At 73.6% G+C, this 112,318-nt stretch carries 109 protein-coding genes (2 of these 109 cut by a window edge); 55 read left to right on the top strand and 54 right to left on the bottom strand.

Annotated features, from left to right (window positions below):
* Both ACYQ77_RS06590 and ACYQ77_RS06585 read left to right on the top strand, forming a co-directional pair.
* Positions 1-705: the 3' portion of a molybdopterin cofactor-binding domain-containing protein gene (locus tag ACYQ77_RS06590; protein WP_459708463.1), read on the top strand. Its footprint begins 1,596 nt before the window's first position; only the last 705 of its 2,301 coding nucleotides appear in the window; the start codon falls outside the window, past its left edge; it ends in the stop codon at positions 703-705.
* 45 nt (positions 706-750) lie between these two features.
* Positions 751-1,227 carry a (2Fe-2S)-binding protein gene (locus ACYQ77_RS06585; protein WP_459708461.1) on the top strand — a complete coding sequence of 159 codons (477 nt, stop codon included), beginning with the start codon at positions 751-753 and terminating at the stop codon, positions 1,225-1,227.
* Positions 1,228-1,230: 3 nt separating this feature from the next.
* Here ACYQ77_RS06585 and ACYQ77_RS06580 read toward each other — a convergent pair whose 3' ends face one another.
* Positions 1,231-1,968 carry an SHOCT domain-containing protein gene (locus tag ACYQ77_RS06580; protein ID WP_459708459.1) on the bottom strand — a complete coding sequence of 246 codons (738 nt, stop codon included), beginning with the start codon at positions 1,966-1,968 and terminating at the stop codon, positions 1,231-1,233.
* A gap of 54 nt (positions 1,969-2,022) precedes the next feature.
* Here ACYQ77_RS06580 and ACYQ77_RS06575 point away from each other — a divergent pair, with 54 nt between their 5' ends.
* Positions 2,023-2,631, top strand: coding sequence for a DUF2238 domain-containing protein (locus ACYQ77_RS06575; RefSeq protein WP_459708457.1), 609 nt, complete (start codon positions 2,023-2,025; stop codon positions 2,629-2,631).
* On the opposite strand, the gene ACYQ77_RS06570 is transcribed toward ACYQ77_RS06575, so the two are convergent.
* Together ACYQ77_RS06570 and ACYQ77_RS06565 are read right to left on the bottom strand one after the other, a co-directional pair.
* On the bottom strand, positions 2,590-3,969 hold the full coding sequence (locus ACYQ77_RS06570; RefSeq protein ID WP_459708456.1) for an MFS transporter: 1,380 nt from the start codon (positions 3,967-3,969) through the stop codon (positions 2,590-2,592). The genes ACYQ77_RS06575 and ACYQ77_RS06570 overlap by 42 nt on opposite strands.
* A gap of 40 nt (positions 3,970-4,009) precedes the next feature.
* Positions 4,010-4,393, bottom strand: a complete 384-nt coding sequence (locus tag ACYQ77_RS06565) for an NUDIX hydrolase (RefSeq protein ID WP_459708455.1) — start codon at positions 4,391-4,393, stop codon at positions 4,010-4,012.
* 132 nt (positions 4,394-4,525) lie between these two features.
* Here ACYQ77_RS06565 and ACYQ77_RS06560 point away from each other — a divergent pair, with 132 nt between their 5' ends.
* Positions 4,526-5,245: a lytic polysaccharide monooxygenase gene (locus ACYQ77_RS06560; protein ID WP_459708454.1), complete on the top strand. Its 720-nt coding sequence runs from the start codon at positions 4,526-4,528 to the stop codon at positions 5,243-5,245.
* A 61-nt stretch (positions 5,246-5,306) separates the two neighbouring features.
* On the top strand, positions 5,307-5,879 hold the full coding sequence (locus ACYQ77_RS06555) for a DUF305 domain-containing protein (RefSeq protein WP_459708453.1): 573 nt from the start codon (positions 5,307-5,309) through the stop codon (positions 5,877-5,879).
* Positions 5,880-6,266: 387 nt separating this feature from the next.
* Here the strand turns inward: ACYQ77_RS06555 and ACYQ77_RS06550 are convergent, their stop codons facing one another.
* Together ACYQ77_RS06550 and ACYQ77_RS06545 are read right to left on the bottom strand one after the other, a co-directional pair.
* Positions 6,267-7,508, bottom strand: coding sequence for a DNA-3-methyladenine glycosylase 2 family protein (locus tag ACYQ77_RS06550; protein WP_459708451.1), 1,242 nt, complete (start codon positions 7,506-7,508; stop codon positions 6,267-6,269).
* Between the two features lie 46 nt (positions 7,509-7,554).
* Positions 7,555-8,316: an SDR family oxidoreductase gene (locus ACYQ77_RS06545; protein WP_459708449.1), complete on the bottom strand. Its 762-nt coding sequence runs from the start codon at positions 8,314-8,316 to the stop codon at positions 7,555-7,557.
* A gap of 101 nt (positions 8,317-8,417) precedes the next feature.
* Here ACYQ77_RS06545 and ACYQ77_RS06540 point away from each other — a divergent pair, with 101 nt between their 5' ends.
* Positions 8,418-9,263, top strand: coding sequence for a helix-turn-helix transcriptional regulator (locus ACYQ77_RS06540; protein WP_459708447.1), 846 nt, complete (start codon positions 8,418-8,420; stop codon positions 9,261-9,263).
* Here the strand turns inward: ACYQ77_RS06540 and dhaM are convergent.
* From dhaM to dhaK, 3 genes are read right to left on the bottom strand one after another with little or no spacing between them, the layout of a single operon-like run.
* Positions 9,219-9,938 carry a dihydroxyacetone kinase phosphoryl donor subunit DhaM gene (dhaM, locus tag ACYQ77_RS06535; protein ID WP_459708445.1) on the bottom strand — a complete coding sequence of 240 codons (720 nt, stop codon included), beginning with the start codon at positions 9,936-9,938 and terminating at the stop codon, positions 9,219-9,221. The genes ACYQ77_RS06540 and dhaM overlap by 45 nt on opposite strands.
* Entirely contained in the window at positions 9,935-10,552 is a 618-nt protein-coding gene (gene dhaL, locus ACYQ77_RS06530; RefSeq protein WP_459708443.1) for a dihydroxyacetone kinase subunit DhaL, read from the bottom strand. The genes dhaM and dhaL overlap by 4 nt, the downstream gene beginning before the upstream one ends.
* A 1-nt stretch (position 10,553) precedes the next feature.
* Positions 10,554-11,546: a dihydroxyacetone kinase subunit DhaK gene (gene dhaK, locus ACYQ77_RS06525; protein ID WP_459708441.1), complete on the bottom strand. Its 993-nt coding sequence runs from the start codon at positions 11,544-11,546 to the stop codon at positions 10,554-10,556.
* Between the two features lie 2,160 nt (positions 11,547-13,706).
* Here dhaK and ACYQ77_RS06520 point away from each other — a divergent pair.
* The 3 genes from ACYQ77_RS06520 to ACYQ77_RS06510 are packed head-to-tail and all read left to right on the top strand — an operon-like array spanning position 13,707 to position 16,360.
* Positions 13,707-14,828, top strand: coding sequence for a low temperature requirement protein A (locus ACYQ77_RS06520; protein WP_459708439.1), 1,122 nt, complete (start codon positions 13,707-13,709; stop codon positions 14,826-14,828).
* On the top strand, positions 14,825-15,952 hold the full coding sequence (locus ACYQ77_RS06515) for a metallophosphoesterase (RefSeq protein WP_459708437.1): 1,128 nt from the start codon (positions 14,825-14,827) through the stop codon (positions 15,950-15,952). Before ACYQ77_RS06520 ends, ACYQ77_RS06515 begins: the two co-directional genes overlap by 4 nt.
* 30 nt (positions 15,953-15,982) lie before the next feature.
* Entirely contained in the window at positions 15,983-16,360 is a 378-nt protein-coding gene (locus ACYQ77_RS06510) for a VOC family protein (protein WP_459708435.1), read from the top strand.
* On the opposite strand, the gene ACYQ77_RS06505 is transcribed toward ACYQ77_RS06510, so the two are convergent.
* Genes ACYQ77_RS06505 through ACYQ77_RS06495 form a run of 3 tightly spaced genes read right to left on the bottom strand, consistent with a single transcriptional unit; the run spans position 16,357 to position 19,444 of the window.
* The gene (locus tag ACYQ77_RS06505) at positions 16,357-17,076 is read right to left on the bottom strand and encodes an ABC transporter permease (RefSeq protein WP_459708433.1); all 720 of its coding nucleotides are present in this window, start codon (positions 17,074-17,076) and stop codon (positions 16,357-16,359) included. The two genes, ACYQ77_RS06510 and ACYQ77_RS06505, sit on opposite strands and share 4 nt — an antisense overlap.
* Complete coding sequence (locus ACYQ77_RS06500; RefSeq protein WP_459708432.1) at positions 17,073-18,530, bottom strand: ABC transporter permease subunit; 1,458 nt, start codon at positions 18,528-18,530, stop codon at positions 17,073-17,075. The genes ACYQ77_RS06505 and ACYQ77_RS06500 overlap by 4 nt, the downstream gene beginning before the upstream one ends.
* Complete coding sequence (locus tag ACYQ77_RS06495) at positions 18,527-19,444, bottom strand: ABC transporter ATP-binding protein (RefSeq protein WP_459708430.1); 918 nt, start codon at positions 19,442-19,444, stop codon at positions 18,527-18,529. The genes ACYQ77_RS06500 and ACYQ77_RS06495 overlap by 4 nt, the downstream gene beginning before the upstream one ends.
* A 111-nt stretch (positions 19,445-19,555) precedes the next feature.
* Here ACYQ77_RS06495 and ACYQ77_RS06490 point away from each other — a divergent pair, with 111 nt between their 5' ends.
* On the top strand, positions 19,556-20,605 hold the full coding sequence (locus tag ACYQ77_RS06490; protein ID WP_459708428.1) for a sensor histidine kinase: 1,050 nt from the start codon (positions 19,556-19,558) through the stop codon (positions 20,603-20,605).
* Complete coding sequence (locus ACYQ77_RS06485) at positions 20,602-21,246, top strand: response regulator (RefSeq protein WP_459708426.1); 645 nt, start codon at positions 20,602-20,604, stop codon at positions 21,244-21,246. Before ACYQ77_RS06490 ends, ACYQ77_RS06485 begins: the two co-directional genes overlap by 4 nt.
* Here the strand turns inward: ACYQ77_RS06485 and ACYQ77_RS06480 are convergent.
* Positions 21,241-21,984 carry an SDR family oxidoreductase gene (locus ACYQ77_RS06480; protein ID WP_459708424.1) on the bottom strand — a complete coding sequence of 248 codons (744 nt, stop codon included), beginning with the start codon at positions 21,982-21,984 and terminating at the stop codon, positions 21,241-21,243. The genes ACYQ77_RS06485 and ACYQ77_RS06480 overlap by 6 nt on opposite strands.
* A 113-nt stretch (positions 21,985-22,097) precedes the next feature.
* Between ACYQ77_RS06480 and ACYQ77_RS06475 the strand changes: the two genes are divergently transcribed.
* Both ACYQ77_RS06475 and ACYQ77_RS06470 read left to right on the top strand, forming a co-directional pair.
* Positions 22,098-22,940 (top strand): patatin-like phospholipase family protein, encoded by an 843-nt coding sequence (locus ACYQ77_RS06475; protein WP_459708422.1) that lies wholly within the window; start codon positions 22,098-22,100, stop codon positions 22,938-22,940.
* Between the two features lie 31 nt (positions 22,941-22,971).
* Complete coding sequence (locus ACYQ77_RS06470; RefSeq protein ID WP_459708420.1) at positions 22,972-23,694, top strand: TetR/AcrR family transcriptional regulator; 723 nt, start codon at positions 22,972-22,974, stop codon at positions 23,692-23,694.
* Here ACYQ77_RS06470 and ACYQ77_RS06465 read toward each other — a convergent pair.
* Positions 23,643-24,008 carry a VOC family protein gene (locus tag ACYQ77_RS06465; RefSeq protein ID WP_459708418.1) on the bottom strand — a complete coding sequence of 122 codons (366 nt, stop codon included), beginning with the start codon at positions 24,006-24,008 and terminating at the stop codon, positions 23,643-23,645. The genes ACYQ77_RS06470 and ACYQ77_RS06465 overlap by 52 nt on opposite strands.
* 65 nt (positions 24,009-24,073) lie before the next feature.
* Between ACYQ77_RS06465 and ACYQ77_RS06460 the strand changes: the two genes are divergently transcribed.
* Complete coding sequence (locus ACYQ77_RS06460) at positions 24,074-24,559, top strand: MarR family winged helix-turn-helix transcriptional regulator (RefSeq protein ID WP_459708415.1); 486 nt, start codon at positions 24,074-24,076, stop codon at positions 24,557-24,559.
* Between the two features lie 189 nt (positions 24,560-24,748).
* Here ACYQ77_RS06460 and ACYQ77_RS06455 read toward each other — a convergent pair whose 3' ends face one another.
* Positions 24,749-25,003: a tetratricopeptide repeat protein gene (locus tag ACYQ77_RS06455; RefSeq protein WP_459708413.1), complete on the bottom strand. Its 255-nt coding sequence runs from the start codon at positions 25,001-25,003 to the stop codon at positions 24,749-24,751.
* Positions 25,004-25,072: 69 nt separating this feature from the next.
* Complete coding sequence (locus tag ACYQ77_RS06450; protein ID WP_459708412.1) at positions 25,073-25,912, bottom strand: glycosyltransferase family 2 protein; 840 nt, start codon at positions 25,910-25,912, stop codon at positions 25,073-25,075.
* A gap of 42 nt (positions 25,913-25,954) precedes the next feature.
* On the opposite strand from ACYQ77_RS06450, the gene ACYQ77_RS06445 reads away from it, so the two are divergent.
* Positions 25,955-26,497, top strand: a complete 543-nt coding sequence (locus ACYQ77_RS06445) for a DinB family protein (protein ID WP_459708410.1) — start codon at positions 25,955-25,957, stop codon at positions 26,495-26,497.
* A 516-nt stretch (positions 26,498-27,013) separates the two neighbouring features.
* Here ACYQ77_RS06445 and ACYQ77_RS06440 read toward each other — a convergent pair.
* The gene (locus ACYQ77_RS06440; RefSeq protein WP_459708408.1) at positions 27,014-27,793 is read right to left on the bottom strand and encodes a class I SAM-dependent methyltransferase; all 780 of its coding nucleotides are present in this window, start codon (positions 27,791-27,793) and stop codon (positions 27,014-27,016) included.
* 5 nt (positions 27,794-27,798) lie between these two features.
* Positions 27,799-28,233, bottom strand: coding sequence for a hypothetical protein (locus ACYQ77_RS06435; RefSeq protein WP_459708406.1), 435 nt, complete (start codon positions 28,231-28,233; stop codon positions 27,799-27,801).
* A gap of 67 nt (positions 28,234-28,300) precedes the next feature.
* Here ACYQ77_RS06435 and ACYQ77_RS06430 point away from each other — a divergent pair, with 67 nt between their 5' ends.
* The 3 genes from ACYQ77_RS06430 (at position 28,301) to ACYQ77_RS06420 (ending at position 30,947) form a co-directional block, all read left to right on the top strand.
* A complete protein-coding gene (locus tag ACYQ77_RS06430) occupies positions 28,301-29,269 on the top strand; it encodes a prenyltransferase/squalene oxidase repeat-containing protein (protein ID WP_459708404.1) in 969 nt (322 codons plus the stop codon).
* 92 nt (positions 29,270-29,361) lie between these two features.
* Entirely contained in the window at positions 29,362-29,547 is a 186-nt protein-coding gene (locus ACYQ77_RS06425) for a hypothetical protein (RefSeq protein WP_459708402.1), read from the top strand.
* An 83-nt stretch (positions 29,548-29,630) separates the two neighbouring features.
* Positions 29,631-30,947, top strand: a complete 1,317-nt coding sequence (locus ACYQ77_RS06420; RefSeq protein ID WP_459708400.1) for an alpha/beta hydrolase family protein — start codon at positions 29,631-29,633, stop codon at positions 30,945-30,947.
* Between the two features lie 28 nt (positions 30,948-30,975).
* Here the strand turns inward: ACYQ77_RS06420 and ACYQ77_RS06415 are convergent, their stop codons facing one another.
* A complete protein-coding gene (locus tag ACYQ77_RS06415; RefSeq protein WP_459708398.1) occupies positions 30,976-32,139 on the bottom strand; it encodes an MFS transporter in 1,164 nt (387 codons plus the stop codon).
* A gap of 59 nt (positions 32,140-32,198) precedes the next feature.
* Here ACYQ77_RS06415 and ACYQ77_RS06410 point away from each other — a divergent pair, with 59 nt between their 5' ends.
* On the top strand, positions 32,199-33,167 hold the full coding sequence (locus tag ACYQ77_RS06410) for an ArsR/SmtB family transcription factor (RefSeq protein WP_459708397.1): 969 nt from the start codon (positions 32,199-32,201) through the stop codon (positions 33,165-33,167).
* Here ACYQ77_RS06410 and ACYQ77_RS06405 read toward each other — a convergent pair.
* Positions 33,151-33,702 (bottom strand): dihydrofolate reductase family protein, encoded by a 552-nt coding sequence (locus ACYQ77_RS06405; RefSeq protein ID WP_459708395.1) that lies wholly within the window; start codon positions 33,700-33,702, stop codon positions 33,151-33,153. The two genes, ACYQ77_RS06410 and ACYQ77_RS06405, sit on opposite strands and share 17 nt — an antisense overlap.
* 133 nt (positions 33,703-33,835) lie before the next feature.
* On the opposite strand from ACYQ77_RS06405, the gene ACYQ77_RS06400 reads away from it, so the two are divergent.
* Positions 33,836-34,048, top strand: a complete 213-nt coding sequence (locus ACYQ77_RS06400; RefSeq protein ID WP_459708393.1) for a hypothetical protein — start codon at positions 33,836-33,838, stop codon at positions 34,046-34,048.
* 2 nt (positions 34,049-34,050) lie between these two features.
* Here ACYQ77_RS06400 and ACYQ77_RS06395 read toward each other — a convergent pair whose 3' ends face one another.
* From ACYQ77_RS06395 to ilvD, 4 genes are all read right to left on the bottom strand, one after another.
* The gene (locus ACYQ77_RS06395) at positions 34,051-34,392 is read right to left on the bottom strand and encodes a DUF952 domain-containing protein (protein WP_459708391.1); all 342 of its coding nucleotides are present in this window, start codon (positions 34,390-34,392) and stop codon (positions 34,051-34,053) included.
* Between the two features lie 257 nt (positions 34,393-34,649).
* Positions 34,650-35,576 carry a hypothetical protein gene (locus ACYQ77_RS06390; protein ID WP_459708389.1) on the bottom strand — a complete coding sequence of 309 codons (927 nt, stop codon included), beginning with the start codon at positions 35,574-35,576 and terminating at the stop codon, positions 34,650-34,652.
* On the bottom strand, positions 35,573-36,199 hold the full coding sequence (locus ACYQ77_RS06385; protein WP_459708387.1) for an RNA polymerase sigma factor: 627 nt from the start codon (positions 36,197-36,199) through the stop codon (positions 35,573-35,575). Before ACYQ77_RS06385 ends, ACYQ77_RS06390 begins: the two co-directional genes overlap by 4 nt.
* Before the next feature lie 63 nt (positions 36,200-36,262).
* Entirely contained in the window at positions 36,263-37,957 is a 1,695-nt protein-coding gene (gene ilvD, locus ACYQ77_RS06380; RefSeq protein WP_459708386.1) for a dihydroxy-acid dehydratase, read from the bottom strand.
* Between the two features lie 607 nt (positions 37,958-38,564).
* On the opposite strand from ilvD, the gene ACYQ77_RS06375 reads away from it, so the two are divergent.
* A complete protein-coding gene (locus ACYQ77_RS06375) occupies positions 38,565-39,545 on the top strand; it encodes a LysR family transcriptional regulator (protein ID WP_459708384.1) in 981 nt (326 codons plus the stop codon).
* Positions 39,546-39,635: 90 nt separating this feature from the next.
* On the opposite strand, the gene ACYQ77_RS06370 is transcribed toward ACYQ77_RS06375, so the two are convergent.
* Positions 39,636-40,001 (bottom strand): DUF4267 domain-containing protein, encoded by a 366-nt coding sequence (locus ACYQ77_RS06370; protein WP_459708382.1) that lies wholly within the window; start codon positions 39,999-40,001, stop codon positions 39,636-39,638.
* An 89-nt stretch (positions 40,002-40,090) separates the two neighbouring features.
* On the opposite strand from ACYQ77_RS06370, the gene ACYQ77_RS06365 reads away from it, so the two are divergent.
* The 11 genes from ACYQ77_RS06365 to ACYQ77_RS06315 all read left to right on the top strand — a co-directional run bounded on the left by ACYQ77_RS06365 (position 40,091) and on the right by ACYQ77_RS06315 (position 45,648).
* On the top strand, positions 40,091-40,645 hold the full coding sequence (locus tag ACYQ77_RS06365) for a TetR/AcrR family transcriptional regulator (RefSeq protein ID WP_459708380.1): 555 nt from the start codon (positions 40,091-40,093) through the stop codon (positions 40,643-40,645).
* A gap of 47 nt (positions 40,646-40,692) precedes the next feature.
* A complete protein-coding gene (locus tag ACYQ77_RS06360; RefSeq protein ID WP_459708378.1) occupies positions 40,693-41,703 on the top strand; it encodes a TerC/Alx family metal homeostasis membrane protein in 1,011 nt (336 codons plus the stop codon).
* Positions 41,704-41,776: 73 nt separating this feature from the next.
* Positions 41,777-42,331, top strand: a complete 555-nt coding sequence (locus tag ACYQ77_RS06355; RefSeq protein WP_459708376.1) for an RNA polymerase sigma factor — start codon at positions 41,777-41,779, stop codon at positions 42,329-42,331.
* Positions 42,322-42,861, top strand: coding sequence for an anti-sigma factor (locus ACYQ77_RS06350; RefSeq protein WP_459708374.1), 540 nt, complete (start codon positions 42,322-42,324; stop codon positions 42,859-42,861). Before ACYQ77_RS06355 ends, ACYQ77_RS06350 begins: the two co-directional genes overlap by 10 nt.
* The gene (locus tag ACYQ77_RS06345) at positions 42,858-43,244 is read left to right on the top strand and encodes an Asp23/Gls24 family envelope stress response protein (RefSeq protein ID WP_459708372.1); all 387 of its coding nucleotides are present in this window, start codon (positions 42,858-42,860) and stop codon (positions 43,242-43,244) included. Before ACYQ77_RS06350 ends, ACYQ77_RS06345 begins: the two co-directional genes overlap by 4 nt.
* Positions 43,241-43,549 carry a hypothetical protein gene (locus tag ACYQ77_RS06340; RefSeq protein ID WP_459708370.1) on the top strand — a complete coding sequence of 103 codons (309 nt, stop codon included), beginning with the start codon at positions 43,241-43,243 and terminating at the stop codon, positions 43,547-43,549. Before ACYQ77_RS06345 ends, ACYQ77_RS06340 begins: the two co-directional genes overlap by 4 nt.
* 24 nt (positions 43,550-43,573) lie before the next feature.
* A complete protein-coding gene (locus ACYQ77_RS06335) occupies positions 43,574-44,032 on the top strand; it encodes an Asp23/Gls24 family envelope stress response protein (RefSeq protein WP_459708369.1) in 459 nt (152 codons plus the stop codon).
* Positions 44,032-44,205, top strand: a complete 174-nt coding sequence (locus tag ACYQ77_RS06330) for a hypothetical protein (protein WP_459708367.1) — start codon at positions 44,032-44,034, stop codon at positions 44,203-44,205. Before ACYQ77_RS06335 ends, ACYQ77_RS06330 begins: the two co-directional genes overlap by 1 nt.
* The gene (locus tag ACYQ77_RS06325) at positions 44,202-44,573 is read left to right on the top strand and encodes an Asp23/Gls24 family envelope stress response protein (RefSeq protein WP_459708365.1); all 372 of its coding nucleotides are present in this window, start codon (positions 44,202-44,204) and stop codon (positions 44,571-44,573) included. Before ACYQ77_RS06330 ends, ACYQ77_RS06325 begins: the two co-directional genes overlap by 4 nt.
* On the top strand, positions 44,570-45,106 hold the full coding sequence (locus ACYQ77_RS06320; protein WP_459708363.1) for a DUF6286 domain-containing protein: 537 nt from the start codon (positions 44,570-44,572) through the stop codon (positions 45,104-45,106). Before ACYQ77_RS06325 ends, ACYQ77_RS06320 begins: the two co-directional genes overlap by 4 nt.
* Complete coding sequence (locus ACYQ77_RS06315; RefSeq protein ID WP_459708362.1) at positions 45,103-45,648, top strand: alkaline shock response membrane anchor protein AmaP; 546 nt, start codon at positions 45,103-45,105, stop codon at positions 45,646-45,648. Before ACYQ77_RS06320 ends, ACYQ77_RS06315 begins: the two co-directional genes overlap by 4 nt.
* Here ACYQ77_RS06315 and ACYQ77_RS06310 read toward each other — a convergent pair.
* The 3 genes from ACYQ77_RS06310 to ACYQ77_RS06300 form a co-directional block, all read right to left on the bottom strand.
* Entirely contained in the window at positions 45,617-46,597 is a 981-nt protein-coding gene (locus ACYQ77_RS06310; RefSeq protein ID WP_459708360.1) for a glycosyltransferase, read from the bottom strand. The genes ACYQ77_RS06315 and ACYQ77_RS06310 overlap by 32 nt on opposite strands.
* Positions 46,598-46,743: 146 nt before the next feature.
* Positions 46,744-48,525 carry a thiamine pyrophosphate-requiring protein gene (locus ACYQ77_RS06305; RefSeq protein WP_459708358.1) on the bottom strand — a complete coding sequence of 594 codons (1,782 nt, stop codon included), beginning with the start codon at positions 48,523-48,525 and terminating at the stop codon, positions 46,744-46,746.
* A 67-nt stretch (positions 48,526-48,592) separates the two neighbouring features.
* On the bottom strand, positions 48,593-49,594 hold the full coding sequence (locus ACYQ77_RS06300; RefSeq protein ID WP_459708356.1) for an NAD(P)/FAD-dependent oxidoreductase: 1,002 nt from the start codon (positions 49,592-49,594) through the stop codon (positions 48,593-48,595).
* 82 nt (positions 49,595-49,676) lie between these two features.
* Here ACYQ77_RS06300 and ACYQ77_RS06295 point away from each other — a divergent pair, with 82 nt between their 5' ends.
* Positions 49,677-50,246, top strand: coding sequence for a helix-turn-helix domain-containing protein (locus ACYQ77_RS06295; protein ID WP_459708354.1), 570 nt, complete (start codon positions 49,677-49,679; stop codon positions 50,244-50,246).
* Positions 50,247-50,253: 7 nt separating this feature from the next.
* On the opposite strand, the gene ACYQ77_RS06290 is transcribed toward ACYQ77_RS06295, so the two are convergent.
* Positions 50,254-50,871, bottom strand: coding sequence for a response regulator (locus ACYQ77_RS06290; protein ID WP_459708352.1), 618 nt, complete (start codon positions 50,869-50,871; stop codon positions 50,254-50,256).
* Complete coding sequence (locus tag ACYQ77_RS06285; RefSeq protein WP_459708350.1) at positions 50,868-51,968, bottom strand: sensor histidine kinase; 1,101 nt, start codon at positions 51,966-51,968, stop codon at positions 50,868-50,870. The genes ACYQ77_RS06290 and ACYQ77_RS06285 overlap by 4 nt, the downstream gene beginning before the upstream one ends.
* A 150-nt stretch (positions 51,969-52,118) precedes the next feature.
* Between ACYQ77_RS06285 and ACYQ77_RS06280 the strand changes: the two genes are divergently transcribed.
* The 3 genes from ACYQ77_RS06280 to ACYQ77_RS06270 all read left to right on the top strand — a co-directional run bounded on the left by ACYQ77_RS06280 (position 52,119) and on the right by ACYQ77_RS06270 (position 55,241).
* Positions 52,119-52,697, top strand: coding sequence for a hypothetical protein (locus ACYQ77_RS06280; protein WP_459708348.1), 579 nt, complete (start codon positions 52,119-52,121; stop codon positions 52,695-52,697).
* 225 nt (positions 52,698-52,922) lie between these two features.
* Entirely contained in the window at positions 52,923-54,755 is a 1,833-nt protein-coding gene (locus ACYQ77_RS06275; protein ID WP_459708346.1) for a multicopper oxidase family protein, read from the top strand.
* A 129-nt stretch (positions 54,756-54,884) separates the two neighbouring features.
* Positions 54,885-55,241, top strand: a complete 357-nt coding sequence (locus ACYQ77_RS06270) for a YciI family protein (protein WP_459708344.1) — start codon at positions 54,885-54,887, stop codon at positions 55,239-55,241.
* Positions 55,242-55,245: 4 nt separating this feature from the next.
* Here ACYQ77_RS06270 and lexA read toward each other — a convergent pair whose 3' ends face one another.
* From lexA to ACYQ77_RS06255, 3 genes are all read right to left on the bottom strand, one after another.
* Positions 55,246-55,896 (bottom strand): transcriptional repressor LexA, encoded by a 651-nt coding sequence (gene lexA, locus ACYQ77_RS06265; RefSeq protein WP_459708342.1) that lies wholly within the window; start codon positions 55,894-55,896, stop codon positions 55,246-55,248.
* A gap of 51 nt (positions 55,897-55,947) precedes the next feature.
* The gene (locus tag ACYQ77_RS06260; RefSeq protein ID WP_459708340.1) at positions 55,948-57,468 is read right to left on the bottom strand and encodes a hypothetical protein; all 1,521 of its coding nucleotides are present in this window, start codon (positions 57,466-57,468) and stop codon (positions 55,948-55,950) included.
* Positions 57,469-57,615: 147 nt separating this feature from the next.
* Positions 57,616-59,904 carry an immune inhibitor A domain-containing protein gene (locus ACYQ77_RS06255; protein WP_459708338.1) on the bottom strand — a complete coding sequence of 763 codons (2,289 nt, stop codon included), beginning with the start codon at positions 59,902-59,904 and terminating at the stop codon, positions 57,616-57,618.
* A 375-nt stretch (positions 59,905-60,279) separates the two neighbouring features.
* On the opposite strand from ACYQ77_RS06255, the gene ACYQ77_RS06250 reads away from it, so the two are divergent.
* Positions 60,280-60,693 (top strand): hypothetical protein, encoded by a 414-nt coding sequence (locus tag ACYQ77_RS06250; protein WP_459708336.1) that lies wholly within the window; start codon positions 60,280-60,282, stop codon positions 60,691-60,693.
* Positions 60,694-61,031: 338 nt separating this feature from the next.
* On the opposite strand, the gene eccB is transcribed toward ACYQ77_RS06250, so the two are convergent.
* Complete coding sequence (eccB, locus tag ACYQ77_RS06245) at positions 61,032-62,474, bottom strand: type VII secretion protein EccB (protein WP_459708334.1); 1,443 nt, start codon at positions 62,472-62,474, stop codon at positions 61,032-61,034.
* A 1-nt stretch (position 62,475) separates the two neighbouring features.
* Entirely contained in the window at positions 62,476-63,846 is a 1,371-nt protein-coding gene (gene eccD / locus ACYQ77_RS06240; RefSeq protein WP_459708332.1) for a type VII secretion integral membrane protein EccD, read from the bottom strand.
* A 94-nt stretch (positions 63,847-63,940) separates the two neighbouring features.
* On the opposite strand from eccD, the gene ACYQ77_RS06235 reads away from it, so the two are divergent.
* Positions 63,941-66,160, top strand: coding sequence for a serine/threonine protein kinase (locus ACYQ77_RS06235; protein ID WP_459708330.1), 2,220 nt, complete (start codon positions 63,941-63,943; stop codon positions 66,158-66,160).
* Here the strand turns inward: ACYQ77_RS06235 and ACYQ77_RS06230 are convergent.
* From ACYQ77_RS06230 to ACYQ77_RS06215, 4 genes are read right to left on the bottom strand one after another with little or no spacing between them, the layout of a single operon-like run.
* Positions 66,114-68,261, bottom strand: coding sequence for a DUF3488 and transglutaminase-like domain-containing protein (locus ACYQ77_RS06230; RefSeq protein WP_459708328.1), 2,148 nt, complete (start codon positions 68,259-68,261; stop codon positions 66,114-66,116). The genes ACYQ77_RS06235 and ACYQ77_RS06230 overlap by 47 nt on opposite strands.
* On the bottom strand, positions 68,258-69,385 hold the full coding sequence (locus ACYQ77_RS06225) for a DUF58 domain-containing protein (RefSeq protein WP_459708326.1): 1,128 nt from the start codon (positions 69,383-69,385) through the stop codon (positions 68,258-68,260). Before ACYQ77_RS06225 ends, ACYQ77_RS06230 begins: the two co-directional genes overlap by 4 nt.
* Before the next feature lie 5 nt (positions 69,386-69,390).
* A complete protein-coding gene (locus ACYQ77_RS06220; protein WP_459708324.1) occupies positions 69,391-70,344 on the bottom strand; it encodes an AAA family ATPase in 954 nt (317 codons plus the stop codon).
* Positions 70,341-72,524, bottom strand: a complete 2,184-nt coding sequence (locus tag ACYQ77_RS06215; RefSeq protein WP_459708322.1) for a fibronectin type III domain-containing protein — start codon at positions 72,522-72,524, stop codon at positions 70,341-70,343. The genes ACYQ77_RS06220 and ACYQ77_RS06215 overlap by 4 nt, the downstream gene beginning before the upstream one ends.
* A gap of 233 nt (positions 72,525-72,757) precedes the next feature.
* On the opposite strand from ACYQ77_RS06215, the gene ACYQ77_RS06210 reads away from it, so the two are divergent.
* Positions 72,758-74,011, top strand: a complete 1,254-nt coding sequence (locus ACYQ77_RS06210; RefSeq protein ID WP_459708320.1) for a type VII secretion protein EccE — start codon at positions 72,758-72,760, stop codon at positions 74,009-74,011.
* Here ACYQ77_RS06210 and ACYQ77_RS06205 read toward each other — a convergent pair.
* From ACYQ77_RS06205 to ACYQ77_RS06195, 3 genes are all read right to left on the bottom strand, one after another.
* Positions 74,001-74,657, bottom strand: a complete 657-nt coding sequence (locus ACYQ77_RS06205; protein WP_459708318.1) for a response regulator transcription factor — start codon at positions 74,655-74,657, stop codon at positions 74,001-74,003. The genes ACYQ77_RS06210 and ACYQ77_RS06205 overlap by 11 nt on opposite strands.
* 85 nt (positions 74,658-74,742) lie before the next feature.
* Positions 74,743-76,347 carry an AAA family ATPase gene (locus ACYQ77_RS06200; RefSeq protein ID WP_459708316.1) on the bottom strand — a complete coding sequence of 535 codons (1,605 nt, stop codon included), beginning with the start codon at positions 76,345-76,347 and terminating at the stop codon, positions 74,743-74,745.
* Positions 76,347-77,708, bottom strand: a complete 1,362-nt coding sequence (locus ACYQ77_RS06195) for a BTAD domain-containing putative transcriptional regulator (RefSeq protein ID WP_459708314.1) — start codon at positions 77,706-77,708, stop codon at positions 76,347-76,349. Before ACYQ77_RS06195 ends, ACYQ77_RS06200 begins: the two co-directional genes overlap by 1 nt.
* A gap of 34 nt (positions 77,709-77,742) precedes the next feature.
* On the opposite strand from ACYQ77_RS06195, the gene ACYQ77_RS06190 reads away from it, so the two are divergent.
* A complete protein-coding gene (locus ACYQ77_RS06190) occupies positions 77,743-78,405 on the top strand; it encodes a response regulator transcription factor (RefSeq protein ID WP_459708312.1) in 663 nt (220 codons plus the stop codon).
* On the top strand, positions 78,402-79,679 hold the full coding sequence (locus ACYQ77_RS06185; RefSeq protein ID WP_459708311.1) for a sensor histidine kinase: 1,278 nt from the start codon (positions 78,402-78,404) through the stop codon (positions 79,677-79,679). Before ACYQ77_RS06190 ends, ACYQ77_RS06185 begins: the two co-directional genes overlap by 4 nt.
* On the opposite strand, the gene ACYQ77_RS06180 is transcribed toward ACYQ77_RS06185, so the two are convergent.
* Genes ACYQ77_RS06180 through ACYQ77_RS06165 form a run of 4 tightly spaced genes read right to left on the bottom strand, consistent with a single transcriptional unit; the run spans position 79,666 to position 87,918 of the window.
* Positions 79,666-80,082, bottom strand: coding sequence for a hypothetical protein (locus ACYQ77_RS06180; protein ID WP_459708309.1), 417 nt, complete (start codon positions 80,080-80,082; stop codon positions 79,666-79,668). The genes ACYQ77_RS06185 and ACYQ77_RS06180 overlap by 14 nt on opposite strands.
* Positions 80,012-87,151: a WXG100-like domain-containing protein gene (locus ACYQ77_RS06175; RefSeq protein WP_459708307.1), complete on the bottom strand. Its 7,140-nt coding sequence runs from the start codon at positions 87,149-87,151 to the stop codon at positions 80,012-80,014. Before ACYQ77_RS06175 ends, ACYQ77_RS06180 begins: the two co-directional genes overlap by 71 nt.
* A 3-nt stretch (positions 87,152-87,154) precedes the next feature.
* Positions 87,155-87,553: a hypothetical protein gene (locus tag ACYQ77_RS06170; RefSeq protein WP_459708305.1), complete on the bottom strand. Its 399-nt coding sequence runs from the start codon at positions 87,551-87,553 to the stop codon at positions 87,155-87,157.
* 2 nt (positions 87,554-87,555) lie between these two features.
* The gene (locus ACYQ77_RS06165; RefSeq protein WP_459708303.1) at positions 87,556-87,918 is read right to left on the bottom strand and encodes a YbaB/EbfC family nucleoid-associated protein; all 363 of its coding nucleotides are present in this window, start codon (positions 87,916-87,918) and stop codon (positions 87,556-87,558) included.
* Between the two features lie 107 nt (positions 87,919-88,025).
* Between ACYQ77_RS06165 and mycP the strand changes: the two genes are divergently transcribed.
* Positions 88,026-89,258, top strand: coding sequence for a type VII secretion-associated serine protease mycosin (mycP, locus tag ACYQ77_RS06160; RefSeq protein WP_459709732.1), 1,233 nt, complete (start codon positions 88,026-88,028; stop codon positions 89,256-89,258).
* A gap of 74 nt (positions 89,259-89,332) precedes the next feature.
* Here mycP and ACYQ77_RS06155 read toward each other — a convergent pair whose 3' ends face one another.
* Positions 89,333-89,617, bottom strand: coding sequence for a hypothetical protein (locus ACYQ77_RS06155; protein ID WP_459708301.1), 285 nt, complete (start codon positions 89,615-89,617; stop codon positions 89,333-89,335).
* 11 nt (positions 89,618-89,628) lie between these two features.
* On the bottom strand, positions 89,629-89,967 hold the full coding sequence (locus ACYQ77_RS06150) for a hypothetical protein (protein ID WP_459708299.1): 339 nt from the start codon (positions 89,965-89,967) through the stop codon (positions 89,629-89,631).
* 132 nt (positions 89,968-90,099) lie between these two features.
* Here ACYQ77_RS06150 and eccCa point away from each other — a divergent pair, with 132 nt between their 5' ends.
* The 6 genes from eccCa to ACYQ77_RS06120 all read left to right on the top strand — a co-directional run bounded on the left by eccCa (position 90,100) and on the right by ACYQ77_RS06120 (position 98,245).
* Entirely contained in the window at positions 90,100-94,065 is a 3,966-nt protein-coding gene (gene eccCa, locus ACYQ77_RS06145; RefSeq protein ID WP_459708297.1) for a type VII secretion protein EccCa, read from the top strand.
* A gap of 62 nt (positions 94,066-94,127) precedes the next feature.
* Positions 94,128-94,484, top strand: coding sequence for a hypothetical protein (locus ACYQ77_RS06140; RefSeq protein ID WP_459708295.1), 357 nt, complete (start codon positions 94,128-94,130; stop codon positions 94,482-94,484).
* Between the two features lie 3 nt (positions 94,485-94,487).
* Positions 94,488-95,918, top strand: coding sequence for a hypothetical protein (locus ACYQ77_RS06135; protein WP_459708293.1), 1,431 nt, complete (start codon positions 94,488-94,490; stop codon positions 95,916-95,918).
* A 10-nt stretch (positions 95,919-95,928) separates the two neighbouring features.
* Complete coding sequence (locus ACYQ77_RS06130; RefSeq protein ID WP_459708291.1) at positions 95,929-96,180, top strand: hypothetical protein; 252 nt, start codon at positions 95,929-95,931, stop codon at positions 96,178-96,180.
* Positions 96,181-96,184: 4 nt separating this feature from the next.
* On the top strand, positions 96,185-97,252 hold the full coding sequence (locus ACYQ77_RS06125) for a hypothetical protein (RefSeq protein ID WP_459708290.1): 1,068 nt from the start codon (positions 96,185-96,187) through the stop codon (positions 97,250-97,252).
* A 90-nt stretch (positions 97,253-97,342) separates the two neighbouring features.
* On the top strand, positions 97,343-98,245 hold the full coding sequence (locus tag ACYQ77_RS06120; protein WP_459708288.1) for a tetratricopeptide repeat protein: 903 nt from the start codon (positions 97,343-97,345) through the stop codon (positions 98,243-98,245).
* 272 nt (positions 98,246-98,517) lie between these two features.
* Here the strand turns inward: ACYQ77_RS06120 and ACYQ77_RS06115 are convergent, their stop codons facing one another.
* The 3 genes from ACYQ77_RS06115 to ACYQ77_RS06105 are packed head-to-tail and all read right to left on the bottom strand — an operon-like array spanning position 98,518 to position 99,712.
* Complete coding sequence (locus tag ACYQ77_RS06115; RefSeq protein ID WP_459708286.1) at positions 98,518-98,682, bottom strand: hypothetical protein; 165 nt, start codon at positions 98,680-98,682, stop codon at positions 98,518-98,520.
* A 56-nt stretch (positions 98,683-98,738) separates the two neighbouring features.
* Positions 98,739-99,380 carry a cation transporter gene (locus tag ACYQ77_RS06110; protein ID WP_459708284.1) on the bottom strand — a complete coding sequence of 214 codons (642 nt, stop codon included), beginning with the start codon at positions 99,378-99,380 and terminating at the stop codon, positions 98,739-98,741.
* On the bottom strand, positions 99,380-99,712 hold the full coding sequence (locus ACYQ77_RS06105) for an ArsR/SmtB family transcription factor (protein ID WP_459708282.1): 333 nt from the start codon (positions 99,710-99,712) through the stop codon (positions 99,380-99,382). Before ACYQ77_RS06105 ends, ACYQ77_RS06110 begins: the two co-directional genes overlap by 1 nt.
* Positions 99,713-99,780: 68 nt before the next feature.
* On the opposite strand from ACYQ77_RS06105, the gene ACYQ77_RS06100 reads away from it, so the two are divergent.
* The 4 genes from ACYQ77_RS06100 to ACYQ77_RS06085 are packed head-to-tail and all read left to right on the top strand — an operon-like array spanning position 99,781 to position 102,837.
* Entirely contained in the window at positions 99,781-100,614 is an 834-nt protein-coding gene (locus tag ACYQ77_RS06100) for a helix-turn-helix domain-containing protein (protein WP_459708280.1), read from the top strand.
* Between the two features lie 54 nt (positions 100,615-100,668).
* Positions 100,669-101,826 carry an FAD-binding oxidoreductase gene (locus ACYQ77_RS06095; protein WP_459708278.1) on the top strand — a complete coding sequence of 386 codons (1,158 nt, stop codon included), beginning with the start codon at positions 100,669-100,671 and terminating at the stop codon, positions 101,824-101,826.
* A gap of 10 nt (positions 101,827-101,836) precedes the next feature.
* Positions 101,837-102,439, top strand: coding sequence for a dihydrofolate reductase family protein (locus ACYQ77_RS06090; protein WP_459708276.1), 603 nt, complete (start codon positions 101,837-101,839; stop codon positions 102,437-102,439).
* 14 nt (positions 102,440-102,453) lie between these two features.
* Positions 102,454-102,837, top strand: a complete 384-nt coding sequence (locus ACYQ77_RS06085) for a PPOX class F420-dependent oxidoreductase (protein WP_459708274.1) — start codon at positions 102,454-102,456, stop codon at positions 102,835-102,837.
* Between the two features lie 12 nt (positions 102,838-102,849).
* Here ACYQ77_RS06085 and ACYQ77_RS06080 read toward each other — a convergent pair whose 3' ends face one another.
* A complete protein-coding gene (locus tag ACYQ77_RS06080) occupies positions 102,850-104,070 on the bottom strand; it encodes a cytochrome P450 (protein ID WP_459708271.1) in 1,221 nt (406 codons plus the stop codon).
* Between the two features lie 92 nt (positions 104,071-104,162).
* On the opposite strand from ACYQ77_RS06080, the gene ACYQ77_RS06075 reads away from it, so the two are divergent.
* Positions 104,163-107,291, top strand: a complete 3,129-nt coding sequence (locus ACYQ77_RS06075) for a BTAD domain-containing putative transcriptional regulator (RefSeq protein WP_459708269.1) — start codon at positions 104,163-104,165, stop codon at positions 107,289-107,291.
* Here ACYQ77_RS06075 and ACYQ77_RS06070 read toward each other — a convergent pair.
* The 3 genes from ACYQ77_RS06070 to ACYQ77_RS06060 form a co-directional block, all read right to left on the bottom strand.
* Positions 107,275-108,030, bottom strand: a complete 756-nt coding sequence (locus ACYQ77_RS06070) for an ABC transporter permease (protein ID WP_459708267.1) — start codon at positions 108,028-108,030, stop codon at positions 107,275-107,277. The two genes, ACYQ77_RS06075 and ACYQ77_RS06070, sit on opposite strands and share 17 nt — an antisense overlap.
* Positions 108,027-108,971, bottom strand: a complete 945-nt coding sequence (locus ACYQ77_RS06065; protein WP_459708266.1) for an ATP-binding cassette domain-containing protein — start codon at positions 108,969-108,971, stop codon at positions 108,027-108,029. The genes ACYQ77_RS06070 and ACYQ77_RS06065 overlap by 4 nt, the downstream gene beginning before the upstream one ends.
* Before the next feature lie 78 nt (positions 108,972-109,049).
* Positions 109,050-109,595, bottom strand: coding sequence for a hypothetical protein (locus ACYQ77_RS06060; RefSeq protein ID WP_459708264.1), 546 nt, complete (start codon positions 109,593-109,595; stop codon positions 109,050-109,052).
* Between the two features lie 84 nt (positions 109,596-109,679).
* Between ACYQ77_RS06060 and ACYQ77_RS06055 the strand changes: the two genes are divergently transcribed.
* Positions 109,680-110,069: a winged helix-turn-helix transcriptional regulator gene (locus ACYQ77_RS06055; RefSeq protein ID WP_459708262.1), complete on the top strand. Its 390-nt coding sequence runs from the start codon at positions 109,680-109,682 to the stop codon at positions 110,067-110,069.
* Positions 110,070-110,280: 211 nt separating this feature from the next.
* Positions 110,281-112,318, top strand: partial view of a BTAD domain-containing putative transcriptional regulator gene (locus ACYQ77_RS06050; RefSeq protein WP_459708260.1) — the 5' portion only. It continues 851 nt past the right edge of the window; the window shows 2,038 of its 2,889 coding nt (coding positions 1-2,038); it begins with the start codon at positions 110,281-110,283; its stop codon lies beyond the right edge, outside the window.

The raw sequence follows: 112,318 nt of genomic DNA, 5'->3' as shown, positions 1-112,318 counted from the left end.
TACTCCCCCAACGTGGTCACCGCGATGGAGCTGGTCGTCGACCGGCTGGCGGCGAAGATGCGCAAGGACCCGGTCGCGTTCCGCCGCGAGTTCCTCAAGGACAAGCGGCTGCGCGCGGTCCTGGACAAGGCGGTCGAGGTCGGCCAGTGGGGCAAGGCCATGCCCAAGGGCACCGCGCAGGGCATCGCGCTGCACGCCGAGTACCGCGGTGCGGTCGCCATGCTGGTGGAGATCGACTGCCGCCCGGAGACCGTGAACCGGCCCATCGAGCACGGCGTGACCGGCCCGCGGGTCACGCGGGCGACGATCGTGGTGGACGCCGGGCTCGCGCTCAACCCGCGCGGGCTCGAGGCGCAGATGATCGGGTGCCTCAACGACGGCATCGCGCTGACGCTGACGTCCAGCCTGCACATCAAGGACGGCATCCCGCTCGAGGGCAGCTGGGACGACTACTTCTACACCCGGCAGTGGAACACGCCGCCGGAGGTCCAGGTGGTCGTGATGCCGCCGACCGGCGACACCCCGAGCGGCGCCGGTGAGCTGGGTGTCGCACCCGCGGCCGCCGCCGTGGCCTGCGCGTACGCCCGCGCCACCGGCACGATGCCGACGAGCTTCCCCATCAACCACGGCACGCTCGGCTTCGAGCCGTTCCCGCTGCAGCCGTCCACCCCGCAGTCGCCGACCGACGGCCTCGAGTACACGTGAGCGGAGCTCGCGGAGCGAACCATCAACACTGTCTAGGAGACTTCCGTGCCACAACACACGTTCACGCTGAACGGCACCCAGGTCAACGTCGAGGTCGCCGACGACGTGCGGCTGCTGTGGGTGCTGCGCGACATCCTCGGCGTGACCGGCCCGAAGTACGGCTGCGGGCTGAACGTCTGCAAGTCGTGCACCTCGCACATCAACGGCAAGGCGTTCACGCCGTGCTCGGTGCCGGTGTCGAAGATCCAGCCGACGGACGAGATCACCACCATCGAGGGCCTGCCCGCGACGGTCGGCCGCGACCTGCACCCGATGCAGGAGGCGTGGCTGGAGGAGGACGTCTCCCAGTGCGGCTACTGCCAGCCGGGCCAGATCATGGCGGCGGTCGCGCTGGTGCGGAAGGCCCGTGCCGAGGGCCGCGCGATCACCGACGAGGACCTGGACGGGCTGCGCAACATCTGCCGGTGCGGCACCTACCAGCGGATCCGGACGGCGATCAGGAAGGGCGAGTCGCGGATGTAGGGCTCAGCCACCGAGGACGCGGCGTTTGGCCTGCTCGAACTCCGCGTCCGTCAGGTGGCCCTCGGCGTGCAGGGCCGCGAGGCGCGTCAGCTCCGTGGACAGCGAGTCGTCGTCGCCGTCCTCGGCGCGGTTCGTGGTCAGCACCGGCTGCTTCCCCGGCCCGACCCGGACGCGTGCCGGGTCGCGGACCAGGTAGTACGCGCGGACGGGCTGTCCGCGCAGTTGTTCGGGCGCCCGCACGCGCACCGCGTGCGGGCGCCCCTCGAGGTCGGTGAACGAGAGCATCGCGGTCCCGTCGCGGAAGTCGTCCGCCTCGGCGGCCACGCGCTCCCAGCCGACGAGCCGCCACGACGGTCCCGGCAGCCGCCACTCGATCAGCAACCCGAGCACCGCGACGACCCCGCCGACGATCGCGACGGTCTGCCAGAAGCCGGCCTGGTCCGACAGCACCTCGACCCGGCGGTCCGCGTACGCCGCCGTCCAGCCGGACACCACGGCCAGGGGCGCGGCCGCGAGCACGAGCCCGATCCCGAAGACCCGCAGCACCGAGGCGAGCAGGACCAGCGCCACGACGGCGAGCGCGATCCCGGCGACCACGAGCATCGCCCGCCCGTCGTTGGTGCCGCACTCGCCGTTGCCGTAGCAGTTCCACTCGATGTCGTGGGAGACGTAGGCCCAGTGCCGCAGCACGAACCACGCGGCGACGGCGGCGAGGACGCCGACGAGGAGGCGGATCTTCATGCCGGGAGTATCGCCCGCCGGGCCGGTTTCGCGACGCCGCCATATGATCACGGTGTGACCACGGTCTCGCGACGGGAAGGCGTGCTGCTCGTCGCGATCGTCGTTGCCGCGCTCGTGTGGTCGGCGATCGGCGCGAAGAGCATCGGCACGTGGGCGCTCGAGGTGGTCTGGATCTTCCTGGGGGCGCCGCTGGTGCTGGTGTTCCGGCGGCGCTTCCCGCTCACCCGGCTCGTGTGCTGGCTGCTCGTCTGCCACGCGGTCGTGCTCTGCTACGGCGGGCACTACACGTACGCGGAGACCCCGCTCGGCGACTGGTTCCGCGACCGGTTCGACCTGTCCCGCAACCACTACGACCGGTTCGCCCACTTCGTGCAGGGGTTCGTGCCCGCGGTGCTCGTGCGGGAGATGCTGCTGCGGCTCACCCCGCTGCGGCGCGGCGGGTGGACGTTCACGCTCACCGCCGCCGTGTGCCTGGCGATCTCGGCGTGCTTCGAGTTCGTGGAGTGGGCGTCGGCGGTGATCCTCGGTGCCGGCGCGGACGCGTTCCTCGCCACGCAGGGGGACGTGTGGGACACCCAGTGGGACATGTTCCTGGCGCTGTGCGGCGCGTTGCTGGCGCAGCTACTGCTCGGCAGGGTGCACGACCGGCAGCTCGGGCGCTGACCGCCGCTGCGCGGGGACCGCTGCCCGCTCCCGCACGGTGACCAGCAGCAGAGCGCTCACCAGGGTGAGCCCGCCCGCGAGAACGAGCGCCCAGTGCAGCCCGGTGGTGAACCCGGCACCGGCCAGGTGGGCGTTGACGATCGCGCCGAGGGCGGCGATGCCCAGCGCGGTGCCGGTCTGGCGGGCGGCGTTGACGGTCGCGGCGGCCGTGCCGGACCGTTCCCGGCCCACCGCGGAAACGCCGGCGGAGTTGGTGGTCGTGATCGCGAACCCCATGCCGACGCCGAGCACCGCGAACAGCACGCCGATCAGCGGGTAGGCGCTCTCCGGCTGGACCAGCAGCAGCGACAGCAGCCCGCCGCCGATCATGGTGTAGCCGGCGAGCATCACGCGGTCGCCGCCGATGCGGCCGCCGAGCACCGACCCGGCCGCGATGCCCAGCGAGTACGGCAGGAACCGCACCCCGGTCTCGGCCGCCGACGCGCCCTGGACCTGTTGCAGGAAAAGGGAAAGCAGGTAGAAGCTGCCGTACGCGCCGAACCCGAGCACGAACGAGGAGAACGTCACGACCGCGAACCGCGGCCGCGCGAACAGGCCCGCCGGCAGCATCGGCCGCGCGACCGTCCGCTCCACCACGACGAAGGCCGCGAACAGCACGGCGGCGACCGCCAGCAGCGACACGATCAGCGGCGAGTCCCAGCCGCGGTGCCCGGCCTCCAGCACCGCGTACGTCAGCGCCGCGAGCCAGCCGACCGCGAGGACCTGCCCGGCCGGGTCGGCGCCCGCGTGCGCGGGGTCGGCGGACTCGGTGATCCCGCGCAGCCCCGCCACGATCGCGACGGCGCCGAGCGGCAGGTTCACGAGGAAGATCGCGGGCCAGCCGAACGCCTCGGTCAGCACGCCGCCGACGAGCGGCCCCACGACCACCGCGAGCGCGACGCACGCGCCCCACAGGCCGATCATCCGCGCCTGCTGCCGCCTCTCCGGGAAACCCTGGACCAGCAGGGAGAGCGCGCCGGGAGCGACCGCCGCCGCGCCGACGCCCTGCACGAGCCTGCCTGCGATCAGCAAGGTGGTGGAGGCCGCGACCGCGCACAGGAGCGAGCCGAGCACGAACACGCCGAGCCCGCCGAGGTAGAGCCGTTTGCGGCCGTAGCGGTCGGCGAGCGAACCGCCGGTGAGGATCAGCGCGGACAGGCACAGGGTGTAGCTGTCGACGACCCACTGGACGGTGCTGAACCCGGCGGACAGCTCGTGCTGCATCGCGGGCAGGGCGACGTTGACCACGCTCACGTCGAGCAGCGACATGAACGTGCCGAGGAAGACGGCGACCACCACCGGTCCACGGCACCACGGGCGGCTCGAGGACCGGTGGAGATCAGACCCGGAAGTGCTCGGCGAGGTCCAGTGCGGCGGGGTCGGCGACCCACGCGTGGTCGTCGTGCTCGCCCTCGTGGAGGACCACGTCGCGGGGCGCGGACTCGGCGACGTCGAACACCCGCGCGTGGATGCGCAGGTCCCTGCCGCCGACGTCCATCCACGTGTGGCGGCCGCGTTCGCCGGTGACGCGGACGGCGAGCCCGGTCTCCTCGGCGACCTCCCGCACGGCGGCGGCCTCGTGCGCCTCCCCGGGTTCGACGGTGCCGCCGGGCAGCTCCCACTGCCCGCCGCGGAACACGCCGGGCGCGCGCCGCAGGTAGAGCACGGCCCCGTCGCGCACGATCCGGCAGTAGACGAGGTGCTTCTCGGCGGTGTCCCCCATGCGCGGAGATTAGCGCTTCTTGACCGGTCACGGAGCGCGACAGGTTGACTGCGGAACTCAGATGGTCTAAACCATATATTGTGGTCTAGACCACATCTCCGGCATCACCCCTGCGTACCGGGAGATCGGATCATGAGCCTGAAACGAAAACTGGTCTTGTTCGCGACCGCCGCCACCATCGCGCCACTGGGGCTCGTGGTGCTCCCGGCGGCGACCGCGAGCGCGCACGGTTACATCTCGAGCCCGCCGTCACGGCAGGCCCAGTGCGCCCAGGGCACGGTGTCCTGTGGTGCCATCAAGTGGGAACCGCAGTCGGTCGAGGGCCCGAAGGGACTGCGGAGCTGCAACGGCGGCGACAGCCGGTTCGCGGAGCTGAACGACGACAGCAAACCGTGGCGGGCCACGTCGGTCGGCTCGACGGTCACGTTCACGTGGACGTTCACCGCCCGGCACTCGACCAGCAACTTCCAGTACTTCCTCGGCAACACGAAGGTCGCGGAGTTCTCCGGCAACAACCAGCAGCCGCCGCCCACGCTCTCGCACACCGTGAACCTCGGTGGCGCGAGCGGCAGGCAGAAGCTGCTGGCCGTGTGGAACATCGCGGACACCCCGAACGCGTTCTACTCGTGCGTCGACCTGCAGATCGGTGGTGGCTCGCCGTCCGAGCCGCCGCCGTCGGAGGAGCCCCCGCCGACGCAGCCGCCCGCCGGCGGCACGTGGGCGAGCGGGACGTACTACGCGGCCGGGTCCCAGGTGACCTACAACGGCACGTCGTACCGGGCCTTGCAGAGCCACACGGCACTGCCGGGCTGGGAGCCGCCGAGTACCCCTGCGCTCTGGCAGGCCCTGTGATCCGGTAGCCGAGCCGGCCGGCCCGGCACCCGGGCCGGCCGGTGCTCCTGGAGGCGTCACGATGAAACGCTTGCTGCTCGCCGTCCTGGTGGTCGCGCTCGCCGGGTGCGGCGTCGGGGTCACCGAGACGACCGGGGTGTCGCTGTCGGCGCCGCCACCGGACGGCTCGTACAACGACACCGACGTGATGTACCTGCAGATGGCCGTGCCCCAGCACGAACAGGGCATCGAGATGGCCCGGCTCGCGACGGAACGCGCGACCCGCACCGACGTCCGCGACCTGGCCGCCGCGATCGCGGCCACCCAGTCCGACGAACTCGACCAGATGAAGAAGTGGCTGGTGGAGTGGGACCAGCCGATCGCCTACGACCCGAACCCGGACGCGCACACCGGGCACGGCGGCATGCACGGCTCCGACCCCGCGGTGCTGCAGGTGCTGCGCGACACCCCGGCAGGCCCGGACTTCGACGCGCGGTTCCTGAACCTGCTGACCGGCCACCAGCACGGCGCGGTCGAGCTGGCGCGCATGGAGGAGAAGGACGGGCGCCACCCGGAGGCACGCGCGCTCGCCGGGCGCATCGTCAGGTCCCGCACCGCACAGATCCAGCAGATGGCGACGTACCTGAACCCGTGACGATCCTTTCCTTGTCACTCACGTGCTCGCACACGTCTTTCCCCCATCGAGCTGACGCCGGGCAACCAGTCCAGCGCGGCGATCGTCGAAGCGTTCGCCCCGAAGGTCGGGGGATCGCCTCGGTGTGAGGGAGGTGCCTGGTCCGGCCCGGCCGGACCAGGCACGCCGCAAGGTCGCCTTGCTCCTGATAGGCACCCGGACCCCGCGAAGCGCGGCGAAGCCCCACCACCCACTGAGGGTGTCCCTGCCATCCCAGCCCCGCGCCCGACCCGCCGCCATCCCGGAGACCAGCCCGTCCGGCGAGGAGGCCCGTCCGGCAGGACGCCCTCCGGCGAGGACACCACGCAGGACGGCGAAACCCCGCGCAGGGCGAACCAGACAAGCTCGTCAGTCCTTCAGCAGCAGGTGGACCGCTGCCAGGGAACGCCACGGGCGCCAGCGTTCCGGGTCGGCCGACAGGGCACGCACCGCCGAGCGCACCGCGGGGTCACCCGCCGGGAAGGCGTCGCGGGCGCCGGTTCGCAGTGCGTGGTGCGCCGCCGCGTCCGGGTCCAGGCCACGGTGTTCCTCGCCGGCGGCCACGGCCTTTGCCAGGTCTGCCACCGGTTCTCCCGCGTCCGCCAGCACCTCCGGCGACGGGAACACGTGCGTCAGCCCGTACCCCAGCCCGGGCACCGGCACCCCGTACCGCTCGGCGAGCGCCGACGCCTCGTCCGGGCCCACCGCCGCGCGCACCGCGACCTCGAACGGCGCCCACACCCCGGGCACCCGGACCCCGGGCCGCGCCGCCACCAGCGGGCCCAGCACCGGGTCGCGGCCCAGCTCGGTCCGCGCCACCACCGGGTCGATGTCCACACCGGACAGCCGGGCCGCGCGTTCCACGACGTGGATGACGCCCTCCCAGTACGGCAGGTGCGCCCGCAGCAGCAGGTGATCGGCCCCGCCAGGGCCGAGTTCCAGCATGCCCGGTTCGCCGTCGAGGACGATGGTCCTCCGGTACACGCCGTCCACAACGGACTCCACGCCGGGGATGGCGCGGCGCGCGAGGAAAGTGGCCACGGCCGGCCAGTCGTAAGGCGGGGTGAACGGCAACCGCAGCAGCAGGCCGCCGTCCGCGGCGAGGCGGTCGGTGCGGCGGCGGCGCGCGCGCAGTTCCTTCGGCGTCGCGCGGAACACCTCGCGCATCGCGCGGTTGAACTGGCGCAGGCTGCCGAAACCGGACGCGAACGCCACGTCCGTGATCGGCACGTCCGTGTCGTCGAGCAGCCGCCGCGCGAAGTGCGCGCGGCGGGAGCGCGCGAACCCGTCCGGTGTCACGCCGAGGTGGTCGTGGAACATCCGGCGCAGGTGCCGCGCCGACACCCCCAGCCGGGCGCCGAGCGCGTTCTCCGTGCCGCCGTCCAGCACGCCGTCGATGATCAGCCGCACCGCGCGGCACACGATCTCCGGCGCCTCGTCGGCGACCGTGCCCGCCACCCGGTAGGGCCTGCACCGCAGGCACGCCCGGTAGCCCGCCGCCTCTGCGGCGGCCGGGTGGTCGAACGTCCTGACGTTCTCCGCGTTCGGTTTCGCGCCGCAGCCGGGGCGGCAGTAGATGCCCGTGGTGCGGACGGCCGAGTACGTGGTCACCCGACCAGAATCCCCCACCGGGGAGCGCGTCACCGGCCGGATCCGGTCAGACCTGCCGGGTCGGCACGAGCACGACGTTCGCCAGGTTGACCCTCCTCGGCCTGCTCGTCACGTACCCGACCAGGTCAGCCACGTCCTCCGAGGTCAGCGCCGGGATGCTCGCGTACATGCCGCCGAGCTGCGCGCTCAGCTCCGGGTTGTCCAGGTGGGACCCCAGCTCGGTGTCCGTCAGGCCCGGTTCGAGGTTGGTCACGCGCACGTCGGCCGGCCCCAGCTCCGCACGCAGGTTCGCCGAGAAGTGGCTGAGCGCCGCCTTGGTCGCGCCGTACACGGCGTAGTTCGGGAACACGACGTTCGCGCCGATCGACGACACGTTCACCAGGTCGGCCGGGCCGCCGTCGGCAGCGGCGGCGATCAGGTCGGCCACGAACGCGTGCGCGATCCGCAGCGCGCCGGTCAGGTTGGTGCCGATCATGCGCTGCCACTCGTCGACGCGGCCCTCGGTGATCGGGGTCGGGAGCATCACGCCCGCGTTGTTCACCACCAGGTCCACCCGGCCCAGCTCGGCCCGGATCGTCGCCGCGGCGGCGGCCACGGCGGCCGCCTCGGTGACGTCGACCGGCACGGCGAGCGCTCTCCCACCGTCCGCGGTGATTTTGTCCGCCAGCTCGGCGAGGCGGTCGGCGCGGCGGGACACCAGCGCGACACGCGCACCGGACGAGGCGAGCAGGGTGGCGACGGCGGCGCCCATGCCGCTGGCGGCACCGGTGACGACCGCTGTGCGGCCGTCGAGGTTCTCGTAGGTCATGCACCCACCCTGCGACCGGTCCCCCGGCTTGCCCAGGCCGTGGTTTTCCCTGGGTCCAGCAGGGCCAGGCTGCGCCCGGGAGCGCGACCCATACTGGTCCCGTGGAGATCGGTGAGTTCCTGCGTGCCCGGCGCGCCCGCATCCAGCCCTCCGACGTCGGCCTGCCCGCCGGTGGCAGGCGCCGGGTGCCCGGACTGCGGCGCGAGGAGCTGGCGCAGCTGGCCGGCGTGAGCGTCGACTACTACACGCGGCTCGAGCAGGGCCGCACCCCGACCGTGTCGGACGCGGTCCTCGACGCGATCGCACGCGCCCTGCGGCTGACCGCCGCGGAGAGCGCCCACCTGCGCAGGCTGGTCCGGCCCGCGCGGACGACGCGGACGCCGAGGGCACGCGCGCAGACCGTGCGGCCGGAGCTGCGGCGGCTGCTCGAGATGATGCGTGACGTGCCCGCGTTCGTCCTCGGGCGGCGCATGGACGTGCTCGCGCTGAACCCGCTCGGCGCCGCGGTCACCGGTTTCTCCCCCGACGCGTCGCCGAACACGGCACGGCACACGTTCCTCGACCCGACCGCACGCGACTTCTACCCGGAATGGGACCGGGTCGCCGAGGAGACCGTCGCCTACCTGCGGTTGGACGCAGGCCGTCACCCGGACGACCCGGCACTGGCCGCGCTCGTCGGCGAGCTGTCGATGCGCAGCCAGGAGTTCCGCACGCTGTGGGCGCGGCAGGAGGTCCGCGAGAAGACCAGCGGCCGCAAGCTGATCCGGCACCCGCTGATCGGCGACCTCGACCTGCGCTACGAGACGCTCGCGGTGCACAGCGACGAGGACCAGCTGCTGGTCACGTACACGGCCGAGGCCGGCTCGCCGACCGAGACGGCGTTGCGGCAGCTCGCGGACTGGTCACTCGTCGAAGCCGCGGGCCGCGAGGTCCTGGAAGGTCCGTAGCGCCTCGTCGGCCTGCGGGCCGGTCGCCGACACGAGGACCTCGTCGCCGCCGCGGGCGCCGAGCGCCATCAGCGCGAGCACGCTCCGGCCGTCCGCGGTCGCCTCGCCGAACCGCACGGTGACCCGCGCGTCGAGCTGCGACATGGCCCTGGCGACCAGCGCGGCGGGCCGGGCGTGAAGGCCGATCTCGTTGGTCAGCGGCACCGCCACCTCGGTGGGCGGCACCGGGGTGGCGGCGGCGATGCTCTGGCTGCCGATGATGTCGACACCGCCCGCGACCACGTCCGTGGCGACCGGGCCGCCGGGCACGATCGCCGCGTCCTCCGCCGCGTGCGCCACCTCGTCGACGTCGGCGCCACCCTGCGCGGCGACGGCCGCCGCGACGGTGCCCTCCACCAGCGGCGCGTCCACGAGCCGGGCGCCGTCGGTCGTCTCCTCGGCCATCTCGGCGACCATGCGCGCGCTGCCGAGGTCGTACAGCAGCACCACCCCGGCACCGCTCTCGGCCCGTTCGACGGCCGCGGTCACGGCGTCGAAGTCGGTGCCGATGCCGCCGTCGGCCGTCCCGCCCGCGGGCACCACGACGACGTCCGGCGCCATCTGCGCCGCCACCTCCACCACGCCGGCCGCGAGCCCGGCGCTGTGCGACACGACGACCAGCCCGACCCTGCTCACCGCGCGGCCACCGTCGCGAACGCGCGCAGCAGCAACGCCGTCGACCGCGCACCGGGGTCCATGTGCCCGGCGCTGCGTTCACCCAGGTAGGACGCCCGGCCCTTGCGCGCGACGAGCGGGACGGTGGCGTCGGCGCCGGTCGCGGCCGCGTCCGCAGCGGCGGCGAGGACCTCCGCCGCGGTGTCGCCCTTCGCCGCCCGCACGGCCGGCTCGAGCGCGTCGACCATCGTCTTCTCGCCCGGCTCGGCCTTGCCGCGGGCGACGACCCCGTCGAGGGCCGCGGCGAGCGCCTTCCCCACGTCGGCCGGGGTCAGCTCGTCCAGGTCCTTCACGGCGGTCGCCGCGCGCAGGAACGCCGTGCCGTACAGCGGTCCCGCGGCGCCGCCGACCTTGGAGATCAGCGTGGTCGCGACGACCTTCAGCACCCCGGCCGGGCTGTCCGGGGTGTTCGCGTCGAACGCGGCGAGCACCGCCTTGAACCCGCGGTCCATGTTCTCGCCATGGTCGCCGTCGCCGATGGCGCGGTCCAGCTGGATCAGCTCGACGCGGTGCTCCTCGATGGTGGCCGCGGCCGCGCGGAGGGCGGTCACCAGGTCGTTCGCGGTGCAGCCCACGTCAGTTCCCCCACCGCAGCGCGGGCGTGTGCACGGGCGCGTCCCACAGCTCGCGCAGCTCGTCGTCCAGTTTCAGCAGTGTGAGGCTCATGCCCTGCATCTCCAGGCTCGTGACGTACGGCCCGACGAGCCGTCGTTCCACCACGATGCCCCGGTCGGCGAGCAGCCGCTCGGCGATGCCGTGCGCGAGGTACAGCTCCAGCAGCGGCGTGCCGCCCATCGAGTTGGTGAACAGCAGCACCCGGTCGCCCTCGGTGAACGGCAGGTCCTCGAGGATCGGCTCGAGCAGGCGCGCGACGATCCCGTCGGCGTTCTCGACCGGCACGCGGGCCCGGCCGGGCTCGCCGTGGATGCCGATGCCGACCTCCATCTCGTCGTCGGCGAGGTCGAAACTGGGCTCGCCGACGTGCGGGACGGTCGGCGCGGTCAGGGCCATGCCCATGGAGCGGACGTTCGCGACGACCCGCTCGGCGATGGCGTGCACGGCGGCGAGGTCGTCCCCGCGCGCGGCCGCGGCGCCCGCGATCTTCTCCAGCGGCACGGTCCCGCCGACGCCGCGGCGGCCCGCCGTCCACGTGGAGTCCTTCACGGCGACGTCGTCGTCGATGACGATCGTGCGGACCTCGGTCTCGGCCAGCTCGGCGGCGGTCTCGAAGTTGAGCACGTCGCCGGTGTAGTTCTTGACGACCAGCAGCGCACCGGCGCCGCCGTCGGTCTTCTCGACCGCGGTGGTGACCTGGTCGGGGGTCGGCGAGGTGAACACGGCGCCGGGGCAGGCCGCGTCGAGCATGCCGGGGCCGACGAGGCCGCCGTGCATGGGTTCGTGCCCGGAACCCCCGCCGGAGATGATCGCGACCTTGCCCTGGACGGGCGCGTCGGCGCGCACGATGACGGCGGGGTCGTGGATCACGGTGAGGAGGTCGCCGTGCGCGAGCTCCAGCCCCCGCAGGGACTCGGCGACGACGGTGGACGGATCGTTGATGATCTTCTTCATGGAAACCACCGTCCTGACCTGCGATTATGGCGTTGGTGACCTGGTCGGGCCGTCCTGACGGCCTCGGCACGCAGCTTGCCACGATCTACGTCGCGTTGACCAGCGGTCGGGCCTTGAACACCTTGCCTGAGGCAATCCGCGCCCGCTCGTGGCCGGACGGCATCATGTCGTGTAGATCCGGAGCGTGACCGCCGGATCGTGGTGCCGAGGTACTCCGACAGCTCCTTGATCAACACACCCTGTTCGCGCATGAACGACGCGAACGGGTGCCGCAGGGCATGCACTCCCTCATGGAGAACGCCGGTTGCGAGGCTCCCTTGAGGTAGCCGTCGCCCTGCCGGAACGCGAGTCCGGTACGTAACACAATCCACATCCCTCAGTGATGCTTCCGTGATATTCATCGACGAGGACAAGGTTCAGCAGTTTATCGACAATTCAAGGACACATTGAGCGATCCCGAACAGGAAGTCATCCCAGAAAGATTAGGAATCTCTCAATGGCAGCTTGGCAAGATACAACCTCCCAAAGCCACCCAATACAGCGACGACTAGCAACCGGTGTCAACTACGGTAGCCGCGACTTCAACCCGCGCTACACAAACTTTAGCTTGCTCCAGCAGCACGTTAATCGAAGGATCAATAAAAGCGCTTGAAATTCGAAAGAGAGAGGAATAGTCTTACGATCCAACGGTCTGAAATATTCGAAGAATCTGACCAGCTTGCCGCGATCGAGGCGGAGCTATCGCATACTTTAAAGTCGAAGCTGAACAAGGGTCCCCAGACAGCTACATAATCATCACAGGCGACAACTGACCTACCGGCGCAATATTCTAGCGGCGACCCGCCCCAATGCCGCCTTCCTGTTATTGTCATGTCGTGACTTCATCGGATGTTGCAGCTTGGATCGCTCTCGGACTATCAGGGACCTCGGTAACCTGGCAGATCATCGCATGGGTCCACTCGGGGCCAAAGCTCATCGTCAGAGTCATCCGCGACGTGGGCGACGCTATGGACCCATCGAAAGCTTTCTACCGTGTAGCGGTCACAAATAATGGAAGGCAACCCATGGCTGTTCACAGCGCTTGCCTGACGTTCCCCATTGCGCAATCAAAACGAAGACGAACCTGGCCACCTCTTCACAAAACAGCTCCCGACCATGGCGCGTCGATATTCAGCTATTCGACAGAAACTAGATCAACCACGGTTGCCCCCGGCGAAGAAATTAGCTTTGAGTTCCCAATGGCCGCAATAGATGCGGCTATGAACGCATTGAGGTGGACACATGCCGATCTAATTGGATGGGTAAGAAGCGGCAGCAAGTGGGTTAAATCACGGAGGGGTGTCACGGAGAACCGGCTAGAAGGTATCCCCTTCAGGCAGCCACGACCTAGATGATGCACACGGGACGATGACCGTATCCGCCGATGCTCACCACACATACTGCCGAATCTGGCTCTATGGGATCAAGGCGGCGCGCAAGCGCGCCGCACGGGCGGACGCCGCTCCGCTCACAGCCGCCGCCCACCACCCCGGTAGGCAACGCCACCCAGCATCCCCTGAACCATGGCACCAGCGACTCACCACGGGCGTCCGCTCGAACCAGCCGGTGATCCTTTAACACCCGCCCGCCGCCATCAAGGGCACTCCTCCGTCGCATCGGCTCCGCCGATGAACTGCGCCCACCCTTGACGGCAACGACCCCGCGCTGACCGACGGCCAGTGCGAAGGAACGGACCACACCAGGCCACGACCTCCGGAGCATCAGCCATGCCACCAGATCAGTCCCAACCAGACCGTCCTCTGGCCCCACCACGAACTCATCGAGGCATGGGCACCGATCGGGTATACCGCCACCCGGCTCAGACACGCCGCGCCCCCCAGCAGACGGCCACCGAAGATGACCGCACTACCCGGGGGCCGCAAGACGTTGTCGACGATCAAGGCCAGGCCGTCTACAGGCCGTCGACGTCAGGACGCAGCAGGTCTCAACAGGACGTCAAGGGCAAGAATCAGCAGGTCAGCTCCGGTACGGACAGTTACGCCTCCAGGCCGGGCCTCGGCACGCAGCTTGCCACGATCTACGTCGCGTTGACCAGGGACGGAACAAACCGTGGCGGCGGTGGTTCTACGATCCGTGCTGCCGAGGACGAGTGGAGCGGGCGTGACGGAACCAGCCGAGCGGGTACGGACCCTGGAACTTTTCTTCGACCTGGTCTTCGTCTTCGCGATCACGCAGATCGCCGCGGTCCTCACCGCGGCGCCGGACGGGACGGGGCTCCTCAGGACCTTCGCGCTCCTGGGCATCGTGTGGTGGATGTACGGCGGGTACGCCTGGCTCACCAACTCGCTCGACCTCGAACGGACCGGGCCCCGGGTGTTGCTGCTCACGGGCATGGGCGCGTACTTCGTGATGTCCCTCGCGGCGCCGAGGTTCTTCGACGACGGGCCGTTCGGGCTGGTGCTCGGCCTGGCCTACCTCGCGGTCGTCGTGGTCCACGCGGCGAGCTTCCTCGGCACGTCCGGCCGCTCGGGGATCACCAAGATCGGCCCGGTGAACGTCTTCGGGGCGCTCCTCGTCGTGGTCGCGGGGGTCGTGCCGCCGGACGCCCGCGTGTGGGTGCTGCTCGTCGCGGTCGTGGTGAGCTGGTCGGCGCCGTTCGTGGTGGGGATCGACGGGTTCGCCATCGGCGCGGGCCACTTCGTCGAGCGCCACGGCCTCGCCCTGATCATCCTGCTCGGCGAGTCGATCATCGCGGTCGGCACGGCGGCCTCCGGCAAGGGGCAGGTGCCGGTCGTGGTCGTCGGGTCGCTGCTCGCGCTCGCGATCAGCGCGTGCATGTGGTGGCTGTACTTCGACCGCGAGGACCACGACAGCGAGGCGCTGCTCGACGCCATGCCGCCGGCCAGGCGCGGCCGTGCGGCACTGGCCTCGTTCGGCCACGCCTACCTGCTGATCATCACCAGCGTGACGATGGCGGCCGTCGGCATGAAGAAGGCCCTCACCTACTTCACCGAGCCGCTGCACGGGTTCGCGCTGTGGCTCCTGCCGCTCGGCCTGGCCGGCTACCTGCTGGGGCTCGCGCTCTTCCACCGCGCCCTCACCCCCGGCACGCAGTGGCTCCGGGTCGTCGCGGCGGCCGCGGTGCTGTTGTGCGTGCCCGCCGGGCTGGTCAGCGGCTGGCTCATGCTCACCGTCGGCCTGGTGGTGCTGGCTGTCCTGGCCGGCCGGCAAACCGTGGCGCGCTCGGCGGGCGAGCCGTCCGGAGTAGCTTCGCGGACATGACAGAGACCCGGCAGCGGCCGAGAGCCGCGCGCCGCGCCAGGTTCGGCGCCGTGGTGGTCACCGCGCTGCTGCTGTTGTTCGGCGTGCCGTGGGCGACGCTGGTGCTGCCGTGGTCCGCGCCCGTCGTCGTGGCCGGGACGGTGCTGTTCGCGGTGGCGATGGCCGGGTTCCCGTTCCTCATGTTCCTCGGGCACGCCCGCGGCCGGGACTGGGCGGCCCGGACCGGCGACACGGTCCTCGGCGTCGTGTGGGTGCTGTTCGCCTGGTCGCTGCTCGGCCTGGTGGCGCGGCTCGCGCAGGCGCCGTCCCGGGCCGTGGCGGTCGCGGTCCTCGCGGTGAGCGCGGTGCTGGTGGTGTGGGGCGTGTTCGAGGCGATGCGGGTGCCGAGGGTGCGGCGCACCGAGATCACGCTCCCCCGCCTCGGCCGCGGCCTCGACGGCACGACGGTCGTCGTGCTCACCGACACCCACTACGGCCCCATCGACCGGACGAGGTGGTCGGCGCGCACCGCGGCGGCGGTCAACGCGCTGACGCCGGACATCGTCGTCCACGCGGGCGACATCGCCGACGGGACGGTCGCGCAGCGGCTGTCGCAGGCGGCCCCGCTCGGCACGATCTCCGCGCGGTACGCCCGCGGGTACGTCACCGGCAACCACGAGTACTTCGGCGCGGCCCAGGAGTGGCTCGACCACATGGCGTCGCTCAGCTGGGAGCCCCTGCACAACCGCCACGTGGTCATCGAACGCGGCGGCGACCGGCTCGTGCTGGCCGGCATCGACGACGCCACGGCCAAGGCGTCCGGCCTCGACGGCCACGGCGCCCAGCTCGACGCGGCGCTGGCGGGTGCCCCCGGCGACGCGGCCGTGCTGCTCGTCGCGCACCAGCCCCGGCAGGTGGCCGAGACGGCGGGGCACGTCGACCTGCAGGTCTCCGGGCACACCCACGGCGGCCAGATCTGGCCGTTCCACTACCTCGTCCGCGTCGACCAGCCGTCGGTCCAGGGCCTGTCCCGGCACGGCCCGACGCAGCTGTACACGTCCCGCGGCGCGGGCTTCTGGGGCCCGCCGATGCGGATCTTCGCGCCGAGCGAGATCACGCTGCTGACGCTGCGTTCGCCGGTGTGACCGGCACCGGCTCCGGGTAACCGCTCTCCCATGACCGCACGGTTCGCACAGTGGACACTGGACGTCCAGGACGTGGAGCGGATGGTGGCGTTCTGGTCGGCGGCACTCGGGTTCGACGTGCGCCGAGGGGACGACGGCGCCGCGAAGCTGTACCCGCCCGCCGGCGCGCCACCGGACGTGCCGACGTTGTGGCTGCAGAACAGCGGCGAGCCCAAGCACGGCAAGAACCGCTTCCACCCCGACCTCCGGCCCGCCGACGGCGACGTGGACAAGGAGGTCGCCCGCCTCCTGGAGCTGGGCGCCCGCCACGCCGACGTCGGGCAGACCGGGGACGAGGCGTTCGTCGTGCTCGCGGACCCCGAGGGCAACGAGTTCTGCGTCCTGAAACGGGAACCGCGGGCGAACTAGGCGTCGCGCAGGCGCAGGCAGAGCGCGCCCGCGGCCAGTGCGCCGAGCGCCCACAGGGCCAGCACGCCGAGCCCGGACCACGGACCGATGGGTTCGACGTCCACAGTGGCCTGGACGGCCAGGCCCGCGGTCATCGGGCTGAGCTTGCGGAGCCGGTCGTACCAGTCGGGGTCCGCGACGAGCGTCGTGATGATCGGCGACAGGTACAGCAGGCCGAGCACCAGGCCGGTGGCGGCCGCCGCGTCGCGGACCAGCGCCGCGACGCCGACGGCCAGCAGCGCGATCAGTGCCAGGTACAGCACGGACCCGGCCGCCGCCCGCACCACCGGGCCCGCCAGCGGCAGGCCGCCCGGCAGCAGTGCGCGGCCCGCGACCACCGAGCCGGCCACGGCGACCACGCCTGCCGCCAGCACCAGGCCGGCCACCACGAAACCCTTGGCCGCCAGCACTTCCAGCCGTCGCGGCAGTGCGGTGAACGTCGTGCGGATCATGCCCGTGCCGTACTCGCCGCTGACCGCCGCGACCGCCAGCACCACCACGACCGCCTGGCCGAGCGCGACGCCGGTGAGCGCGGCCTTCGCCGGGTCGCCGCCTGCGCGCATGGTGGCCGCCGCCAGCGCGCCGAGCGGCACGGTCACCGCGACGATCCCGGCCAGCAGCCACGCCGTGCCCGGCACGGTCCTGATCTTGGTCCACTCCGCGTGCAGCGTGGTCACGCGTCCCTCCTGCGCAGCGCGACCACCGCGAGCACGACCGCGACCAGCGCGTACGCGCACAGCACCGCGAACCCGCCGCCCGGCGACAGCGGGAAGTACCCGTCCGCGGGCGTGTAGCTGCCGTTGACCTGCGGGTACTCCGGGATCGTCTGCTGCACCGCGAACGCGGCGGCCGGGGTGACGGCCGTGAGCCACTCCGCGGGCCCCGCGGGCAGCACGGACGCGACCGCCAGCAGGTACGGCAGCACGACCCCCACGACCACCGTCGTCACCGTGCCCGCGCCGCGGCGCAGCAGCATCCCGACGGCGAGCGCGAGCACCGCCGCGACCGCGAACAGCAGCCCGGTGCCGGCGATCACCCGCACGACGGTCGCCGCGGACGTGGGGAACAGGTACATCCCCTTCGCTTCCTCCACCGCCTGCACGAGCGGGATCGCGAGCGCCGCCGACGCCACCCCGGTCACGAACGACACCCCGCCCAGCACGACCGCCTTCGCCGCGAACAGCCGGCCCCTGCGCGTGCTCGCGGCGAGGCTCGTGCGGATGAGGCCGCGCCGGTGCTCGGACGTCACGAACAGGGTCGCGACCACCAGCACCGCGATCAGGCCCGCGAACACGCCGACGAGCGCGTTCTCCACGGTCCGGCCCCGGCTGCCCTGGTCGGGCACGAGCGGTGCGATGTCGCCGTGGCCGGTGATCGTGAACCGGTCGCCGTCGCCGGTGTGCCCGGTGTCCATCGCGGACCGTCCGCCGACCTCCGTGCCCTGCCAGCCCGCCGACCAGTCGCCGTCGACGGCGACCTCGTCGAACGTGGTGGTGGTGCTGGTGGGGCCGCCCATCGCGTCGACGCTGCCGAAGCCGCGGGTGATCTCGACGTGTTCCGGTGACGACACGAACATGCCCGCCTCGACCGCGTCCCCGAGCCCGTCGAGCCGCACCGTCCCGAGCGCCGCCCAGTGCTCGCCGTCCGGGGACGTGCTGCCGGAGAGCTCGTTCCCCGTGCGGGTCAGGCGGACCCACTGCTCGTCCGCGTCCGAGCGCGGGCCCGCGACGTCGGACGTGAAGTCGTACTGCATGCGCACGCCGTGCGCGCCGGTGAGCATGACCGCCGCGTACGCCGACCCGGGCTCGGTGCCGTCCTTGACGATCACGCCCGCCTTGGCCCACGGTTCGGCGTCGTCGGGGAGCGCGTGCACGCGGGCGGTGATCGTGCCGTCGCCGGTGAGGGTGCGGTGCAGGAAGTAGAAGCCGTCGTGCACGGCCTCGCCGCCCGGCCCGGTCGGCGGCACGCCCGCGGCACACGGTTTCCCGTCCGGGCCCGCGCAGTCCATCTGGCTGCCGAGCGGACCGAGCAGTCCGACGAGGACGGTCAGCGGGATCGCGACGAGCATGCCGACGACCCAGCCGCGCACGGTGCGGAACTTGGTCCACTCGGCGTGGACGAGGCGCCTCATGACTGCCCCGCCTGGAACTCGACGGCTTCCCTGGTCAGCTCCATGTACGCCTCCTCGAGCGAGGCGCGGTGCGCCGAGATCTCCGTGAACGGCACGGCGTTGTCGGTGAGCAGCGCGACCACCGCGGCGGACGTGAGGCCGCCGACCGTGACGGTGTCGGCGCCGGTCGCGGCGACCGTGGCGCCCGCGCCGCCGAGCACGGTCATGGCGCGCGTGCGGTCGGACGTGCGCAGCGTGACGCGGTCCCCGGACGCGGCGGCGATCAGCTCGGCGACGCCGGTGTCGGCGATGACCCTGCCGCGGCCCACCACGACGAGGTGGTCCGCGGTGTCCTCCAGTTCGCTCATGAGGTGGCTGGACACGAGCACCGCGCGGCCCTCGCGGGCCTTCTCGCGCAGGAACGTGCGCATCCAGACGATGCCCTCGGGGTCCATGCCGTTGAACGGCTCGTCGAGCATGAGCACGGGCGGGTCGCCGAGCAGCGCGGCGGCGATGCCGAGCCGCTGCCGCATGCCGAGCGAGTAGCCGCCCGCCTTGCGCCGCGCGGCGGGGCCGAGGCCGGTGACGGCGATGACCTCGTCGACCCGGCTCGCGGGCAGGCCCTGCGAGTGCGCGAGCCACAGCAGGTGGTTGCGGCCGGTGCGGGACGGCTGGAGGGCGCCCGCGTCGAGCAGCGACCCGACGTGGCGCAACGGGGTGCGCAGCTCGCGGTAGGGGCGGCCGCCGACGAGCGCGTGCCCGGCGTCGGCGGCGTCGAGCCCGAGCACGACGCGCATGGTGGTGGACTTCCCGGCTCCGTTGGGCCCGACGAACCCGGTGACCTGCCCGCCCTCGACGGTGAACGTCATCCCGTCGAGCGCGGTGGTCCCCCCGAAGCGCTTGCGCAGCCCGGTGACCTCGATGGTGGCTTCCATGCCGACGAAGGCTAGGAGCGCGGGCCGCCCGGGTCGTCACGGTGCGGAGCCATCCTCGCGTCCCTCCTGAGAGTGACGCCCCGGCCCGCGCGGGCGGCGACAATGATCGCCATGGTGTGGAGCGCGCTCGCCGCGGCCGTGTCCGTCGGCGAGGTCCTGCTGCGCACGGTCGGCGCCCGGGTGAGCGTCGAGTTCGTGCTGGTGCTGCTGTTGTTCGCGCTCGCCGGGACGCTCGCCGCGCTGCTGCCCGCGCGGCCCGCCGCGCTGATCGCGGCGGCCGCGGGCCTGCTGTCGCTCACCCTGCTCCACGTGCTCACGGTGGGCGCGGCCGTGGTGCTCGCGGTCCTGTTGGCGCGGGTGGCGGAGGTGTGGGCACTGGCGCTCGCGGTCCCGTTCGTGGTGGTGGCGGCCGGGTGGCCGGCGCCGGTCGCCGTGCTGGTCGCGGCCGCCGCGCCCGCCGCGGTGCTGGCGGGTGTCGCGTTCCGGGCCGACAAGGAGGCGCGGGTGCACCGGGCGGCGCGGCAGGCGGTCGCGACCACGCTCGTCGAGCACACGGCACGCGGTGAACGGGCCAGGATCGCGCGCGAGCTGCACGACGTGGTGGCCCACCACATCTCCATGATCGCCGTGCAGGCCGAGACCGCGCGGCTCACCACCCCGGACCTCACACCTCTCGGCGCGGAACGGTTCTCCGACATCGGCGACCGCGCCCGCGCCGGTCTCACCGAGATGCGGCGGCTGCTGGGCGTGCTCCGCGAGGACACCGACGATGCGGCCGGGCGGCAGCCGCAACCGGGTCTCACCCAGCTGGTCGACCTGCTGGACGACGCACGCCAGACGGCGGGCGCGCGGCTCATCGTGTCCGGCACGCCGGTGCCGCTGGACCCGGGCGTGGAGCTGGCCGCGTACCGGATCGTGCAGGAAGCGCTCACCAACGCGCGCAGGCACGCGCCGGGCGCCGCGGTGGACGTGGAACTGCGCTACGGCACGGAGTTGCGGGTGCGGATCCGCGACAACGGTCCCGGCCCGGACCACCCGGCCGGGCACGGGCTGGCGGGCATGCGTGAACGCGCGGCGGCGGTCGGTGGCACGCTGCGCACCGGGACCACGGCGGTCGGCGGGTTCCTCGTCGAGGCCACCCTTCCCGTGGCGGCGTCGTGATCACCCTCGTGGTGGCGGACGACCACGAGGTCGTGCGCACCGGGTACGCGGCGCTGCTGGAGACGCAGCCCGACTTCACGGTGGCGGGGGTCGCCGCCGACGGGGCCGCCGCGGTGCGGCTGTGCGGGGAGCGCGCTCCCGACGTGGTGCTGATGGACGTCCGCATGCCCGGCATGGACGGCATCGAGGCGACCCGCAGGCTCGCGGGCGGGCCGAGGGTGCTGATCCTGACCACGTTCGACCTGGACGAGTACGTCTACGACGCGCTGCGAGCGGGGGCGAGCGGGTTCCTGCTGAAGGACGTCACGGCGGAACGCCTCTTCGACGCGGTCCGCGTGGTCGCCGCCGGTGAGGCGCTGCTCGCGCCCACGGTCACGCGACGGCTGATCGGCGAGTTCGCGCGGCAGCGACCGCGACCGCGCCCGCCGGAGCTGGCGAGCCTGACGCCACGCGAGACCGAGGTGCTGCGCCTGGTCGCGGAGGGCCTGTCCAACACCGAGATCGCCGCGCGCCTGGTGGTCACCGAGGAGACGGTGAAGACGCACGTGTCCCGCATGCTCGGCAAGCTCGGCCTCCGCGACCGCACACAGGCCGTGGTCGCGGCGTACGAGTCGGGCCTGGTCGTGCCGAGGGCGCTATAGGCCGGGCAGCATGCCGCCGTCGACCGGGAGCATGACGCCCGTCAGGTAGGACGCGGCAGGCGACAGGACGAACGCGGCCACGCGCCCGAACTCCGCGGGGTCGCCCGGCCTGCCGAGCGGGATCGTCGCCAGGGTCGCGGCGCGTTCGTCCGGTGTGGCCTGGGCGTCCAGAGCGGCCATGCGGTCGGTCGCGATCCGGCCCGGCAGCAGGCCGTTGACCCGCACCCCCAGCGGTCCCAGCTCGTTGGCCATCGACTTCGCGACCATGGCGAGGCCCGGCCGCAGCCCGTTGGAGATGCCGAGCGTCCCGATCGGCGCCCGCACCGACGACGACAGCACGAAGGCGATCGACCCGCCGTCGCCCAGCTCCGCGGCGACCTCGCGGGCGAGCCGGACCGCGCCGAGGAACACGGACTCGAACGTGTCCCGCCACTGCTCGTCGGACGCGGCCGTGACCGACCCCGAAGGTGGCCCGCCGACGCTCACCAGCAGCCCGTCGACCCGCCCGTACGCGTCCCGCGCCGCCGCGAGCAACCGGCCGGGCGTCGCCGGGTCGGCGTTGTCGCACGCCACCCCGACCGCGCCCAGCCCGGCCGCGGCCGCCGCCACCGTCTCCTCGGTCCGGCCCGTGATCACCACTCGCGCGCCCTCGGCGACCAGCGCGGACGCGGTGGCGAACCCGAGTCCCTTGCTCCCGCCGGTCACCAGGTACACGCGGTCCGTCAGCCCAAGATCCATGCCCTCCAGGCTAGGCCGGACACCGTCGGCCTGCGCTTCCCCGGCCCGCGCCGGTGACGGGTGGGAGAGCACCGCCGCGACGTCCGCGCCGGCGGGCCGGGCATGATGGGCGGATGACGCGACGCGCACTCGTGCTCGGTGGCGGCGGCATCACCGGGATCGCCTGGGAATGGGGCATTCTCGCCGGTCTGGCGGAGGCCGGGATCGCGCTCTCCGGCGCGGACCTGGTGGTCGGCACGTCCGCGGGCTCGGTCGTCGGCGCCCAGGTGGCGAACGGCCTCGACCCGGCGGAGCGGTACGAGGCGCAGCTGGCGCCGCCGGACGGGGAGATCGCGGGCGCGCTCGGTGTCGGCACGATGCTCCGCTACGGGATGGCGATCCTGGGCGGGTCGAGCACGCCGAGGAAGATCCGGCAGCGGATCGGCCGCCTGGCGCTGAGCGTGGACGGCGACGAGGCCGCCCGCGTCGCGGTGATCGAGTCGCGGTTGCCGGTGAAGGAGTGGCCGTCCGACACCGCTCTCCGGGTCACCGCGGTGGACGTCGAGACGGGCGAGTTCCGGGTGTTCGACCGCGACTCGGGTGTGCCGCTGGTACGGGCGGTCGCCGCGAGCTGCGCCGTGCCGGGGGTGTGGCCGCCGGTCACCGTCGACGGGCGCCGGTACATGGACGGCGGCGCCCGGTCGGGCACGAACGCCGACCTCGCCGCCGGGTACGACAAGGTCGTCGTGCTGGCCCCGATCCCGCGCGGCTTCGGCCCGATGCCGGGCGCGGCGGCGCACATCGAGCGGCTGCGGTCGCAGTCGTCGGCGGTGGCGCTGGTGAGCCCGGACGCCGAGGCGCTGCGGGCGTTCGGCCGCAACGTGCTCGACCCGGCGAAACGCGCCGACGCGGCCCGCGCGGGTCTGCGGCAGGCCGCGTCGGTGGTGTCGTCGGTCCGGGCGGCGTGGAGCGAATAGCCGATAACACGATCCTGTTATCGTCGAGCACATGGACACCCGGGACCGGATCGTCGCGGCCGCCGCCGCGCTGCTCGCCGAGGGCGGCCGCGAGGCGGTGTCGACCCGCGCGGTGAGCGCGGCGGCGAACGTCCAGGCCCCGACGATCTACCGCATCTTCGGCGACAAGCAGGGCCTCCTCGACGCGGTGGCGACGCACGGTTTCCAGGCGTACCTGGCGGAGAAGACCGGCCAGGCGGCGACCGACGACCCGGTCGAGGACCTGCGCACGGGCTGGGACACGCACGTGGAGTTCGGCCTGGCGAACCCGGCCCTGTACTCGCTGATCTACGGCGAGCCCCGCCCTGGCGCGACCACCCCGGCGGCCGCGGCGGCGGCGGAACTGCTGGCGGTCCGGATCCACCGGGTCGCGGCGGCGGGCAGGCTGCGGGTCAGCGAGGACCGCGCGGCCAGGATGGTCCACGCGGCGGGCTGCGGCACGACGCTCACGCTGATCGCCGAACCCCCGGACCGCCGCGACCTGACGGTGTCCACGCTGACCCGCGAGGCGGTGATCGCGGCGATCACCACCGACACCCCGGCCGCGGCCGACCCGGGCGCGGCCGGCGCGGCGATCGCGCTCCGCGCGGCCCTCCCGTCGACGTCGGCACTGACCGAGCACGAACGCGGCCTGCTGGCGGAGTGGCTGGACCGGATCGCGGGTCAGGTCAGCAGCCAGACGTGCCCGTCGAGGTCGGCGACGGCGGCGGTGTAGCCCCACGGCTTCTGCTCCGGCTTCGCGACGACCTCGGCCCCGGCGGCGACCGCCTGCCCGAAGGCCGCGTCCACGTCGCCGACGGTGATCGACAGAGCGACCTCGCTGGTCCCCCGCCCGGCGACCGGCCTGCCGACCGTCCACCCGAACCCGCCGGTGGGGATGAGCATGAGGGTCAGGTCGTCGCCGAGCCGGAACCGCAGCGGCTCGGGCACACCGTCGTCGCCGGGCTCCCCGAACGCCTCGAACCCGAACGCGTCCCGGTAGAAGGCGTGCGCGGCGACCCGGTCCTCGGTGGGCAACGCGATGATCATGGTCGTGCTCCTCTCGTTTCCCCGCCGACGAACCACGACGACCGTTTTCGACATATGCTTACTTGGTGGAAGTAAACAGTTCGGTGGTGCTGCAGCTGATGGCCGCGCTGCGGGAGTGTGCCAGGCACGTCCAGCGCGGGGTGGCGGACCAGCCACTGGACGAGGTGGACGTCGGCCTGCTGACACTGGCGGGCGCGGAGAAGGGCACGCTGAAACCGTCCCAGGCGGCGGCGGAGCTGGAGGTGGCGTTCCCGTCGATCACGCGGCACGTGCGCGGCCTCCAGGACAAGGGCCTGATCACGATCGCCCCGGACACCGACGACGGCCGCAGCTACGCGATCACCCTGTCCAAGGCGGGTGAACAGGCACTGCGCGCCTACGGCGACAACCTGATCGCCCGCTTCACCCCGGCGGTCGCCGACTGGCAGCCGACCGAGCTGGCGACGCTGACGGCACAGGTGACCCGGCTGGCGGAGGCCATGTCCAAGGCCATGTCGACGGCCCCCACCCGCCGAACCCCGACATCAGCCATCTGGTGGCGCGGGACCTGACTCTCCACCGGACGGGAGCCCACCCCAACGTGCGGGCGCGCAGCGCCCGAACCCCGCGAAGCGGGGCGAAGCCCCCATCACCCCCGGAGAGGTGCCCGTCCGGCGAGGACCCCCCGGAGGGAAAACCCCACGCAAGGCAACACCACCCTGCCGACCTTGACGGACGGGGGGCCGCCGTATGTGCAGGGGTCAGGCGCGCAGGTCTCGTTCCGCTGCCTGCCAGTCGAACTCCACGTGACGCGGGGCGCCGGCCACCGCCAGCGCCATGAGGTCGTGGGCCTTGTGGTTGCCGGGGTCGGCGGCGAGCACGACCCCGAGGTGGGTGACGGCGTCGTCCCCGTTGCCGGCGCCCACCAGCAGTTCAGCGAGGTGGAGCCGCAGCACGACGTCGTCGGGCGCGGCCTCGACGGCTCTTCGCATGCTCGCGATCAGTGCGTCGGTCATGGCGTCCCCTGTCCGTGAGAACAGGCGCATCGTAAGTACGCCACACACCCCGGACAACCGCCTTCCGGCTCAGCCGACCACCTTCGCGAGCTGCTCGGGCAGGACGGCGTGCGGCACGAGCGCCCGCAGGCGGTCACGCAGCCGGGTGTCCGGCACCAGCTCCCCGCGCGCCATTCGCTCGGCGAGGTCCGCCTGCCGGTCCGCGTACGTCTGGTCGAACGTGCCGTCGTGCAGCCGCGCGTAGTCCTCGCGCCAGTGCCAGCCGACCTCGGCGCTCACCACCGTGTTCGCCGCGTAGGCCGAGCCGCCGTTGCGGATCTTCCTGCGGTACTGCTCGGCGCCGCGGTCCGGGACGTGCAGCATCCGCAGCGGGTGCTCGCCGTCCGGCGGCCCGATCCGCGGTCCCTCGGCGGTGTGGTTGCCGTACGCCACCGCGACCTCCGGGTCGCCGACGTGGCAGAACTTCGGCCCGATGCGGGTTCCGCGCGGTGACAGCGACCGCTCGTCGCGCAGCACCAGCCGGTCCACCCACGACCCGGTCACCCCGGGCGCCGCCACCAGGTTGTCGCGCGGCACCACCACACCACCACCACGCACCGCCGCGAACACGTCGGGCAACGGCCGCGACGCCCACAGGAACTCGTCGGCGTCGGCGTTGATCACCCAGTCGGCACCGTGCACCGCGGCCGCACGGCGAGCCATCCGGGTGACCCACTCGGCCTGCCGGTAGTCGTGGGCGGGTTCGTGGTGCAGCTCGAGCACCCCGGCTTCCTCGTACGCGGCAAGGATTTCCGCCGTCCCGTCGACGGACCCGTTGTCGGTGGCGACGACCAGTCCGACGCCTGCGGCGAGGTGGTGCTCGACGACCGCGGCCACGACGTCGGCCTCGTCCCGCACGAGCAAGGTCATGACGACGAACATGGGACGGCTCCAAGCGCTAGCGTGCCGGTCATGCCGAGAAGAGCCGAACTGTTCGGCGGTGAGGACGACCGTCGGTTCCGAAATCCTACGACCGGCGACGAGCGCGCGGTGCTCGCTGGGGTCCTGGCCGCACAACGCGCAACGCTGGAAGCGAAGTGCGCGGGCCTGGACACCGCCCCACTGGCGGACCGGTCGGTACCACCGTCGACGCTGTCGCTACTGGGCCTGGTACGCCACCTGGCAGACGTGGAACGCCGCTGGTTCCGCCACGTGATGGCCCACGAGGACGCACCACCACGCTTCTCGACCCCGGCAGCCCCGGACGGCGACTTCGACGGCGCCACGCCAGACCCCGAGGTGGCGGCGGAGGCGTGGACGGCGTGGCGCGAGGAGGTGGCCTTCGCGGAGAAGCTCACGGAGGAGGCCCCGAACCTGGACGTGACAGGCGAGGACAGCTGGCGCGGCACGGTGTCGCTGCGCTGGGTGCTGGTCCACATGATCGAGGAGTACGCCCGCCACAACGGCCACGCAGACCTACTACGCGAACGCATCGACGGCGCGGTAGGAGTCTGACCAAGACACCCACAAACCCCCAAACCATGCCCGGCTCACTAGAAAAGCCGAGCGCAGCCCACCACACCACACAAGTACTGCCTGCCTGCCATCCCGTCGACCTGGCGAAGCCCGATCACACCGGGTCAAGGGGGCCCGGAAACCCAACGCAACCCAAAGACCAAACCGCCCGGGCCCCCTTGACGCGGTGTGATAGCCCGTGGGAGGTCGACGGGATGGCAGGCAGCCACGGACACCAGTCCTTGCCAAACCAACCCGAGACCAAACCCCCGCCATCCCGGAGACCAGCCCGTCCGGCGAGGACCCCCCGGAGGGAAAACCCAGGCAAGGCACACCACCACGCCCGGGGCACACAAACCGCCACAACGGCACTGACCAGCGAAAACAGGCCCCCCAGTACATACGGGCAGCCCCCACCACTCCCGGGGGCACCCCGCTGTCCAGTCTACCGGTGTCCACCGACAGGGGGACGGATGTCGATCTTGGCTGTGGACAACCACCCCACCTGTGGACAACTCACCGGACCGCGTGAACGAACCAAGCGGCCGACCCCAACCGAACCCCGCGCCCCGACAGACGCTTCGCGAAACCCGCCCGCAAGGCAGCCACCGCCTCCCGCGGCTCCGCGAACCGAGCAGCGAACTGCCCGGCGACGAACTCGACAGCGTCCTCCACCGTCGCCCCGAGGTACATCTCCTCCTCACGCCCGTCGACGCGCACATCACGAAAGCCGGCACCGGTCAGCAAGCCGCTAATCCACTCAGGATCGGCGAACCCAGCAGGCTCAGGCGCCTCCCCCGCCCGCAAGGCGGCACGAATAACCTGCTGCCACTCGTTGGCGGCCACCCCCTGCCACGTCATGAGCACCAGCCGCCCACCCGGCCGCAGCGCCCTCGCCAGGTTCCTGAACGCGCGCTCCGGATCGCCGAAGAACATCACCCCGCTGCGGCTCATCACCACGTCGCACTCCGGGAACGGGTGCACCTGCGCGTCCGCCTGCTCGAAGCTGACGTTGGTCATCCCGGCGGCGCGCTCCCGCGCCAGCGCCAGCATCGGACCGGACAGGTCCACGCCCAGCGCGTGCCCGTCGACCGCGAGCCGGGCGGCCGCGCGGGTCGTCGCGCCGCTGCCGCAGCCCACGTCCAGCACGCGGTCCGTCCGCTCGACGCCGACCGCGCCGACGAAGTCGTAGTCCGCGACGCCTTCCTCGAAGCGGTCGGCGCGTTTCGCCCAGTAGGCGCCGGAGGCACCGTCCCAGTACGCCAGTTGGTCCTCATTGGACGGATCGACCCGCACGGCACTCACCACATGTTCTCGAACCGGGACCCCAGCATCACGCGGGCCATCGTCACCTTGATCACCCTGCGCAGTTCGGTGCGAGAGTACAGCTCCGGCAGCGCTTCGAAGATGTCCTTTCCCACATCCAGCAACGTCACGCCCTGCGTCCCCTCCTCGACCCCGAGGACGAACCACGCCCAGCAGCGGTACGACTCCGGGTCCGACACGCGTCCCTCGTTCCGCAGCATCGGGCACAGGAACACCCCCGACACCGCCGACACCTGCCGCAGCAGCGCCTCCTCGCTGCTCCACCGGCGGGACCGGTCGTGCGCGACGTTCTCGCGCTGGATGCGCAGCAGGTCGTCGACGCCCGCCACCCGGACCGTGAAGTCGGCGTCGCCCCACTCCACGTCCGAGCGCGCGCGGAACCCGTGCGCGGAATTGCTGTTCACTGTCACCGACCCCAGGAGACCGTTCTGGCCGACGAAAACTACTACCACCGGCCGCGGCGGCTACAGTCGCGCCGTGGAACCACTCGCCTGGCTACGCGACTCCGACCCCGCCCTGCGCTGGCAGGTGGAGCGCGCGCTCCTGCGTGAACCGCCCGAGGTGTGGGAGGCGACGCGTGCCAGGGTCGCCACCGAGGGCTTCGGCGCGCGGCTCCTCGCGCACCAGGACCCGGACGGCCGGTGGGCGGGTGGCGCGTACTTCCCGGCCGACGCCGACCCGGCGACCGAGGTCGGGCAGCCATGGACCGCGACCACGTGGTCGCTCAACGCACTGCGCGACTGGGGCCTGGACCCGGCCGTCCTGCGCGCCCGCCGCACGGCCGAGCTGCTCGCCGAGCACTGCCGCTGGGAGTACGACGACCTGCCGTACTGGGGCGGCGAGGTCGACTGCTGCATCAACGCGTGGACCGTCATGAACGGGCTGTGGCTCGGCGCCGACGTCGCGGGCATCGTCGACTGGTTCCTCGAACACCAGCTGCCCGACGGTGGCTGGAACTGCGCGTGGGTGGAGGGCTCGACGCGCTCGTCGTTCCACTCGACGCTCAGCGCGCTCCGGGCCCTGCTCGCCGTCGAGGTCGCCCGGGCGGGCACGGACGCGACCCGTGCCGCCCGCCGCGCCGGCGAGGAGTACCTCCTGCGCCGCGGGCTCTTCCGGCGGCTGTCGACGGGCGAGCCGGTGGCGCCGTGGGTGGCCGAGTTCGCGTACCCGTTCCGCTGGCGCTACAACGTCCTCACCGCGGCCGGCCACTTCCGCGAGGCCGCCGAGTTCGACGGCACCCCACCGGATCCACGCATGGCCGACGCGATCGAGCTGGTGCGCGCCGCCCGGCAACCGGACGGCACCTGGCTCCAGGGCGCCGTGCTCCCCGGGCGCGTGTGGTTCGAGGTCGACGTGCCGCGGGGCGAGCCGTCGAAGTGGCTGACGTTCCACGGCACGCGCGTGCTCGCCTGGTGGGACGCGCACCGGCCCGGTCAGACCACCTGACCGGTAGCCGTGCTCTGTGCGGCACAAGGGATTGAGGAATGCGGGACGGGGGTATTCCGGCCGCACGAAGGTCCCCAGAAAGGATCCCCGCCATGCTCGCGATCCTCGCAGCGGTTCTGTTCGCCATCGCACTGATCATGGATCTGGCCGACGCGACCATCGGTATCAGCGCCAGCGTGTTCGTGACCGGCGGCCTGCTCTGCCTCGCCCTGCACATGGCAGGCATCGGAGCGGCCCTGCCCGCGCGGAACGGCCGCCGCTGGTCCATGCGCCGCTGACGTTGCGGCATCGGGGTGACGCCCTGGTCCTGCCGGGTGACACCGGACGTAAACCCGTCGCACAGCGGCTACGTTCCACGACTGTGCGAACCGGTGACGTACTGGAGCGGCACCCCGTGCCCGACGGCCTGTGGCCGGCCCACGCCGCCGACGCGACCCGGATCGTCTTCCACAGCACGGGGTACGACGGTTCGGGTCGCGCCGTCGGCGGGTCGGTGTTCCTGCCCGTCGGGTGGCCGCCCCCGGGCGGCTGGCCGGTCGTGAGCTACGTGCCCGGCCTCGGTTCCGGACTGGCCGGGCCGGAACGCGTGCACGTCGACCGGTGGCTCACCGCGGGCTACGCCGTGACGGTCCCGGACCGGCACGGCCTCGGCCCGCACCCCTACCTCAACGGCGAGGCGGTCGCCGACGACGTCGCCGACATCGTCCGCGCGGCACGGAAAACCGATCCGCGCGTGGGCAGGAACTGGCTCGTCGTCGGGTTCTCGCGCGGTGCGCACGCCGCGCTGTTCACCGGCCTCGTCGCGAGCCGGTACGCACCGGAGCTGCACTTCCGCGGCACGGTCGCGATCGCGCCGCCGGTGCACGCGCCCGCGCTCGTCGCCGCGCTGACCGCCGACGGCGACCGGCCCGCGTCGCCGCTGCTCCCGTTCCTGCTCGCCGGGCGGGAGGGCGCGTTCCTCACCGGCACCGGCCGCGCGCTCGTCGCGCTGGCGGCGGTCGCCGACTTCGACGAGGTCGCCGACGCCGCGTGGCACGTGACCAACGACGAGGCCGGGTTCACCGCGCTCCACCGGAAACCCGGCGTCGCGCCGCTGCTGGAGGCGTGCCGCGTGCCGGTGACCAGGATGGACCGGCCGGTGCTGCTCACCGCGGGCGACGCCGACGACGTCGTGCTCGCCGACGTGGTGGCCCGGTACTACGCGGACGTCCGCCGCACCGGCGCGGACGTGCGGTTCGACCGGCACGACACCACCCACCGGGGGTTGTTGACCGCGGGCCTGGACGAGATCGTCGCGTGGGCGCGGCGCCCCGGCTTCGGCCGCCGCGCCAGCGACCGCGACGGCAGGCTCACCGGCGACGACTTCGCGGTGTGCGCGCTGCGCCTGGTGCAGGCGTGCGGCGAACCACCCGGCTCACCCTCGGCGCAGGCGGTGCGCCGGGGTTACGCCGACCTGTGGCGCGCGGTCGCCGCGCACTCCGGGTCCACAGTGGACCACCAGGAGCTGTCGCACTGGCTGGACTCCCACCACACCACGGGTTTCGAGGCGCCGCTGCACGACCTCGCCGCGGCGGTGCTGCGGCTGGCGGAGAGCAGCGACTCGGTGTCCGCGGCGGAGATCGCGGCCGCGGTCCGCGACCCCGGCCGCACCGACGACTGGCTGTTCGGCCAGCTCTGAGGCAGCGTCCGGGCGGTCCGTTGTGGACTCACCGGCCACCGGCGACCTCGGCGCCCGCGCGGGCGCGCAGCGCGGGCATCGCCACGAGCAGCGCGAGCGCGGTGCCCGCACCCCCGATCAGGAACGCGCCGTGGGGACCGACCAGTGCGATCAGCGGACCGGCGGCCACGTAGGCGACCGCGGACCCCAGTTGTGCCGCGGTCGCGACCGCGCCGAAGGCCCGGCCGAGCAGGTGGCGGGGGGTGATCCGCTGGACGAGCGTGTCCGTCGCGATGTTCTCCGCCGCGTTGCCCATGCCGCCCACCAGCTGGGCCGCGGCGACCGCGACGAGCGACGGCAGCACCGCGGTCGCGATCGCGCCGGTCGCCACCAGGCCGGTGCCACCCACCAGCAGCGCGACCGCCGAGCGTTTCCCCAGCACGACGCTGAGCAGGCCGGACGCGGCGAGCATGCCGGCCCCGTACGCGGCCTGTGTGAGGCCGAAATCGGCCGCGGACCCGTGGCGCGCGCCCACCAGGAACACCAGCGCCACGTTGTCGATCGCCGCGAACGACACCACCAGGAACAGCGCCGTCACCAACGCCCTCGGGCCCGGCGTGGTCGCGACGAAACGCAGGCCCGCCGCGGTGTCCCGCCACAGTCCGCTGTGGACACCGGTCGGCGGGAGCGCGGGCAGCCGGGTGAGGACCAGCGCGGAGACGAGGAACGTCAGCGCGTTCAGCGAGAGCGCGGTCCTGGCGCCGGCCAGCTCCATCGCGAGCCCGCCGACGGTCGGGCCCACCGCGAGCTGGAAGTTGTACGCCGTGCCCAGCAGCGCGTTGGCACGCCCGAGGCCACCCGCGGGCACCAACGCGGGCACCGCGCTGCGGCCGGCGGGCACGAACGCCGTCGCGAAGCAGCCGCTGACCAGCACGAACGCCACCAGCACGGGCAGCGGCGGGAGCAGCACGGCCAGCAGCGCGAACACCGCGGCCTGCCCGGTCTCGCAGACGGCCATCAGCCTGCGCTGGTCCAGCCGGTCGGCGAGCGCGCCCGCGACGGGCCCGAGGAACCGCGGCAGCGCGATCGCGAGCAGCACCAGGCTGACCGCCGTGGCGCCGTGGCCCGCGGCGTACAGCACGAGCGCGGTGCGGCCGATCCCGTCACCGGCGAACGAGATCGCGCGGGACCACCAGAGAACACGGAAGGGCATGCCGGACAGCGTGCGCAGGAGCCACGCGGGCGACCACGATTTCGGGTACAACCGAAACCATGCCGGTGACCTTCCGCCTGACCACGACCACGACCTGCCGGTGGGCGATCTCCCCGCTGCGCGAGGTCACCAGCGCGGTCCGCATGCTGACCAGGCCGGACCGGCAGGGCTATCACCAGCCGTGGCTCCGCGCGGTGGCGCCGGTGCTCGACGAGCTGGACCTGACGCCGCTGCTGCAGGTCATGCGCGGGCACCACAACCCGGACTTCCTGATGCCGCCGCCCGATGGCCCGAGCCCGGTGTTCGCCGACGAGCTGGCACTCGTCCGGCGCACCCCCGCCGCTCAGGTGCGGACCGAGCTGTCGCGGTCCCTGCACGCGCAACACGGCCGCCGCCTGCCGCCGCCCGCCCAGGCGCTGGTCGACCACCCGCTGCGGGCACGCGCCCTCCTGGCCGACACGCTCGCGGCGTGCTGGGAGCGGTTGATCGAACCGTGGTGGCCGCGGCTGCGGGACGTGCTCGCCGGTGACATCGCCTACCGGACCGGTGTGCTGGCCGACGGCGGGCTCGCGGCGGTGCTCACCGACCTGCACCCGATGGTCCGGTGGCAGGACCCGGTCCTGACCGTCGAGATGCCCGTGACCGGGCACCGCGACGTCGGCGCGGCCGGCATGGTGCTGATGCCGAGCGCCTTCGAGTGGCCCAACGTCGGGGTGATGCTGGACGAGCCGTGGCTGCCGACCGTCGACTACCCGGCACGCGGCATCGCGGCGCTGTGGGCGCCGCGGACCGACCCGTCCGCCGCGCTGGACCGCCTGATCGGGCGCACCCGCGCGGTCCTGCTGTCCGCGCTCGCCGAACCGATGTCGACCACGGGCCTCGCCCGGCGCTGCGGGTTGCCGAACAGCACGGTCAGCGAGCACCTGACCGTCCTGCGCGACGCGGGCCTCGTCACCACGCACCGGGTGGGCCGCTGGTTGCGGCACACCCGCACCCCGCTCGGCACCCAGCTCAGCGGCAGTAGCTGAGCAGCACCGCGCGGCCGTCGAACGTCCGCGTCTCCGCGAGCTTCAGGTCGAACCGCTCGGCGAACGGGAACAGCCGCTTGCCACCGCCGAGGACGACCGGGTGCACGACGACCTGGTACTCGTCGATCAGGTCGAGGCTCGCGAGCGTCGCCGCCAGCCCCGCGCCGCCCGTCAGCAGCATGTCCTTGCCCGGCTGGGCTTTCAGCCCGCGCAGCGTGCTCTCCACATCGGACTCGACGCGTGCGCCCCACCCGGCCGCGGTGAGCGTGCGGGAGAAGACGATCTTCGGCATCCTCCGCCACACCCGCGCGAACGAGAGGTCGTGCGGGTGGTCGGAGATCTGGTCGGCCGTCGGCCAGTACCCCGACATCAGCTCCCACACGACGCGGCCGTACAGGAACGTGTCGACCCGGTCGTTGATCGCGTCGGACCACGCGCTCAGCTCGGGTCCCATGGCGGGCCAGTCGAACTCGCCGTTCGGGCCCGCGATGTGACCGTCGACCGACGTGTGGACCCAGTAGATGACCTTGCGCATTTTCGTGCCCCTTTCCCGGTGTTGTCGGGAACAGGTCGGAGCGGGCGCCCGGTTCTCGACATCGCCCGCCGGAAATGTTTCCGGAGGCGGTCGGCGGCCGGTGCTGGCACCCTGGCCTGCGGAGGTGGCCGCGATGGCGAACGAGGTCGTGCGGACCGTGTGCCACGGGTGCCGTCAGCTCACGCAGTACCGCGCCGAGGACGGCACGGTCCGCCCCATGATCCTGCCGGGCACCGGGATGGTGTTCGCCGACAAGGCACCCGGCGTGATGGTCGAGCTGCCGTGCCCGGTGTGCGGCGACTCCGACGACCCGGGCTGGGTGCCCGGCCTGGTCCCGCCCGCCTGACGTCAGCCGCGCTGGAGCGCGTCCGGCAGCGTGAACCCGTCCGGACCGGGCGGGAAGTCGTGCACCGCCACGACGGCGGCGGCCGGGATCGGGCCGTACACGTGCGGGAACCACGGCCCGCCGGGGATGGGCGGCGACCCCGGCTCCCAGCGCAGCGGCACGTCCAGCCGCGACGGGTCGATCTCCAGCAGCACCAGGTCGGTGCGGCCGGCGAAGAGCCGGTTCGCGGGCAGGTGCACGGTGCCGGGGTCGGAGCAGTGCAGGAACCCCTCGGACGCCAGCGACGGCGCGGTGACCGGCTCGCCCGGCCGGTAGGCGGCGCGCTCGGTGATGTGCAGGATCACGTGCTCACGCTACCGGCGCGCACCGTGGCACACTGTGCCGCACCAGCGCGTGACGGGCGCTGCGGGAACGCTGAGAAAAACGCTGAGAAAAGGGGCCGGTGGCCCGGACAGACCCGGGCCACCGGCAGGGTGGCCGAGTTCCGAGTGAGCCGTCTCGGTCCTCGGCCGGGACGACCACCGAGGTGGTCGCGGGTGTGGGTGGGAGTGGGTTCGGGCCGGGATCTGGGGTCGTAGTGGCCCGAACCCACTCCGTCCGGTCAGCTGCCCTTTGACGGCGGTTCGGCGCCGCTGGGGGGCACGGCGGATGCGGCGCCGGGGGCGGAGCTGTCCGGAGTCTCGGTGACGGCGACCTCGTCGGTGAGTTCGCTCGTCGTCTCTGTCGCTGTCGTGCGTGCCGTCCTGCTCGGCCGGTCGGTCTTCCCCTTGGTGGGCACGTCGCCGGTGGGCAGGTCGTCGGTGGGTGGCTCGGTGACACCGGGTCGCGTGGACGGCGGACCGACCTGGGTCGGTGTCTCGACCGGCAGGGTCTCCGGCCGGCTGTCCTCGTCCGCGTCCTCGCCTGCGTCATCGTCGCCGTCATCGCCGGGTTCCCCGGGCCTGCCGCTGGTGGCGGGTGCGCCGGGCGCGGTGGTCGTCACGACGTCGCAGTAGTCCGCGACCTCGCCCTTCCCGCCCGCGGCCTCGACCAGCGCGCGGAACGCCGGGTTGGTGAGGTCCTTCTCCCCGCCCGCCGTGTACGCCTCGCACAGGCCCGCCACCGACGGGTCGGGGGTCGCGGGCGACCCCTTGTCGTCACCGGTGCGGCCTGCCGGCGCGTTCGGCGCGGGGGTCGCCGGGGTGGTCGTGGTGCCCGGCGCCTCGGCCGGGGTGTTCGACCACGGCACGGGCAGCGCGCCCTCGCTCGCCGCGAGCACCACCCCTGTCGAGCCGGCGACGGCCACCACCAGCACAGCCTTGATGGTCAACGCCTTCGCGACGCTGCGCCGGAACACCGACCGGTGCGGCACGGGTGCGACCGCGGCCGCCCGGAACGCGGCGACCGCGGCGCTCTCGCCCGCCAGCTCGTCCGCGTGTGCCGGCGCGGCGGCCGCGCGCAGCAGCACCGCGACCGGTCCGGTGCCCCGGCCCGCGGCCAGCAGCTCCGCGGTGTCGCGGTCCACACGTGGCGTTCCCTGAATGCTCATGACGTCTCTCTTGGCGTCGGGCCGCCCGTACGTGTCACACCGGTGGCCGCGACCTCCCGGACCGCCGTCTCCTCGAGCCGTTCACCGAGCTTGCGCAGCCCCCGCCACACCGCGGTCCGCACCGCGCCCGGCCGCTTGCCCATCACGGCGGCGACGGCCTGCGCGTCGAGCCCCATCACGACCCGCAGCAGCACGGCCTCCGCCTGCTCTCGCGGCAGTGTGGCGATGAGTTCGACGGTGGCGTTGGTGGCCGCGTGCGTGATCGCCTGCTCCGCGGTGTCGTTGCGGTCCGGCAGGTCGACGAGCACCTCCGCGGACAGCCCGGGCGCGGGCCGCCGCTGCATGCGGCGGATGTGGTCGAGGGCGCGGTGGCGGCCGATGGTGGCCGCCCAGCCGCGGAACCCGCCGGCACCGTCGTCCCGGAACGTGCGGATGTCCCGCGCGATCTGCAGCCAGGTCTCGGACGCGAGGTCTTCCGCGTCCTCACCACCCACCAGCCCGCGCAGGTACCGCAGCAGACCGGGCTGCACCTCGCGGTACAGCAGCCGGAACGCCGCCTCGTCCCCGCCACGGGCCGCCCGCACCGCCGCGGACAGGTCAGCCGCCGTCTGACCAGCTGTCACTCAGCAACCTCGACTCGACGTAGAAGGACCCCACCAGTGTTGGCGCGCGGTCCGTCGAGAACGTCACACTCCCCCGCGCGGCGGCAGCGCCGGGTTCGTCGTCGCGCCGGTGCTGGCGCTGCCGACCTGGGCCTCGTACTTCGCGAGCACCCCCGTCCGGTGCGGGTTGGGCGGCGGTCGCCATGCGGCGGCCTGCACGGCGATCTCGTCGCCGGGCAGGTCGACGTCGATGCGGCGGGCGGCGACGTCGATGGTGACCGTGTCGCCGTCGCGGACAGCCGCGATCGGGCCGCCGCGCGCCGCCTCCGGCGCCACGTGCCCCACCATGAACCCTCTCGTCGCGCCGCTGAACCGGCCGTCGGTGAGCAGGGCGACGTCCGTGCCGAGGCCCGCGCCCATGAGCGCACCAGTGACCGCGAGCATCTCCCGCATGCCGGGCCCGCCCGCCGGCCCTTCCGCGCGGATGACCACCACGTCACCGGCCTTGATCTGCCCGGCGAGCACGGCGGCCATCGCGGCCTCCTCGCCGTCGAACACGCGCGCCGGTCCCCGGTGGTACTGGCGTTCGTGCCCGGACAGCTTCACGACCGAGCCGTCCGGGGCGAGGTTGCCGCGCAGGATCGCGAGGCCGCCGGTCGGCTTGATCGGCGTGTCCAGCGGCCGGACGACCTCCTGGCCCTCGGTCTCGACGGCGTCCCGCGCGGCCTCGCCGAGGGTCTGGCCGGTGACGGTCATGGCGCCGGGGTCGAGCAGCCCGCCGTCGAGGAGCCGCCGGACGAGCAGCGGCACGCCGCCCGCCGCGTACAGGTCGGTGGCGACGAACCGGCCGCCGGGTTTGAGGTCGCAGATCATCGGGGTCTTGGCGCTGATCTCGTCCATGTCGTCGATGTCGACCGCCACCCCGGCCTCGGCGGCGATCGCGAGCAGGTGCAGCACGGCGTTGGTGGACCCACCGGACGCGGCGACGGCGGTCATCGCGTTGCGGATGGACGCGCGGGTGATCACGTCCCGGGGCCGGATGCCCGCGGCGAGCACGTCCATCGCGAGCTGCCCGACCCGCTCGGCCACTCCCGGTTTGCCGTCGTCCTCGGCGGGCACCATCGCGGAGCCGAGCGGGCTGATGCCCATGACCTCGAAGACCATCGCCATCGTGTTGGCGGTGAACTGCCCGCCGCACGCCCCGACCCCCGGCGACGCGGCCGCCTCCAGCTCGGCCAGCTCCGCGTCGGTGATCCGGCCTGCCGAGTGCGCGCCGACGGCCTCGAAGACCTCCTGCACGGTGACGTCCCTGCCCTGCCAGCAGCCGGGGCGGATCGAGCCGCTGTAGAGCAGCACGCTGGGGATGTCGAGCCGCGCCATGGCCATCACGACACCGGGCAGCGTCTTGTCACAGCCGGCGATCCCGGCGAGCGCGTCGAAGCAGTGCCCGCGCGCGACCAGCTCGATCGAGTCGGCGATCACCTCGCGGGAGACCAGGGAGGTGCGCATCCCGGGCGTGCCCATGGTGATGCCGTCGGAGATCGCGATCGTGTTGACCTCCATGGGCGTGCCCTGACGCGCCAGCACCCCGGCCTTGACGGCGGCGGCGAGGGTGCGGTGCGTGAAGTTGCACGGCATGGTCTCCGTCCAGCAGTGCGCCACGCCGACGAACGGTTTGCTCAGCGCGTCGTCGTCGTAGCCCATGCCTTTGAGCTGCGCCCGCGCCGCGGCCCTGGCCGGGCCCTCCACGAGCGCACGCGAACGATGCCGAAGCTCCATGGACGCCTCCCCACGGTGGACGGGTCACGGTCAACCGTAGAGCGGATGGGCATGGTCGGCACGGGTTGTCCACAGGTGGGTCGGTTGTCCACAGCCAAGATCGACTTTCGTCCCTCTGTCGGTGGTCACCGGTAGACTGGACAGCGGGGTGCCCCCGGGAGTGGTGGGGGCTGTCCGTACGTACTGGGGCTGCGGTTTTCTTTCAGTTTTCGCTGGTCAGCGGTTTGTGTCCCGGGTTGTGGTTGGCCTTGCCTGGGTTTTCCCTCCGGGGGGTCCTCGCCGGACGGGCTGGTCTCCGGGATGGCAGGGGGTCTTGCACGGGGTTGGTTTGGCAAGGACTGGTGTCCGGGGTCTGCCTGCCATCCCGTCGACCTCCTGGAGGGCTATCACACCGCGTCAAGGGGGCCCGGCGGCTTGGGTGCGTGGTGCTCTGGGTTTCGGGCCCCCTTGACCCGGCGTGATCGGGCTTCGCCAGGTCGACGGGATGGCAGGCAGGCAGTTCTTGTGTGGTGTGGTGGGCATTCGCCCTTTCTGCTGGGTGGTCTGGTCGCTGTGACCTTGTTGCTGTTTCGCTGCTTCCATGCTTTTTCTGGGGGACGATCGCGGGATGGAGTTGCGGCAGATCGAGCACTTTCTCGCCGTGGTGCGGTGTTCTGGGTTCACCTCCGCTGCTCAGGAGGTCCACATCGTGCAGTCGGCGCTCTCCGCGTCGGTCCGGAAGCTGGAGGCTGATCTCGGGGCGCCGCTGTTCGAGCGGACCAGCCGGGGTGTGCTGCTGACCGAGGCCGGGCGGGCGCTGTTGCCCGTCGCCCATCGGATGGTTGCCGATGCCGACGCGGCGCGTGGGGAGGTCGCCGCGGTCATGGGGCTTGCCCGGGGGCGGGTGTCGATCGGCACGATTCAGGCTCTGACGATGGTCGACCTACCGCGTGAGCTGGGGGAGTTTCGGCGGCGGCACGCCGGTGTGCAGATCCACGTGCGGGACGGGCTCGTGCCCGCGCTCGCCGCCGCCGTGGCGGACGGGTCGCTCGATCTCGCCTACCTCGCCGCCGACGGTCCCCTGCCTGCCGACCTTGCGGTCTTCGCCACCTGGCGGCAGAAGCTCGTGCTGGTCACGCACCCCGGGCACCGGCTCGCGGGGCGGCAGCGGGTCGCGCTGTCCGAACTGGACGGTGAGCCGTTCGTGGACCTGTCCGGCAGCGGCATGCAGGAGATGGTGCGCCGCCGGTTCGCCGACGCCGGGTCGCGGCTCAACCCCGTCTGCGAGGCCACGCACATCCCGCTGCTCCTCGAACTGGTGGCCGCCGGGCTCGGGGTCACCGTGGTGCCGCAACGGGTCGCGGAGCGGGCCGGGCTGCCGCACGCCACCGTCACCAAGGCCGGCCTCACCCGCACGATCTACCTCGCCGGCCGCTCCCCCGTGCCGTCGAACCCCGCGGCGCGCGCCTTGCTCGCGCACCTCACGAGCCAGCCGCCGACCACCGCGAGGAACAGCAGCAGCGGCACCCAGCCCGCCAAGCCCGCGATCGCCGCCAGGACGAACACCCGCGCCGCGAAGGCGAGCAGCACCCGCCCGGGGTCGTCCTGATCGTGCGCCATGCCCTGAGTGTTCGCGGCCGCGGACCGCTGGTCCAACACTCGTTCGCGCTGCGGGCCATCGACGGAATCGATGGCTCGCTCAGCTCACCGCGAACAGCAGCACCGCGTTGACGAGCACGACGATCGCCGTGGCGAAGTGGACGCCGAACGCCACGGCCTTCGTACCGCCGTTGCGGAGCACGACCACCGTGTCCCCCAACGGGTTCAGCGCCACGACGAGCATCATCCACGCCGCCGCCCCGGGGCCCACGAACGCGAGCAGCGCGAGCCCGAGCAGGCCGTAACTGCCGTTGCGGAGACCCTTCACCGTCAGGAACGCGCGTTCGGTCGCGGGCACGCCGTACCCGGCGGCCGCGGCTTCCGGCACGACCAGGAACCGCAGCCCGATGTACACGACGAAGAGGTTGAGCACGATGGCGAGCCCGTAGGCGAGGTAGGTCAGCATCCCGGTCCTCCGAATATCTAGCACTGCTAGGAACAGTGTCGACGCTATCAGAGCGGCGACAGGTGCGCTAGCACTGCTAGAATTCGGTCATGTCGATACAGGCGCGCCGGGAGCGCGAACGTGCCGAGCGGGAGCGGCTGATCGTCACGGCCGCGCGTGAGCTGGCCGAGGCGGAGGGCTGGGACGCGGTCACCACCCGGCGGCTCGCCGAGCAGGTCGAGTACAGCCAGCCCGTGCTGTACAGCCACTTCAAGGGCAAGGACGCGATCATGACGGCGGTCGCGGTCGAGGGGTTCGCCGACCTCGCGGCGGAGCTGCGTGCCGCGGTCCCGGCCGGGATCGCCGCGGTCGCGGCCGCCTACACCTCGTTCGCCGAGCGGCGGCCCGCGCTCTACGACGCGATGTTCAGCCAGTCCGTCGACCTGCCGTTCGCCACCCCCGCCGCACCGGCCGCGCTGCACGCCGGCTTCGACGCCCTGGCCGACGCCATCCGCCCGCACGCGGGCGACGACGACCTCGGGCTGCTGACCGAGACCTTCTGGGCCGCCCTGCACGGCCTCGCCACCCTGACCCGCCACGGCCGGCTCCCCCGCGACGCCCACGACGAACGCCTGGCGCTGCTCCTCGCCCGCTTCACCCGGTAACCCGCGCTCGACGTGCGCGGCCGCACGGCACGGGCGAGGATCGGCGCGTGCTCGACATCAGCGGACTGACCTGGACCGTCACGATCGGCCTGATCGTCGCCCTGCTCGCGGTGGACCTCGTGGTCGCCGGGCTGCGGCCGCACAAGGTGGGGTTTCGCGAAGCGACGGCGTGGTCGGTCTTCTACATCCTCGTCGCGGTCGCGTTCGGCGTGTGGTTCGCGATGACCTACGGCGGCGAGTACGGCACCGAGTACTTCGCCGGCTACATCGTCGAGAAGAGCCTCTCGGTCGACAACCTGTTCGTGTTCGTGATCGTGATGACCACGTTCGCGGTGCCGGAGGAGCACCAGCACAAGGTGCTGACGTTCGGCATCGTGCTCGCGCTGGTGATGCGGGCGATCTTCATCGCGCTCGGCGCGACGCTGCTTTCCCTGTTCTCCTTCATGTTCCTGCTGTTCGGCCTGCTGCTGATCGGCACGGCCGTGCAGCTGTTCCGCCACCGCGACGAGGACCCCGACGTCGAGGACAACGTCATGGTCAAGGCCGCGCGGCGGGTGCTGCCGCTGACCGACGAGTACGTCGGCGGCAAGCTGGTCACCCGCGTCGACGGGCGGCGCGTGGTCACGCCGCTGATGGTCGTGCTGATCGCGATCGGCAGCATCGACCTGCTGTTCGCGCTGGACTCGATCCCCGCGGTCTTCGGCGTCACCAGCGAGTCCTACATCGTGTTCGTGGCGAACGCGTTCGCGCTGCTCGGGTTGCGCGCGTTGTTCTTCCTCGTGAAGGGGCTGCTGGACCGGCTCGTGTACCTGTCGACGGGCCTGTCGCTGATCCTCGCGTTCATCGGCGTGAAGCTGATCCTGCACTGGGCACATGTCGACATCGACGAGCGCGTCCCGGAGATCCCCACGCCGGTCAGCCTCGGCGTGATCGTCGTCGTGCTCGTCGTGGTCACGGTCGCGAGCCTGCTGAAGACGCGCCGCGACCCGACGGCGAAGGCGCACCCCGGTTCGCTGCGGGCGCATCGACCGGGTGAGCGTGATCACCCACGAGAGTGACTGAGCCGCCCGTGACGTTTCGGCGACCCCCGTGTCCGTCAACTGTGGATGGGCACCGGCCGGAGGGGGTCACATGCCCGCGCTCGACACCGAACTCGACACGGCGACGCTCGTCGCCCGTGCCAGGGACGGCGACGTGCGTGCCTACGAGGAGGTCGTCCGCCGCTACCAGGCACCGATCTACCGGCTCGCGCTGCGCATGCTGTCCCGCACGGCCGACGCGGAGGACGTCGTGCAGGACGTGTTCCTCACCGCGTGGCGGCGGCTGCCGCAGCTGCGGGACGACGGCGCGTTCGTCGGCTGGCTCTACCGCACCGCGACCAACCGCTGCCTGAACGTCGTCCGCGCCAGGAAACCGCTCTCCGACGTCGACCTGGACGCGCGGGAGTCGCCGTCGCCGGACGGCAGGCCGGACCGGGCGGCCGAGGCGGGCGCGCAGATGTCGGCGCTGGTCGCCGCGCTCGACGAGCTGACGCCGGAGCAGCGCGCGTGCTGGCTGCTGCGCGAGGTCCACGGTCGCTCCTACTCGGAGATCGCGCTCGCGATCGGCACGACCGCGACCGCCGTGCGCGGCCGGATCGCGCGCGCACGGGCCCAGCTCGCGGAGGTGATGTCGCCATGGCGGTGAACCAGGCCTACCTGTTGCCGTGCGGCCGCGACGTGGAGGACGTGTGGGCGCACCTCGACGGCGGCGACGAGCACGACCGCGCGTGCCCGCACTGCCAGGGCGCGCGGCAGAGCCTGACGGTGCTGCGCGACCTGACGAAGGAGCTGGCCGACGAGGAGACCGCGCCCCCGAGGGACCTGACGGGCCGCATCATGGCCGCGGTCCGTACCGAGATCCGCAGGCACGAGCTGGTCGGCCCGCCGGGCGGGGTGCGGGTGAGCGCGCAGGCGGTGGCGGCGGTGCTGCGGTTCGCCGCGGACGGGGTGCCGGGGGTGCGTGCCCGCGGCTGCCGGGTGACCGAGGCGCCGGACGACGACCTGGCGATCGAGGTGACGATGACGATCGCGGTCGAGTTCGGGCGGTTCGCGCTCGGCGCGGTGGACGAGGTCCGGTCGCGGGTCGCGTCGGCGGCGCGAGCGCAGGTGGGGGTGCGGCTGGCCCGCCTGGACCTGACGGTGGCGGACCTCTACGAGACGGGCGGTGGCGCATGATCCCCGTCGCGCTGGCGAGTTCCGTCGCCGGGGGCAGGGCGGAGGCCCTGCTCTCCCCTTCGGTGCTCGCTGCGATCGCCGTGCGGGCCGCCGCGGCGGTGCCCGGGGTACGGCGGGTCGAGTCCGGGGTGACCGGGCTCGTCACGTCGGTCGTGCGCGCGGCGCGGCAGCGGATCAAGGGGCTCACCCCCGTGGCCACCGAGGGTGCGCGCGTGACGGTCGGGGACGGTGTGGTCCGCGTCGAGGTCGGGGTCGCCGTCGCCGGGCAGGCCATCGCGGTCGGCAACGCGGTCCGCGCAGCGGTCTCCGCCGAGCTCGCCGCCGTGGCCGGGGTCGCCGCGGACGTGACGGTCGTCGTGCTCGACATCGAGTTGCCGACATGACCGCCGAGCGCCTGCTCGACGCGCTGCGGACCGTGCCGGGACTGCGGCCCGCGACGCCGCGGGCCGGCACGAAGCTCCCCTGGGACCTCGACCTGCTCGCCGTCGACGTCGGCGCCGACGTGGTCGAGGTGCGGCTCGTCGCGCTCGCCCTGCCGCTGCCGCCGCTGTTACGGCGGGCGGAGAGCGCTCTCCGCCGGGCGCTCACCGAGGCCGGGCACCCGGACGTGGTGCTGCGCCTGGTGATCACCGACGTCGACGCCGCCGCCTTCGACCGTGACGAACCCGGCCCGGACGTGTCCCGGTAGTACCGACGAGAACAGGGAGGAACCATGACCACATCGACAGCCAAGACAGCGGACGGCACCAAGCGCGAGGAGAACAGCTCCGTGTCGCGGCTGGTGTCCAACCAGGGCACCACCACGATCGCCGACACCGTCGTGCAGAAGATCGCCGGGCTCGCGACCCGCGAGATCCCCGGCGTGCACGACCTCGGCAGCGGCACCGCCCGTGCGCTCGGCGCGCTGCGCGAGCGCATCCCCGGCGCGACGGCCAGCGCCGGACAGGGCGTCGCGGTCGAGGTCGGGGAGAAGCAGGCGGCCGTGGACCTGCAGATCGTCGTCGAGTACGGGGTCGCCATCACCGACCTGTCCCGGTCCATCCGCCGCAACGTGATCACCTCGATCGAGCAGATGACCGGGCTCGAGGTCGTGGAGGTCAACATCAACGTCAGCGACGTGCACATCCCGAGCGACGACGACACCGAGCCGGAACAGACGCGGGTGCGGTGATGTCGTCGGCACACATCGGCCTGCTGACCGGCCTCACCCTCGGCATGGCGGCCGCGTTCGGCGGGTTCAGCGCCTTCCTCGTGGTCCTGGTGCTCGGCGCGCTCGGCCTGCTCGCGGGCCGGTACGCCGACGGGAAGCTGGACCTGTCGCAGCTCCTCGGGCGGGACCGGTGACCACGGTGACCGCCCCGGCCAGGGGCCGGACCACCGTCGACCCGGCGGCCGTCGAGCGGATCGCCGCCCACGCGCTGACCGAGGTCGACGGGGTCGGCGGGGCGGCGCGGACGATGCTGGGCATCGCGGTCGGCGCCGGTGCGCCGGACCGCGGTGCCCGGGTCTCCGCCGACGTCACGGGCGCCGAGACGGCGCTCTCCGTGCGGATGTCGGTGGCGTACCCGACGTCGGTGCGGGACGCGACCCGGCGGGCGCGGCAGCACCTGATCGACCGCGTCGGCGGGCTCACCGGACTCCGGGTGTCCAGTGTGGACATCACGGTGACCGAACTGTACCGGGACGCCGCGCCCGCGCGGAGGGTGACGTGAAGCGCAGGCCGCGGCGCGGGCTCGCCGCCACCGTCGTCGCGCTCGTGCTGTGCGCGGCGGGGGCGCTGACGGCCGTCGTCGCGATCCAGATGCTGCTCGGCGAACGGCCGTGGGTCAGCTACGACCGGGTGGCGGGCACGCTGCACGACACGCGCTGGCAGGACACGGCGGTGCTGATCGCCGGGGCGGCGCTCGCCGTGCTCGGCGTCCTGGTGCTGGCGGCGGCCGTGCTGCCCGGCAAGCCGACCGTGCTCCCGTTGCGGGACAACGGTTCCGGCCTGGACTCCGGTGCGGCACGGCGTGGTCTGCGCGGCACGTTGCGGGCCGCGGCGGCGTCGGTCGACGGGGTGTCGGCGGCCCGGCTGCGGCTCGGCCGCCGCACGGTGCGAGCCGCGGTGCGCACCAACCGGGTCACCACGACCGGGTTGGACGACGCGGTCCGGACGGCCGTCGAGCACCGGCTGTCCCAGGTCGGCCCGGCCACCGACCTGACCGTCCACGCGCGGGTGTCAACCACGAGGAGGGAGCGGTGAACCGCGTCCTGCTGGCCCTGATCGGGCTCGTGCTGCTCGCGGCGGGCGCGTTCGCGATCCTCACGAACACCGGCGTGCTCACCGTGGTCGGCCGGGAGGGCGTCCTCGCACCGGGGACGGCCCGGCCGCCGACCTGGGCCCTCTACGTCATCGCCGCGGCCGGGGTCGTGGTCGCCTTGCTGGCGTTGCGCTGGCTGCTCGCCCAGGTCACGCCCGCGACGAAAACCCGCACGTGGCAGCTGGAGGAGACCCCCGAGCACGGCGGCACCGAGCTGTCGACCGGCACGGTGACCGCCCCGTTCGCCGCGGACGTGACCGCCTGCCCCGGCGTGCACTCGGCCCGGGCCGCGCTCTCCGGGCCGCCGCGGTCGCCGCGGCTCGCGGTCGTGGTGGACGTCGAGCAGGACGCGGCGGTCGACGACGTGCGGTCCTACCTGGTCACGCACGCGCTCCCCCGGCTGCGTCAGGCGCTGGACCTGGCCGACCTGCCCACGACGGTCGAGTTCCGCTTCACGACCAAGGCGGGCGCGCGGGTGCGGTGAGCCGGGCGACCACCTCGGCCGGTGACGGCATGCGGGCGATCTCGTCCGCGAGCGCCCGCGCGGCGTCCCGGAAACCGCTCTCCCGCCGCAGCGTCGCGGCGCACGTCGCGACCGCGGCCGTGGACACCTCGTCCGGGAGCAGCCGCAGCGCGGCGCCCGACGCGACGAGCGCGTCGGCGTTCGCGAACTGGTCGGCGCCCTGCGGCAGCACCAGCTGCGGCACGCCGGCCGCGAGCGCGCCGAGGGTGGTGCCGCTGCCGCCGTGGTGGACGACCAGGTCGGCGTGCGGGATCAGCTCCGCCTGCGCGACCCACGCCCTCGTGATCACGTTCTCCGGCACGTCGCCCAGCTCCTCGGGACGCACCCGCCCGGTCGCGACCACGACGCGGGCACGCAGCATGGCCAGGCCCTCCAGAACGGTGGTGAGCAGCTCCGCGGTGCCGAACGCGGTGCCGAGCGTGAGGTAGATGAGCGGCCCGGGGAACCGCTCCCCGGTCTCGCGGTGCGGGACCGGGCGCAGCGTGATCCGCTGCTCGGCCGCGGCGAAGTCCTTGTCCTGCAACGACGGCGGGCAGATGTCGAGGTGCGGCAGACCGGTGCCCAACGGCCGGTCCAGCCCGATGCCGTCCGGGAACATGCGCCCGAAACCGTGCCACAGCCCGGGAATCCCGGCGTCGCGGGCAGCGGCGGCCACACCGGGCACGCCCCACCCGTGGATCACGAGGTCCGGCCGCAGCCGCGCCAGGTCGGGCGCGATGTCCTCGGCGTAGATGTCGTAGCACGCCTCGGCGGGCCGGAACGGCCGCAGATCGCTCGCCGCCAGCACCTGGTGCACCGCCTCCCCCGCCGCGAAGCGCACCTCGTGCCCCGCCTCCCGCGCGGCGACGGCGAGCGGGATCAACGGATAGGTGTGCCCGGCAGAGGCGAGACCGGCGAACAACAAACGCATCCCCGCAACGTACGCGCCGCCGAACACCGCGAGTCACGCCCTCACGCATACCGAGTTGTCGGTTTCGTGCAGGCGTCGCGCGCCCGGGGATGTGCACGAAACCGGCAACTCGGTGTGCTCCTGGGCGTGACTCGCGGTGTTCTGGGTCAGCGGCGGAGTTCCTGCAGTTTGGTTTTCGCGCCCTGGACCAGGAGGTGGAAGGCTTCCGGGTCGCCTTTCAGCAGGGCTTCTGTGACCGACTTCACCTGTTCGAACGTGGCGTGCGGTGGGATCGGCGGCACCTCGGGGTCGCAGTGGACGTCCAGCACGACGGGCCGGTCCGCCATGAGCGCGTCCTCCCACGCCGTGCCGACGTCGCCCGGCTCGGTGACCACGACACCGCCGAGGCCGAGCGAGCGGGCGAACGCGGCGTAGTCGACGTCCGGCAGGGTCTGGGACTCCTCGAACTTCGGCGCCCCGCCCATGGCCCGCAGCTCCCACGTGACCTGGTTGAGGTCGTTGTTGTGGAACACGCACACCACGCACCGCTGGTCGGACCACAGGTGCCGGTAGCGGGCGATCGTGATCAGCTCCGCCATGCCGTTCATCTGCATGGCGCCGTCGCCGACCAGCGCGATCACCGGCCGGCCGGGGTGGGCGAACTTGGCGCCGACGGCGTACGGGACGCCCGGCCCCATGGTGGCGAGCGTGCCGGACAGCGACGCCAGCATGCCCTCGCGGATCCGCAGGTTGCGGGCGTACCAGTTGGTCGACGACCCGGAGTCGGCGGTGATGATCGCGTCGTCCGGGACGCGCCGGGACAGCTCGGCGACGATCCGCATCGGGTTCACCGGCTTGGCGTCCACGTCGGCCTGTTTGTCCACTGTGGACCACCAGGCGGCGACGTTCTCCTCGACGGTCGCCCGCCAGGACCGGTCCTCCTTGCGGGTGATCTTCGGCAGCAACGCGGTCAGCGTCGCGGCCGCGTCGCCGACCAGGTTCACCTCGGTCGGGTAGCGCATGCCGATGAACCGGCCGTCGATGTCGATCTGCACCGCGCGGGCCTGCCCGAACTCCGGCAGGAACTGGCTGTACGGGAAGTTCGACCCGACGATCAGCAGCGTGTCGCAGTCCCGCATCAACTCGTAGCTCGGCCGGGTGCCGAGCAGCCCGATCGACCCGGTGACGTACGGCAGGTCGTCGGCGAGCACGTCCTTGCCCAGCAACGCCTTCGCCACCCCGGCCCCGGTCAGGTCGGCCAGCTCACGCACCTGCGCGGCCGCGCCCCGCGCGCCCTGCCCGACGAGGATCGCGACCTTCTCCCCCGCGTTGAGCACCTCCGCGGCCTGCGCGAGCGCGCTCTCCGGCGCCACCGGCGCGGCCCACGCGGTGCCCGGCGCGCTGGACGGGACGTGCTTGAACGTGTGCTGCGGCGGGTGGTACTCGCTCTCCTGCACGTCGTTCGGGATGATCACGGCCGTCGGCGCGCGGTTGGCCTCGGCGATCCGCATCGCGCGGTCGAGCGCGTTGGGCAACTGCTCCGGCACGTTCACCTCGACGAGGTAGTCGGAGGCGACGTCCTTGAACAGCGACTGGAGATCGACCTCCTGCTGGTAGCTGCCGCCCATGGCGCTGCGCGCGGTCTGGCCGACGATCGCGACGACCGGCACGTGGTCGAGCTTCGCGTCGTAGAGGCCGTTCAGCAGGTGGATCGCGCCGGGCCCGGACGTGGCCATGCACACGCCGGGCCTGCCGGAGAACTTCGCGTAGCCCACCGCCGCGAACGCGGCCATCTCCTCGTGCCGGACCTGCACGAAGCGCGGCTGGTTGTCGGCCCTCCCGAAGGCGGTGACCAGGCCGTTGATCCCGTCACCCGGGTAGGCGAAGACCTGCCGCACACCCCAGTCCCGCAGTCGCTGGAGGACGTGGTCACCGACTGTCTGTGCCATTGGTTCAACTCCCCGCTCGTCAGGTTTCCCCTGATCGGCTACCCGGCGAGCGGGGGCGTACACCTGATCAGAGCCCGTGACGGCGGTCGCCGAGCACCAGCTCCGCCACCCGTGCCTCGGACCGCGCGGAGAACGGGTCCCGGTAGGCCGCGACGGCCGCCCTGGTCTCCTCGGCGATCAGGTCGGCGTTGATCTGCGCGCCCGCGTTGGCTCCGGCGGCGGCGGACGGCCCGACCTGCGCGGACAGGTCGGTGACGTTGCCCGCGACCCACACGCCGGGCACCTCGGTGCGGCCGGCCGGGTCGGCGGGCACGTGCTCGCCCATCCCGGACGGGTGCAGCACGGCCCGCAGCCCGAGACCGGCGAGGAACCCGGCCCGCGCGACCATCCGGCTCGCGACCGCGATCGTGTCGCGGGCGACGACCGTGCCGTCGGCCATCCGGACGCCGGTGATCCGGTCGCCGTCGGTCTCGACGGCGGCGACCGCGCCCGCCACGACCCGGATGCCGCGCGCGGCCAGCTCCTCCGCCTGCTCCGCGGTGGGCGGCCTCGTGTGCGCGAAGAACGTGACGTCGTCGGACAGCTGCCGGAACAGCTGCGCCTGGTGCACCGACATCGGGCCGGTCGCGAGCACGCCGATGGCGTGGTCGCGGACCTCCCAGCCGTGGCAGTACGGGCAGTGCACGACGTGCCTGCCCCACTGCTCGCGCACGCCGGGGATGTCCGGCAGCTCGTCGACGAGACCCGTCGTCACCAGCAGCCTGCGCCCGGAGAGCGCGCTCCCGTCGGTCAGCGTCACCACGAACCGCTCGCCGTCCCGGGCGACGTCGGCCACCTCGCCGGACCGGATCTCGCCGCCGTACCCGAGGACCTCCTCCCGGCCCCGCGCCAGCAGCTCCGCGGGCGGGGTGCCTTCGCGGGCGAACAGCCCGTGCACCCCGTCGGCGGGGGCGTTGCGGGGTCTGCCCGCGTCGACCACCACCACCGACCGCCGCGAGCGGGCCAGCATCAACGCCCCGTTCAGCCCGGCGGCACCGCCGCCGACGACCACCACGTCGTATTCGGTCATCACGACCACCTCCTTGGGCCCCACGATGCGCGCGACGCGGATCGAGTGGCAAGTTGTGTTGCCGAAGTGGCAAACTGCGGGCATGGACGAGTCGTTGTCGGCGGTCGGGCCGCGGTTGCGTGCGCTGCGCAGGCAGCGGGAGACGACGCTGGCCGACCTGTCCGCGGAGACCGGGATCTCGGTGAGCACGCTCTCCCGGCTGGAGTCCGGCGCGCGCAAGCCCACGCTGGAGCTGCTGCTGCCGCTGGCGAAGGCGTACCAGGTCACGCTCGACGAACTGGTCGACGCACCGCCGACGGGCGATCCGCGGGTGCACCTGCGCCCGGTGCAGCGCGGCGGGATGACGATGCTGCCGCTGACCCGGCGGGCGGGCGGCATCCAGGCGTACAAGCTGGTGCTGCCCGCGCGGAGCCACCGGCGGGAGCCGGACCCGCAGACGCACGAGGGCTACGAGTGGCTGTACGTCCTCAACGGACGGCTGCGCGTGGTGCTCGGCGAGCACGACTTCGTGATGTCACCCGGCGAGGCCGCCGAGTTCGACACGCGGGTGCCGCACTGGTTCGGCGCCGCGGACGACGAGCCGGTCGAGTTCCTCAGCCTGTTCGGCAAGCAGGGCGAACGCGCCCACCTGCGGGCCAGGCCGAAGCAGTGAGCCCGCGCTACAGCACGCCGTGGTCGCGGGCGTAGATCGCGGCCTGGGTCCGGTCCCGCAGGCCGAGCCTGCCGAGGATCCGGGAGATGTGGTTCTTCACCGTGCCCTCGCTGAGGTACAGGCCGCGCGCGATCTCGCGGTTCGTGGCGCCCGCCGCGACCATGCGCAGCACCTCGGTCTCGCGTTCGGTCAGCGCGGCCGTGGACCGGGCGCTCAGCGCCGACGTCACGTGCCTGGCCGCCGCCCGGTCCAGCTGCGTCACACCGGCGTGCGCCAGGCGCACCGCCTCCGCCAGCTCCGCCGCGGGCAGGTCCTTCAGCAGGTAGCCCACCGCGCCCGCGCGCAGGGCCCGCACGACGTACTCCTCGTCGTCGAACGTCGTCAGCATCACCACCCGGCAGGCAGGCGCCTGGCGGGCCAGCACGGCCGCGGCCGCGACGCCGTCCACCTCGGGCATGCGCACGTCCATCAGCACCACGTCCGGCGCCAGCTCCTCCGCCAGCGCCACCGCCTCCCGGCCGTTCGCCGCGGTCCCGACCACCTCGATGCCCGGCTGGATGCCCAGCAGCGACGCGATGCCCTCCCGCACCAGCCGCTGGTCGTCCACCACCAGCACCGTGGTCATGCCGGCACCGCCCCGCGGGCGGGCACGGAGAAGGTGACCCTGGTGCCCCGGCCCGGGCTGCTCTCCACCGCGCACGTGCCGCCGACCAGCGCGGCGCGCTCGCGGAGGCCGGACAGGCCGAACCCGCCGGTCCGCGCGGCCGGGTCGAAGCCGCGGCCGTTGTCGGCGACCACGAGCCGGGTGGCGGCCCGGTCGTAGGTGATCGTCACCGACACCTCGGTGGCCTCGCTGTGCCTGCGGGCGTTGGTGACCGCCTCCTGCGCGGCCCGGTGCAACGCGGTCGCCGCCGCCGGGTCCAGGTCGCGTTCGTCGCCCGTCACCCGCACGGTCACCCGGTCGTCCTGCCCGGCCAGGTCGGCGAGCGCGCTGCGCAGCGGCACCGGGGCCGCGCGGAGGGCGCCCACGGACGTCCGCACGTCCCGCAGGGCCCGCTGCGCCGACGTGCTGGCGTCCGCCAGCGCCTGTGCGGCCACCGCCGGATCGCGCTCCCCGAACGCCGACGCCTTCGCCAGCTGGATCGTGATCGCGGTCAGGTGGTGGCCGAGGCTGTCGTGGATGTCGCGGGCCACCCGGTTGCGTTCGGTCGCCGCGGACAACTCCGCGATCCGCGCCGCCGCCCGGCGTTCCCGCGTCGTCACGTCCGCCATGGCGAGCGCCAGCACCAGGCCCATGCCGAACATGAGCAGGTCCGACAGGTAGGTCGCGTCGCGGTACCAGTCCGGCACCCACACCACGTGGCCCGCGACCAGCAGGCCGAGGCAGACGGCGGCGAGGGCCAGCCCCGCGGGCCTGCCGAACACCAGGTACGCCGTGAACGGCACCAGCACGAACAGCGCCCGCGACAGGCCGGACTCGTCGAGCGCGGCGACCGCGAAGAACAACGCCAGGCGCGCGACGAGGAACCCGGCGGGTGCCCGGTCCACCCGGCGTTCCACCACGTCCAGCGCCGTCAGCGCCGCCATGCCGGCCACGAAACCGATCAGCCGCACCGGGTCGCCGTCGCCCAGCCCGGCCAGCGGGTAGTACAGACCGGCCAGCAGCACGAGCCCGTAGACCGCGCCCGAGAGCCACGGCAGACCGGTCCTGGAGGTCGTCACAGGCCGAGGCTACGGGGCGCGCGGGGCCGGTGTCATGAGCCGGAAGGCACATGACTTCCGGCCGCGCGGTGCTGGCCGCCCGGCACTCCTCACCGCACGGGCGGTGTCCGTAGCGTCGTCGCCGGATCTGTTGCCTGCCAAGGAGTTCTCATGACGACGTCACCGACGATGACCCGGCTCGCCCGCTGGAGCGGCGTGCTCGCCGGGTTGTGCATCGGGCTGCCCGCCGCGGTGGAGGCGTTCACCGGCGAGACCGCCGCGACGAGCTTCGTGCTCGGGGTGTCGCCGGCGTTCGCCGTCCCGCTGCTCGTGGTGCTGCACCTGCGGCAGAGCGCGGTGACCGGGCCGTTCGGCGCGGCCGGGTTCACGGTGAACGCGATCGGGCTCGGCCTGTTCGGCGGGGCCGCGTTCAGCCTCAACCTGGTGCTGTTCCACGCCGGCGAGGCGGTGCTCGACGACCTGCTGGCCGGTGCGACCAGGCCCGCGCTGCTGGGCAGCGCGCTGGTCTTCGCCGTGGGCACCGTCCTGTTCGGGATCGCCATGGTCCGCGCCGGGATCCACCCGCGCGTGCCCGCCGTCGCGTACGCGGTGGCGCTGCCCGCCCTCGCGCTCGCCGCGCCGCTGCCGGACACGCCGCTCACCAGCGCGGTGCACGTCGTCGCCGGGGCGTCCGTGGTGTGGCTCGCCGGGTCGCTCACCGAACGGGTGCCCGCGCATTCCCCGGCGTGATTCCGGGGAAAACCGGAATTTCCGGACCGTCGTGGCAGCGGCCGGGAAATTCCTTTATGCTGGCGGGCAGCCGAGGCTCGAAGGGGCGAGCCGGGGAACTCGGCGATCATGAAAATGGGGGAGTTTTCTCGAGGGGGGACCGCGTTCCAGGGGGTCTGCGGCGCGTTCCTGCAACCGTTGTGGCACAACGGGTGTACTCCCCTGCGCACACGCAGGAGGAAATCGATGACGGACGTCATCACACAGCCGACACCGACCGCCGCGCCCGCGGCACCGCATTTCGGGCTCACGAAATTCCGCGACCCGCTGCGGATTCCACCGCTCATCCGGCCGCATTCGTGGTGGCACCAGGACGAGATCACGATCAACATGACCACGGCGCGGGTGCGGCTGCATTCGCAGCTCCCCGCGACCACGGTGTGGGCCTACGAGGGACAGTTCCCGGGCCCCACCATCGAAGTCCGCAGCGGCAAGCGGCTGCGGGTCGCGTGGAGCAACGACATCGAGGGCACCATCCCGCTCGTGGGAGTGCGGGCACCGCTCGCGCAGCTGCCCTCGAACACCCCGGGCTACCGCGCTCCCGACGGCAGCCTGCCCGAGGGCGTCGAGATCATCGACGGGGTCGCCGCGCTCCCGCCGTGGACCGTGACGCACCTGCACGGCGCGCTCACCAACGCGGGCAACGACGGCTGGGCGCACAACGCGACGCTGCACGGCCACGCCCAGCTCACCGAGTACCCGAACGCGCAGCAGGCGACCACGCTCTGGTACCACGACCACGCGATGGCGATCACGCGGTTCACCGTGCACGCCGGCCTGACCGGCATGTACCTGGTCCGCGACCTCGAGGAGGACGACCTCGGCCTGCCCGGCGGCGACCACGAGGTGCCGCTGATCCTCAGCGACCGCAACCTCGACACCGACCCGGCGACGGGCGCGCTCACCGGGCAGCTGCTGTTCAAGGTCGCGTACCTGCCGAACGGCGCGGTGATCCCGTTCAGCGGCCCGTTCAACCTGGTCAACGGGGTGATCTGGCCGCACATGGACGTGGACGCGCGGTGGTACCGCTTCCGCGTGCTCAACGCCGCGAACGCGCGGTTCTTCCGGCTGAACCTGATCGACGAGGCGGGCGCCGTCCACAACGACGCCGTGCGGATCGTCGGCACGGACGGCGGTCTGCTGCCCGCACCGGCGGCCGTGCCGGCGAACGGGCTGGTGCTGGCGCCGTCGGAGCGGGCCGACCTGCTGATCGACTTCAGCCGGTTCCGGGGCGCGCACCTGCGGCTCACCAACGCGAACGTGCCCGCGGGCGGTCCCGTCGAGCCGGACCTGATGGAGTTCCGCGTCGAGAACCGGGACCGGCACGACTCGTTCGAGCTGCCCGCGAAGCTGGCCCGCTCGTACGTGCGGATCCACCACGACGCACCGGAGCTGGCCGACCACCACCACCTGTTCGTGGCCACCGTCCCGCCCGGCACCGGGGGCGAGGCGCACCCGCAGTTGTGGGAGCTGCGGGAGCTCACCGACGTGCCGTCCCCGCTGCCCGCGGCGGGGATCATCCAGGTCACCGACGCGGTGAGCGGGAAGGTGCGCACGTTCCGCAAGGTCGCGAGCCTGTTCGACGACACGACGACGTTCTTCGTCGACCACGGCCGGTGGGCGGTGTGGAACCTCATCCACCTCGGCGGGCCCGCGCACCCGATCCACATCCACATGTCGCAGTTCCAGCTGCTGACCAGGCGGCGCTACCAGGTCGACCAGCAGAACAACGTGCCGGGCTTCGACATCGGCGTCGGCGGCACCACCGCGCCGCTCGGCGTGCCCGGCCCCGGCACGCCGCTCGAGAAGCACGAGGAGGGGTGGAAGGACGTCTTCCAGCTCAACCCGGGCGAGTGGCTCACGGTGGCCGGCAGGTTCGAGGGCGCGACCGGCCAGTTCATGTACCACTGCCACATCCTCGACCACGAGGACGAGGGCATGATGCGCCCGTTCGTCGTGCACCCGCCGGAAGTGGCGCGGTTCCACGTCCACCCTGGGGGCGGTCACGGGGAGCACTGACCGCCGTGGGGGCACCGGGCGACCGGTGCCCCCACACTTGTCTCCCGGGTCGTGTCGAACCGGACCGGCGCCGTTCGACGCGGAGGTGGTGGCCGGACCGGACCGGCCACGGACGACCAGGGAGTGAGCATGCGGTTTCTGATGATGCACCGGCTCGACGAGCGCGCCCCGGAGGCGTGGAACCCGAGCAAGGAGTTCATGGCGCGGATGGACGCGTTCATCCGGGAGTCGATCGACAGCGGGGTGCTGATCACCGCGGAGGGCGTGCACCCGTCGGCGAAGGGCGCACTGGTCCGCAAGGGCAGGACGGTCACGGTCACCGACGGCCCGTTCACCGAGGCCAAGGAGGTCATCGGTGGGTTCGCGCTGATCAACGCCGAGGACCGGGCCGAAGCCGTGGCGTACGCGCGGCGGTACGCGGAGCTGTTCGAGGCGGTCGAGGTGGAGGTGCGGCAGGTCGTGGAGGCCCACGAGCTGCCGCGCTGACGCGTCAGACGCTGCGCAGCACCGACACGACGACGCCGAGCACGACCGCGCGGTCGCCGTCGATCACGTCGTACGCCGGGTTGCGGGGTTCGAGGTACACGTGCCCGCCCCGCTTCCGGTACACCTTCACGGTCGCCTCGTCGTCGATCATCGCGGCGACGATCTGGCCGGAGTGGGCCTCGCGTTCCTGGCGGACGACGACGATGTCGCCGTCGCAGATGGCGGCGTCGACCATCGAGTCGCCGCGGACGCGCAGGCCGAACACGGTGCCGCGGCCGGTGAGCCCGCGCGGCAGCGTCATGACGTCGTCGACGTGTTCCTCGGCCGCGATCGGCACGCCCGCCGCGATGTCGCCGACCACCGGCACGGGCACCGAGTCGCCGGACCCGTCGGCGGCCGCCGCCCCGGACAGGAACGCGCGGACGTCGATCGGCCGGGTGACCGACGAGCTGCGGCGCAGGAAACCCTTGTCCTCCAACGCGGTCAGGTGCTTCGACACCGACGACGTCGACCGCAGGCCGACCGCGTCGCCGATCTGCCTGGTGCTCGGCGAGTACCCGTGCTCGACCACCCAGTCGCGGATGGCGACGAGGATCCGCTGCTGCCGCTCCGGCAGCGTCGTGATGTCGAGGTCGAGGTCGTCGAAGGTGGTCACCGGCGGAATCCTAGATGTACGGACACCGCGGGTGACCACCGACGCGCCGGGTCAGTGGGGTGTCGCGTAGAGACACTGGTCGTACTCGTAGCCCGGCTCGAGCGTGAACGGCTCCGCCAGGTCGTCCGCCCACCCCGAGGACGTGGCCAGGTAGTGGTAGGTGCTCGTCTTCAGGCGCAGCGTCACCGACGGCCGGCCGTCGAGGTTGTCGCACGCGGCCGGGTCGCCCTCCCGGTAGGTGGCCGGGCAGGACGGGCACGCGGGCAGCGTGATCTCGTGCGCGGTCGGCCCCGCGACGTAGATCGTCACCGCGTCGCGGCTGTCGTTGTAGAACGTGACCGGTGTCGGGCCGGGGTTGTTGCCGCCCAGCGGCGGCGGCACCGGGATCGTCGCCTTCGCGGCGTTCGCGACCGCCGCGGCGATCCGCACCGCCTTCGCCTGCGCGACGCGACGGTCCCCGGGGTAGGCGGAGAGGAACGCGTCGAGCGTGGTGCGCGCGTCGACCAGCCGCTTGTCCCGGTACTGGCGCAGCCCGCACTCGTAGAGCGACGTGGCGCGGAAGGTGTTCGCGTCCGCCGACACCTCCGTGCCCACGCTCGCGGCGTCGAGCCCCGCGAAGTACGTGAGCACCTCCAGCGACTCGCAGAACTTCCCGGCGCCGTACGGTTTCGCCGCCGCCGCGAACACGGCCGCGATCGCGGCGGGCGCCTTCTTCGCCGCCTCGGTGCCGTCGAACTCCCTGCCCAGCGTGAGGAGCGTGTCCACGGCGAGGCGCGCGGTCGTCGCGGTCACCGGCTCCTGCCAGCTCGTGGCCTTCGCGTAGTGCGTGGCGGCGAGGTTGTCGTGGACGTAGGGCGCCAGCACGCTGTCCGGGTGGAGCTTGCCGAAGTCGTCGTACAGCACGATCGCGGCCTCGTAGTCGTCGCGGTGCTGCGCGGCGCGGGCCTTCTCGTAGGCGGCGCACTCCTCGGCGCGGTCCCGCGCGTCGCGCACGTCGGCGCTCAGCGTCAGCTCGAACGGCCCGGTGACCGTGTCGAACGCACTGCCGGCGGTGACGCAGTCGCCGTCCTCCTGCGCGGCGACACCGCGGTCGTGCACGGCGGCGCCCGCCACGCCGTACCCGGCGTAGCCCGCGACCACCACCGCCACCGCGACCGCCCCGGCGACGACCGGGCCCCGGCGGCGCGGGCCCGGCGCACGGCGGCTCGCGAGGAACGCGGCGTGCGCGCCGAGCAGCACCAGCCACCCCAGCACGGCGCCGCGCCACACCCACGGCCGCTCGGCGGCGCCGGTGAGGAACGCGACGGTGACCGCGCCGCCGGTGAGCAGGAGCGCGAGGACCGCGAGCACGTGGTCGCGCAGGTAGGCGTAGCCGAGGCCGAGGCCGGTGAGGTTCAGCAGCGCGGCGCCGGTCACCGACTTCGGCGGGCCCGCGGGCTTCGGCGGCGGCGGTGGCGCGTGGGCGGGCTCGGGCGGGAGGGCGGGCTCGTACTCGACGACCGGGACGATCGCGAGCGGCTCGTCGGGCGGGAACGGTTCGAGCGCAGGGTCGGGTCTGTCAGGTGTCGCCACGGTGGTCCCCCAGGACGTCGAGTGTGTGGCGGAAAGGAAATCACACCCGTGTGGTGCGTCGCGCGTGGATTGCCCCGGCGTGCAGACGCCGGTGGCCCGGACCCTGCGAGCGGGTCCGGGCCACCGAACGGTGCTGGCTGTCGCGACTCAGCCGGCCGGGTTGACCACCGAGATGGTCAGGTCGTCGCCCGCGTCACCGGTCACCGTGACCTTGACGCCGTGCCCGGCGACCTTCACGCTGCCCTGCGGGTTCGCGGTGCTGTAGTAGGCGTCCGGGTTCGTGTCGTCGAACACGGGGATGCCCGGCACCGACGGGGCGCACGCGGCGAGCGTGGCGACCGTCTGCTGCTGGCCCTTGCCGGTCAGCACCTCCTTGTGGAGGCAGGTCGCGTCGGTCGCCTCGAGGCCGAACGTGGCGTCGAACGGCTGGCGGCGGTTGCTGGGTCGCGTCCCGTCCGACCAGGTGAACGGCGCGGGCCGCGCGTCCACGACCATCGCCGAGCCCGCGCCGGGGTGCTCGCTGACGTTGTTGTCGCCGTACGAGTCGTCCACGTACCAGACCAGCATGCCGTTCTGGAACTTGAAGAACTCGACCCAGTTCGGGGCGGTCAGGCCCTTGCTGAACTGGTACGGGCCCTCGGCGAGCAGCGCGTCGGAGCCGACGTACTCGCGGTTCTCCACGAGGTAGTAGCGCTCGAACGTGCCGGTCTCGGTGCCGGTCGAGATCTTCCACAGGCCCTGCGCGGCCCAGCCGTTGGTGCCGTTCTCGACGTTGTCGCTGAACAGCGTGGTGCCGCCGCTCTTGACGGTGATGTCGTCGAGGAACGCGCCCGGCAGGTGCACGCCGCCGTCGCTCTGGAAGCGGAACCGGAACTTCGAGGCCTTGCCCGCCGGGTCGTAGGAGAACCGCAGCGAGGTCCACTTGCCCGCCGAGTCACCGTCGACCAGCGCACCCGCACGCGCCCAGTTGGCGCCGCCGTCGACCGAGTACTCGCCGACCAGGAAGTCGTAGTCGGCCTCGATCGAGTACCAGGCGTTCGCGGTCACGGTGATCCGCGACGCGGCCGGGACGTCCCTGGTCAGCGACTGGTTCAGGTCGTCGGCGGAACCGGTCCACCACGCGTGGCCGCCGGAGGACGGCGTCGTGTAGGTGGTGCTGGCGGTCTTGTCGGGCAGGTTGACCCGCACCGCCTGGTCCTTGCCGTCGACCTGGAGCTGCGCCGGGTTGAGCGTGTAGTTCCCGGACGTGCCGAGGTTGACCGTGCTGTAGTCGAGCCAGCCGAGGAACAGCTTCTCCTCCGCGCCCATCAGGCCCGGGTGGGTGCCGATGCCCTCGGTGCCGCCGTGGCCCAGCCACGAACCGGAGCTCATCAGCGTCCAGAACGCGGTCGAGTTCTCGCCGCCGTTGGTGTCGTAGTAGTCCGGCAGACCCAGGTCGTGGCCGAACTCGTGGCAGAACACGCCGAGGCCGCCGTTCTCCGGCTCGGTCGTGTAGTCGCCCAGCCAGTACTTCGACTGGCCGATGCGAGCGCCGCCCGCCTTGTTCTGGGTGGTGCCGACCTGCGGGCCGGTGAGGCCGTAGTCGTCGCCGTTGACGTACCAGCGGTGCGACCAGATGGCGTCCTCGCCCTGCGCGCCGCCGCCCGCGTCCTCGCCCTCACCGGCGTGGACCGCCTGGAAGTGGTCGATGTAGCCGTCGGCCTCGTCGAAGTTGCCGTCGTGGTCCCAGTCGTTGCGGTCCCACACGTCGAACTGCGCGAGGTAGGCGTCGATCTCGGCCGGGGTCTTGCCCGCCGCGATCTGCGAGTCCCACCAGGCGTTGCCGGAGTCCTGGATGAAGTCCCACGAACCGCCGACGTCCTCGCGGGCGTTGTCGCCGTACCACGACGCGTTGTAGGGGACCTTCACCCAGTCGGTGACGGTGTTCGTCACCGAGTAGCGGCCGTTCGACAGCGCCTCGTAGTACGTGCGCATCGACTCGCCGTCGCCGTTGAAGTGGTCCTCGTAGAAGGCCTTGTCGAAGTCCGGCGCCCACTCGGTGGAGTTGTCGACGGTGCGGTCCGGCTCGGGGATCTGGTTGTGCAGCGGACCCGGGACCGTGCCGTAGCGGCCGGAGCTCTGGTCACCGAACTCGGCGAGGATCGTGAAGATCTTGTCCTGGCGGACGGTCTCGATCTCGGCGAACTTGCCCGGCTCGACCTCGACGACGCCGTCGGCGTTCGGCTTGGCCTTGCCCTTGGCGACCTTCTCGATGGCCTGCTTGCGCAGCTCGTTGCGCTGCTTCGTGAGCGGCCCGGGACGGTTGTCCTCCCGTTGCGCCGTGGGTGGTGGCGCGGACTCTCTGGATGGGGCTGCGTCTACCGCGCCGGGCAGCACCGCTGCCACGACCGCGGCGACCGCGGCGCTCGAGAGCACCCCGGTGGCGAACTTCTTCACAGGCTCGTCCTTCTGGTGGAGCGAAAACAAAACGACCGGCGGGCAGTCTTACACACCGATAGGAAGAGGAGAAGAATGTTCGCAACACCGTGATTTTCCCAATTCCCGAACAGCTCAATGGGAACGCTGACCTGCGGTTTTGTCACGAGAAACGCGCGCAGCAAAACTCACCGGCGGCCCCCGGTGAGAAATTCTCGGCGCGACGGAACGTCCAATTTCCAATTGGGCGGGGCCGAGTTCAGGCGGGTGTCTGAGGTGGCGCGCCCGAACCCTTCCCCGCACCATCTGGCGTACGGGGCGGCGTTCGTGTCACACGTCGACGTCACGGTCGGGTCACGGCGGAACCGCGGTCGCGGTGGGTTCGTCGGAGCGGGCATGGCCGGGACGCAGGACTCGCACCACAGCACGTCGCGGTTCGCGGTGCTGGGTACCTCGCTCGCCGTCGGGCTGTTGGCCCTGACCGCGACCACGTGGGCCGTCGACGGTGGCGAGCCGTTCACGTTGTGGGGGCTTACGCCTGCCGGCTGGCAGGCGGTGGTGATGCTCGGGCTCGTGGTCGTCGTCGCGCTCGGGACGCTCGGGGTGTTCCTCGCCGAGCACCCCGGCCGGGTGGGGCATCTCGTGATGGTGTGGGTGTGCCTGCTCGCCGCGGTGTGGGTGGTCGTGCTGAACGGGGTCGTTCCCGAGGAGTCGGAGACCGCGCCCGGGCGGTGGCTCACGCTGCCGGCCGCGCTGGCGATCGCTGCCGCGCACGGGTTTCGGGCCGAGGAGTTGTCCGGGCGGGACTGACGTTTGTCCACAGGTGGGTCGGTTGTCCACAGGTCGCCGCTGTGGGCGGGGTTTTGTCGGTGGGTGCCGGTAGACTGGACAGCGGGGTGCCCCCGGGAGTGGTGGGGGCTGCCCGTACGTACTGGGTGGACGTGTTTTCGCAGGTCAGCGCCGTTGCGGCGGTCTGTGTTCCCGGGTTTTGTGGTGTGCCTTGCCTGAGTTTTCCCTCCGGGGGGGTCCTCGCCGGACGGGCTGGTCTCCGGGATGGCAGGCAGCAGTCCTTGGTGTGGGCTCGCGCCGCTTTTGAAGGTTCCTCACTGTTGCTGTGGCCGGGTTGCCCTGTGGTCCACAGTGGATGATCAGCTCACCGGTGACTGGCGGGCGGCGGCGGCCGGGTCCAGTGCCGGGCCCGCGGGGAGGCGGGCCACCAAGCCGCCCGGCATGCGGACCGGGTGCACGTCCCCGTACCCGAGTGTGCCCAGCACCTCCGGCGACACCACCGAATAGCGTCTGCCCGCGTCCGTCACCACCGTCAGCGTGCCCACCTGCGCCGTGGCCGACGGCATGGCCTCCACCACCGCGGCCCAGCCCGGGCGGACGTGGACGCGGTCGGCGAGCGGTGTGCCGTCCGGGGACCGGCGGGTGGTGACCGCCAGTGGGTCGGCGGGTGGCGGGGTCGCGTCCACGAGCAGGCGGGGCGTCGCGATGTCCGGGGCGAACACCGCGCAGACCGTCGACGCGCCGTCGCGGAGGTCGGCGATCGGCGGCAGGCGGGCGGGCAGGTCGCCGTCGGTGTGGTCGGCCGGGTCCGGTGGGTCGCGCCGGTTGGCCGTGGTGGCCAGGGACGACGACAGCGGCAGCGCGGTCGGCTCGCCATCGCCGTACGCGGTGCGGGTCGGGGCGTAGGCGCGTTGCACGTCGTACTGCAGTTCGGTGATCGGGATCAGCACGTCCCGCGCCGCCAGGTAGTACTGCGTCATGCCGCTCGTCGTCAGGACCTGCAGCAGCGCGCCGATCCGCAGGTCGTCGCGGCCCGGTACCGCGGTGGAGCGCTTTCCCGCGTCCGGCACCGGGATCGGGCTGACCGGTTCGCCTTCCGGCAGCACGTCCAGCCACGCGCGGCCCACCCTCGCCCACGGCTGCGCGGTCAGCGCCAAGCCGGTGCCGGTCACCGGGTAGTCGTCGAGGCGGTGCCGGTGACCACGCCACACCAGGTACCGGTCCTCGGTCTCCGCGAGCCGGACCGGCAACGCGTGGTCGGCGAGTGCTCTCCCACCGGCGGGTGTCGCGCCGACCAGCAGCACCGACTCCTCGACCCGGCCGCCCGCCACGTCGCGCGCCGGGGTCGAGCACAGCGACCACGCGCCGGTGAGCAGCCTTTCCTTGCCCGGCAAGGCATCCGGCGCGTCGGGGATGCCGAGGCGCGGTCCGCGCGGCACGTCCACCATGGAGTCGCGGGACACGCCGCGGGTCGGAGCGTTCGCCCCCGCCAGGAGCCGCGCCGACGCGTAGTTGGTGACCGGGTGCAGCCTGCCGTCGAGGTAGACGAACCGGGTTCCGGTCTCCTCCTCGACGATCACCGCGTCGGCGTCGCGCCACGCGTCGTTGCCGCCCGGGACGATCATGCCGTAGACGCCGGCGCACGCCAGCGCCACGATCGCCAGCGCCAGCCCGGTGAACGACGCGCTGACCGGCCTGCGGAACGGCGGCTGCTCCGGGTCGGTCTCCCCCACCACCAGCGCGGACGTCGCCCGCTGCACGACGAACTGGTACGCCTGCAGCTGGTCGCGTTTGCTCGCCACCTCAGCCTCCCAGCCCGCGCACGTAGCCGTACAACCCGAGCACGGAACACGTCACCGGCACGACCGCCACCATCACGAGGATCTCCGCGTACTCGGCGAGCCGCCCGAGGTAGGGCCCGGCCGCGCGGGTGCTGTACCCGATGCCCGCGGCGATCGCGACACCCGCGACGACGAACAGCGCCGCGCCGGTGAGGATCCCGGCCGTGCCGAGGAGCGGGCCCGCCACCAGGCAGCCCGCGGCGAACACACCCGTCACCAGCATCGGCACCCGGTGGTGCAGCACGGGGTACACACGCGCACGCAACAGGAACCCGGCGGCGAGCACACCGAGCAGCACCACCCCGGCCTCGCTCGCGCCGCGCGCCAGCACCACCGCGCACGCCGACACGACCACGCACGTGCCGGCCAGCATCCCGGTCAGCAACGCGTCCGCGCGGGCCACCCCGGCGTGCACCCGCGACAGCGGCGGCTGGGGGTCGTCGCGCACGAGGTCCGCGGTGGACCGCGGCAGCACCGGCATCGGCACCCGGCCCAGCCGCAACGACAGCGTCGCGAACGCGGCCGTGCACATCAGCAGCCCGCCGCCGACGACGGCCGCGGCCTCGTGGGCCGCCCAGTCCCAGGTGGACATCCACGCGCCGAGCGCCGTGCACAGGCCGACCGTGATCGCGGCTGTGAACAGGGCGGGCGCGGCGGTCACCGCGAGCATGCCGAGCAGCGCGGCGAGCAGCAGCACCGCACCGGCCAGCAGCAGGTGACCGGCGGACAGGTCACCGACCGGCTTGTCACCGGCGAGGACGAGCCCGCCGCCGGTGAACGCGAACGGCAGCGCGCACCCGGCGACCACGACCCCGGCGCCCGCGTCCGCTACGGCCCTGGCGAGCACCGCGGCGGCGGCGAGCAGCACGGCGGTCGCGCCGAGCGCCCACCACGCCGGCGCGTCCCACGGCGGGCCGGCACGCAGCACGCCCGCGAGGCCGAGCAGCAGCGCCGCCGTGCCCGCGGCCAGGCCTGCCTGCCTGGTGTGGCGGGGTCCCCACGGCCTGCGGACGCGGCCGGAGCCGGTGGCGATCGCGTCGACGAGGTCGTCGTACTCGAGCTCCGGCCAGTCCAGCCCGCCGGGGGTCAGGTGCAGGACCTCGCCGTCCCGCACCCGGTGCGCGGCGAGCGTCCTGCCGAGCGCCAGCTCCGACCCGTCGGCTCTGCGCAGCACCCAGCCGCCGCCGGTCACGCCCGCGTCCGCGAGGTCCTCACCGGCACGGGCCAGCACACCGGGCAGGACCTCGGCGAGGGGTGCGTGTTCCGGCAGCGCCATGTCGATGCGCCGCTGCGGCGCGGAGACCGTGATCCTGACGAGGCCGGTAGTCTGCATGGCAGCAGCATCGCCGTTGCCGGGCGGGCACAACGGCTTCGGCAGCAAGATGCCGAAACGCGCGGGAGCCGGTGGATGTTCGTACGTTGCAGGCATGACGGTTACCAGCCACGGGGGTCCGGCGTTGAGCGCTGACGGCGGCGGGGCGGTCGTCGCCGCGACCGTGATCGGGCGGGGACCGGTCGCCATCGTCTACTCGGGACGGTTGGCGGCGACCGGCGCCGAGGTCGCGGTGAAGGTGTTCCCCGACCGGTTCGACCGGGACACGGCAGGCAGGCTGGACCGCGAACGCCGTGCGCTCGCGACCGTGGCCTCGGTCCCGTCGATCCTGACCGTCGACGCCGTCAGCGAGTACGGCGGCGACCGGTCGAGCGTGCTCACCCAGCTGTGTGCCGGGTCGCTCGCGGGCATGCTGACGAGGGGCGCGCTGCCGGTGCCGGAGGTGCTGGGCATCGGCGGCGCGGTCGCGAACGCACTGGCCGCGGCACACGAGGCCGGTGTCGTGCACGGTGGTGTCACCCCGCACAACGTGCTGTTCCGCCGCTCCGGCGAGCCCGTGCTGGGCGACTTCGGCCTGGCGCTGCGGGAACGCTTCTCGCGCGACCCCATGCACGCCCTGGAGTACACGGCCCCGGAAACCCTGCGCGACGACGTCCGTTCGGCGGCCTCGGACCTGTACGGGCTGGGCGCCGTGCTGTACGCGATGCTGACCGGCGCGCCGCCCTTCCCGCGGCGGACCGGTCAGGCCCCCGGCGAGCGGATCCTGCGCGTGCTGCGGGACCCGGTGCCGCCCGTCCAGGCCGTTCCCGGCGAGCTGTCCGAACTGGTCAGCCTGCTGCTGGCGAAGGACCCGGCCGGCCGCCCCGCGGACGCGACCCGGGTCGCGGCGTGGTTCGACCACGTACGCGGCGGGCGGTCCGCGGTTGTTCCGGCCGCGTTGCACCCGCTGGTGCCGCCGGCTGCCCACCCGGACACGGACTTCGACTCCTTCGCCGGGCGGCCGGACATGGCGGCGCCTGCGGGGTGGCCGCGGTACGTCCCGCCAGGCTCGCAGAACTTCCCGCCAGCGCCGCCGGTTTCCACCGCGCCGGGGAATTTTCCTGTGCCACCGAACTTTCCTGTGGCGCCACCGATCGCGGAGCCACATCACCCGGCTGGGCCACCGACCTCGGCGCAGTCACACAACACTCCCGAGGCTCAGTCCCCGGCCTCGCCGGAATCGCGCAACTCCCCTGCGGCGACCCCATCGACCTCGGCGGAACCGCACAACGCTTCCCCGGCTCAACCTCCAGGTTCGGTGGAACCGCAGAACCTTCCGGTGGCTCCGCTCCTCCCGGCGACCCGACCGCACTCAGCGGAACCACGCAACACTCCCCCGGCTCAACAGTCGATCCCGCCGGAACCGCAGAACTTCCCGGCAACCCCACCGACCCCAGCGGAACGACACAACGCTCCGGTCGCTCAACCCCCGCTCTCGGCGCTGTCCCAGAACCTCCCGGCGGAGCAGCCACATCGCCCGGCGACCACACCGGAACCACACAACACTCCCCCGGCTCAGCCGCCGATCCCGCCGGAGCCACAACACCTCCCGGCAACCCCACCGACCCCAGCGGAACGACACAACGCTCCGGTCGCTCAGCCTCCACTCTCGGCGCTGTCCCAGAACTCCCCAGCGGAGCCACCACACCGCCCGACGACCCCACCGGAACCACACAACACTCCCCCGGCTCAACCGCCGATCCCGCCGGACGCGCGCAACTCCCCGGTGCCGGGACCGCGCACCCACCCGACGACCTCGCCGATCGCGCCGAACATCCCCGCCGCGGCGGCGAAGCCGGGGCGCACGCTCATCTACTCCGCGGGCGGGCAGGCAGAGGAGGGCCGCCGCGCCTCGCCCCGGTGGTGGAAGGTCGTCGCGGTGGTCGGGGCTTGTGTGGTGGTGGCCGGGGTGGCCGTGGCCGTACTGCTCTCGGGTGGGGACGGTGCCGGGCAGGCACCCGCCCCGGCCACGACCACCGCACCGTCCACAACGGAGTCGCGGCCGGCGCGGGACGTCGGGCTGGTGGTCACCTCGGTGGCGGACCTCGGCGATCACGTCGAGTTGCGGTGGGAGGCCGACGGGGACCTCGACTTCTCGGTCGTGGTGGCCGGCGAGAACATCGACACGATGGTGCTCGTCGCCAACCGCGCGCACGAGATGCGGGTGCCGGTCGACCGGGACCGCAAGTACTGCTTCCAGATCCGCGCCACCGACAGCCGCGACATCTTCACCAGCGAACCGGTGCCCGTTCGTGGCGCCCGTTGCGCGCTCTGACGACCGGGAACAGCACCCGCGGGTCGACCGCCGCGCGCAGGCGGGTGCCGACGGGGCGGTTCGCCATGCCGCGGCGGATCTCCGTGACGCGGTGCCACGCCTGCCGGGCGTGACCGTCGGCCACGGCGACGCCCGACCACATCGCCATGTCGACAACTCGACCCAGCTCGCGGATCGCCTGTTCCGTGGCCGGGCCCGCCACGCCTGCCGTCACCGCCGCCAGGTCTCTCGGGGTCATGCCCACCCGGTACGCCACCCCGTGCCCGCGCAGCCGGTCGCACACCTCCGCCCACGCGGCCAGCACGCCGGCCGCGCCGCGCCTTCGCCTGCGCCGGTGCGCGCGGATCGCCGTCGTCAGCGGCACTCCCAGCAACCACGCGGTCAGCAGCGCCCCTGCCGTCACGGCGGTGACGACCAGCCAGCCCGCCCCGGACGCCGCCTCGGGCGACGCGTCGGCCACGACGCGTTCGTCCTCCGGCAACCGCGGCGGGCGCAGGTCGCGTTCCGGCGGCAGTTGCCGCCTCGCCTGGTCCACGACCGCGCTCAGGCCCCTGCGCGCCGACCCCCCGGCGGCGGCCTCGGCGGACTCGGTCGGGTCGAGCGGGATCCAGCCGACACCGCGCACGGCCACCTCGGGCCACGCGAGCACGTCCCGGTTGCGGACCACGTGGTAGCCGCCGCCGGTGCCGGTGCCGCCGCGGAAGCCCACCGCCAGGCGGGCCGGGATGCCGTTCATCCTCGCCAGCGCCACGTACGCGGCCGCGAACTGCTCGCTCGTGCCCCGCTTGGTCTCCAGCAGGAACCGGCGGAGCTGCTGCCAGCCGTGGCCGGTCGGCAGGTCGTCGCCGACGGCCAGCCGGTAGTTCGCGCGCAGGAACCGGTCGAGCTGCAGCGCCGACTGGAACGTGGGCCGCAGCCCGGCCACCGCGTCCTTCGCGAGCCGGTCGATCCCCGGCGGCACCACGCCGACGCCGCCGAGCCCGCCGCGGACCCGGGTGTCGACCGGCGCGGCGCCGAGCGTCGCCGCGTCGACCGACGGCTCCGCCCACGTCAGCCGGTACGCGTCGGCGGTGCCGCCGTCGCGCAGCAGCACCCCCGTGTGCTGGTCCACGAGCGGCGCCAGACCCGCCACGTCCAGCGGGATCGCCTGGCTCGGCAGCCACGGGCCGGTCAGGCCGGTGACCTCGACCTCCGCCGACGCGGTCGCGGTGCCCGCCGGTTCGGTGATCCGGGCGCCGAGCCTGCTGGGCCGCACGTCCGCGGACCAGCCCGCGCCGTCGAAGCCGTCGAGGACCGCGAGGCGCCACAGGTCGACCGGTTCGCCCGCGCGGTAGCGGAACACCTCCGTGTCCGGTGTGGACAGTCGCTGCGCGATCTGCTGCAGCGGGCTCGTGGTCCGGTTCTCGTGCAGGGGCGCGATCCTGCCGTCCTTGAGGCTCACGGGTGCGCGGTCGACCGGGTCGGCGCCGCTGACGGCGAGCGTGCCGGCCAGGGCCGCCACGACGGTCAGCGCCACCGGCCACAGGTCCGCGGTGGACAGTCGGCGGCGGGTGCTCGCCCACACCAGCACGGCCGCCGCGGTGCCGTAGCCGGCCGCCGCGAGCACGGCGGCGGTGCCGTCGAACGCGTGGAACGCCTGGGAAAGCCCGGCCAGCGCGAGGCTCGGCAGCAGCGCGAGGAACGGGCGCGCGGTGGCCCAGAACAGCTCGACGCCGGCGACCGTGGCGAGCAGCGTGGCGAGCGGCACGAACAGCAGTTGCTCCGGCACGGGGCGGGCGGGCCACGTGGACTGCAACGTGAGCAGCCAGCTGTCGGTGACGCCGTGCCACAGCGCGGCAACCGTCTCCCCGGTCGGCACCCCGGCCAGGGTCGTGGGGAACAGCACCACCTCGACGACCGCGAGCAGCCCGGCGACGACGACCAGCAGCGGCCGGAAAGGGACGAGCCGCGGCCACCGCGTGGTCGCCTCGACACACAGGTACCCGGCCGCGACGACCACCAGCACCGGCGCCAGCAGCGCCCCGACACCGAACACGGGCGCGAACAACAGGCCGGCCACCGCCGTGGCGGTCAGCAGCCCCGCGACCGCGACCCGGTTCACCGGCCCGCCTCCGTCCGCAGCACGTTCCACGTCGCCGCGGCGGCCGCCGCCGTCTCGGCCGTGATCACGCCGCCCGCCGGCGGGGCCGCGGCGCCCAGCCGGAACACGGTGTCCGGGCGCCACACCGCGGCGTGCCCGAGGTCGGCGCCCGGCCCGGTGACGACCACCAGCGAGCCAGACGGCCGCCGCGTGGCGAGCTCGGCGGGAACCAACGCGTCCTGCGCGTCCTGCGTGACCAGGCACAGCTCGTCCAGCAGTGCCTGCGCACCAGGCAACCCGTTGTCCGTCGCGACGTTCGTGCCCGCCGACGTGATCAGGCGGCACCGCTGGCCCGCCTGCGCGCCCGCGTACAGCAGCGACGTCGCGAGCTCCACGGCGTCCTCGAAGGACGACGGGGTCAGCGCGCCGGTCCGGGTGTCCAGCACGACGGTGAAACCGGCCAGTGCCGGGTCGGTGTACTCGCGGACCATGAGCACGCCGGTCTTCGCGGTGGACCGCCAGTGCAGCAGGCGGACCTCGTCGCCCCGGACGTACTCGCGCACGGCGACGAGGTCGTGGGAGCCGCGCAGGGGCGGGTCGGTGGCCGGGCCGTCGTAGTGGTGGCGCGGGAAGGCGACCGCGGCCGGGCGGACCGCGTGCCTGCGCGGGTGGATCAGCACGGTCGTGGTCGTGCCGATGGTGCGGTCGGTGCGCACCAGCCCGAACGGGTCGGACCGGTTGAGCACCAACGGGCCGACGCGCAGCAGGCCGCGCTGCCCGGTCGGCAGCTCGTAGTGGTAGGTGGCCTCGGCGCCCGGGGCCAGGGGCCGGACCTGCACGCGGTGCTCGGCGGCGCCCGCCCGGTCGACGGCGGCGAACCCGCCGTGCCGCCGCGTGCCCGGGTTGCGGACGACGAGCGTCGCGAGCGCCGGGGTGCCGCGCTCGACCCGGTCCGGGTGCACGGTCCTGCTGACCTCGGCGCGTGGCCGGGACAGCGCCACGACCAGGGCCGCGGCGAACACCCCGAGCGCGAGCCCGGCGAGCGCGCGGAACAGCGCGTAGCCGGCGACCGCACCGAGCACGTAGCACCCGGCGCCGCCGAGCAGCACGACGACACCGCGGCGGGTGACCCCGCGCCCCGACACGGCGGCTACCTCCCCGCGATCGCCGTCGGCGCGGGCACCTCGCGGAGCAGCTCGGCCACCACCTGGCTGACCTGCCGCCGCGCGAGCTCCGCCTCCGGGGTGAGCACGAGCCGGTGCCCCAGCACGGGTTGTGCCACGTCCTTGACGTCGTCGGGGATCACGTAGTCGCGGCCGTGGGTGGCCGCGAGCCCCTGTGCCGCGCGGACGAGCGCGATGCTGCCGCGCGGGCTGGCGCCGAAGCGGACCGCCTGGTGCGCCCGGGTCGCCGCCGCGAGCCGCACCGCGTACGACGCGATCTCCGTCGCCACCCGGAACTGGCGCACCTCCTTGATCACCTGCTCGAGGTCCACGACGGACAGCACGGCGGGCAGGTCGTCGGCGTCCACACCGGCGCAGTCGGACATGACGACCATCAGCTCGGCGTCGTGGTCGGGGTAGCCGACCCGCAGCCGCATGAGGAAGCGGTCCAGCTGGGCCTCCGGCAGCCGGTAGGTGCCCTCCAGCTCGATCGGGTTCTGCGTCGCCACCACGAGGAACGGCCTCGGCACCGGGTGGGACGTCGCGTCGACCGTCACCCGCCGCTCGGCCATCACCTCGAGCAGCGCGGCCTGCGTCTTCGGGGTGCCGCGGTTGATCTCGTCGGCCAGCACCACGTTCGCGAAGATCCCGCCGGGGTGGAACCGGAACTCGCCGGTGTTCTGGTGGTAGACCATGACGCCGGTGACGTCGCCGGGCAGCAGGTCCGGGGTGAACTGGATCCGGCTCCACTTCCCGCCGATGCTGGCCGCGATACACCGCGCGAGCGTCGTCTTGCCGACCCCGGGCACGTCCTCGATCAGCAGGTGCCCCTCGGCGAACAGGGCGGCCACCGCGAGGCGCACCAGTTCCGGCTTGCCGCGCACGACGGCCTGCACGTTGTCGGAAATGCGCTGGTAGGCGGCACCCGGTGTCGGGGTCATCGCCTGCTCTCCTTTCGTCGGCGCCGGTTCGTCCACCAGTGCGCCACGGCGAGTGCGCCGGGTCCGAGCCACAGGACGAAGCCACCGGCGGCGGCTTCCGGGGCGCCCATCCACGACACCGGGGCGCCGTTGCCGCCGCTCGCGTTCGTGATGCTCACGACCACCTGCACGATGCCGTTCGCGGGCTCGGGCACCCCGGGCACGGTGGTCGTGGTGGTGGCCGAGCACGGGCCGGTGACGGGCGCCGCGCCGGTGACGGACACCTCGCACGTCGCGGGCGACTGGGAGGTGACCGTGTAGGTGACGGACACCGTGCCGGGCGCGGCCCACGCCACGCGGGTGATCTTCCCGCTGGGGAAGTCGAGCGGCGACGGGATCTCCGCGGAGCCCGCCTCGCCGGTGACGGTCCTGGCGCCGAACCTGGTCACCGCGCGCACGGTGACGACGCCGCCCGCGTTGACGAAGGTGGTCAGCGTGAGCTTGGGTTCGGTGGTGGTCTGGTCGGCCTGGCCGGTCACGCTGACCACGTAGTGCACGAGCGTGCCGCCGTAGAGGTCCGGCTGGTTCCACGTCACCGGCTGCAGCCCGAACTGGGCCGGGATGGTGACGGTCGGCGCCGCGGCCGCGCGCAGCGGGATCACCGCCGCGGCGGTGGCCGCGGGGCCCCGGCCCGCCGAGTTCTCGGCGGCCACGGCGATCCGGTACGACGTGCCGTTGGTCAGCCCGGACACCGTCGCCCGGCCTGCCGTGCCCGCCACCCGCAGCGACCCGCCGGGCCACGTCAGGTGGTAGGCGGTGACGGGGGCGCCGTTGTCGGCGGCCGCACGCCAGGTCACCGTGGCCGACTGGTGCGCGGCCACCGCCGACACCGCGCCCGGCGCACCGGGCGGAGTCGCGGACGCGACCGGCGGCGCTGCCCGCACCTCCGGCTCCTCGACCGGCGTGTCCTCCCGGCGCGGCTCCTCCTCCCGCGGCTGCTCGCGGCGGGGTTCCTCGTCGCGCGGCTCGTCCTGGTCCTCGGCCTGCGAGGTCGGCGTGGTCGGCTTCTCCTCGTCGGTGTCGCCCGGCACCTCCGCGTCGGCGTCCGGGTCGTCGACGACCACGGGCACGTCGAGCACCGAGCCGTCGGAGCCGTCGACGACCAGCACGTGCGAGCCGTCCGGGCTGTCGACGTAGATGCGGTCGTCCTCACCGGACACCAGGCGCGGCGCGCCGTCCTTCGCGGGCAGCTTCGTGGTCTCGCGGCGCTCGCCGGTGCTGTCGTAGGTGAGCAGCTCGTTCGCGGCCGTGTTCACCACCGCCACCACGTTGGCCGCCGCGACCGGGCCGTCGAACTCGCCGTCCTCGGGCAGGTCGACCTCGATGGGCGCGGACTCCGGGCGCCCGTCCAGCCCGGCCGTGTCGACCAGGTGCATCCGGTCGTGCTCGGTGTCCAGCACCGCCAGCCGGCCCCCTGCGTCGGCCGCCGCCACCCGTGCCGTGGTGGGCACGTCGAACCCGAGCGGCCTGCTGACGCCGAACCCGTCGTCGTGCACCAGCGTCACCGTGTCGGCGGTGGTGTCGACGACCGCCGCCCGGTCCCCGACGACCGTGAGCACGCCCTGGTGCTGCTGCTCCATCCGTGCCGGGCAGGACAGCCGGGTGGCGCCGCGCGGCAGCGCGCACAACGCGCCGGAGTCGATGCGGTGCAGCCACACGGTGCCGTCGCCGGTCGCGACCGGGTCGGTCAGCGGGCCGCCCGCGGCGACCGTGGCCATCGGGTCGCCGAGCCGCACGACCTGCCCGGCGTTGCGGTACACGAGGTAGGGGCCGCCCGCGACCTCCAGCACCACCGGCCGTTCGGTGGCCGGCGGGTCGACGGCGTCCTCGACGTGCAGCGTCGACTCGTCGAAGATCGTGATCCGCTTGCGCTCGACGACGTAGCCCGCGCCGTTCCCCTGGGCGACCTGGCTGTCCGGCTCCGCCCCCGGCACCCCGACCCGCGCGTCGACCTGCCCGGTCGCCCCGTCCACGTGGTACGCCGCCTCGTCGGCGACGCGGTACACCCAGTGGCCGACCGGGATGAACTCGACGGCCTGCGACGCGGGCGTCTCCCGGAACACGGCGACGCCGACGAGCCCGAGACAGGCCACGACGACGGCCGTGACCGTCAGCCCTCTGGCACGCCGATGCTCACCCATTGACCCCACCCCTCCGGAGAACCTCCGCCGCAACAACACCCCCGGCCCGGGCCACGGACAAGGTCACAGGGGGCGGCCATTTATGGCCGCCGTCGCTGACCAGGGGAAACGGGACCGGCGGCACCGTGTCGCACACGGTAGTGACCGCGGGTACACCGCGGATACACGACGCGAGCGCGGCGGCCGCCCGCCGTGCGAACCTCCCGGGGAACACATCCGAGGAGGTGCCCCCGGTGACCGGTTCCGCGTCGGGGCAGGCGGCCCCGCCACCACCACGGCAGGTGCCCGCGGCGGCACCGGCCGCCACCGCGTCCGCCGTCCCGGCCGTGCCGCGGGCGCGGCCGGTCGTGCCCGTCGCGACGGTCCCCGCGCGCCCGGTCGCCCCGCCACCGCCCGCGCCCCGGCCGGTGGTCGCCGCGTCCGTCGCGCCGCCGCCCGAGCCGCAGCCGCCCGCGGCGCGCCGCCCACGCCGGGGGCTCGTGCCGCCGGTCGTCGCGGCCGAGGTGGTGCTGGTGCTTGTGCTGCTCGTCCTCGACCGGTCGTGGCCGGTGCTGGTCACGGTCGCCTGCTGCGGCGTCGCGCTGGGCGCGTTCGTGACGGTCCGGGTGCGCGGGCAGCTGCTGTGCCGGTGGGTGCTGGTCGCGCTGCGGTTCCTGCTGCGCGCACGGGCCGCGGACCTGCCGGGCGAGCAGCCGGGGACCGCCCTGCTGGGGCTGGTCCGGCCGGGCGCGGAGTGCGCGCACACGATGATCGGCGACGCCCAGGCGTTCGTGGTCAGCGACGCGACCGGGGTCGGCGCCGTGCTCCGCCCGGAGTCGAACCGGCGCGACCCGGTGCTGACACCGCGCGACCTGCTGCCCGGCGCCGACGACGCGCTCGCCTACGCGGTCCAGGTGGTGCAGCACGCGGGCGTCGACCGGTCCCAGCCCGCGCGGGTGTGGCTCACGCTGCGGGCGTTGCGGACCGCGGCGGTGTACGCCGACGAGGACGTGCTGGCCGCGCTCGCGAACGTGGTGCGCAGGGTGCGCCGCAGGCTGCGGAAGGCGGGGACGCCGTTCCGGCCGCTGACCGAGCAGGAGACGCTCGGCTCGTACGCCGCGCTCGCACACGTCAACGCGGGCCGCGGGCTGGTCAGGGAGGACTGGTGGCACTGGCACAGCGGCCCGATCCGGCACGCCACGTTCCGGCTCGACGGCTGGGCCGGCCTCAGCGGGCCCGCCGCCGCCCGGCTGGCCCGCTGGCTGCTGGCCGCGGCACCCGACACCGCCGTGACGCTGAGCCACACCGCGCACCACGACCCGGCGAACCCCGGTGACCCGGTGGTGGGAGCCGTGCTCCGCATCGCCACGAGCCGTCCCGACGCGCTGGCCGCCGCCGTCACCGACGTGACCGCCCTGGCCCGCGAGGTCGGGGTGACGCTGACCCGGTGGGACGGCAGGCACGCGCTCGGGCTCGCGGCGACCCTGCCGCTGGGGGTCACGGTGTGATCAGGTACCCGATGCCCCGGACGGTGTGCACCAGCGGCGGTTCCCGCAGCTTGCGGCGCAGGCCGCGGACGGTCTGGTCGAGGACGTTGGAGTCGGGGTCGAAGTTCTCGTCCCAGGCGTGGCGGATCAGCTCGCGGCGGCTGACGGGCCTGCCCACGGTGGTCATCAGGCGTTCGAGGACCAGCAGTTCCTTGCGGGTCAGGCTGAGGACGACACCCGCCCGGGTGACGAGGTTGCGGGCGGCGTCGAGTTCGACGTCGGCGCACCGCAGGACCGTCGACCGGGGCGCGGGCGCGCGGCGGCAGAGGCTGCGGACGCGCGCGACGAGTTCGGCCGCCGCGAAGGGCTTGACGAGGTAGTCGTCGCCTTCGCGCAACCCGGCGACGCGGTCGTGCTCGCTGTCGCGTGCGGTCAGGAACAGGACGGGGACCTGCCAGCCCTGGGCGCGCCGGTGGGCGACGTAGTGGAGCGAGTCGCCGGACGGCAACATGCGGTCGAAGACGACGCAGTCGTAGCTGTTGACCCAGAGGGACTCGTCGGCGCCGGGCAGGTCGGCGGCCGTGTCGACCGCGAAGCCCGCCGCCCTGAGGACGGCCACCGCCCCGTCACGGACGTTCTCGTCGTCCTCCACGACCATGATCCGCACGGGGTCCACGGTATGCGTTGCGGGGACCGGGGCGGTGGGGCGGTCCGTGGTTCGGGCGCCGCGGGCCGCGCGACCACCGCCACCGTCAGCGGGCGATGGCCGCCAGCACGTCCTCCACCGCCAGCGTGCGGAGTTCGTCCACAGTGGGCATCCGGCCCGTGCCGCGCAGCCGTTGGGACTGGGCCTTGCGCATGCCCTCGAACAGGCGGCGCGCGTCGCGGGCGTTGCCGAAGCCCGGATCGCCTGCGATGCGGGCGAAGTGCCCCGCCAGCACGGGATCGGCGGCGCGGTCGAGGTCGTAGCCGCCGGACGTGGCCATCAGGGCCAGGATCTCCACCAGCTCCGGCGGGGCGTAGTCCTCGAACTCGACGGTCTTGCCGAACCGGGACGCGAGGCCGGGGTTGACCGACATGAACTCGCTGATCTCCGCCGTGTACCCGGCCACGATCACCGCCACCTCGTCGCGGTGGTCCTCCATCAGCTTGACGAGCATGTCGATGGCCTCCTGGCCGAAGTCGCCGCCCGCGGCGCCGCTCCGGGACAGCGTGTACGCCTCGTCGATGAACAGCACGCCACCCATGGCCTTCTCGAAGACCTGCGCCGTCTTCTCCGCCGTGTGCCCGATGTACTGGCCGACCAGGTCCCGCCGCGACACCTCCAGGAACTCGCCGTTCGGCAGCACCCCGAGCGCCTTCAGCAACCGGCCGTAGACACGCGCGACCGTCGTCTTGCCGGTGCCCGGCGCACCCGTGAACACCAGGTGGTGGCTCGCGGTCCCGATCGGCAGCCCCGCCCTGCGCCGCCAGTCGTTGACCTGCAGCTCGTCCACCAGCGCGCGCACCTCCGCCTTGGCGCCGGGCAGGCCGACCATGCCGTCCAGTTCGGACAGCAGGTCCTCCAGCCCGTGCCCGGCCGGGGTCGCGCCGCCCTCCGTCACCACGGTCGGGGTGGCGCCGTCGGCGATCGCCAGTGCCGGGTCCGCCGTGTTCGCCGTGCGCAGACCGGCCACCGTGCCACCACAGCCCGGGCCGAACGCGACACCGCTGCCCCGCACGTCGTGCACGTGGCAGCGGGTGATCTCCGGCGCGCTGTGGTGCGCGACCGCGATGCCCTCCGCGCCCGTGCCGGACACCTCGCAGTCCTCGATCACCGGGCGCGCGTACTGGTAGACGTAGACGCCCCGGCCACCGCACGCCTCGATCACGCAGTCGCGGATCGCCGGGCTCGCGCCCACGCCGACGACCACGCCGTCGCCCGTCACCTCCGTGATCGTGGTGTCCGCCAGCAGGCCCGGCGCGCCCTCGACGACCACACCCTGCTCCGCGTCGCTGATCGTGCAGCCGGTCACCGCGAACTCGCGGGTGCCGCGCACGGTCACCGCGGGGCCGTGGCCGCCGGTGAGCACGCAGCGGTCGACGACCAGCTCGACGTCCGTCGCGGCGATCGCGCCCGTCAGCTCGATGCCGCGCAGCGTGAGCGCGCCGCCGCTCGCCACCACCCCGCCCTCGAGCACCACCTCCGCGCCCGGTGCGGCGACCAGCGACACCCGCCTGCCGGTCAGCTCGACCGCCTCGGCGTACACCCCGGCCGCGATGGCGACCACCGCGTCGTCGCCCGCGTCGGCGAGCGCGTGCGCGATGGACGGGTACGCGCCAGGACGGGTCCCGACCGGCAGGGTCCGCGCGGCCATCAGCTCGCCACCAGCAGCCAGCCGCGGTCGACGGCCTTCGCGCCCGCCTGGAACCTGCTGCGGGCGCCGAGCCGGTTCATGATGTCGGCGACCGTGCGCCGGACCGTCCGCACCGAGATGCCGAGCTTCGCGCCCGCTGAACCATCCGTGTACCCCGCCCACAGCAACGCGAGCAGGTCGCGTTCCCTCGGCGTGAGCCCGCCGTGGTCCTCCTCGACCGGGTCCACCGGGTTGAGCGCCACCGCCGCCGACCAGATCCGCTCGAACAGCTCGACCGTGGCGCCGACGGCGGTCGGCAGCCGCAGCACCGCGACGCCGTCGCCGGACGCGTCGGCGGGCAGCAGCGCCACCGACCCGTCGATCACCACGACCTCCATGGGCACGGTGGTGTCGGTGCGGACCAGCGCACCGGCCAGCGCCAGGCCGGTGACCTTGCCCGACAGCCGCTCCGCGTCGGGGAACACCGCGCGGTACCGCACGCCGCGGTCCACGTTCTCCCTGTGCAGGCGCCGGAACGCGCCGACCGGGCCGGTGTTGGCGCCCGAGCTGAGGACCAGCACCTCGTGCCGCGCCGAGGAGATCACCTGCTCGATGCTCACCCGCCCGTCGGTGCGGGGCTGTGGCTGCGCCGCGGGCGCCGGGCCGAGCACCTCGCGTTGCGCGGCGACGAGCTCCGGGCCGGGCTCGACCCCCAGCTCGCGCACGATCATCCGCCTGGCCTGCTGGAACGCGGCCAGCGCCTGCGCGGGCCTGCCTGCCGCGTGCAGGACGCGGACCAGCGTCGCCCACGTCCGCTCGCAGAACGGGTCGTCGGCGAGCAGCTCACGCAGCACCGCGATCGCCTCGGCGTACCGGGACAGCGCCCGCCAGCAGCCGGCGAGCAGCGTGCGCAGCTCGCGGCGCTGTTCTGCGCGCCGCTGCACCTCGGCGTGCGCCGACGGCACGACGAGCCCGTCGAACGGCGTGCCCCGCCACAGCGCGAGCGCCTCGGTGAGCAGCCCGGCGGCCTCGGCGTGCGCGCCGTTCCCGATCGCGCGCCGCGCGGCCGCGGCCAGCTCGTCGACCCGGTCGGTGTCCAGCTCGCCGCGCCCGACCACGATCCGGTACGCACCGGCCCGGCTCTCGACCCGCGCGCCGAGCGACTGCCGCAGCCGCCACACGTAGCTGCGGAGGTTGCGCAGCGCGGACGCGGGCGTGGCCTTCTGGTGCCAGATCGCGTCGATCAGATCATCGGTGGTGACCCAGCTGTTAGCGTGCAGCAGCAGCACGGCCAGCAGCGTGGTGGGCTTACCGGAGTTCAGTTCGGCCGGCGTGCCCTGCGCCGTGGTGACCTCGACTGGTCCGAGTACGTGGAACCGCATGTCCACCACTCTGAACAGACGACATGAGGTATTTATGACACGCGTGATGGTGGTCGAGGACGACGAGAACCTGCTGGTCGGGGTGGCCGCCACGCTGCAGGCCGCCGGCCTGGCCGTCGACGTCGCGACGAGCGTCGCCGACGCGCACGCGGCGCTGTCGCGGGGCGGGCACGACTGCGTGGTGTTCGACCGGATGCTGCCCGACGGGGACGCGATCGCCTACGTCCACACGCGACGCAGGGAGGGGTGGGGGGTGCCCGTGTTGTTCCTGACCGCCCGCGACGCGCCTGCCGACCGGGTGGCCGGGTTCGAGCACGGCGGCGACGACTACCTCGTCAAGCCGTTCTCGTCGGCGGAGCTGACCGCGCGGGTGCTGAACCTGTGCCGCAGGCCGGGCGGGCGGCCGTCGGTGCTGCGGCTCGCGGACCTGGAGGTGGACTGCGCGCGCCGCGAGGTGCGCAGGGCAGGTGTGCGGCTTTCGCTGACCACCAAGGAGTTCGCGGTGCTCGAGTACCTGCTCACCCAGGTCGAGCAGGTGGTGACGAGGACCGACCTGCTCGAGCACTGCTGGGAGAGCGACGTGGACCGCACCACCAACGCCGTCGACGCGGTCGTGAAGCGGGTGCGCCGCAAGCTGGGCGGGCCGGAGCTGATCCACACCGTGCACGGCCGCGGTTTCCAGATGAGCGCGCGGTGACCGGGCCGCGCACGGGAGCGGCGACCGGTTCCGCCGCCGCCCGGCTGCGCAGGCTGCGCTGGCTGCTGACCGCTGTGGTCACCGCGGCGAACGTGCTGGGGCTCGTCGGCTTCGCGTGGTACCTGGTCAGCGACGACGCCGAGCAGGGCGTGGCCGCCGTCGACGCCGAGCTGCACCGGGTGACCACGGGCGTGAGCCGCCTCATCGCCTTCGACGAGGCCGTCGACTTCAGCGCGCTCAACACCGACGAGCTGAACGACGGCTGCCCGCAGTTCGCGATCATGCCGGGCGGCGCGCCCGCGTTCCGGTCGCACCTGTCCCGGCGGCCGTGCGTGGCCATGGACACCCGGCTGCTCAGCGGGCTGGCGGGCACCGCGGTCGGCTCCGGCACGACGATCACCGGCTACCAGCGCGGCACCGGCGGCGAGCTGGTGCGGGTGCGCGTGGAACCGCTGTACTCACCGGACCGCGACCCGATCGGCGCGATCGTGGCGGTCGCCGACATGGGCCCGCAGCAACGGGAGCACACCGAGCTGGTGTGGTGGGTGATCGGGACGCTCGTGGTGCTGGTCGGCGTGTTCGGGGTGGCCGCGCACGTCCTGTCGGGCCGGGTGATCCGCCCGTCGGCGGCCGCGTTGCAGCAGCAGGAGGTGCTGCTCGCCGAGACCGCGCACGACCTGCGCACGCCGGTCGCCGCGTTGCGGTCGCTCGCGGAGGGCGCGCAGGCGAACCCCGCACGCGCACCGGAACTGGTGCCGCGCGTGGTCGGGCTGGCCGCGCGGATGGGCGGCATCATCGACGGGCTCCTGGTCCGCGCACGGCTCGCGGCGGGGGTGGAGCGGCTCGCGATCCAGCCGGTGTGGCTGGACCAGCTGGTGTCCACAGTGGTCGACGAGACGCCGGGCCACGGCGCGCAGGTCACGGTCGTCGCGGCGCCGACGATGGTGCACGCCGACCCGGCGCTGCTGCAGCGCGCGATCAGCAACCTGCTGGACAACGCGCTCAAGTACGGCCACCAGCCGGGCGCGACGGCGGTCGTGCACATCACGGTCGCCGGCGGCACGGTGACCGTCGCCGACCACGGCCCCGGCATCGACGCGGCGTTCGCCGAGGAGACGTTCGACCGCTTCACCAGCACGGGCGGCTCGTCCGGGCTCGGCCTGTCGATCGTGCGCTGGGTGGCGCAGGCGCACGGCGGCAGGCTCAACGTCTACAACGCGGACGAGGGCGGCGCGATCTTCGAGCTGAGCCTGCCGGTGGTCACCGGATCGTGACGGTCTGCCAGGGCGGCAGGTCGACCCAGGCACCGTCGGTGCGGTAGGCGAGGCTGTAGGTGTAGGTCCCCGGTTCGGCGAACCGCCCGCGGAACGTGATCTCCTTCGGGGCGGTGCCGAGCGCGACGTCCGCGCGTTCCGGGAAGTCGTGGTCGCGCCCTGCCTCGTCGCGCACCCGCACGACCAGCGCGGGCAGCACCAGCTCCCGGTCGGCGCTGATCGTCGCCCGCGCGGTCACCGTGCCGCCGCGGCCCTGCTCGAGGTTCAGCTCGCCGACGATCGTGACCGCGCCGCCCGGGTGGGTGACCGGCACCAGTTCGGGTTCGCCCAGCTCACGGATGATGACGACGGCGGAGGTCAGGACCAGCACCGCGCTCAGGGCGATCCACAGTGGACGCACCATCGGGACCTTCCTTCCGTTCGCCTGCCCCGACGGTAGCGCCCGCTCCCGGCCCGTCGCCGGGGAGCAGCGCGTCGAGCAGGTCGGTCATGGCGTCCAGCAGGCCGGACGGCGGAACGTCGTCGCGGCCGAGCAGGTCGGTCAGCCGCCGGTACTCCGCGGCATCGGTGTCGCCGCCGGACATCGCCAGCAGGGCGACCGCCAGCCCCGCGGTCGCCCTGGCCATCCCGAGCCCGGCGACCACGTCGGCCGGGTCCGGCGCGTGCCGTTCCTCGGTGTCCCACTGGTCGGAGAACGCGTGGACCGGCGGCATGGCGTTGCCCGGCACCGGGTTGACGGCCGAGGGCAGGTAGCGGTCGGGGTTGATCACCTGCGCGATCCTGGTGAGCCCGTCGGCGAGGCTGGTCTCGGCGGGGCGGCCGGTGTGGCCGGGTGCGGCGGGGTCGGTGAGCAGGCTGCCGGGCACGAGGTCCTGGTACGCGGCGCGGGCCTGCGCGGCGACCGCCCGCGCCTTCGCGACCACCGCCGGTCCCGTGGTCCCGTCGCTGCCCGCGGTGACCAGCACCGCCAGGTCGCCGGTGTGCTGGGTGAGGTCGGCGGGCGCGCCGGTGCGCGCGTCGAGGAAGCACACCTGCCCGTCGACGGTGACGGCGTTGAGCAGGACGCCGGACGTGGCGACGCCGCTGTCGTCGGTGCGCGCGGCGTGCACGATCGCCCTGGCCCCTGTGCCGAGCTGCCGCATCCTGGCCGTGGCGTCGTTGAACGTGGCGGCCGGGACGAACCGTCCACCTGGGACACCGGCGGCGGCCGCGACCCGCGCCGCCCAGCCCTCGTTGCCCGCGAACGCGGCCAGGTCGCCCGGCAGCTCCACGGGTGTGCCCGGCCGGGCGAGGTGCCGGTCCCTGGTGACCGCGGCGACCTGCCCGTGCATGTCCTCGGGCAGCGCGACCGGATCGGCCAGTGCCGCGGGCAGCCGGTCCGCGTTGCCCTGGTGCACGCCGTCGTACAGGTCGGCCACCGGCACGGCGGTCACGCCGGGCACCCCGTTGTACTTCTGGACGGCGGCGATGAGCCGGTCGCGCAGGACCGCTTCCGCCCGCGCCTGACCGCTCTCGGCGCGGACCCGGCCCAGCGCCGTGACCGTGGCGGCGATGTCGTGCAGCGCGGCCACCCGGTCGACGAGCGTCGCGCCGAGGGGCCCGGCCGGTGTGTCCGGAGTGGACAGCAGACCGCGCACCTCCGCGACCAGTGCCCGGTACGCGTCGTCGCGTGCGGCGAGGATCCGGTCGAGCACGGCGTCGCCGACGGGCCTGCTCGGTCGCGGGGGCCGGTCGCCGAGCACGTTCCTGCCGAACGCGCCGAGCGCCTCGGCCCGCGCGTCGCGTTCCCGCTGCGCCGCGGCCCGGTCGACCTCGATCTTGACGTCACCCGCGGCCAGTTCCCGCGCGAACATGAACCGGTTGGCGAGGGTGCCGCCGACGGGGCCGTGCGCGGTCGCGGCGGCGGGCACGAGGAAACCGGTGAGCCCCAGCCATTTCCCGAACCCGGCGGCGATGGCGACCGACAGCAGCCCGGCAGCGGCGCCGACCCCGTACCACTTCTTCGACGACATCCCCGACGGGCGGGCCGCGTCGTCGGCGAGCGGGGTGACCGGTGGCGGCGCCATCCGCGCACCGAGGACGGCGGCGACGGCGGCCGCGAACGCGGCCACGTCCCGTCCCGCTTCCCGGCCCGCGTCGTACTGGATCAGCTCGAAGACCGCGGCCACGTCCGCCGCGTACTGCCTGCCGCCGAACGCCAGGTTCATGACGGCCGCCGCGCCCGCGTTCGTGCTCCGGTAGAGGGCGTGCTCCAGCGTGAGGTGCAGGTGGTCGGCGGCCCACGTCGGGTCGTTGTCCTTGTCGACGTCGTTCTGCTTCTGCGGCAACAACGCGCGCGCCGCCTGCGCGGGGATGTCGTCGCCGTACAGGAACTCCCGCGCGGCGAGGCCCTCCAGGCCGGGGGCGCCGTCGGGCAGCAGCGCCCGCACCTGGTCGAGGACGTCCTTCGCGTGCGCGGCGATCTCGTCGCGCCGGGTGGCCGCCAGCCGGTCGACGTCGGTGAGCACCTCGGCCAGCAGCGCGGCTTCCTTCGCCATGGTGTAGCGCTTCCTGCGGGCGTCGAAGACCGGGCCGGCCACGGTCGCGGCGGCCGACGGCGCGAACAACCCGAGCGCGGCGAGCAGCGGGAGCGGGCCGAGCACGGGGGTGACGGCGCCGACCACCATGACCACGCCGAGGGCGGCGGTCGCGGCGATGGTGCCCGCGTAGCGGCGGATCCCGTAGATCCGTTCCCACTGCCGCGCCCCGGCGTCCGCGTTGCCGGGGGTCGTGCCAGGCTCGGGCGCGGCGAGTTCGTGGCCCGCGGAACGCAGCTGCGCCAAGGCTTTCAGGAAGTTGTGGCCGACGTCGGCGGTGGCCCCGTCGGCGAGCCGCTGCCCGTGCCCGGCGACCCGTTCGTCCATGGCCGTCAGCTCCCGCGCGACCTGCGCCCGGTCGTACAGGCCGTGCACGAGCGCCCGCGCGAGCGAGGTGGCGGCGATCGCGACCACGAGCGGCGCGCCGAGGTTCGCGACCCCGGCGATCGCGGCGATGCTCACCGGCACGGGAAGCGCGGCGACGACGCTCCTGCCCAGGTACAGCATCGTGGCGGGCAGGCCGTCCAGTTCCCTGGTGCGGCGGCGGACCGCGTCCCGCATCCGCTCGTCGGGCAGGGCGGCCATGCGGTCGGCGGCGCCGGGCTGCGCGGGGTCGAGCCCCATCTCGGCGATGAGCGCCCGGAGCTGCGCGCGGACGGTGTGCCTCCACGGCGCCTGCCGCAGCAACTGGTCGAGCGCCATGATCCGGGCCGCACGGCCCTGGTCACGCGCGCTCAGCACGGGGTCGCCGGTGCTGCCCGGCACGAGGAAGTCCGGCCTGCCGGCGTCGTCCCGGGCCAGCGCCTCGGCCAGCGCGGCCGTCACCAGCCCGGGCACCTCGGCGGGCCGCGCCCTGCTGGACACGGTGACCCGGACGTTGCCGTCGTCGTCCACGAGGTAGGTGGCGGCGACGGCCCCGCCGAGGTCGGCGGCGTCGGCGGTGACCCCCGCGGATCGCCCGGTGGCCATCCCGGCGAACCGCGCGGCGTCGCGGGCCGCGGCGCGGGCGATGTCCCCGTTCGCGGCGGTGGGTGCCGGGCTGGGCGGGGACGGGTGCGGGAGCACGCCGCTCTCCGGCGCCGGGGCGGGGCGCTCGGCGATGACGCTGAACGTGCTGAACCCGTCGTAGCGCAACACCATGTCGGCGCCCGCGGTGACGAGCGCGTCGGCGACGGCCGGTGCCACGTCGTTGGTGAACAGCGAGATGACGAGGCCACGCGAGCCGAGTTGTTCGCGGTGCCGCCCGACCTGCCCGGCGATCTCGTGGTACTTCTTGCCACCGACCGCGAACGAGGTGTGGTCCTTGACCTCGATGCGCACCTCGGTGCCGTCGCCGAGGCGGGCCATGATGTCGACGTCGGGGTCCTTGCCGATGCGCAGGCCCGTGACCGTCAGCCCCGGCAGGCCGAGCGCTGTCCGCAGCGCGGGGTGCATCTCGGCGAGCGCGAGGGCGGCCTCGACCTCGGCGAAGATCCCGTAGAGCCCCTGGGCGTTGCCCTGCAGGGTGGACGCCTTGGTCGCGCGGCTCTCGGCCCAGACCTGGAGGTCGGTCTTGCGCATCTCGTCGGCCAGCGCCTTCCTGGCGGAGGTGACGTCGACCCCGAGCGCCGCCAGCCGGTCGAGCATGGCGTGCACGTCGGCCGCTTCCTGCACGAAGCCCTTCCCGTCGCCGATCGCACCGGCCTTCGCCGGGGTGACGGAACTCGGCGGTACCCCGGTGAACCGTTGCGGCAACGACGCCCGCGCGGCGAGCCGCACCAGCTGGCGGTGGAAGGCGTGCAACTGGGCGACGCTCATGTCGGCGAGGGTGGCGCCCTCGGACCGGGTGACCGTCCGGGCGATGTTCGTCAGGTACCGGACGAGGAGGTGCGGCGGCATCTTCTCGGCAAGGGCGTGAATGGCGGTGACGATGTCGTCGGCGATCCTCAGGTCGCGGTCGAGAAACGCCTCAATCGCGGCGACAAGCCCACTCCCAGCCGCAGGCGACGACGGCGACGCCGGCGGCGACGACGGGGGTGGGGAGGACGGGGGTGGCGACGAGGATGCCGATGCGGATGCCGACGACGGCAGCGGCGACGGCGACGATGCCGACGGGAGCTGCGGCGATGCCGATGCCGACGACGGCGGCGGCGAGGGCGGCGAGGGCGGCGATGCCGATGACGGCGGCGATGCCGACGCCGACGGCGGCGAGGGCGGCGATACCAAGGGCGTCGGCGGCGAGGGCGTCGGCGGCGAGGGCGTCGGCGGCGAGGGCGGCGATGCCGAGGGTGCTGGCGATGCCGAGGGTGTCGGCGGCGAGGGTGACGGCGACGGGGGTGTCGGCTGCGCGGCGGCAGCGGCGGTCGATGCCGGGCCGTCGGGTACCGCGGACCCGGTGTCCGGCTCACCGCGGGGCACGAGTTGCCCCGGCGCCTCGGCGGCCGGGCTGCCGCCGGTGCCGGTGTGCTCGTCGAGGAAGGCACGCAGCTCGGCGGTGCCACGCCCGGCGAGGTCCCGGATCTGCCGGATGGCCCGGTTGGCGGCGGCCCGGTTCTCCTTGGCGAGCGAGACCGCGACGTCCAGTGCCGAGGCCGCCCGCTCGGCGATGTCGACGAGCGCCTTCAACACCGTCGGCGGCAGTTTGCTCGCCAGCTCGGCGATCTCCCGCTTGGCGTCGGCGGGGACGTCCAATGAGGCCAGCCGGGCGATGGCGTTCTTCACCGTCTGCGAGGTGGCCCGCCGGTCGAACAGCCGGGTGATCGCATCCTGGACCGGATGCCCGAGCGCATGCCACACAACCGCGGCGATCTCCGCGGGCCGAGGTGCGCCTTCCGCACGGTCGAGACCAGCCGATGCCTCACCGGAGAGAGTCGGCGCGGATTCCGGTCCTCGCGTACTCGGCCCCGACGATCCGGCAGCGCCTGGCTGCGAGGGCGTGCCTGACTGCCCACCACTTCCTTGTCCGGCATTCGACTGCGCACCACCCGCTTGCTCGGGCGCATTGCCCGACTGCCCGGCACCCTGCTGAGGGTTGCCCAACTGCGCATTGCCCGACTGCGAACCGCTCGCCTGCCCGGCTCCCGACTGCGCAGAGCCAGACTGCCCGGCACCGCCCGACCGCCCAGCACCCGGCTGCGGGTTACCCGACTGGGCACCGCTCGCCTGCCCAGCTCCCGACTGCGCAGAGCCAGACTGCCCGGCACCCCCCGACCGCCCAGCACCCGACTGCGGGTTACCCGACTGGGCACCGCCCGATTGTCCCGCGCCCGGCTGCCCAGCACCCGACTGCGAACCGCCCGCCTGCCCGCCGCTCGCCTGAGTGCCGCCCGATTGTCCCGCGCTCGACTGCCCAGCACCCGACTGCGAGCCACTCGCCTGCCCGGCTCCCGACTGCGCAGAGCCGGACTGCCCGGCACCCGCCAGTCCGGCACCCCCCGACCGCCCAGCACCCGACTGGGCACCACCCGATTGTCCCGCACCCGACTGCCCAACACCCGACTGCGAACCGCCCGCCTGCCCACCGCTCACCTGCCCGGTACCCGCCTGTCCGGCGCCCGACTGCACACCGCTCGCCTGCCCAGCGCCCGGCTGCGCGCCGCCTGCCTGCCCAACAGCCGCCTGCCCGGCGCCCGAATGGCCTGCACCTGATTGCACACCGCCCGCCTGCCCACCGCCCGACTCCGCACCACCCGCCTGCCCCGCACCCACCTGCCCACCGCTCGCTTGCCCACCGCTCGCTTGCCCGGCACCCGCCTGCGCACCCGCCTGCACACCGCCCGCCTGCCCACCGCCGGACTGCGCACCACCCGCCTGCCCCGCACCCACCTGCCCACCGCTCGACTCCGCACCACCCACCTGGCCACCGCCGGACTGCGCACCACCCCCGGCCGCCGCCTCCGGTGCGGCGGGTGTCCCCTCCGGGGGCGGGCCGTCCGGGCCCGTCAACCCGAGGTCGTTCATCAACTCCGCCTGTTTGGCCGCGTTCGCGTGTGTGCCGGCGAGACTGCCCGCCTGGCTGGACGCCACGTTCCCGTTGGCCCGGAAGGCGCCCATGCGCGCGGCGTCCCCCGCGTTGTCCACGATGGACTGTCGATAGTCTCCCCAACCGGAGAGTTCCCCGTTGACGACGTCGTGTGCCGCGACGCTCGCCACCGGGGACGTGACGGCGTTCAGCCCGCCGCCGGTGGCGGCCGCCGACAGGTGCTGGCCGGCGAAACCCTTCGGCTTCACCACCTTCGACACGAGCTTTCCCGGTCCGAAGCCGAGCACGCCGCCGATGCCGCCCGCGAGGGTGTCGGTCGCCAGTTGTTTGCCGTCGATCCCGCCGGTGGCCAGTTGCGAACCGGCGGAGATCACGAACTCCTCCGTCGACTCGATCACGATCTCCTTGCCGAGGTCGAGCGCGACCGTGCGGACGGTGGTGCGGCCCTCGGCGGCGGCAGCGGTCCGCGCCGCCGCCAGCAGCATGCGTTTCATCACCCCGGCGGCGAGCCTGCGGGCGAAGATCCCCGCGACGACAGCGCCGCCGCCGGTGAACGCGAGGGCGAACGACGCCGCGTTGATGATCATCTCGATGCGGGTCGCCCAGCGCTGTTGCTCGATGTCGTGGGCGTACTGCTCGCAGAACCTCTGCATCTCCCGGCAGGACGTGATGAGCCCGCCGATACCGCCGTTGTACGACTTGATCACCGCGTGGTAGTCGTAGCCCGCGGTGTCCGTCCACGCGGTGAAGATCTTGTCCGCCGCCGCGCCGGTGCTGCCCACGGCGCCCTGCAGCAGATCGGCGACGGCACCCCACGCACGCCCCAGCTCGCGGGCGTCCGCCGGCTCGTCGGGCGGGAACGCGTTGTCACCGCCGATGGCCGCGCAGACCTCGTCGAACAGCCTGGCGGCCCAGCCGGTGAGGTCGACGCCCATCGCTCAGTACCGGAAGCCGCGGGCGGCGTTCTGCTCCGCGTTCCGGTACGTGGTCACGGCGGCGTCGCCGGACTCCACGATCTTGCGGTAGTTGACCGGCACCTCGCTGACGCCCTTGTCCAGCCCGGGGTCGTCCTGCACGGAGCTCGTCGCGCCCGGCGCGGGGTCGGCGACACACACCGGGCCGGTGCCGTTGCGCCACTTCGTGTACTCCGCCATGAACCGGTCGGAGAGCTGCCCGCCCTTGCCCAGCCTGCCACCCAGTTCGTTGATCCGGGAGAACGCGGCGGTCAGCGCGGCGGACAGGCCGTCGGCGTGCGCGCGCAGTTCGCCGATCCCCTGTGCGGTCGCGTCGATGCGCATGTCGACGAGGCCGTCGCCGTTGGCGTCGAAGTCACCCACCGCTACCTCCGGTCGAGTTGGTGCAGGAACGGGTCCAGCCGCAGATCGGTGGTCGCGGGCGTCGCGTCGTCGGGCAGGAACCGCACCGCCGCGGCGAACACCGTCTCCTCGGCCTGGCGGACGGCCTCGCGGACGGTCTCGGTGATCGTCGCGGCCAGCCCGGCCGAGTCGGGCGCGCGGTAGATCCTGGGGTCGAGCCACAGCTCGAGCAGCCTGCCGTTCCCGTCGACCGTCGCGCTCACCAGCCCGTCGCCGGAGTCGGCCGTCGCCCTGGTCTCGGCGATCGTGCGCTGCAGCACGCGGACGTCCTCGGCGAGTTGCTCGTGCTCGGCGATGATGCCGAGGCTGCGCAGGGTCTCGTCCATACGAGCGAGTATCGGCGGTACAGGAGGGCCGCCTGCGCGGTGGCCTCATGCGGCCACGGCACCGTCGACGTGGATATGCCGCCGCAGGATCGCTTGTCGTGAAGGCAATGCTGATCGCGCTCGGCCTGCTCATGACCGGTGTCACGCCCGCGCACGCGGCACCGCCGCCGGGTGCCTGCCACGACCCGGACCCCGGCCGTGCCGCGGTGCGGCAGCAGCCGTGGGCGCAGCAGGTGCTCGACCCGAGGCAGGTGTGGCCGCACACCCGGGGCGCGGGCGTGACGGTCGCGGTCGTCGACTCCGGTGTGGACGCTGACCACCCGCAGCTGCGCGGGAACGTCCTGCGCGGCAGGAACTTCTTCGAGAACACGGCGTTGCCGGGGAACTTCGACTGCGTGTCACACGGCACCGGCGTGGCGGGCATCATCGCGGCGGACCCGGTGCGCGGCATCGGTTTCCACGGCATCGCACCGGACGCGCGGATCCTGCCCGTGCGGATCACGGCGCAGGACATCGCGGAGAACGGCCGGTCGCTGCGGATCGACCTCGCCGCGCTGGCGCGGGGCATCCGGTACGCGGTGGACGCGGGCGCGCGGGTGGTGAACCTGTCGGTGGCGGGCTACGCGGACTTCCCCGAGCTCCGGTCGGCGATCACGTACGCGGTGGCGCGGGACGTGGTCGTGGTGGCGGCCGTCGGCAACGGGCAGCAGGACGGGGCCGGTGAGCTGCCGTCGTTCCCGGCCGCGTACGACGGGGTGCTCGGCGTCGGCGCGATCGACATCGACGGGGCGCGCACGTCCACGTCCCAGGTCGGGCCGTACGTCGACCTGGTCGCGCCGGGCGCCGGCGTGCTGACGACGACGCGGGTCGCGGGGCACGCGTACGTGAACGGCACGAGCTACGCGGCGCCGTTCGTCGCCGCGACGGCCGCGCTGGTGCGGTCGGCGTGGCCGGAGCTGTCGGCGCCCGAGGTGGCGCAACGGTTGCTCGCGACGGCGTCCCCGGCGCGGGGTGACCGGCACGCGTACGGCGCGGGGGTGGTCAACCCGTACCGCGCGGTGACCGACGGGCTCGACCTGTCCGAGCCCGCCGCGCTGCCCGGCCACACGCCGGTGCCGCCGGACGAGGCGGCGCTGGCGGAGGCCGCGTGGCACGAACGCGCGGGGGTGGTGGCGACGTGGGCGGCGGTGGCGATCCTGGGTGCGATCGCGCTGGCGGTGCTCGTGGCCGTGACCGTCCCACGTGGACGACGACGCTGCTGGCGCCCCGCGGTGGCGGCCCCGCTGCCGGACCGGCCCGCCGTGGTCGAGCCGCCGGAGCAGATGTTCCTGGTGCCCTGAAAGGCGCGTCCAGGACACCCGCGAAACGCGAAGGGCACCTCCCGGCCGGAGGTGCCCTTCGCGGAACGCGGTGACTACGCGAAGAAGCCGCGCACCCGCTGCAACGCGTCCTGTGCGATGTCGACCGACTGGTGCAGTGCGCGCGACATGGCGTCGTGCGTGTCGGCCTGGTCGTGGTTCAGGCGGTGGTCCTGCTGGGCCACCATCTGCGCCTCCTCGAAGCCGCCCTCCCAGAAGTCGCCCATGCCCTGCACCTGGCGCCACGCCTCGTCGGCGCCGTCGCGCAGGTGCTGGCCCTGTGCGCCCTCGTCGGTCGCCATGGTGCGGCCGTCGCCGAAGACTGTCTTGTAGTGGTCCATCTACTGCCTCCTCATGCCGGGTTGATCAGGGAGCCGATGCCGCTGCCCGGCTGCGCGACGACGCTCGCGGCCGAGTCCTGTGCCCCCGAGTACGTGTTCGTGGTCTGGTGCAGGCTGTTCTCGAAGTCCTCGCGCCGCGGCATGATCTCCGAGCGGTGCCGGGCGTTGATGGTGTCCGTGCTGCCGAGCGCCGCCTGCTGCACCCGGCCGGCGAACGTGGTCTGGCCCATCGCGTAGTTGCGGTTGTACTGGCTCTGCGTCTGGTCGTTCATGGTCTGGTGACCGTGACCGATCAGGTTCGTCGTGTGCTGCACGGAATCGATCTGGATATCCGCACCGTCGTACGCCATGGTGACTCCCTCCTTGGTCCTGTCGCTGGAGCGTCCGTTTCGCACGGTAGGTCGGCGCGCCCCCGCATCACCCGCGCGGCACCTTGCTGCCATCGCCGAAGTACGGCCGTCCGGTCCCGCACGATCGGGTGCGTGGCGACACTCGTGGTACGACGACCGACCCGCAGGCCCGCCCCGGACATGCCGGGCGGCGAGCTGATCCTGGCCGCGCCGCCGGAGATCCCGCCGCCGCCCGCGCGGCAGTGGGCGCAGCTGCTGATGGTGCTGCCGATGGTGGCGATGATGGCGGCGATGCTGCTGATGTTCTCCGGCTCGCTGACCGGGTCCATCCGCTTCGTCATCTACGGCCTGATGGGCGTCGGCATGCTCGGCATGGTCCTCATGGGACTGTTGCAGGGCGGCGGGCCCAGCAAGCGGGAGATGGGGCACGCGCGCCGCAAGTACCTGCGTGACCTGGCGCAGCAACGGTTGCGGCTGCGCCGCGCGGTGCGGGCCCAGCGCGCGGTCATGGCCTACCTGCACCCGGCGCCTGCGCAGCTGTGGTGGCTCGCCGCCAGCCACCGGCTGTGGGAGCGGCGCCGCGACGACCCCGACTTCGGCGTGGCACGCATCGGCAGCGGCGCGCTCGCGCCCGCGACCACGCTCGTCGCGCCGGACACCAAGCCGCTCGAGGACCTCGAACCGCTGTCCGCGCTGGCGCTGCGGCGGTTCCTCGTCACGTACTCGACCGTCGAACGGCTGCCGATCGCCGTCGCGGTCACCGGGTTCAACCGGATCTACCTGCGCGGTGACCGGGCGGGCACGCTCGACCTCACCCGCGCGCTGCTGGCGCAGCTCGCCACCCTGCACGCCCCGGACGACCTGCGGATCGCGGTGTGCGTCGGCAGCGAGCAGCGCGCCGCGTGGGAGTGGGTCAAGTGGCTGCCGCACGCGCTGCACCCGGAACGCGCCGACGCGCTCGGCCCGCTGCGGCTGGTGACGCCGACGATCCCGGCGCTCGAGTCGGTGCTGGAGGAGGAGCTGGCCAAGCGGCCCCGGTTCGACCCCGACACCGACGTGCGGATCGCGGGACCGCACGTGGTCGTCGTGGTCGACGGCGGCTCGGTCGCCGGTTCCGGTCTGCTGATGACCGGCGGCGGCGTCGAGGGCGTGACCGTGCTCGACCTGACCACGGTGCCGCCGAAGACGCTCGACCGGACGTCGGTGGTGCTGGCCGTCGACGCGGCGGGCGACCTGATCAGCGAGACCACCGACGGCGAGACCCCGCTGGGCCGCGCCGACGAGCTGGACGCGCCGTCCGCGGAAGGCCTCGCCCGCCAGCTCGCGCCGCTGCGGCTGACCGCGGGCATGCGTGGTGACGCGCCCATGACCACCGAACTCGGGCTCGCGGAACTGCTCGAACTCGGCGACCCGTACTCGTTCGACCCGAACGACACGTGGGTGCCGCGCCCGCCCCGCGACCGGCTGCGGGTGCGGATCGGCATCCGGCCCGACGGCACCCCGATCGAGCTGGACCTCAAGGAGTCCGCGCAGGACGGCATGGGGCCGCACGGACTGCTCATCGGCGCCACCGGCTCCGGCAAGTCCGAACTGCTGCGCACCCTCGTGCTCGCGCTGGCGGTGACGCACCCGCCCAGCTCGCTGAACTTCGCGCTCGTCGACTTCAAGGGCGGCGCCACGTTCACCAAGCTCGACAAGCTCCCCCACACCAGCGCGGTGATCACCAACCTGGCCGACGAGCTGCACCTGGTGGACCGCATGACCGACGCCATCAACGGCGAGCTGATCCGCAGGCAGGAACTCCTGCGCGCGGCGGGCAACTTCGCGTCGCTGCGGGACTACGAGAAGGCACGCGCCGCGGGCGCCCCGCTGCCCGAGGTGCCCACGCTGCTGGTGATCTGCGACGAGTTCTCCGAACTGCTCTCCGCCAAGCCGGACTTCATCGACCTGTTCGTCCAGATAGGACGGGTCGGCCGGTCGCTCGGCGTGCACCTGCTGCTCGCGTCGCAGCGGCTCGACGAGGGCAGGCTGCGCGGCCTGGAGAGCCACCTGTCGTACCGGGTCGGCCTGCGCACGTTCTCCGAGCTGGAGAGCCGCGCGGTGCTCGGCGTCAGCGACGCGTTCGCCCTCCCCCGCGCGCCGGGGCACGGGTTCCTCAAGACCGACAACACCCAGCTCGACCGGTTCCGCGCCGCGTACGTGTCGGGCGTGCACGAGCAGCACACCGGCGACGGCGGCGACGTGACCGCGCTCGACCGGCCGGTGCCGCACGACTACACGACCGCCTACGTCGCCGCCGACGCGAGCGCCGGCACCGAACCCGAGCAGGACGACGACGAACGGGTCGGCGAGACGCTGCTGGACATCCTCGTCGACCGGCTGGCGGGCCGGGGCACCCCGGCGCACCAGGTGTGGCTGCCGCCGCTGGACGACGCGGTCACCCTGGACGCGCTGACCGGGGAACCGCGCACGGACGCCGAACGCGGTCTCACCACCGTCCCGGCCGGACAGACGGGCGGGCTGCGGCCGGTGCTGGGCCTGGTGGACCGCCCGTACGAGCAGCGCCGCGACCCGCTCGTGCTGGACCTGTCCGGCGCGGCGGGGCACGTGCTGGTCCTCGGCGGTCCGCAGTCGGGCAAGAGCACCGCGCTCCGCACGCTCGTCACCAGCCTCGCGCTCACCCACACGCCGCGCGAGGTGCAGTTCTACTGCCTGGACTTCGGCGGCGGCACGCTCGCCGCGCTCGACGGCCTGCCGCACGTGAGCGGGGTGGCCGGGCGGCTCGCCACCGGCGCGGTGCGGCGCACGGTCGCCGAGGTCGCGGCCCTGCTGGCGGCGCGGGAGCGGTTGTTCGCCGAGCACGGCATCGACAGCATCGTCACCTACCGCCGCATGCGTGCCGCCGGGCGGTTCGCCGACCAGCCGCACGGGGACGTGTTCCTGGTGGTCGACGGCTGGCTGACGCTGCGCAACGACTTCGACGGGCTCGAGGACGCGGTCAGCGACATCGCCGCCCGCGGTCTGTCGTACGGCGTGCACGTCGTCGCGTCCTGCAGCCGCGCGTTCGACCTGCGCATGAACGTGCGGGACCTGTTCACCAGCAAGCTGGAACTGCGCATCGGCGACCCGATCGACTCGTTGATCGACCGCAAGGCGGCGATGAGCGTGCCCACGGGCGCGCCGGGCCGGGGGCTGTCGACGACCGGGCACCAGGTGCTGGTGGCGCTGCCCAGGATCGACGGCGCGCCGGCCACCGACGACCTGGCCGACGGCCTCGCGGCGCTGGTCGACGCGGTGGCCGCCGCGTGGCCGGGCGAGCCCGCGCCCCGGGTGCGGCTGCTGCCCGCCAGCGTCCCGGTCGCGGACCTGCCGACGACCGACGCGCTGTCCGGCCCCGACGCCGGGTTCGCCGTCGGCATCCGCGAACGCGACCTGGCGCCGGTGCGGCTGGACTTCACCGAGGACCCGCACTTCTTCCTGCTCGCCGACACCCAGTCCGGCAAGACGTCGTTCCTGCGCCAGCTGGCCGGGCGGATATGCCGGGCGTATACCCCGGAGCAGGCGCGGATCGTGGTGGTGGACCACCGCCGCGGGCTGCTCGGCGAGATCGGCGACGACCACCTGCTCGGCTACGGCACCAACGACGCGCACAGCCGGGGCCTGCTCGCCGAGGTGGCCGACGCGATGGCGCAGCGACTGCCCGGCCAGGACGTCACGCCGGAGCAGTTGCGGGCCCGCAACTGGTGGCAGGGCCCGCGGATCTTCGTGCTGGTCGACGACTACGACATGGTGGCGACGCACAAGGAACACCCGTTGATGGCGTTGCTGCCGCTGGTCGCCCAGGGCGCGGACATCGGGCTGCACGTCGTGCTGGCCCGCCGCACCGGCGGTGCCGGGCGCGGGCTGTTCGAGCCGTTCCTGGCGCGGCTGCGGGAGGTCGGCACGTCCGGGCTGATGATGTCCGGCGACCGCGACGAGGGCCCGCTGCTCGGCGGCATGCGTGCCCAGGTGCTGCCGCCCGGCCGCGGCTGGCTCGTGGACCGCAGGGGCGGCAAGGAGTTCGTGCAGCTCGCCTGGCAACCACCCGTGGCCGTTTGAGGTCACCGGGGAGAACGGTCGCCGCCGGGTGTTTTCCTACGACTGCCGAGAGGGGAGCGAACATGTGCGACAGGGTCGACGGGTGCCCGGACGAGATGCGGGCTTTCCTGCAGCTGCGACGAGAACGCCCCGATCTCGCCACCGTGCCGATGGCGGCGCCCGGTGGCACGTGTGGCGGCGGCCTGGCGAGCTGCGCCGCGTTGTCCGAAGTGGACAACGCGGCCACCGGCAAGCTGGTCCGGTTCCTCACCCACATGACGCAGGGCATCGACGCCTACGTGGCGCTCGTGTCGAAGGCGGCGCAGACCTACGAGGACGGCGCGGCCTGGAGCGCCGCCGGGATCGCGGACGCGTGCGACGACCGGGCGCCGGGGCTGCCCGACGTGGCCCCCGAACTCGCCGCCCCGCAAGGCAGCTGAGCGGTGAACCACATCTACACCCTCGCCGCCAACCACCCCCGTGACCTGCTGGCACGGCTGGAGGCCGAGCAGGCGCACGTCGCGCGGCTCGCGGTGTCGTCGCAGATGTGGTCGCGGGCGGCGACGGTCATCGACGAGACCCGGAAGCGGCTGTACGACCGCACGGAAGCGCTGGTGCACAACGCGTGGCACGACGAGGGCGCCACCGCGTTCCGCACGGCGGCCGTCGAGAGCGTCTCCACGATGATGACGTGGCACGGCCTGATCACCTCGTACGGGTTCCCCGGCGGCAGCGTGTCCGCCAGGATCGACGAGCTGGTCGCCCAGTACCCGCGCAACGTCGACCGGGTCCGGCTGATCTGCGAGCAGTACGAGGCCGCGAAGGCGCAGGACGACAGGACGCCCGTCGACCAGTACCTCGCGCAGGCGGCTGCCGTGCTCGGCGAGCACGACCGGAGCGCGCAGGCCGTGACCGCGGTCATGCGCAACATCACGACGTTCGCCGTCGACTGGGCGGGACCGCGCGCGGCGGCCGAGGGCCGCGCGCCGGGCAGCGCCCCGCCCGGCACCCCGGGGAACACCACCGGAGCCGGCGGCTCCCCCGGCGACCCGGCCGAGGCCGGAAACCCCGACACCGCGGCGGAGCCGGAGTCGCCGCGGGACCCGCAGCACGTCGAGCCGGGGGAGCAACCGAACCTGTCGGACGCGCTCAGCGCGGCGACGAGCGCACTGCAGGCCGCGGAAGGGCTGCTCGGCGGTGGCAGCGGCGTGCAGGTGCCCGACCCGATCTCCGTGCCGGACGTGAGCGGGCTCGGCCACGCGCCTGAGCCGTACCGGTACGGCGTGGGCACGCTGCCCACGCTGGCCGGTCTCGACGCGGGCGGCGCGGGTGGCGGCGGGTTCGGCGGCGCGGCCGGGAGTGTGACCGGCGTGGGCACGACCGGTCCCGGCAACCCCGTCGGCACCGGCGACGCCCCGGTGCCGACCGCGTTCGCGCGCGGCGCCGCGGGCACGGCGGCGGCCGTGGGAGCGATGGGGGCGTCGCCGCCGATGATGCCGCCGAACACCGGGGCCGCGGGTGCCCGGCAGTCGCCCGGCGGGATCAAGCCGGGCAACAGCGACCGGCCCGCAGCGCAGCCCCGGCCGAGGGCGCGCCGCGCCGGACCGATGACCCCGGGCGTCGCGCTGACCGGCCGAGCGGGCGCGGGCGCGCCCACACCGGCCGCGCGCCGCGGCTGGGACAGCGACAACGACTCACTGCAGGTGCTGGACGAGCACCTGTGGCAGGTGCACCCGCAGGAGGAGGAAACCCATGGACAAGATCGACGGGGACCCGACCGCGATGGCGGCGACCGCGCAGCAGCTCACCCCGCCCCCGATGCCGGGCTCGCTGGGCCGGGTCGGCGCGCCGATCAACCCACCCGGGCTCGTTGAGGGCTTCGCGATGTCCATTGTGGACAAGCTGGCGTCGGCGGCGGCCGCGGACTACCTGACGAAAGTGACCGGCGACATCGTCAAGCACGCGAGCGACATCCACCACGTCTCACTGGAGTACAGCTGGGCCGACCTCACCTCCGCCGCCGAGCTCGTCGGCGCGTCGGCGAAGCTCGCGAACCAGGGCGTGAGCCTGGTCAAGACCGTGTCCGGCGCCGGTGGCGGCACACCGGGAGCGGCCGCCGAGACCGGACAGGAGTGACCGCATGGCCATCCCCTACAACATGCTGCCGATGGAGATGCTCGTCGCGATGAGCAGCGCCGAGGTCGCGAACGCGCCGGGCTACCTCGACGCGGCTCGCATGTGGACGGACGTGCGCACCTGGATCGACAGCGCGCGCACCGAGCTGCGGAACCGGTCGGAGTCGCTGCTGCCGCACTGGCAGGACCAGGCGGCGCGGGACTGGGCGGCGCAGGTCGAGGCCGACGACGCGGACCTGGCGGGCTGGGCGGCACGCATCGACGCCTCCCAGGTGCCGGCGACCCTGACCACGCTCGCCGGCACGATCACGCGCACCCACCAGGAGGTGCTCGCGCTGCACGGGCAGTACCTGGCCGCCATGTCCAACCCGCTGACGCAGTGGGCGGCGCTCGGTTTCCAGCAGGCGGCCGGTGCGGTGATGACGGCGCTGGGCGCGGAGTTCGACGTGGCGATCGCGAAGACCGCGTCGGCGGCCGGGGTCAAGGCGCCCGACATCCCGGCCGTGGAGATCAAGCCGGCCGCCGACGGGAACACCGCGGAGGACGCGGTGAAGGCGCTGACCGCCACCTCCGGCGCGATGTCCGAGCTGGAGACCCTCGCCACCACGCTGGGCTTCGGCCAGAGCGGCGGCGGGGGCGGCGGCCACTCCGGTGGCCTGCCGTCGCTGGCAGGCCTGGACACCACCCTTTCCGCGATGCCGAACCTGACGTCCGGCGCGACGCCGGGCGCGGGCGCGGCACCGACCCTGTCCGGCATGTCGCTGCCCTACGGCACCCTCGGCGCGACCGGTCTCCCGGCGACGGCGAAACCCCTCGCGGCGAAACGCGCACCGGTCGCGGCGGCGGACATCGCCCCCGGCGTCAGCAACCCGGCCGCCGCGGCGGCGGCCAGGGCCGGGGCCGTGCCGCCGATGATGCCGCCGATGATGCCGCCGATGGGCGCGGGCGCCGCGGGCGCGGCCGTGCGCCCGGCGACGAGCACCACCCCGACGGGCCGCTCCCGTACGACCCGCGGGAAGACCGACGGGTCGGACGCGGTCCCCGCGGACCTGCGCGGCCGCGCCGGGGTGTGAGGCCGGTGACCGTGGCGGCGTGCGGTGGTCGCCGTCACGGTCACCGGGTTTCACCCACGACCGGCTGACCGATATGCGAAGGTGTGGCGCGTGAACGCACTGAGTTACGAAGCCATGGCCAAGCTCCGCAACGACCCGGACGCGAGCGGCGCCGACCTGTTCGCCGCGGCCGAGGAGCTGCGCGACAGCTTCGTCCGCAGCGAGCACCTCATCGGCCTGCTGCCGGGGGACGCGCCGGCAGCGCTCGTCGACGGGCTCCGGCGCGCAGGCCGGGCGGGGGTCGTGGACGCGTGGCTCGAACTCGGCAGGCTCCTCGCGTACGGCGCGGCGCCGTGGGCGCCCTACCCGGAACAGGACATCCCCGCGTCGATCGCCGCCTACCAGGAGGCCGACCGGGCGGGATCGCTCGCCGGTGCGCTCGGGTGGATCAGGATCGCGTACTTCGCGAACAGCGCCGCGCACGAGCAGGCCGCGGCACGGCGGCTCGACGAGCTGCTCGCCGCCAACCCGGACGACACCGACGTGCTGCTGCTGTCGGGTTACCTGCGCTACCAGGGCTACGGCCACCCCGCCGACCCGGCCGCCGCGGTCCCCTACCACCTGGCCGCCGCCGAGCGCGGCAGTGCGGACGCCGCGTTCGAGATGAGCGTCCTCACCGGCACCGGCAGCGGCGTGCCGGAGGACCAGGACGAGTCGCGGCGGTGGACGTTCCGCGCGGCCGAGCTGGGCAGCGTGCGTGCCATGGGGAACCTCGGCGGCATGTACGCGACCGGCCGCGGCGTCGAGCAGAACCCGGTCACCGCGCTCGAGTGGTACGCGAAGGCGGCCGAGGCCGGGCACCCGAGGAGCGCGTTCACGGCCGGCGTGATGTGCCTGACCGGGGACGGCGGCCTGCCCGTCGACGAGGGCCAGGCGGCGAAGTTCTTCGCCGTGGCCGAGGAACTGGGTGTCGACGTGGACGACGAACTCGACGCGATGGGCCTGTCCCGGTAGGCGGTCACGCCTGCCGCGGGCCCCAGCTCACGAGGTCCACGGCGAGCGACAGCAGCTCCGCGAGGCCCTGCTCGTCCGCGCGCAGGTCGTCGCGGCGCCACGCCAGGCTGATCACCCCGGGCCGGCTCGCCCACAGCACGGTCGCGGCGCGGCGCGCGTCGACCGGCCGGATCGTGCCGCCGGCGATGCCGCGCTCGAAGAACGTCCCGCGCCGGCCAGGTTCCGATGCCCCGGCCTTGCGCCTCCGGGAGCAGGCGATCTCCTCGAGGAAGTCACTCGCTCCCGTGGATCACGCACACATGGCCGACGGGCCGCCCGTCCTCCTCGACCACCGCGTACGGGAGTTCGCCGAACTCCTTGTCGGCGACCGCACGCTGTTCGGCGTCGTCCCACCCCGACACCTGCTCGACGTAGGCCCGCGGCGCAGCCCGCCTCACCGCGACGAGGAACTCCCGGTCGCCGCTCGTAGCGGGCCGGACCCCAGGACGTCCGGTCACGGACCGCGGCAGTCGCCGTCGTCCCCGGAGGTGGTCGCGGCCGGGACCGTGCAGCACGCGTCGCCGCGCCAGGCCTCGCGGCCTTCCTTCACCGCGACCGCGGCGATCACCAGCGCTGCCACCGGGTTCGCCCACGACCGGCCGAAGAGGCTGTTCAGCACCAGCCCGGCCGGCAGCACGGCCGACAGGTACGTGCACAGCAACGTCTGCTTGGCGTCCGCCACCGCGCTCGCCGAGCCCAGCGCACGGCCTGCGCGCCGCTGTGCGTACGACAGCCCCGACATCACGGCGAGGCTGACCGCGGCCGGCACGATCCCGACGGTCGAGTGGTCCGCCTCCGCGCCGCCCAGCAGGGCCCGCGCCGACGCCACCACCATGTACGCGGCGAGCGCGAAGAACGACACCGCGATCACGCGCAGCGCCGTCTTCTCCCGGGCGGCGTGGTCGCGTGCCGAGAACTGCCAGGCGACCGCCGCCGCGGACGACACCTCCACCGCCGAGTCGAGCCCGAACCCGATCAGCGCGGTCGACCCGGCGACCGTCCCGGCCGCGATGGCGACGACCGCCTCCACGACGTTGTAGGTGATCGTCGCCGCCACCAGCAGGCGGATCCGGCGGGTGAGGACGGGCGCCGTCATCAGCAGCAGCCCTCGGTCCCGGCCGCCGCGCACGCCTCCGGGTCCACCGTCAGCACCACGTCGAGCAGATCCCCGAGCGCGTGCGCGAGCCCCTGCGAGGCCAGCTCGTAGCGGGTGCGCCTGCCCTCCGGCGCCGCCACCACCAGCCCGCAGCCGCGCAGGCACGTGAGGTGGTTCGACAGCTTCGTCCGGGAGACGCCCAGCGCCTCGGCCAGCTCGGCCGGGTACGCGGGCCCGTCCCGCAGTGCCGGCAGCACCCGGCTGCGGGTCGGGTCGGAGAGCGCGTGCCCGAACCGGGCCAGCACGCCGGCGTGGGTGGCGATCGTCAGCACGCGCGCAGCAGCCGGTGCACCGCGGGCCGGCCTTGACGCGGAGGGCACCGACGCGCTTCGGTGCTGTCGTGACCGGCTCCTACGTCGAACGCGCGCCGCTGCCCGCGCTCGCGGGTGTGGTGCGCACGGTGTGGGTCCAGCGGACGGGCGCGGCGCCGTACGTGCAGCGGCACCTGCCGACGGGCGGGGTCGAGGTCCACTTCCCGATCGGCGGGCGTCCCCAGCTGGTCGGGCCGCTGACCGGGCCAGAGGTCGAGGTCATCCCGCCGCACACCACGATCGCCGGGGTGCGGTTCCTGCCGGGGACGGCGCCGCCGCTCCCGGCGGGGCTCGACGACCTGGTCGACCAGCGCCTGCACCTGACCGACCTGTGGGGCCGTCCGGTGGACCGGCTCGTCGAGGCGATGGCGGTGGTGCCGCCGGAACGGGCGCTCGGGGTGCTGCAGACCTTCCTGGTGCGCGAGTTCCGCCGCGCGGCGCGCCTGGACCCGCTCGTCGGCGCGGCGGTGCGGGCGCTGATGCCGTGGCACCCGGTCAACATCGACGCCCTCGCGGGCCACCTCGCGCTGTCCCCGAGCCAGCTGCGGCGCCGGTGCCTGCACGCGGTGGGCACGAGCCCGAAGGTGCTCCAGCGGACGTTGCGGTTCCAGGGTTTCCTCGCGCTGGCGCAGGCCGGTGCGACCGCGTCGGGCAGGCGCGGCGCGGACGGCGTGGCGGGCCTCGCGATCGACGTGGGGTACGCCGACCAGGCGCACCTGAGCCGGGAATGCCTGCGCCTGACCGGTGTCACGCCACGCGGGCTGCTGGGCGGCGACATCGACCGGTGCGCGTGCGGGCACGAGCACACCGCGTCATACCGGCCGTTCCTCGCCACCCGCGCCACGCCACCGCCGCGGCTCTGAGCCTGCGCGATTCGTTCAAGACCGGGCGATGCCACCGCTCGTAGTGTCGGCGGCGTGGAAGTCCTCCTCTGCCGCGCTGTCCCGGACGTCGTCCGCGCGATCACGCGTGCCGCGTCGACCGGGACGCACCTCGTCCCCCGCGGCGGCGGGCACTGCTTCGCGCACCGGTCGGCCACCGACGGGATCGTGCTCGACATGACGGGGATGGACACGATCGCCGTCGCGGACGACGGGATCGCCACGATCGGCGCGGGCGCGCTGCTGGCGCGGGTGTACGGGGCACTGCACGCCTGTGGCCGCACGCTGCCCGCCGGGTGCGGCCCGACCGTCGGCATCGCGGGCCTCACCCTCGGCGGCGGCATCGGCCTGCTGGGCCGCCGGCACGGCCTGACGTGCGACCGGCTCGTCGGCGCGGACCTCGTCCTGGCCGACGGCAGCGTCGTGGCCTGCGACGACGACCGGGAACGGGACCTGTTCTGGGCGTTGCGCGGCGCGGGCGGCGGCCAGTTCGGGGTGGTCACCGCACTGCGGTTCGCCACGGTCCCGGAGCCGGTGACCACCCGCGTCGAGGCGGTGTGGACGGACGTCGACATGGCCGGGCTGGTCACCGCGTGGCAGGCGTGGGCGCCGGACGCGCCGGACGAGGTGACCGTCAACTTGACACTGGAGGCCGGCAGCGCCCGGCTCTTCGGCGCCACCACGCTGGACGAGGACACGACGCGTGCGCTGCTGCGCGAGCTGACCCCGGACGCCGTCGAGCTGCGCCCCGGTCTGCCGTACCACCGGTTGAAGCACAGCTTCGCGGACCCGCGCGAATCCGACCCCAGCCGGATGCGGTCGGAGTTCTTCGACCGGCCGCTGTCCGACCGGACACTGGCCGAGCTCCTGGCACCCCTGACACGTCCCGGCAGGCAGCTGACGTTCACCGCCATGGGTGGCGCGTACAACCGGGTCACCGAGGACGCGACCGCGTTCGCCCACCGCGGCCAACGGTTCCTGCTGGAACACATCGCCGCCCCGGGCGACGAGTGGCTCGACCGCTCGTGGGCGATCGCGCACCGCGAGGGGTCCGGCCGCGTCTACCCGAACTTCCCCGACCCCGCGCTGGCCGGCTGGGCCACGGCGTACCACGCGGGCAACCACACCCGGCTGGCGGCGGTCAAGAAGGCCTACGACCCGGACCGGTTCTTCGACTTCCCCCAAGCGATCTGAAGGGAGCCCCATGAGCAAGGTTCTCGGCGCCCATGCCGTCTCCGTCGACGGCTACATCAGCGGCCGCACGCCCGACGGCGCCGACGAGTTCGGTCGCGGCCTCGGCGACGCCCCGATGCTGTTCGACTGGTACTTCGACGGCGACACCCCGAGCCGGGTGTTCGACGGCTTCACGCTGAGCGAGCCCAGCGCCCGGATCTTCGACCGGCTCGCCGCCCGGGTCGGCGCCATGGTCGCCGGCCGCACCACCTACGAGCACTCCAGCCACTTCGGCGGCGGCAGCCCGCACCCGGCCGCACCGCTCGTCGTGCTCAGCCACCGCCCCGCCCCGGAGAACACCGGGAAGCAGATCTTCGCCACGACCGTCGAGGACGCCGTCGCCGCCGCCCGCGACGCCGCGGGCGGCAAGGACGTCGGCGTGATGGGCGGCGGCGCGCTCACCGCGGCCCTGGCGGCGGGCCTGGTCGACGAGCTGGTCCTCCACCAGGTACCGGTGCTGCTGGGCGCGGGCCACAGCTTCTTCCGGTCCCTGCCGGACCACGTCAGCCTGCGCCTGGTCGACGCCGTCGCGGCGCCGGGCGTGACCCACCTGCACTACGAAGTGCTTCGTTGACCGAGGAGAACACGATGCTCGACCCAGCCGTGCGCCGCGTACTGGACGGCACCCCCATCGCCCACGTGGCCACCGTCCTCCCGGACGGCTCCCCGCACAGCGTGCCCCTGTGGATCGGCACGGAAGGCGACCGGATCGTCTTCCTGACGGGCCCGGACTCGCGCAAGGCCCGCAACCTCCGCCGCGACCCCCGCGTGGCGCTGTCGATCGCCCCGCCGGACAACCCGTTCGAGCCGGTGGTCATCCGCGGCCGGGTGGTCGAGTGGCTGACGGGCGACGCGGCGTGGGAGGTCATCGACCGCCTGTCCGAGAAGTACATCGGCGCCCCGTACTCCCGCGACCTCGACCGCGTGGTCGTGGTGGTCGAACCGGAACGCCAGACCGTCGGCATCGGCTGATGCGTCAGCCGCTCACGACGCTGTCCACGTGACCGGCAGTGCGTGCACGCCGTAGATGTTCATGTCGGACTTGACCCGCACCTCGGCCGCGGGGACGGCGAGCGCCAGGTCCGGGAAGCGGCGCAGCAGCCCGGCGAACCCGGCACGCATCTCGATCCGCGCCAGCTGCTGGCCGAGGCACTGGTGGACGCCGTGCCCGAACGACAGGTGCCCGCGCGCCTGGCGGTGGATGTCCAGCTCGTCCGCGTCGGCGAAGCGCAGCGGGTCGCGGTTGGCGGCCAGCAGCGACACCACCACGGTCGACCCCTTGCCGATCGTCTCGCCGCCCAGCTCGACGTCCTCGGTGGCGTACCGGTAGAAGATGTCGGCGATCGACAGGTAGCGCATCAGCTCCTCGACGGCGCCGGGCATCAGGTCCGGGTCGGCGCGCAGCTCGGCGAGCTGCGCGGGGTGCTCCAGGAGCGCGAACGTGCCCAGCGCCAGCATGTTGGCGGTGGTCTCGTGCCCGGCGAGCAGCAGCAGGAACGCGGCGCCGGTCAGCTCCTCGATCGTGAGGTCGTCGTGGCGGGCCAGGTCGGACAGGATGTCGTCGCCGGGCTCGGCGCGCTTGCTCGTGACCAGCTCGGTGAGGTAACCGAGCAACGCGCCCAGCGCGCCCATCTTCTCCTCGAGCGTCTGGTCCTTGACCAGGAACTGCGCCGAGTTGGCCTGGAACGTCTCCCGGTCGGCGTACGGCACGCCGAGCAGCGCGCAGATCACCAGCGACGGCACCGGCAGCGCGAACTCGGCCACCAGGTCGACCGGCGGAGCAAGGCTCGCCAGGTGCTCGACCTGCCGTTCGGCGATCTCGACGATCTGCTCCTCGAGCGCCTTCATGCGCTTGACCGTGAAGGCGCCCGTGAGCCGCTTCCGCAGCCGCGTGTGGCCCGGCGGGTCCATCGAGATGAACAGTCCCGGCATCTGCGGGGACGGTTCGGTCGCGGCGGGCATGCCGGGGGTCTCGTAGGGCACGTGGACGATGTCGAGGTCCTGCCGGGAGCTGAAGCGGGTGTCGGCCATCAGCTGCCGGACGGCGTCGTAGCCGGTGACGAGCCAGCCCTCGTGCCCGTCGGGGAAGATCAGCGGGCTGACCGGGCGGGCCGCGCGCAGCCGCGTGATCTCGCTGGGCGGGTCGAAGGGGCCCGCGTCGCGGTCCATGGGCAGGCCGTTCGGGACGGGAACCGTCTGAGTCACCGGAGTTCCTTTCGTGGTGGTTGCGGACATCACGTTCGCCGAGGTGACTGACACGAACCTGACACGGCCCGGACACGTGGCACACTCGCCGCGTGCAGATCGGGGTGCTGGGGCCGTTCGAGGTGCGCACGGACGGCGGCGGCGTCGCCGACGTGCCGGGCGCGCGGCTGCGCGGGCTCGTGGTCGCCCTCGCGCTGAACCCGGGCCGGGTCGTCCCGAAGGCGTCCCTGGTCGACTGGATCTGGGGTGAGCAGCCGCCCGCCGACGCGGCGAACGCGTTGCAGCGGCTGGTGTCCCGGCTGCGGAAGGTGCTGCCGGAGGGCGCGGTCGAGGGGCAGCCCAACGGCTACCGGCTCAACGTGGCGCCCGACGACGTGGACGCCGTCCGGTTCGAGCGCCTCGTCACCCGGGCCCGCGACGACGGGGACCCGCGGCCGCTGCGGGAGGCGCTGTCGCTGTGGCGCGGCACGGCCATGCAGGACGTCGGCCTGCAGGACAGCGAGGCGTTCGACGCGGCCGTCACCCGGCTCGAGGGCCTGCGCCTGAACGCGCTCGAGGACCGGTTCGACGCGGAGGTCCGCGACGGCCGCGGCGCCGCGCTGGTCACGGAACTGACCGACCTGGTGGCCGCGCACCCGACCCGCGAACGCCTGGTCGGCGCGCTGATGCGGGCCCTGGTCGCGTCCGGCCGGGACGCCGAGGCGCTGCAGGTCTACGAGCGCACGCGGGAGACCCTGGCCGACACGCTGGGCGTCGACCCGTCGGCCGAGCTGTCCGACCTGCACGTCGCGCTGCTGCGGGGCGAGCTGGGGCGGCGGGAGGAGGCGCAGAAGACCAACCTGCGTGCCGAGCTGACCAGCTTCGTCGGCAAGGACACCGACGTCGCCGCCGTCGCCGGCCTCGTGTCCGCGCACCGGCTCACCACCCTCATCGGCCCCGGCGGCTCGGGCAAGACCCGGCTGGCCACCGAAACCGCGCGCACGCTGCTCGGCGACCTGCCCGACGGCGCCCGGCTCGTCGAACTGGCCGCGATCGGCGCCGACGGCGACGTGGCGCAGGCGACGCTCGCCGCGCTCGGCCACCGCGACGCGCTGCTCGGCGGCCCACCCGACGCGGAACCGGTGGACCGGGTCGTCGCCGCGATCCGCGACCGGGAGCTGCTGCTGGTCCTGGACAACTGCGAGCACGTGATCGAGTCCGCGGCGGCCTTCGCCCACCGGGTGCTCGGCGAGTGCGGGCGCCTGCGGATCCTCGCCACGAGCAGGGAACCACTCGGCATCACCGGTGAGGCGCTGTGGCAGGTCGTGCCGCTCGCCCTGCCCGCCGACGACGCGGGCCCGGCCGAGATCGCGGCCTCCCCCGCCGTGCGGCTGCTGCGCGACCGTGCCGGTGCCGTGCGGAAAGACCTCGCCACCGACGCCGCCGCGCTGGCCACCATGGCGCGGGTCTGCCGCGCGCTGGACGGGATGCCACTGGCCATCGAACTGGCCGCCGCCCGGCTGCGCACCATGACCCTCGACCAGCTCGCCCACCGCCTCGACGACCTGTTCCGGCTGCTCACCGGCGGCAGCCGCACCGCGCTGCCCCGCCACCGCACGCTGCGCGCGGTGATCGACTGGAGCTGGGCGCTGCTCACCGACGCCGAACGGACCGTGCTGCGGAGGCTGTCGGTGTTCGCGGGCGGCGCGAGCCTCGACGCCGCCGAACACGTCTGCGCGGGCGACACGGTCGAGTCGTGGGAGGTGCTCGAGCTGCTCACCGCGCTGACCGAGAAGTCCCTCGTCGTCGCCGAGGGCGGCGACGCGCCGCGCTACCGCATGCTCGGCACCATCAAGGAGTACGCCGCCCAGCAGCTCGCCGAGGCCGGGGAGGCGGACCTGACGCGGCGCGCCCACCTCGCCCACGTCACCGCGCTCGCCGAGACCGCCGAACCGCACCTGCGCCGCGCGGAACAGCTGACCTGGCTCGCCGCGCTGGCTGCGGAGCACGACAACATCAGCGCCGCCATGCGCGGCGCGCCCGCGGCGGGCGACGCCGCCGGCGCGATGCGGCTCGCGGCCGCCGCGGGCTGGTACTGGTGGCTCGGCGGGCACAAGGCCGAGGGCAACGAGCTGATCACGGCCGCGATCGCGGTGCCAGGCGAGGTCCCCGACGAGGTCCGGGCCACGGTGTACGCGTTCGTCGTGCAGTTCGGCGTCTCCGGGCGCAGCGACCAGCACGACGTGCGGGACTGGATCGCCAAGGCCCACGAGCACGGCCGGGACGTCCAGGACGGTCACCCGGCGCTGCGGCTCATCGGCGCGCTGGCCCGCATGCTGGCGGCGCCGGAGGCGTTGGTGTCCGCGTGGGAGCCGCTGCTGGCCGACGACGACCCGTGGGTCCGCGCGCTGGCGCGGCTGCACCTCGGCAAGATCCGGGTCACCCTCGGCCGCGACGGCCGGGACGCGGAGACCTACCTGGCGACCGCGCTCGCCGAGTTCGGAGCCATCGGCGACCGGTGGGGCGTCTCGTTCGCGCTGACCGAGCTGGCGCAGCAGCTCGCCGTGCGCGGCGAGTTCACGCGTGCCTGCGAGCGGTACGAACAGGCGATCGCCGTGGTCACCGAGGTCGGCGCCATCGAGGACGTCGTACCGCTGCGGGCGCGCCAGGCCCAGCTGCACTGGCTGATGGGCGACGAGGACGCGAGCGCGGCGGCCATGGCGGAGGCGCGGCGGTACGCGGAACGGGCCGCGTGGCCGGAGGCGGGCGCCGAGCTGGCCCTCGTCGAGGCCGAGATGTCGCGCTGGCGCGGCGACGCGGACGAGGCACGCCGCCGGCTCGAGGTGGCGACGGCGATCCTGGGCGACCACGCCGGGCGGCCACAGGTCCAGGCGACGACACAGGACCTGCTCGGCTACCTCGCCGAGGACCTCGGCACCGCCCGCGAGCACCGGGCCGCCGCCTTCCGGGCGGCGTCCGAGGTGGGGCACGCGCCACTGGTCGCGCAGGTGCTCGTCGGCATCGCGGACCTGGCGCTGCGCCGAGGCCAGTACGAGCAGGCGGCGCGGCTGCTGGCGGCGAGCACAGCGGTGCGCGGCCAGCCGGACCGGGCCCTGCCGGACGTGGCCAGGATCGAGCGGACCGCGCGGCGCCACCTCGGTGACACGAGGTTCACCGAGGCGGCGCGGCAGGGGGCGGAAGCGGACCGGGACGAGCTGGTCGCGGTCACACTCGCTTCGTGAACTTCGTGAGCGCCCACACGTAGCCGACGATCCCGATGCCGGCGCACCAGGCGATCGCGGCGATCGCGGACCCGGTCGACGGGGTGCCGTCGAACAGGCCGCGCACCGTCTCGATGATCGGCGTGAACGGCTGGTACTCGGCGAACTGCCGGATGCCCGGGCCCATCTTGTCCGCCGGGATGATCGCGCTCGAGAAGAACGGCAGCATGATCAGCGGCACCGCGAAGAAGCCCGCGGCCTCCGGCGTCTTCGCGGCCAGCCCGAACGCGATGGTCAGCCACGTGACCGCGACGACGGTCAGCACGAGGATCCCGGCGGCGCCGAGCCACTGCGCGAAGGACGCGGCCGGGCTGAACCCCATCAGGAACGCGACCCCGACGATCGCGGCCATGCCGGCCACGGTGCGGAGCACCGTGGACACGACGTGGCCGGTCAGCACCGCGCCGCGGGAGATGTTCATGACGCGGAACCGGTTGATGATCCCCTTGGTCATGTCGGCGTTCACGGCGGTCGCGGTGGCGCCCATGCCGTAGCAGAGGGCCAGCATGACCATGCCCGGCGCGGCGTAGTCGATGTAGTCGCCGCCGCCGACGTCGAACCCGTCGCCGAGCACGTAGACGAACATGAACATCATGACGATCGGGAAGAGGATCGCGTTGAACAGCACGACGGGGTCGCGCATGGTGTGCCTGAAGTTGCGGCGGAGCATGGTCGCGGCGTCGGTCAGTGCGGTGCTCATCTGGTCAGTGCCTCCGTGCTCTGGTGTCCGGTGAGGGCGAGGAAGACGTCGTCGAGGTCCGGCGTGTGCACGGAGAACTCCTCGACGTCGATGGCGTACTCGTCGAGCCGGTCGAGCAGGGACCGCAGCGACCGCACGTCGCCGTCGCCGGGCACCCGCAGGGTCAGGCTCTCGTGTTCCGGCGTGGCCCCGGGCAGCACCCGCGCGGCCGCGTCGAGCCGTGCCGTGTCGGCGAACCGCAGCCGCACGTGGCTGCCGGGGACCTGCCGCTTCAGCTCGCCCGGCGTGCCCTCGGCGACCAGCCTGCCCTGGTCGAGCACGGCGACCCGGTCGGCGAGCTGGTCGGCCTCCTCCAGGTACTGGGTCGTGAGGAAGATCGTCATCCCGTCGGCGACCAGCTCCCGGACGATGTCCCACATGGTCCGGCGGCTGCGCGGGTCGAGCCCGGTGGTCGGCTCGTCGAGGAAGACGATCCGCGGGCGCCCCACCAACGTCATCGCGAGGTCGAGCTTGCGCCGCATGCCCCCGGAGTAGGTCGAGGCCGGCTTGCGCGCCGCCTCGGCGAGGTCGAACCGCGCGAGCAGCTCGCCGACGACCCGCTTCCCCTCGCGGGCGCCGAGGTGCCGCAGGTCGGCCATCAGCCGCAGGTTCTCCGCACCGGTGAGCAGGTCGTCCACGGCGGCGAACTGCCCGGTGACCCCGATGGCGGCGCGCACCGCCCTGGTCTCGGCGGCGGCGTCGAACCCGGCCACCCGCACCGTGCCCGCGTCGGGCTTCACCAGGGTGGTCAGGATGTTGACCGTCGTCGTCTTCCCCGCCCCGTTCGGCCCGAGCAGGGCGAAGACCGACCCTGCCCGAACCTCGAGGTCGATGCCGTCGAGCACCGTGTTGTCCTGATAGGCCTTCCGCAACCCGGAGGCCTCGATCGCCGTTTCCGTCATGCCCACACTGTCGGGGCGCGCGCTGTCACCCCCCTGCCCCGGCGCTGACACGGCCCCTGACACCGCCGGGGCGAGCGGTCAGCCGATGCGCCGGTCGACGGCGACCCAGTTCGTCTCCCAGGTCAGGCCGCCGTCGGCGGAGAAGGCCTGCTCGAACCTGGCCCGGTCGGGTCCCTGCCGGTGGACGAGGAACCGCACGGTGATCGGCCGTCCGTCCAGCTGGTCGTCGCCGTAGAACTCGCCGACGCCGTCGCGGAAGCCGCCGTACACCGACGGGGTGAGCAGCCCGTTGCGCATGTTGACGAAGGTGAGGCTCCAGCGCGCGGCCTGCGGCTCCCAGAGCCGCATGTTGAGCCCCTCGATCCGCCCGGTGGGCCCGGCGACCTTCAGCTCGACGACGTTGGCCCGCCGGTCCATCAGCGGCCGCACGACGGAGGTGCCCTCGAAGTGGAGCCATTCGTCCTCGGTGTCCGACAGCGGCTCGGCCAGCACCCGGACCTCGGTGCGCCAGGCCCCCAGCTCCCAGTCGAAGTCCCGCTGCCCGTCGGCGGCCGACGCGTCCCCGGACGCCAACGCGGACGCCGTCGTGGTCAGCATGAGAGCCGCGAGAAGAGCCACCAGCATTCGCCTGTGTGGCACGGTAAGCAATGCGCGAATGTTCACGCGGCGACTATCGGACCGGAGCACACCATGGACAAGAAGGCACCTGTGGGTAACCTCCCCGCGGCGCGCCCCAACCCGCTGCCCGGCTGCCCCATGGCCGCCGCCTTCGCCGCGATCGGCGGGAAGTGGAAACTGACGCTCCTGTACTGGCTCGCCCACGGCGAGTCCCACTTCGCGGGCCTGCGCCGCCGCGGCGCGCCGATCACCCCCAAGGTGCTGGCGGAACAACTGCGCGAGCTGGAAGCCGACGGCCTGGTGGAACGCGTGGTCACCGGCCCGGTCCCGGCCCCGGTCATCTACCGCCTCACGCCGTACGGCACCACGGTCCTGCCGGTGGTGGAAACCGTCCGCCAGTGGGGAGAAACCCACCTGCGCCACACGCACGACGACACCACCGCCACCGACGCGATGAGCTGCGCCCGCCCGGTCGCGTGACCCCGGCCGCGGAGAAGGTCCACGGCGGACACGTGTGTGTCCGATCGGGACCGCCGCGGAAGTGGAGCGTCGGGCACGGGTAGCGGAGCGCACGACGACGGTGCCGTCACCGCTCCCGGACCAGTCCGGTTTCTTCCGTATCCAGCCCGGGCGCGTAACGCATCCGGCCGGCCGCCGACACTTCATGGTGCGGTTCGGAATCCTGGGGCCCGTGCGCGTGCTGCGGGACGACGCGCCGGTCGACGTCGGCGGGCCCAAGCAGCGTGCGCTCCTGACGTTGTTCCTGGCCCGGCCCAACGAGGTGCTCACCGCCGACTGGCTGGCCGACGCGCTGTGGGACGGCCGCCCGCCCGGCAGCGCGCACGTCACGCTCCGCACCTACGTCACCGGGCTGCGCCGCGCGCTCGAACCCGGCCGGGGCAGGCGCGCGCACAGCGACCTGCTCCGCGGTCACCCCGGCGGCTACGAGCTCCACGTCGACCCGGACGCCATCGACGCGGCGCGCTTCACCCGCTTGACGGCGGCCGCGGCCGTCGCCGACCCGGTGACGGCCGAGCGCCTGTACGGGGAGGCGCTCGCGCTGTGGCACGGCGATCCGCTGGCCAGCGCCGCCGGTCTCGCCGCGGTGCGGCCCGACGTCACCCGCCTCACCGAGGCCCGGCTCGCCGCCGTCGACGGCCGCCACGCGGCCGCGGTCGCCGCGGGGCGGCACGAGGCCGTGCTGCCCGAACTGCTCCAGCACGTGGCGGCGCACCCGCAGCGCGAGGCGGCGCGGGCCACCCTGATGCTCGCCCTCTACCGCGCGGGCCGCCAGACCGCCGCGCTCGAGGTGTACGCGGCCGGGCACCGGCTGCTCACCACCGAGTTCGGGGTCGAACCGGCGCCTGCGCTGCGTGCCCTGCACCACCAGATCCTCACGCACACGGTGCCGCTGCCCGAGCGCGGGCTCTACGGCCGGGAGCCGGAGCTGACCAGGCTGACCGCGCTCCTGGACGAGGCGCACCGGGGTCAGGGCCGGATCGTGACGGTCGTCGGGGAGGCGGGCATCGGCAAGACCAGCCTCGCCGCCGCCGTCCGGGACCGGGCGCGGGCACGCGGTGTGCCGGTGGTGTGGGCCCGCTGCCCGGACATCGGCCGCACACCGCCGTTCTGGCTGTGGACCCAGGTCGTGCGTGAACTGTCCACAACGGACCCCGTGCTGGCCGCGTTCGCCGAGGGCCGGGCCGCCGGGACCGCCGGCCCGGCGGGACGCTTCCGCACCTACGACGCCGTCGCGGCGCTGCTGAAGGAGGCCGCGGCGCCCGGCGGGCTGGTCATCGTGCTCGACGACCTCCACGCCGCCGACCCGGACTCCCTGCTGCTCCTGCGCTACCTCGCGCCCACCGTCGCGGCCGCCCGCGTCCTCGTCGTCGCCACGTCCCGCCCGTACGACCACCTGCCCGCGATGGTCGCCGCCGTCGCCGACCTCGTGCGCACCCCCGGCGGCACGCGGCTGCGGCCCGCCGGGCTCGACGCGGGCGCGGTGGCCGACCTGGTCCGGGCGGTCACCGGGGCACCGCCGCCGCCCCGGCTCGTCGACCGGCTGGTCGCACGCACCGGCGGCAACCCGTTCTTCATCACCGAGGTTCTCGCGGCCGACCGCACCGGCGCGGCGCTCCCGCCCAGCGTCCGCGACGCCGTCCGCGCGCACGTCGACACGCTGCCCGGCCCGGCCCGCGCGTGCCTCGACCTGCTGGCCGTCGCGGGCCGCGACCTGCCGCCCGCCCTGTTCGACGACGTCGGTCACCTGGCCGAGGCCGTCACGGCGCACCTGGTCACCGAGGCCGGCGACGGCGCGGTCCGCTTCCGGCACCCGCTGTTCGCGGAGGTGGTCTACGCCGCGCTGCCCCCGGACCGCCGCGCCGCGCTGCACGCGCGGCTCGCCGACCGCGCGGACCTGACGTCCGCGGAACGCGCGCACCACCACGGCCGCGCGGGCCACGTCGAGGAGCACCTCCGCTGGACGCTGCGCGCGGCCGACGAGGCCACCCACCGCCTCGCCTACGAGGACGCCGTCTCGCACCTGGACCGCGCCGCGGACCACCTCGCGCACGTCGCCGACGCGGAGGGCGAGCTGGCGGTGCAGCTGCTGCGGATGTCGGTCCTGCAGGTCACGGCGGGCATCGGCAGCGACGAGGTGGCCGCCGCGGCCACGCGGGCGCGGGCGCTGCTCCCGCAGGCGGGTCCCGAGGTGGACCAGCGGCCCGCCC

This window comes from Actinophytocola sp. KF-1 (assembly GCF_054661535.1).
This window is presented reverse-complemented; position numbering and strand designations above follow the sequence as displayed.

What these genes read in the sequence shown, in the direction of transcription:
- dhaK (WP_459708441.1), bottom strand. Translation starts at nt 11,546, where the DNA reads ATGAAGAAGATCATCAACGATCCGTCCACCGTCGTCGCCGAGTCCCTG.
- ACYQ77_RS06495 (WP_459708430.1), bottom strand. Translation starts at nt 19,444, where the DNA reads ATGGAAGCCACCATCGAGGTCACCGGGCTGCGCAAGCGCTTCGGGGGG.
- ACYQ77_RS06250 (WP_459708336.1), top strand. Translation starts at nt 60,280, where the DNA reads ATGGCCGGGACGCAGGACTCGCACCACAGCACGTCGCGGTTCGCGGTG.
- ACYQ77_RS06465 (WP_459708418.1), bottom strand. Translation starts at nt 24,008, where the DNA reads ATGATCATCGCGTTGCCCACCGAGGACCGGGTCGCCGCGCACGCCTTC.
- ACYQ77_RS06090 (WP_459708276.1), top strand. Translation starts at nt 101,837, where the DNA reads ATGAGCAAGGTTCTCGGCGCCCATGCCGTCTCCGTCGACGGCTACATC.
- ACYQ77_RS06365 (WP_459708380.1), top strand. Translation starts at nt 40,091, where the DNA reads ATGTCGATACAGGCGCGCCGGGAGCGCGAACGTGCCGAGCGGGAGCGG.
- ACYQ77_RS06560 (WP_459708454.1), top strand. Translation starts at nt 4,526, where the DNA reads ATGAGCCTGAAACGAAAACTGGTCTTGTTCGCGACCGCCGCCACCATC.
- ACYQ77_RS06290 (WP_459708352.1), bottom strand. Translation starts at nt 50,871, where the DNA reads ATGACCACGGTGCTGGTGGTGGACGACCAGCGGCTGGTGCGGGAGGGC.
- ACYQ77_RS06390 (WP_459708389.1), bottom strand. Translation starts at nt 35,576, where the DNA reads ATGAGCATTCAGGGAACGCCACGTGTGGACCGCGACACCGCGGAGCTG.
- ACYQ77_RS06310 (WP_459708360.1), bottom strand. Translation starts at nt 46,597, where the DNA reads ATGCGTTTGTTGTTCGCCGGTCTCGCCTCTGCCGGGCACACCTATCCG.
- ACYQ77_RS06060 (WP_459708264.1), bottom strand. Translation starts at nt 109,595, where the DNA reads ATGCTGGTGGCTCTTCTCGCGGCTCTCATGCTGACCACGACGGCGTCC.
- ACYQ77_RS06215 (WP_459708322.1), bottom strand. Translation starts at nt 72,524, where the DNA reads ATGGGTGAGCATCGGCGTGCCAGAGGGCTGACGGTCACGGCCGTCGTC.
- ACYQ77_RS06345 (WP_459708372.1), top strand. Translation starts at nt 42,858, where the DNA reads ATGATCCCCGTCGCGCTGGCGAGTTCCGTCGCCGGGGGCAGGGCGGAG.
- ACYQ77_RS06190 (WP_459708312.1), top strand. Translation starts at nt 77,743, where the DNA reads ATGACACGCGTGATGGTGGTCGAGGACGACGAGAACCTGCTGGTCGGG.
- ACYQ77_RS06425 (WP_459708402.1), top strand. Translation starts at nt 29,362, where the DNA reads ATGCTCGCGATCCTCGCAGCGGTTCTGTTCGCCATCGCACTGATCATG.
- ACYQ77_RS06445 (WP_459708410.1), top strand. Translation starts at nt 25,955, where the DNA reads ATGCCGAGAAGAGCCGAACTGTTCGGCGGTGAGGACGACCGTCGGTTC.
- eccD (WP_459708332.1), bottom strand. Translation starts at nt 63,846, where the DNA reads ATGCAGACTACCGGCCTCGTCAGGATCACGGTCTCCGCGCCGCAGCGG.
- ACYQ77_RS06450 (WP_459708412.1), bottom strand. Translation starts at nt 25,912, where the DNA reads ATGACCTTGCTCGTGCGGGACGAGGCCGACGTCGTGGCCGCGGTCGTC.
- ACYQ77_RS06220 (WP_459708324.1), bottom strand. Translation starts at nt 70,344, where the DNA reads ATGACCCCGACACCGGGTGCCGCCTACCAGCGCATTTCCGACAACGTG.
- ACYQ77_RS06340 (WP_459708370.1), top strand. Translation starts at nt 43,241, where the DNA reads ATGACCGCCGAGCGCCTGCTCGACGCGCTGCGGACCGTGCCGGGACTG.
- ACYQ77_RS06490 (WP_459708428.1), top strand. Translation starts at nt 19,556, where the DNA reads ATGGTGTGGAGCGCGCTCGCCGCGGCCGTGTCCGTCGGCGAGGTCCTG.
- ACYQ77_RS06175 (WP_459708307.1), bottom strand. Translation starts at nt 87,151, where the DNA reads ATGGGCGTCGACCTCACCGGCTGGGCCGCCAGGCTGTTCGACGAGGTC.
- ACYQ77_RS06545 (WP_459708449.1), bottom strand. Translation starts at nt 8,316, where the DNA reads ATGACCTACGAGAACCTCGACGGCCGCACAGCGGTCGTCACCGGTGCC.
- ACYQ77_RS06510 (WP_459708435.1), top strand. Translation starts at nt 15,983, where the DNA reads ATGACCGCACGGTTCGCACAGTGGACACTGGACGTCCAGGACGTGGAG.
- ACYQ77_RS06110 (WP_459708284.1), bottom strand. Translation starts at nt 99,380, where the DNA reads ATGACGGCGCCCGTCCTCACCCGCCGGATCCGCCTGCTGGTGGCGGCG.
- ACYQ77_RS06270 (WP_459708344.1), top strand. Translation starts at nt 54,885, where the DNA reads ATGCGGTTTCTGATGATGCACCGGCTCGACGAGCGCGCCCCGGAGGCG.
- ACYQ77_RS06470 (WP_459708420.1), top strand. Translation starts at nt 22,972, where the DNA reads ATGGACACCCGGGACCGGATCGTCGCGGCCGCCGCCGCGCTGCTCGCC.
- ACYQ77_RS06400 (WP_459708393.1), top strand. Translation starts at nt 33,836, where the DNA reads ATGGCGAACGAGGTCGTGCGGACCGTGTGCCACGGGTGCCGTCAGCTC.
- ACYQ77_RS06580 (WP_459708459.1), bottom strand. Translation starts at nt 1,968, where the DNA reads ATGAAGATCCGCCTCCTCGTCGGCGTCCTCGCCGCCGTCGCCGCGTGG.
- ACYQ77_RS06155 (WP_459708301.1), bottom strand. Translation starts at nt 89,617, where the DNA reads ATGGACCACTACAAGACAGTCTTCGGCGACGGCCGCACCATGGCGACC.
- ACYQ77_RS06335 (WP_459708369.1), top strand. Translation starts at nt 43,574, where the DNA reads ATGACCACATCGACAGCCAAGACAGCGGACGGCACCAAGCGCGAGGAG.
- ACYQ77_RS06195 (WP_459708314.1), bottom strand. Translation starts at nt 77,708, where the DNA reads ATGCGGTTCCACGTACTCGGACCAGTCGAGGTCACCACGGCGCAGGGC.
- ACYQ77_RS06330 (WP_459708367.1), top strand. Translation starts at nt 44,032, where the DNA reads ATGTCGTCGGCACACATCGGCCTGCTGACCGGCCTCACCCTCGGCATG.
- ACYQ77_RS06165 (WP_459708303.1), bottom strand. Translation starts at nt 87,918, where the DNA reads ATGGACGAGACCCTGCGCAGCCTCGGCATCATCGCCGAGCACGAGCAA.
- ACYQ77_RS06375 (WP_459708384.1), top strand. Translation starts at nt 38,565, where the DNA reads ATGGAGTTGCGGCAGATCGAGCACTTTCTCGCCGTGGTGCGGTGTTCT.
- ACYQ77_RS06515 (WP_459708437.1), top strand. Translation starts at nt 14,825, where the DNA reads ATGACAGAGACCCGGCAGCGGCCGAGAGCCGCGCGCCGCGCCAGGTTC.
- ACYQ77_RS06180 (WP_459708309.1), bottom strand. Translation starts at nt 80,082, where the DNA reads ATGGTGCGTCCACTGTGGATCGCCCTGAGCGCGGTGCTGGTCCTGACC.
- ACYQ77_RS06070 (WP_459708267.1), bottom strand. Translation starts at nt 108,030, where the DNA reads ATGAGCACCGCACTGACCGACGCCGCGACCATGCTCCGCCGCAACTTC.
- ACYQ77_RS06280 (WP_459708348.1), top strand. Translation starts at nt 52,119, where the DNA reads ATGACGACGTCACCGACGATGACCCGGCTCGCCCGCTGGAGCGGCGTG.
- ACYQ77_RS06355 (WP_459708376.1), top strand. Translation starts at nt 41,777, where the DNA reads ATGCCCGCGCTCGACACCGAACTCGACACGGCGACGCTCGTCGCCCGT.
- ACYQ77_RS06565 (WP_459708455.1), bottom strand. Translation starts at nt 4,393, where the DNA reads ATGGGGGACACCGCCGAGAAGCACCTCGTCTACTGCCGGATCGTGCGC.
- ACYQ77_RS06405 (WP_459708395.1), bottom strand. Translation starts at nt 33,702, where the DNA reads ATGCGCAAGGTCATCTACTGGGTCCACACGTCGGTCGACGGTCACATC.
- ACYQ77_RS06065 (WP_459708266.1), bottom strand. Translation starts at nt 108,971, where the DNA reads ATGACGGAAACGGCGATCGAGGCCTCCGGGTTGCGGAAGGCCTATCAG.
- ACYQ77_RS06235 (WP_459708330.1), top strand. Translation starts at nt 63,941, where the DNA reads ATGACGGTTACCAGCCACGGGGGTCCGGCGTTGAGCGCTGACGGCGGC.
- ACYQ77_RS06305 (WP_459708358.1), bottom strand. Translation starts at nt 48,525, where the DNA reads ATGGCACAGACAGTCGGTGACCACGTCCTCCAGCGACTGCGGGACTGG.
- ACYQ77_RS06370 (WP_459708382.1), bottom strand. Translation starts at nt 40,001, where the DNA reads ATGCTGACCTACCTCGCCTACGGGCTCGCCATCGTGCTCAACCTCTTC.
- ACYQ77_RS06275 (WP_459708346.1), top strand. Translation starts at nt 52,923, where the DNA reads ATGACGGACGTCATCACACAGCCGACACCGACCGCCGCGCCCGCGGCA.
- ACYQ77_RS06295 (WP_459708354.1), top strand. Translation starts at nt 49,677, where the DNA reads ATGGACGAGTCGTTGTCGGCGGTCGGGCCGCGGTTGCGTGCGCTGCGC.
- ACYQ77_RS06555 (WP_459708453.1), top strand. Translation starts at nt 5,307, where the DNA reads ATGAAACGCTTGCTGCTCGCCGTCCTGGTGGTCGCGCTCGCCGGGTGC.
- ACYQ77_RS06140 (WP_459708295.1), top strand. Translation starts at nt 94,128, where the DNA reads ATGTGCGACAGGGTCGACGGGTGCCCGGACGAGATGCGGGCTTTCCTG.
- ACYQ77_RS06500 (WP_459708432.1), bottom strand. Translation starts at nt 18,530, where the DNA reads ATGAGGCGCCTCGTCCACGCCGAGTGGACCAAGTTCCGCACCGTGCGC.
- ACYQ77_RS06475 (WP_459708422.1), top strand. Translation starts at nt 22,098, where the DNA reads ATGACGCGACGCGCACTCGTGCTCGGTGGCGGCGGCATCACCGGGATC.
- ACYQ77_RS06455 (WP_459708413.1), bottom strand. Translation starts at nt 25,003, where the DNA reads ATGACCGACGCACTGATCGCGAGCATGCGAAGAGCCGTCGAGGCCGCG.
- ACYQ77_RS06200 (WP_459708316.1), bottom strand. Translation starts at nt 76,347, where the DNA reads ATGGCCGCGCGGACCCTGCCGGTCGGGACCCGTCCTGGCGCGTACCCG.
- ACYQ77_RS06125 (WP_459708290.1), top strand. Translation starts at nt 96,185, where the DNA reads ATGGCCATCCCCTACAACATGCTGCCGATGGAGATGCTCGTCGCGATG.
- ilvD (WP_459708386.1), bottom strand. Translation starts at nt 37,957, where the DNA reads ATGGAGCTTCGGCATCGTTCGCGTGCGCTCGTGGAGGGCCCGGCCAGG.
- ACYQ77_RS06130 (WP_459708291.1), top strand. Translation starts at nt 95,929, where the DNA reads ATGTCCATTGTGGACAAGCTGGCGTCGGCGGCGGCCGCGGACTACCTG.
- ACYQ77_RS06085 (WP_459708274.1), top strand. Translation starts at nt 102,454, where the DNA reads ATGCTCGACCCAGCCGTGCGCCGCGTACTGGACGGCACCCCCATCGCC.
- ACYQ77_RS06300 (WP_459708356.1), bottom strand. Translation starts at nt 49,594, where the DNA reads ATGACCGAATACGACGTGGTGGTCGTCGGCGGCGGTGCCGCCGGGCTG.
- ACYQ77_RS06415 (WP_459708398.1), bottom strand. Translation starts at nt 32,139, where the DNA reads ATGCCCTTCCGTGTTCTCTGGTGGTCCCGCGCGATCTCGTTCGCCGGT.
- ACYQ77_RS06150 (WP_459708299.1), bottom strand. Translation starts at nt 89,967, where the DNA reads ATGGCGTACGACGGTGCGGATATCCAGATCGATTCCGTGCAGCACACG.
- ACYQ77_RS06350 (WP_459708374.1), top strand. Translation starts at nt 42,322, where the DNA reads ATGGCGGTGAACCAGGCCTACCTGTTGCCGTGCGGCCGCGACGTGGAG.
- ACYQ77_RS06480 (WP_459708424.1), bottom strand. Translation starts at nt 21,984, where the DNA reads ATGGATCTTGGGCTGACGGACCGCGTGTACCTGGTGACCGGCGGGAGC.
- ACYQ77_RS06410 (WP_459708397.1), top strand. Translation starts at nt 32,199, where the DNA reads ATGCCGGTGACCTTCCGCCTGACCACGACCACGACCTGCCGGTGGGCG.
- mycP (WP_459709732.1), top strand. Translation starts at nt 88,026, where the DNA reads ATGCTGATCGCGCTCGGCCTGCTCATGACCGGTGTCACGCCCGCGCAC.